Genomic DNA, 104,127 nt, shown 5'->3' on the forward strand with positions numbered 1-104,127 from the left:
TTTATCGATCTGGTGTGCCGGGAAATTATCAAGCAAACCGAAAAGGAAACACCCAATATCGAAACGGTGGCCAATAACCTGTCCATGTCGGTTCGCACACTGCGCCGTCATCTATCGGACGAAGGCTACAGTTTTCAGGATATCAAGCGGGTCGCGAAAGAGAATCAGGCAAAGTACTTCCTGACCCATACCAACATGGGCCAGGCAGAAATCGCCTATGAGTTGGGTTATTCCGAAGTCAGCGCATTTTCACGCGCTTTTCGCTCCTGGACGGGAGAAACGCCGCAAGTCTATCGGGAAAAGCACACCTCAGAGTGATGCAACCAGTAACAACCCGCCACCGAAAATAAAAAAGCAAAGCCCGAAGATGATAAACGTGTAACCCATAATGTGTTTGAGTTTCAGACCGGCGATGGCAAGCAACGGAATCATCGGCAGCGGCTGAATCATATTGGACCACTGGTCGCCATAAGCAACACCCATCACCACCAGAGAAATGTCCACCTCCAGAGCTTTGGCCGCCTCTACAAATACCGGCCCCTGCACCGCCCACTGTGCACCGCCGGAAGGAATAAAGATATTGACCACACCGGCGGATACGAACGCCCAAAACGGCAAGGTTACTTCTGTCGCCACGCTGGCGAACCAGTCAGACAGTGTATTCACGAGCCCACTGTCCATCATCACCCCCATGATTCCGGCGTAAAAGGGGTACAGCAAAAGAATGGGGCCCACGGTGCGAGCGCCATCGGTGATAAGATCAATGTAGTGCTTGGCACTGTTGCATAGCAGTAACCCGGCGCACAACAGACTCCAGTTAACAACGTCCAGCGTCAGGCTGAAACCGTTGCGGGTGAACCAGCTGATAAGGTAGGCACCGATCAATGCGGCCACCAGTAACGGTAAAACGCGAGTGTTCTCCAGCTTTGCTACCGGTCGATCGGTTGCAGGGTCGGCGCTTTCGGTTTGGGGTGACTCCGGGGAGGGCGTGTATTCAATCAAGCGATTTTTAGATGGGTGCATGCAGGCACAGATAATGGCGACTCCGGTGAGCGTCACCAATGCGATCAGCAGGTTCCAACCGGAGAATATTGTCTCCGTCACCGGTATCAGGCCGCCGATGGCGTCCTCCATTCCATTTCCGGGGGTGGCAACAAACAGCGCGGCACTGGATGAGTAGCCCATATGCCATATCACAAAGCCACCATAGGCACTCGCCACCAGCAGGGGATAATGCAACTTCAGCCCCCGCTCTGCACCACCGGCAGCGACGTTGCGAGCGATAATGGCCCCGGCGATTAAACCCAGGGGCCAGCAGATGTAGCTGAAGAGACCTGCGCACAGAACGACCGTGACATAAGCGCGAAAGGCGGTGGTCGGTACTCTGCCAATATAATGCAGAAGTTGTTGGATCAACGCGGTATGAGCCAGGGCAAATGCGGCAATCACCATAAACGCCATTTGCGAGCCGAAAGCTAACAGGGAAGACAGGGAATGTCCCCACGCGTCCAGAGCTTCCACGGGGGTGATCGCAGTGGTTCCCAACACCAATGCCAGCGTGAGAAAGCTCAACAGAATCGTAAAGACAAACACGTCCGGGTAGTACTTTTCCACCAACACAACCAGCGGCGAGACAATTCTGTCAAGCAGACTGACGGATTCCTGCTCCCGGGATACTCCCGCGCTGTACGCCATGATGTTCTCGGTTTTGGTTTCTCTCACAATGACTTCCTCACCTAATCAACATCACAGCGCGGGACGTTGACGGCCAAACTGAGTGGCCTGTTCAAACGCACTTGCCAGTTGTAGCACCTCCAAATCACTCTGGGGCTTGCCGACAATCTGTAGCCCCACCGGTAATCCTTCGGCCGTAAAACCGCAGGGCACGGAAATGGCCGGCAGCCCTGTTATGGATATCACACAGCAGATCTGCATCCAGTCCAGATATGTCTGCATCTGCACGCCTTCGATCTCCCGCACCCACTCAATGTCGCCATCAAACGGCGCCACCTGGGTCGCGGGCAGTACCAGAAAATCGTAACGCTTGAAAAAGTCCAGGAACTGATGATAGATCGCCGTGCGTTTAACATCTGCCGCAGTGATGTCTGCGCCAGACAGACTCAAACCCTGTTCAATATTCCATACCGCCGTGTCTTTGATATTAGCCCGTTGTTGCTCAAAAAAGGCGCGAGTCGACTGGGCAAAATAACTGGCCCGCAATACCTCAAATACTCCCATCGCGTCACGCAGGTCTGGGTGCTCCCGGTCCAGCTGACAACCCAGGTCTCTAAAGATGCTTAATGCGCCCTCGCAGCGTTCCGCCACCGAGCGTTCCACCGGCAAAAAACCCAGGTCAGCGCTCCAGCCAATTCGGGCTCCCGAGAAGTCCCTCTCCAGTGACTGCGTAAACGTCTCTGCAGAGTCTGGCAATGACAAAGGATCACGATTATCTGGCCCGGCCATCGCCGACAACAACAACGCGCAGTCTTTTACGGTGCGGGCCATCGGGCCCTCCACGGCGATGCGACTCTGCCAGGCCATATCCGTGGGCCACAGTGGCACGCGGCCCATGGACGGACGCAAGCCCACCACATTACAGAAGGCCGCGGGGTTACGCAGCGAGCCCCCCATGTCACTGCCATCGGCCAGGGGCACCATGCCCGCCGCCAAGGCAGCTGCCGCACCACCGCTACTGCCGCCGGCGGATTTGGACACATCGTAGGGGTTGTTGGTTTTACCGAACAAGGAGTTAAAGGTATGGGAGCCGGCGCCGAATTCCGGTGTATTGGTTTTTCCGATAATCAATGCACCCGCGGACTTTAAGCGCTCGACATAGAGCGTATCGAAGTCCGGCACAAAGTTCTCAAACACTCGCGAACCGCAGGTTGTGCGAATACCTTTGGTAAACGCAAGGTCTTTGACAGCCATGGGCAGCCCGTGCAGCGGCCCAATGCTTTCGCCCCTGGCTAGTGCGGCGTCGGCCTCATCCGCCTGTGTTAGCGCCTCCTCCGCCGGGATCAGGGTACAGATAGCGTTCACCGACGAATTGACCCGCTCGATTCGTTCCAGAAACGCGCTCATGACTTCGCGAGCGGATAGGGCGCGTGTCGACAGAAGATGCGACAGATCAACGGCGTCCATATAGCAGATATCATTCATCGTTTTACCCTACCTCTGGTTTATCGTCTCTAACAACCATAGTCGTGCGAACTCTATTTCACTAAAAAAGAGTGGGCTGACGCCCACATTAAGAGCTCTGAGAGGAGAGATTCAGAGCTTGCTCGTTTTGTCCAGGCCTCAAAAGTTCAGCGTCAGATCTACGCCAAATGTGCGCGGTTCGCCGTAGAGTCCGGTCCATTCACTAAAAGGCCCGTCACGAAGGAAGGTAAAGTACTCCTTATCCGCGAGATTTCGCCCCCACAGGAATAGGCTCCAGTGCTCGTCGGCAGACGTGTAGCCGATGCGGCCATTCAACAGAGAATAACTGGAACCGGTGATCAGGGGATCATTGGTTACGTCATAATAGGTGTCGTCTTTATAGGACCACTCACCGACCAATACCAGCTCACCCGTATCGGCAATAGGGTAGCGGTACTCTGCCACCAGATTCGCCGTTACCTCGGGTGCATTGCGCAGGGCATTGCCACTGTGATCCTGGACGGTTCCGCTGACATTCTGTAAGAATTTGTCGTATTTTGAATCGGTATAGCCAACTCCACCGGAAAGCAGTAGCCCCTCACTCGCCCTGAATTGGAAGTCCAATTCAATGCCCTGAAGCGTGGCTTCCGCTGCGTTTGCCCCGACAAATTGCAAGCCATTGAGGTCAATAGTCTGCAGATCTTCGTAGTCCATGCTAAAAACGGCGGCGTTCAGATGCAGGCGTCCATCCAGCAGTTTGGACTTGAGTCCGAGCTCGTAGTTGGTAACTGTTTCCGGATCCAGTACGAAACCGTCATTGCCAATCAGGTCCGTCATAAAGCCACCGCTTTTGAAACCCCGTGACACCTTACCGTAGACAGTCGCATCCTCATTGAGCGCATAGGTCAGCGCAATCGTGGGAGAAACCTCAGAAAAGGTTTCATCGCCGCTTTGTACCAGGGTTGGAAATCCAAAGGCGCCGCCCACCTGACTCCAAACGGCTTCCTTTTCATCCCGTGTGTAACGCAATCCCACATTAAGATCGAGATTCTCGGTCATGTGGTAATCGCCGCTAAAGTAAACCGCCGTCGATTGTGACTCCACATTACCATCGCCGGTGATGTTCACTGTCGCACCAAAGGCTTGGGTCAAACGGCTGGATTCCACCTCCTGATCGTAATAGAACACGCCCAGGATCCAACTGAAGTCTCCGTCGCCCGGAGACGTCAATCGCAGCTCCAGGGATTGCTGTTCGGCTTCGTCGGTAAAGTAACTGTTGAGAATATCCGCAGGCAGGTTATCGTCATCGAAAGTGGCATAGAGATCCATTTGCCTCCAGGCACCAATCGCCGTCAGGCTGTAGTTATTCTCCAGATCGTAGTCGACAGTAACGGCAAGGCCCTTGACCTCTTCCTGGTAAATCTGGGGGCCGTCTTCGTTCACTTCAAACGGGTCGGACTGGCCGGCAAACGCTTCCCCAGCACCGAGCCCGGAGGGCGTAAGAATTTGCGAAGCCACCACGTCGTTGTCTTTCTCCGAGTAATCCGCCGCAACCAAAACTCTGAGGGAATCACTGGGATTGAACTCCAGCTTGCCGGCGACTCCGTACTGGTCAACCGCCTGCAGTTCATCACCATTGAACAGGTTATCGATATAGCCGTCTGTTTGCTTGTTGGTGAATGACAGGCTACCACCCACCTGGTCGCTGAATTTACCGGATACAGAACCCTTAATATGCTGCAAGCCATAGTTACCCAGGCTGGCGGAGACCTTACCCTCCAGCTCCTCCGATACGCCCTTGGTAGTGATATTCAAAGCACCGGCGATAGTGTTCTTGCCAAACAGAGTTCCCTGGGGGCCCCGCAGGACCTCAATTTGAGCTACATCCGCCAGATCGATGTTGTAGAACATGGGGCGGCCAATATAAACCCCATCCACATAGATACCAACGCTGTCTTCCAGGCCGATATTCCGCACATTGGAGCTGATACCGCGAATGCCTATGGAGGTCTGGTGACCACCGGCGCGGTCCTGATAGGACAGGTTGGGCACCGAATGGGTGATATCGGCGACATCGGAGACACCCCGCATTTCCAGAGCGGCCGCGCCGAATACCGTGGCGGCCACCGGAATATCCTGCAGGCTTTCCTCCCGTTTACGGGCTGTGACCACCACCTCTTCCAGAGTCAGAACTGAGTTTTCTGCAAAAGTCGCCGTGGGGGCGAGCATCTGAGTGACTGGTACCAATAACATGGTCGCCAGCTTGGTGCGTGTGAATTGTCTCCGGTGCTTGTATCCCATCTCTCTCTACCCGTGTTATCTGATTGTTCGGTTGAGTGGATAGAGTAGAGAGTTGGTGGGGAAAGAGGATTGACATAAGGGGTCAGGTTATTGACACATCAGAGACCCTTGCTCCTTCTCGCCTATCGCCCCTGAAACACCGGGGTTCGTCTTTCCAGAAATGCGCCGATTCCTTCTTCAGCATCGGCGCTGTCTGCCACCACATTCTGTATTTTGCCCTCGATATCGATGGTGTCCGAGAGATCCATCAACAGCGCCATCTGCAACGCCTCTTTGGAATACCCCAGTGCCAAAGGCGCTTTCTTCGATAATCTTTGCCCCCAGTTTTGCGTGTATTCCAGCAGACTGTCAGCCGGCACGACAGCATTGGCCAGCCCTAATTGCAAACAGGTATCAGCGGGCATTTTTTCGCCTTCAATAACCATTTCATAGGCACGTCGGTAACCCAATTGCTGCACCAAATGCCAGCTTGCTCCACCGTCCGGGATAAGACCGACATTCACAAATGCCTGATAAATACAAGCGTCGTCGGCCATTACCGTCAGATCGCAGACCATCGCCAGGGCACTGCCCACTCCGGCAGCCACGCCATTAATCGCGCTGATAAATGGTTTTCTGGTGTTGTATATTGTCATCAACAGGGGCTTGACGACTTCATTCAAAATGTCGGAGGCCTTGCGTTCAGCGGTTTGCCTGGTGGAGGCCAAATCAGCACCGGCGCTGAAATTCTTTCCCTCGCCAGTAATGATCACAACCCGAACTTGGCTGTCGTCCGCAACCCTCTGAACAGCAGCCAATAATTCACGCTGCATTTGATCGTCGATAGCATTGGAGACATCGGGACGGTTTAGAACAATGGTTGCCACGCCATTGTTCAGGTCATATTTCAGGGTTTGATAGTTACTCATAATTACCTCTAACAGCGAAGGTATACTCCCGCTGATTTGTTAATGCCTTAGAGCCTTCTTGTCCACTTTACCCACGCTGGTCAGAGGAACCTGTTCACAGAACTCAATAATTTTAGGCACTTTGTAGGGTGCTAGTTTTTCCCGGCAATGTGCGGTGATTTTGTCCTTGAGATCGGCGTTGCCGATGCTCTTATCCGAGGCTTTCAACTGAATGACCGCTCTAACAATTTCACTGCCGGGGCGTTCTGGATTCGGTTTACCCACGATGGCGCAAAGTTCGACTTCCGGCAATTCATAAAGAACATCTTCGACCTGTTTGGAATAGACGTTGTAACCGCCAACCAGCAGCATGTCTTTGGTGCGGTCTACAATATACAGGAAGCCATCTTCGTCCATTCTGGCAACATCGCCGGTATAAAAGTATCTGTCGCCGTCGAATTCCCTGAACGATTCCTCGGTGGCCTTGGGGTTGTTGTGGTAACGCTCAAATACCTGCGGACCGCTAACAATCAGCTCGCCAGGCTCACCGACAGGCATTTCGGTTGTTTTGTCTTCAACGTCAACGATTTTTATTTTTGTGCTCTGTACCGGAACACCCACAGAGCCGATCTTCTTCTTGCCATTCACCGGATTCATAGAGGTAAAACATTCCGTCAACCCATACTTCTCTACAACCTTGCCCTGGCCCACAAAGGTCTCCAAGCGTTTGATGGAATCGACATCAAAAGGCGCTGCAGCGGACACACAGAATTTTACAGAAGAGAAGTCAATACCGGCGAACATCGGATTGTCCATTAACATTTGATAGAGCGTAGGCACATTACCCAGCTGTGTGGGTCGATACGATCTGATGTCTCTGCAAATCTGATCAGTGTCCCTGGGGTCCGGGATCAGGATTTGAGTGTTACCCATGGCCATATTGAACGATCCGTACCCGGTTCCCGCTGCATGGAACAAGGGAAAGGCCGCGCACATGATGTCCTGCTCCTTTTTGTTGTCCTTTATAGCGGCATTGGGGTCTTTGGCAATGCCCAGCCACTGGCCTATCTGACTCATACAGGTAACGAAGCCTTTTTGCGTCAGCACCACCCCTTTGGATGCCCCGGTGGTGCCTCCGGTATAGGACAATAAGCAGGTATCGTCTGGAGAAAGATCAACTTCGGGTTTATTCGCCGGATAACTGGAAACCAATTGGTGATAAGAAACAACCCGTTTTCCATCGATTTGCTCAGGAGAGCCCATAGGATCCCTTTCAGGCTCTCCATGTTGAGACACCCCCTGGCCGGACAAAAAGTCGACCATATTGGTAACCACTACATTTTTCAGGTTCGGGATCTGGTCAGCGATACCGATAATGCAATGAGTATAAAAGAGATCCAATGTTATCAACGACTTCGCGCCGGAGTCGTTTACCTGATGCACAAATTCGGTTGGGGTCAACAGCGGCGAGATACCCGTAACAACACATCCCGCCTTAACGGTACCCACCAAAGCAATGAGGTACTGGGGGAGGTTGGGTAAATGGATACCCACCACATCCCCTTTTTGACAGCCCTCATTAACGAGAAACCTGGCGAAACGATCGGAAAGATCGTTGAGCTGTTTATAGGTACAGGTGCTGCCAAGAAAGTGGAATGCCGCCTTTTCCTCGTCCGCGTACAGCCCCCTTTCAATAAATTCGAGAAACGTGGTGTCCTTGAGATCCAGCTCCGCGTCAACATGGTCGTCATACCATTTTAACCAGGGTTTATCGCTGTAGGTTGTCAACTTATTGCACCTCTATCCTTAACTAGTTGCTTAATTACCACTGAGCACTGTGACCTAAAATGAAATCCCTACATTTTTGAGTAAGGGTGTCAAAGACTCCGAGATATTGGTGGGGTTATCAAATTCCGAAAAGTTGCAGATTTCACCCCAGGACTCAGCTACATCTTCTGCGGAGAATCCCGCTTTCACATCGAAATTCACCCCCATGGAACGCTGCCAACGCACCTTGGCCATCCAACCGGCGCCAAGCTCAAACAATCCCCCGGATTCCTTGCAGCTTTCACTGCACAGATTCACCACCAGGGGTGTAATAAACTCGGGCTTTAGCGCAGAAACCACTTCCGTCGGGAAGACCGTCTCCGTCAAACGGGACCCCGCCGCAGGAGCAATAACATTTGCCTGGATACCCTTAGCAGCTCCCTCTACGGCCAGGGTATTGGTCAGCCCCACCAATGCCATCTTGACGGCGCTGTAGTTGGCCTGGCCAAAACTGCCATAAAGACCGGCACCGGATGCGGTATTAACGATACGTCCATAACCCTGCTCCAGCATATGTGGCCAGGCTGCTTTAGTCACCTTGTAGGAACCCAGTAAATGCACGCGATAGACAAGATCCCAATCCTTATCAGACATGTTTTTGAAGCTGCTATCGCGTAATATCCCTGCATTATTAACCAGGACATCCACACGGCCATAATGGTCTAACGCCGCCTGAATGATGGCATCACCATCCTCTACAGAGTCATAGCTGGCTAAGGCTTCGCCACCGGACGCCTTGATTTTCTGCACCACAGCATCGGCGGCGGCGGAACTTTTACCACCGCCAGTGACGTCACCGCCCAGATCATTGACAACCACCTTCGCTCCGCGGCGGGCGAACTCCAGTGCATAGCTTCGCCCCAGGCCGGAACCAGCCCCCGTGATCACAACAACTTTATCATCGAATCTTTGCTGCGTATCCACTACACCCTCCTGCAAACCACTTAACAAATATTGACTTCAGCAGGCTGCAAAACTCTTCATTTGTCGGCAGCCTGTCAGCCCTAACTTTGCCGACTTTGGATTTTGGAAGGAATGCTAGAAACGGTGATTTGGCTTAGCCAAAAAATTCACAAGAGAAGTGATGAATAACCAGGGCTCTGGATAACGAGACTATCCGTCGTTTCCTTTCTTATATTTGGCTCTGTAATCGGATGGGCTGAGACCCACCCAGCGATGAAAAGCTCGGGCAAAAGATGAGGGCTCAACAAACCCGATATGAAAACCAATATCGGCGACCGACTGCTCACTGTGTACGAGCTTGTCAATGGCAATGTCTCGACGAATCTCAGTCTTTATTTGTTGATAATTTGTGTTCTCTTTAATGAGCTTGCGCCGGATAGTCTGTTCGGTAAGGCTCAGCATCCTCGCTATGGCACTGAGTTCAGGAAAGCCATTGTCCTTTTTGTACTCTGAAATCAAAATGCCCTTCAATTTAGTGGTCATGCTATCGTCGCTACCAGGAATGGTAATAAACCCGGCGGGCGATTCACCCATAAAGGCCTTTGCTTCTTTCCAGTTTCTTACCACTTGGTAGTTAAGGCAATTTTTATCAAAGTAAAAGCCATTGGACTCACTATTGAAACTGCAGTCGCCTGGAAATAGATCAGCGTATGCACCCGCATATTCGGGTCGTGGATAGATAAACGTGCTTTCTATCAATGCTATGCGTCGATCTGTAATCCAACAGAATAACCGATGCATGGTTGTCATGACCAGTTCGGTTAGAAAATGATCGACATCCAACTCTGGCTCCGCCAATACAACAACAAACCCTACCCTGTCCTCGGTGTAGTCCAATTCGAAATGAAAGCCGGCGCCTACCGTTCTGTAAAAACGGCAGACCTCCCGCATAACGATTTCCAGGGTTTCGAATTGCAGCACATACCGAATCATCAGGTCAAAGAGCCCCACCTGACAGGGGTAGCGGGTCATACCAAAGCCTTCATCGCCGGAGATTTCCCACACCCGACGCACCAACTGAGAGTATTTATTGGTTGAAATTCGGACGCTGCTTCCTTCATTTAATACATCGATGGGAATACCGATTTCTTCCAGCAGCTCTTCTGAATTGATACCGAGTGCTTTATCGTGCCTTAAGAGTGCACGGATAAAATGGTTATCTGTTGAGACCATTGGCAAACCATTGAGATGTTTAAACAATAAAACGGCTATAACAGCTTGCTAACAGTCTAACGAGCCCATCACTCCAGTGTCAACGCGGATTCTGTGAAGACAATGGCAGCTAGACTGTAAGCCCGGTACGGACAAGTCGATGGAATGTTACCAACATTCCCTGTCACCCGCTGCTTCGGCAAACTCAATGGTTTAATCGAACGTATCATTGAGGATAACTTTATGGCAAACCCTGTTGTAGCCGGCGTTGACATGGTCAAATTCGTCAAACCCGGTACTCAAGATCCCTACCGCGTGATGGCATCAACAGCCATTAACAACGCCATGGCAATGGCTGGAATCGAGGCCGGGAATGTTGACCAGGCCTACGCCTCCTACGTCAATGGCGACAGTACCGCTGGCCAACACGCCCTGTACGATGCATTTCAAACCGGCATTCCGGTGATCAACGTCAATAATAACTGCGCTTCGGGATCCACTGCGCTGTTTCTGGCTCGGCAGGCCGTCGCCTCCGGAGCTGCCGACTGCGTTCTCGCCTTCGGTTTTGAAGAGATGCAACCGGGCGCACTGGGTTCATCATCAGAAGGTCTTGAGGACCCGATTTCACGTTTTGCTGAAGTGTTGCAAAAACTGGATTACCCCCCCGGCCCCCCTGCACTCCAATGCTTCGGTGCCGCCGGCAGTTACTACATGGACAAGTACGGTGCGAAAGCGGATATTTTTGCGAAGGTGGCCGTAAAGACTCGAAACCATGCCGTACGCAATCCCTACTCTTTGTTTTCAACGCCCTTGAGTGTTGAGGAGGTGGCATCGGCACCCGTCATTTGGGGGAACTACCTGACCCGTTTGATGGCATGCCCGCCCACTTGTGGTGCCGCGGCGGCCATCGTCGTCAGTCAGGCATTCGCCCAACGCCACGGGATAAAGCGGGGCGTGGAAATTATCGGCCAGGCCATGACCACCGACACCCCCACAACCTGGTCGGACCCGATGATGACCGTGGGCTACGACATGACCCGGCGCGCCGCGCAAGCGGCTTACGAACAGGCCGGCGTTGGCCCGGAATCCGTACAAGTGGTGGAACTGCACGACTGCTTTACCCCCAACGAAGTCATCACCTATGAAGCCTTGGGATTGTGTGATGAAGGGGAGGCGACGGCATTGATCGAACGGGGTGACAATACCTATGGCGGCAAATATGTTGTCAATCCATCAGGCGGTTTGATGTCGAAAGGCCATCCCGTCGGAGCCACCGGTCTCGCACAGTGTTTTGAGTTGTTTCATCAGCTTCAGCATAGCGCCGCCGACCGCCAAGTGGACAATGCCAATATCGCCCTGCAGCACAACGTCGGCCTGGGCGGCGCTGCGGTAGTGACCATGTATAAGAACTACAAAATATAAGCGTATAAAAAATCGCGCCTTATTTCTCGATAGAGGAACAAGGCGCGACAAAGGACTTATATTTTTGACGCTACAGGTATCAGAATCTGTAGGTGCCCCGCAGCCCCCAGACGCGGCCTTCATCAGCGTAACCGATGTAGGCGCCCGGTAGTAACGTCGCATCCTGAACGTGGGTTAAGGTTTGTTCATCGGTCACGTTATTGCCGTAGAGCATCACTTCCCACTTTTCATCAACCGAGGTGATTCCCGCGCGAAGATTGAACTTCCAGGTTGCTTCCTGAAGGCCCTTCTCATTGAGGTCATCATCGGCATAGTATTCGTCTTTGAAGTTGGCATCCGCTCCCAGCTTCAATTCCATGATGTCATTCAGGGATCGACTGTAGTCCGCGCTTATCCCGGCACTCCACTCAGGCGCAAATACGCCGGTTTCTCCTGACAGGTCGGTGGTACAGGCTCCGGCCTCCGCACTGGGGTCAGCCAGCACCAACTGCAATTGCTTTTGCGCACTGCATGCGGCTGTCTTGAAGTTATCGTAGGCATAGTCCAAATAGGCAATATTGGCTGCCAAACGCAGATTTTCCGAGGCCGCCCATTCCCAATCCGCCTCAAAACCTTCAATGGTTGTCGCTGCTGCGTTACCTACCGTAAAGTTGGTACCGCTATAGGACGTCACTTGCAAATTGGTGTACTTGGTATGAAAAAGTGCCCAGTTCAAACGCATACTGCGGTTGGCCAGAACAAACTTGCCACCGATCTCAAAGGTTTTAACCTCCTCATCTTCATATTCAAAGTCATCCAGCGGTGTTTCACCGATGCCGTCGCCGTCGGTATCAACAACACCTACGCTGGCGGCACCGTTAAACCCACCGCTTTTGTAGCCCTCCGAATAGCTGAAGTAAAGCATTGCGTCCTCCGCCACATCCCATTCGATATTCAAGGCCGGCGTCAGATTATCTGTTTTTCGGCTAAAGCCGCGGAGGTCGTGCCGCTGTGTACCAAAACCACCCCACATGGCATCCAGGAAAGGTTGAAAGGCGTAATTCTCAGGGTCGGCGTCTCCGGGCTCCAGTCCCAGATTGGAATCTGAGAACCACAATTGCTTGTCGACTTCTTTGCGCTCTTCGGCATAGCGGAGCCCGACAGTTGCCCGCAGAGTATCGCTGATCGACCAGGTCGCCTGCGCAAAAATAGAGGCCGATTGCGTCTCATCTTCACTGCTGCCATGGCGAACAATGGCGTCGACATCGTAAATCCCGCCAGTTAAAGCCCGGAATAAACTCGTATGCCCGATAATCGCGTTGAGAGTCTCGGGCTCGCCAAAGCTGGAGTTAATGACAACAGAGCCGTCGCTGTTGCGGTTTTGCCGCTCAACATAGGCTCCCGCCACCCACTCAATAGGCCCCTCAGTGTTGGAAGTGAGACGAATTTCCTGACTGATCTGGTCGAATTCCTCGTTACCGCCAGTCGGGATAAAATCCAGCGGACCAAAATCCCCGTCCAGCCCACGGGCAAATTCGTAGCCCGAGTAACCCGTGACGGAAGTCAGGGTATAACCGTCGAACAACCATTCGGCGTTGAGGGCGACACCTTTGGTTTCCAGATCCATTCCGGGCTTGTTTAACACCGAGCCGCTGTCTTTGTAGCCGCTAAAATCCTTGCCGGCAATCTCCAGCATCTCCGGGTGGGTGGACTGCAGTACAGCAAAAAGGGCCGGCGCCAGAGCCGATACCGCACCCAGCTCAGCCGGATTGTCCGATACCGGTGCATAATGAGGAAATACGATGGGGTTGCCTACTTTGGTCACGTCGGCCTGCGAGAGTTTCAGGGTTGCCCGAAAGTCGTCGTCAGGTGCCCAAGTCAAGGAAACACGCACACTGCTCTCATCGGATTGAGGTTCTGTCTCACCGAGGAGTTTATTATCCACCCAGCCATCAGTCTCACGGTACTTGAGCGCAACACGAGCCGCCAGTGTATCGCTCAGAGAGGTGTTAAACATGGCGCTATAAACCTGCGTATCCGCCTCCGGTTCGTAGGCCGCACTGACCTCACCATAGGTGTCGTCGCCCGGTTGTGGAGAGGCCGTGGTGATATTGACCACTCCGGCAACGGTATTCTTACCGAACAATACCCCCTGAGGTCCACGCAGGACTTCCACCCGTTCGACATCCATGAATGGAGTGCGGTACTGGTGGCTTCGGCCCATGTAGATGCCATCAATGTACATACCCACCGATTGCTCGAAGGAGGCATTGATGCCCGAGCCGATACCGCGAATATAGATATTGTCATTGATAGGACCGGCGCCAATCTGTAAGCCCGGTACGCGACTCGACAGTGCTTGCATATTGTTAATGCCGGCGTCCGCGATAGTCTCCCCGCTGATTGCTGCCATGGAGATAGGCACATCCTGCAGACTCTTCGCCACCTTTTGAGCGGTGACGATTATCTCCTCAAGCTCCACATGTTCGTTCATCCCTTGGGCCGCACCGAGATTCGCGTGTGCCCCCAGGGTGGGAATCAGTGCTATGGACAGAAGCAACCTGGAATTCTTATTAATTCTCACAAATTCATCCTCTCACAAAACCTGTTTATAGTAGTTTTAGATCAACCAATGCCAGAGCTATAACCTTTAGAAATATATAACCCCTAAGCTGTGAAATGTTGCAGATAAAATGTATGAACTTTTGTCCTTTGGCGGAATGTTATAAACAGTACTTCGACTTAGCCGAAACATTCGAGTGCTGAAGTGACCAAAACTTATCTGTAAATGACGATTTCTTGCCGCCGTCGCTGTGTATAGTCCAAAACCCATATTGTGCCTGCCGGCCTCTTAATTCACAGTGAGGAGTAACCATTATGATTAAAGCCTACGCCGTACAAGAGCGCGGAGCAAAACTGACCGCTTTTGAGTACGACCCCGGTGAGCTGGGTAATAACGAGGTGGAAATCGCTGTAGAACATTGCGGCATTTGCCAAAGTGACATCAGTATGATTGACAACGACTGGGGGTTTTCTCTGTATCCACTGGTTCCTGGCCATGAAGTCATCGGCACTATTGTTGCTGCTGGATCACAAGTCACTCATCTGAGCATTGGACAACGGGTGGGCCTGGGCTGGCAAGCCGGAGCCTGCATGGGTTGCGGCAGCTGCATGTCCGGCGACCACAACCTGTGCCCCTCTCGGCAACAGACCATTCTCGGTGGCCACCACGGAGGATTTGCCGATCGCGTGCGGACACAAAGCGAATTTGCCATCCCGCTGCCATCAACTCTTGACCCGGCAAGCGCCGGGCCGCTGCTCTGTGGTGGCATCACCGTCTTTAATCCCCTGTTGCAACTCAATGTGAAACCAACTGACCGCGTCGGTGTTATTGGTATTGGTGGACTGGGCCATTTGGCTTTGGGGTTTCTAAACGCCTGGGGCTGCGAAGTCACCGCCTTTTCTTCCAGCAGCGACAAAAAAGATGAAGCAATGCGGCTGGGGGCAACCCACTTTGTGGATTCCACAGACTCTGACGCTCTGAGCGCCATCAGCGGCACCCTGGACTTTATCCTGTCCACCGTTAATGTCGCACTTGACTGGAACAGCTATCTTGGTGCGCTTACGCCCAAGGGGCGGTTGCATATGGTAGGCGTCACCGCGGAACCCGTCTCCGTCAGTTCACCCCTACTGATGGCCAAGCAGAATTCGCTGTCTGCCTCCCCTGTAGGCAGTCCAGCAAACATCGCTACGATGCTGGAATTTGCGGCGCGTCACGACATTAAACCACTGGTGGAGAAATATAGCTTCAGTCAGATCAATGAAGCGATTGAACGTATGCGATCGGGCAAGGCAAGGTATCGTATTGTGCTATCTCACGACAATTGATGTAACGAAAGGGGGCGTCGCGCCCCCGGTCTGAAAGTGATTTAGATCTCGTATATAAACTCTAAACCCAGACGTCGGCCCTTTTTCATCGGACTGGCGTAGTGACCGATAACGGGAACAACTCCACCCACTACCGTCCTGTCCATCAGGTTTTTGGCGTAGAAATTGATTCTCCAATCCCCCTCTACCGGACGATAAGACAGCCCCAGATTGGCCTGCTTGTAAGACGGAAACCAGGTTCTGTTGCTGTCGGAATAAGGTGCCTTCGAGCGATAACTGTAATCCGCTCTCGCCGTCAGTGAGCCCGCGTCAGCGATTGCAATTTCATAGCTGATGCCAACAGTTGCCGTTCTCTCCGTCATGTACTTGATCACCAGATCCTCGTCCTCTGGGCCGGCAAAGGTTTCGGCCAGGCCAGTGTCAGCATCTATAGAGCCATCCAGGTTGGCACTCACGTTATCGTATTCACCGTCCAATAACCCTAACCCGGCATTAAGTACGAGATTCTCGTTCACCATGTAGGTCGCATCAAATTCGAATCCGTTGACGGTAGCATCTCCGGCATTGAGGAAGTCCTGCACCGGAAACTCGGTAATAGGATCCTGATACATAGCCTCAATAACAAATCCCTCTATCTGGTTTTGAAACAGCGCGGCGTTCAAGCGCAGACGCCCATCAAGCACGGTGGACTTTAGCCCAATTTCGATGGAATTGGTTTCTTCCACATCCGTCGCCCTGGGAGGACCTGATACCGGTGTACGCATGTTATACATGCCTGATCGGTAGGCTCTGCTCCAATGAGCGTAGAGCTTGGAATCCTCCTTCAACTGCCACTGTAGACCCAGCTTGGGGGCAACATTGCTCCAGGCATCACTGGTAAACGGCCGGTTATTCTCGCAGTATCCCTTTCCTCCCCCAGGGACCACACTGCATCCGGAAGTCGGTGTACGGGGCCAGACTTTGACTTTTTTGTCTTCCCGGGTGTAGCGAATACCAGCGCTTAGCGTTAGAAAATCAGTCAATGCGTAAACATTATTCACAAACAGGCCCTTGGTTTTCTGCTCTTGAAGCCCGCCACCGGCGGTTACGTTGCCAAAGGCGTTCATATCCGCATAGAGACGGAACGTCTGCTGGAAGTAATAGCCTCCTATCGTCAAATCCCACTGTTCATTGGGCGATACATTGTAGCGCAGCTCGTTGCTGACTTGATGCTGAAGGAGATTGCTGGAAGTGATAATGTCGAGACTGCGTGTGTCAGGATCAGCGCGGGACATACTGTCCAGCTCGTGATAACCCAGAATATTGGTAATGCGACCTCCACCGAGATCAAAACCACTTTCAAAGGTAACCTGACTCCACTCGTTGTCACTGAGGCCCGTGTAGTTCTGATCAGAATTGGAAGTATCCCCATGGTTGCGGGCATCCTGTGCTTCAATTTCAGGGCTCACCAGACCATCGCCATCCGTAGTGCCGTGCTCGTAAATCAGCGTAAGATCAACACGGTCATCGGGTGTGTAGACCAATGTCGCACGTTCCACTTGAGTTCGGTTTTCGCCCAGAGCGTCACCGGTAAGATTACTTTTAAAATACCCGCCATCATCCTTGTGATAGACCGAGAGTTTGGCAGCCAATGAATCTTCTACCAGGCTGCCCTGAACGGAAAAGGCCGTGGTGTATTGGCTTTCTTCTCCTCCGACCTCCATCCCTGTTTTGGCTTTAGCGCCAAACTTTCCGTCAGGACGGGCAGAACGGAGCAACACGGCTCCCGCGCTCACATTACGGCCGAAAAGAACACCTTGAGGCCCCTTGTGAACTTCAACGCTTTCCAGATCAAAAGTGTCGGTAACAACTCCGTAAGTGACGCCTTTATAGATACCGTCCACAAAGACGCCCACGCTGGGATCGATTGAGGGGATAGAACTGGCAATACCCTGCCCTCGTATAAAAAAGCTGGCGACGGTGGGATAGGTACCGAAACCGGAAAGGTTGGCATTGGGGTTAGAGAAAGCAAGGTCTTCGATGCTGACAACCTGGCGAGCCTCCAGTTGTGCCGCGTCAAAGGCGCCGACCTGGCCCGCCACGTCCTGGGCTGCCTGAGCAGTACTTTGCTTGGTACCGTAGACCATCACCTCCTGCAGTATAACGGCTTCGGAGGAAGAATCCCCCGGCTGCGAACCCTTATCCACCGCAACGGCCTGCAGGCTCGAAGTAACACCGATGGCGGCACTCACCGCTACGGCAATGGGATTGAAATGAACCTTTGCTATTATGGTTTTCATCATTCTCTCCTTGGCTAGTGCTTAGCCTTCGTTAAAAACTGTTGTGATTTACGGAGCACCCCTCCTGTGCTTTGGCGACGACGTCCTCAACGGAACAATACAGAACGAAAATCAGCGATCCTCCCAGACACATAATGGCCGCCACGATAAACGCCATATTGTAGCCACCTGTCCACTGTACAATCGCACCGGTAAGTGCCACTGAGATAAAACCGGCTACGGAAACAAAGGAAGTCAGGGGGCCGGACAATACGTCGGCGTATTGAGGAGATACTTCGATAATATTGGCGCTAAAGCTGGCAACCGTGAATGCCATAAACGAAAAGATAATGCACATCAGGGCAAACGCCGCATCGATGGACTGAACATAATTTAGTGAAATTATGCCTATGGCTGTGCCCATCTGCCCTAAGCCGAGCATCAGTTTGCGAACAAGGGCTTTACTCAATCCCCGCGCCACCAGCCAGTCCGCCACCCAGGCGTTGGCGTTCATCATCACAAACTTTACGCCCCAGCTGCCGGCGGCATACAAACCCGCGCTGGCGAGGGAAACCTGATAAACATCATTGAAATAGCTTGGCAACCAGGCGACAAAGGTATAGGACGTCCAGCCATAGGTAAAAGCCACGGCAAATACTGCGAGCACGGCGGGTTGAGTTAACATCAGCCTCCAGGGAATAGAGCCGTTGGCGTCTCGACTCTGCCTTTCCTGACTGGAAACCGTGCTCTGCTTCGGCACGAGCTTAAACCAGACGGGAACCCATAGAAGCCCCACAATACCAAATAGATAAAAGACGGATCGCCAGCCGTACTCGGTAATCAGCCAACCCGTTACCGTCAGTGCAAAGAGAGTTCCCAGAGAAGCGCTGGACATTAACAGGGCAATGGTGCGAGATCGCTCCGCGACCGGAGCCCATTGAACCGCAATATTAAAACTCGCAGGAAAAGCCGCACCTTCCCCCAGCCCCATCATCAATCGGGTTGTCAGCAGCACCAACAGTAAGGATGCCGCCGCCAAGGGTGTCACCAGCGTGAACAGCGACCACAACAACACCGATATGCCCAGCACCAGACGCCCCCCAAAGCGATTGGAAAGCACCCCTCCGAACGTCTGCATGACAAAGTAGCCGGCGAAGAAGGCTGAAAGCACGATACCCTTGGTGGCTTCGTCCCAACCAAACTCCTTTTGCATATCAATAATCGCTACCGAGATAATGACACGATCGATGTAGCAGATGCAGATCGCCAGTGCCGCGAGCAGGATCACCGTATAGCGTTTTTGCCATTGGTTTCCGGATTGTCGGCCAGACTCCATCGGAGGCTGCGTCATCGGATTTTTCTCCTCATTGATTCTTCCTCGCTCAACTGTACTCGGAAGGATGCATCCAGGGCCCCGGGACCGACAGGGGATCACAGGTACTGTCTGCAATCCATTTGCACATACGTCGAATAGGCTCAATGGCGTCTTGAGGCCCGGCGCCTGAGGCACGGGTGGCGTAACCCAATGAGGTAATCATTTGACCGCCACACAGAGCCGCGCGCGTCCTTATGCGTGTCTTTAGGCTGTCGGGATAAATACCGACGGTCTGTGTGTAGGCAGAAAAGTTGTCGAGTGCGTCGTCAATGGCATCCACTGGCACAATATTGCCCACCCGGCCACTGAGCAGCGCAGAAAAATCAACCGCCTCGCCTAACTGCGAGACTATCACTGCACCTTTCTCCAGACCTTGCTCATCCGCATAGACCCGATACCAGTCGGCGAGATCGATTACCGAGTTAATCTCTGCCTTTAACGCTGGATCAAACCGCTTGGGTCCGTTGCTGATGGTCGAAGGCAGTTGCTGCAATGCCTCATAGAGATATTTACCAAACTTGTTGGCTCTTTCGATCCCCTCCGCATCGGTGCCCGATTCCAGGTACATCACACGGGCGTTAAGGCAGGCCTCCTGATCGAGACCGCCCATATCAGCGGCTGCCCTGCGGGCGACTTCTCTCATGGTTGACTCGCTCGAAAACACTTCAGACCCAATCAGACTGGTACTGCTTTTGGGGTCGAGAGTTATCAGGTCAATACCGGGTTGCAGGTATTTGGTAATGTGTTTGACCGAGTTGAGCCCGCCCCAGGCCACAATTTTCTCGATAAATTGTGGCTGGTAGATTTTTTCCTCGACTTTTTCGTCCCCGCCCTTCCAATAGGCTGCCGAGAAGTGTTTGGTCAGCGGGTGGTCTGGAGCCATATCGATCATGGTTCTGACAATGGCCAATGCCGTCAGCGGATCGTTTGAGGGCAGTTTGATAATCGTGTCGCTGCGCGTTAGGGCCGAACGCATGACCGTGCTCATTGCCACACCAGGCAAATTGCCCGCGATCACGTGTATTGCACGCGCTCCCAGAGCCCTCAGCGACAGTGTTCGACCGTCGATAAGTTTGTGAGAAACCCAAGACTCCAGATACCGGCTGCCTCCGAGGCGGTTCTCAACGATTTCATCTATAGCCGCCTTATTGAAGACCCGCGTTGCGCCCCGGTAATAAAACTCCATGACAGCATCAGAAAGATTGGAGATGCGCTTGCTTTGCTCGAAAGCTTCTCGCCAGTAAGGATTATGATCCAGATCAAGGCGCTGTCCCAATGCACACAGAAACTCGACAATGTCATCGTAGGAAATATCATACAAGTCCATCAGAGACTGGGAGTTGTCACTGAGCAGTTGTGCGCTGTATTTGCTGACGTCCGGAGTCAACAAGGTACTTTCGCCACTACGGTCGCGATGCTCAATGTCATAATCTTCGATAATTTCCCCGCGTATAATCAGCGGAATCTTTACGTAGGTCGTCATCTTTGTACTCCATCAATAAAGTCGCAATGCATCTATCCCAGCAGCGCCTGTAAAGACGCATCGGTATTATCGACCGTGGCGGCGCAGGTAATCTTGTCGTCTCCGGTCACTTTCGAACTGTAGCGCTCGATTTGCCCCACTGCGTAGGCACCCTTGCGCCCGCAGGGGCAGGGGCTGTCCCACTCAATAGTCACCTCGTCACCTGTTATGAAACCACCCCAGTAGGTCTGGGGCATCAGGTCATAGAAGGCGAAACGACCGGTCCGGCGTCCATTCCTCGGCAGACATTCACCGCTGTTAGGATCAAGCAGAAAAGGAATATGTAAGGGTTGAATGTGATAATGGCCGAATTCACACATTGGCATAGTCCCGGTAATTTCGGTCATCGCGTACGAGGAAGCCCACTGGTTGATACCGGTAAAGGCACTCACTCTTTGTTTCCAGTCGTCCGGCAAGATAATGTCTTTGCCGCCACCACCGGCTGAACCAAAACTATCGGCGGAGAATATATTGGACATTCCCAGCTCTTCCGCCTTCAGCGTTGCTTTAAACAGATAGCTGGCCTGGGAAATAACAAAAACACGCTCACCTTGCAGTTCACGGGCCATACTTTCAAAAAACGCCGACATTTCTTCGGGCCTGCGTTCCAATTCTTCAAAATAGGCGCGCATCTTGGCTCGCATGGCGTCACTCAGGTGCAGGTTACTCAGCTCTCCCTTGGCCTGAGCAACGCGTATGCGACCGGCGAGGGAAGCCAGATCCGCGCTCAGCGAACCGCTGGACTGGGTATAAAGCTGATCCGGACTCGGCGCCACCTGTTCGGCCAACATGCCAATGAGTGTCTGGGCGATGTAGCGTCCGTGACGAACCGAGGGATAAATAACCGGCACTCGAACACCGTCTCCACCCAGTTTAAAACCCGGCTGCTCGCCAAAGCCTTCATAGTTTTTGGTGTAGGCTTTGAAGTAGAGATCACGCTCAAGGGTTGTTCTCGGGATAAACGACAGCTTTCCGGAAGTCCCTGTCGTATGGTTCGGACGTAATGCTGTGTGGCTTTCCAATGTATCTAACCACTCATCAATGCCTCCGCAGTGAGCCACGGAGATACCGGACAGGTCCACACTGGTAAGGTCATCAAACCAGCGGGTCAGAAGATCGAATCGATTTTTCTCCAGAAGTGAAAGCGGATACGACTTATACTCCGTATGATCGAATAGCAGTGGTACTACATCGGTCAGTGTATGAATCGAAGCTATTTTGGCCCGGTCAGCCTTCGACTTCAGCCGTTTCAGTCCTGGTGCCAGACTGTCAAAGCGAGTCTTGAGCGCTTGCAATTGAAAAGCTTCAATCTCCCCTCGCTCCATTCCGAAAAGTTCGTCCCAACTCTTATGGATATATGCGCTGATTGCGTCCTCTACCACGTTATTTTCCTCCCCGACTTCGAGTCTGAAATATTCGAACAAGGCGGGTTGAATGACAACGTCATCTGCTGTCAATCAGTCGTCATCTCGTGATAAGCAGTCATTAATGAGGAAAACGCTTATGGATTGGTGGTGCGTCTGTACTCACTCGGTGTTAATCCAGTCCAGCGTTTGAATGAGCGAGAGAAGTTGCTGTAGTCCGAGTAGCCAACCTGATAGGCGACTTCCTTGATGGACAACCTGTTTTGCTGGATATATCGTTTGGACAACTCCGCACGCGTATCGTCGAACACTTTCTGGAAACTGGTATTATTCTGCTTTAATCGAATATAGAGCATTCGAACACTGACACCGAGTTTGCCGGCGACAAGCTCAATTCTGATATCTTCTGACGGTAACAAATGCAGAATCTGTGCTCGGACCAATGCCACTACATCCGAACGGTCAACCTCAATCACCAGATCAGCGAGTATAGACTCCATTTTTGTCAGAAATTGAGCGTCCCCGCCAGGGAGTTCCTCGTCCAGCACGCTGCGATCGAAATATAGCGCGCTTTCCGGTGTATCAAACTGCGGTTTAACGCCAAACACTGCCAGGTACCTGTCTTTGTGTTCTCTCGGCTCCGGTCTGCTCACATCTACCCGCACCGGGTACAGATCCGGACGATACACCTGCTGCATATCGGTCAATAGCGCAGCGGCCCACCAGTCTGTTAACACTGGCTGATGGCTGACGCCGGGTTGGAGTTTTAACATCACCTTTGCCTGGTCACCTGTCTCCGTCAACTCCGAATGCCAGAAGGTGGACACCAGACTCGCGTACTTTCTTCGTAAGCAAAAATATTCTCTGAGATTGCGGCTGGCATACAGTGCCGAGCTCAGGGGCCCGTAACGTAGTGGATGTGTGCATTGGGCAATATAGAGCCCCAAAGTTGGATCGGACAACGTATTAGAAATGATATCAATGAGGCGGGTAATGGACTTTTGCGGAATGTGCTGATGGTCCGATTGGATAGTCCTGAGATCGAGACCCACTTGTGAAAACAGATGATCGGCGTCCAGGCCGACGCCGGTGATAGCCCTGGCGAGCGATAAAGTAACCCTGCCCAAGGTGGCTTTTTTGCTGTCATCTGTTTTCATCACATGTGTGCTATCGCCCAAGGTATCTGGGCTCGCGCTTTTCTGCGAACGCACGAGGCCCCATTGGTTAGTTCAGTAGTCCAGTTGAACAAGGGACTCACTGATCTTTTCCTTTAGATAGTCCAGGCTTTTCCCCGCTGAAAACAGGGAGGTGGAATCCCGTACATAGCGCTGTATATCGTACTCCATGGTATAGCCATAACCGCCCAGGATCTGAAGACCGTCCATGGCCGACTTAACGGCGACCTCTGCCCCAAGGCAGCGGGCCATATTGATCGCGTCAGAACAGCTTTTGCCCTGTTCCCTTAACCAGGCCGCCCGATAGACCATCAGGCGAGCCGCCTCTGTTTTTGCGGCAACATCAGACAGCATATGGCCAATCGCGGGATAGCGCGCAATCACTTGCCCGAACTGCACACGCTGCCTGGCATAGTCCAATGCGTATTCAAAAGCCCCCTGAGCCATGCCGACCGCACTGGCTGCGTACGCCAATTGTACCGTGTCGCTGATTGAGGCCAGCTGTTGTCGCCCTTTACCTGACTGGGCTTCGCCCCCCAAAATATCGGCCGCAGAAACTTCAACGTCGTTAAAACTGATGTCACAAGTATTGGCGCCCCATTGCCCCATTGTGTCGACACGACTGACCTCGACGCCTTCTGCCTTTGCATCGACACAGAAGAGCGTGACTTCATCATCGACTTTTGCCCCGTCGGTACGAGCCAGAACGATCAGCAGTTCCGCCTGATCCGCCAGAGAGACATAAGCCTTCTCCCCCCGAATGACGAACTGGTCACCTCGCTGCTTTGCTGTGGTCTCTGTAAACTCAACGTCCGCATCTTCCGGCTCGGCAAATGCCAGCGATGTCATCAGGGACTGCGCAGCAATCTTTTCCAGATAACGCTCTTTTTGAGATTCGCTGCCCAACTCGCTGATGACGGCACCACCAAAAAACGTTGGACCTATATAGCAGTTGGCTAATACCGGGTACGCTGAGGCCAGCTCTTCTACCACAATACAGGCGGCCAGAGTGTTTACACCTGCTCCTGCGAAACGTTCGGGAATCATCATGCCACTGAATCCCAATGTTCCCAGCTTATTGAAAAGCTCTTGGGGAAATTGCCCTTGCTCCTCCAGCTGGCCAACCACCTCCCGGGTACATTCTTTAGAGACCCAGTCCTTGACGGCATCCCGGATCATGGTATTTTCGAGGTTTAAATCAAAATCCATCGAAGCACTCCTCATACTGATTAATCTGTGTCAGAGCCCGCTATAACCCCAGCTGTTTGGCGATGACATTCTTTTGGATCTGAGAGGTGCCGCCGCCAATGGTGAGCAGGGAAATATCACGGAACAGGTGCTGCACACTGGACGCCATGGTGTAGCCGTCGGCGCCCATCACCTCCAATCCCATCAGCGATACTTTCTTGCCGGTTTCTGCGCAAAAGTACTTGCACATCGCGGTTTCCTTGATGCAGTTCACACCGTTCACCATCATTGACGCTGTGTTGTAGGCCAGCTGTCGGGCGGCTTCCAGCAGGGTCGCCATTTCTGCGATTTTGTGCTCCAGTTCCTGGAGACGAATGCTACTGCCCACCCGTTGTTTGCGTTTTCGTATGTGAACAACACATTCGTTTACAACAGTGTCCATAATACCGATGGTTGTGGCTGACAGACCCAATCGTTCACCATTGAGCAGGCGCATCATCTGCGGCCAGGCGGTGTTCACACACTCAGGTCCTCCAAGAATGTTGTCCCTGGATACTCGCACATTTTCATAATAAACCTCACAGGTATCCGAGCCTTTACTGCCCAGCTTTTTCAGCGGTGTGGCGCGGTAACCCGGCGAGCGGGTGTCAACCAAGAATGAGGTAATGCCCCCATAGCGATCCGATGCGGTTCGCGTATGGGTGATGGAGATATCGGCCACACTGGCACCCGAGGTAAAGATCTTGGCGCCGTTCAGCACGTAATCATTGCCGTCGGGAACAGCCGACATTCGAATATTACCGGCATCGGAACCCGAATCGGGTTCGGTCAGTCCGAAACAGAATTTCAACTCTCCTTTCGCCAGGCGTGGCAGATACTCGTCACGCTGCGCATCGTTGCCATTCACGATCAGAATATTGCTGCCATACAATTGCACATTGCCGGCGGCAAAGGTCAGCACCGGGAGCGCCTTGGCGATTTCTTCTGAGAAAATCATCATGTCGATGATATTGCCTTCATCGCCACCGTATTTTTTCGGAATGTTGATTTTCCAGAAGCCCTGCTCGCCCAGCTTCTTCATCAATTCGTGGGGGTATTCATCGCGACGGTCAACTTCTTGCGCGACCTCACGGGGAATTTCCCGGGCAACAAACGCCGCGGTTTTCTCTCGTAACTCTTGCTGCGATGGAGTGAAACGATAGCTCATAGCACCTTCCCTCAAACGTGGCAGCTAAAGAGGTCTGAATTTTGGCAGGGTAATGTCGTCGTTGATTTTTTCAAACACAACACTGACCGGCATACCAATCTTGATGTCTTCCAGCTCGCAGTCCACAAGATTACTGGCGATGCGGACGCCTTCCACACCATCCAGTTCGATCATCACCGTCGCATAGGGGTAGGTAAATCCCCGGGCCGGGAATTCGCCCACGGACGTGTTTCTGCAAATAATGTAGCTGTAAACCGTGCCCTTGCCCTCTACAGGATGCCATTCCATCGCCGTGGAATTACATTTCGCGCACATAGGCTGTGGCGGATGACAATAGGTTTCGCAGCAACTGCAACGCTGTATACGCAGCTCGTGATTTTTGCATCCATCCCAGTGCCCCTTGGTCATTTCGTTAACTTTTGGAATAGGCTTTTTGTATTCGCTCATGGTTTACTTCCTCAAAATCAATGCCGCTGTCGGCGCGGGAACCCCACCGGTGACCAATACCGTCTCCGCATCCTGCACTTGTGCTGTCGACGTCCCCCTTACCTGCCTGACGCCCTCGACGATGTGGTTAAAGCCGTGGATATAAGCCTCACTGAGGTGACCCCCATGAGTGTTCACCGGTAGCTCGCCGCCCAATTCGATGCGGCCGTTTTCCACGAAGGCTCCTCCCTCTCCCTTCTTACAGAAGCCGTAATCCTCCAATTGTGTCAGCAGGGTGTAGGTGTAGCAGTCGTAAATTTGCGCCACATCGATGTCCTGCGGCGTCATGTCAGCCATTTCAAACAAACGCGGGGCGACATAGGCCGACTGAGTCTCCGGAAAGTCGAACTTGAATGGCAGTTGCTCCCACCACAGTGTCGTCTTGGGAATACCCAATACCTGAGCACATGCCCGAATATACGCAGGGGTTTGTTTCAGATCTCTCGCCCGCTCGGCAGAGGTGACAATCACCGCCGCAGCGCCATCACAGGGGGAAATGGCTGAATCGAGCTCTCGCAATGGCTCCGTCGTAAAGGGTGAGTCGTAGTAATCCTCAAGGGTCAGGGGATCTCTTCTTATCGCATTGGGATTCATCGCGGCGTGCTTTCTGGCCGCCACCGCGATTGCCCCCAATTGGGCATTGGTGGTACCGTATTCATGCATGTGCCTTTGGGTCATCATCGAAAACACATCCATCATGGCCGTCCAGCCAAAGGGGCGAAGAAAATCACCTGACCCCGACGCCCTGGCCCACAGCGTGGTCGAGTTATGGACCGCTCCCTGCATAAAGTCATAGGGAGTAAAAGAACGGTAGACAACCACGCAGTTGGCCATACCGCTGGCAACCGCCATCACCGCCTGGGTTACGGCAGAGCAGCCAGAGCCACCACCAAAAAAGGTTTCGCCCCAATAGGTGACGTTGGGCAGCCCCAGATTGGCGGCAATCATTTCCACGGAGGAGGATGAATCGACGCTGTATTTCAGGATTCCATCAATGTCTTTGACATTGATGCCCGCATCTTCAACCGCGTTGGTAATCGCTTCCAGCGCCAGAGAAAAGGAATCCCTTCCGGAGTTGACCAGGTACTCCGTCTGTCCTATCCCTGCAATAGCGCATTTATCTCTCATTTGCTTCATTGTGTACTCCCCTAAATTCGTACGTTTCCCGCTTCTCAGTGATCCTCAGCCGGTTTGCACTGCATCAACAGGGTTTCGGTGCCCTCTACACACACTTCGCCCCTTTGGTTAACAATTTGGAATCGCGATTTCACCGTTCCGCGATCACCCCGACTGGTCAGCCGGGTTTCCATGACCTTAATGTTTGCGGTAATCGTATCTCCGATGACCGTGGGGCCGGGAATTTTGAGATCCATACCCAGAAATCCCACCGTCGTACCATCCACAATGCCGAGTTTCTGTTTGAGGCCTGAATACATGGAAACCACCAGCAGTCCCTGGGCAATGCGTTGACCGAAGGGTTGACCTTTAGCGTACTCTTCGTCCGTGTGCATGGATGCGTTATCCCAGGACAATGCACTGAAAAGCACGATGTCGGCTTCGGATACTGTGCGCGAAGGCGTTGTATATTCCTCTCCTTCGACAAATTCTTCAAAATACTTGGCAGCCATTGCTTTAGCTCTTTTTGATGTACTGTTCCGGCAAGTCGCGCTCACCAACGCCCGTGTATTGCTGCATATGCGGCGGAACGATACGCAGCGGCACACCGTCTCTCAGCTCTTCTGAAATATGAGCGACCAGCGCCGGTGTGTAGCCAAGAACAGCGATTCCGGTAATCTCCACCGGAGTAAAACCGAGCTCAGCGCCGATGCAGGCGACACGAGCGGGCCAGTTGAGAGAGATCTCCCGTCCGATTTTGACTTCTGCCGCCTTGCGAATGGCCTCATAAATCCCTGAGTACTCGCCAATCAGGCCCAGTTCGTCCTGAACTTTCAGCAAGCTTTCGGCTCGCAGATCAGCATCTCGATAGTAGGGATGCCCAAGACCGGGTACCGCTTCTCCACGGTCCAGATAGCTGCTCACCACTTTTTCCGCAACTTCTTCGGCGCTCAGGTTTTCAGCCTTCATTTGCTGGTAGGCACTTTCGAGCAGTTCCCCGGCGAATTGCGGCGATACATAGGTTCGGCCCAGTGACAAGATACCCGCCGCGATACCGGGTATGGGCGAATCGGGCGATGCCGAGACAATGGTCCGGCCGGGTACGGTTACCATGCTGTTAAAGCCATAGTCGCCAATAGAGCAAAGCAGTGCGTCAACCATCTTACGCTGCTTGTCATCCGGCAACTCGCCGCGTATCACAAGATAGACCATTTCCGCGAAGGACATTTTGCTTTCAATCATGTCACACAGGCGGTAACCCCTGACGACAGAATTTCCGGTATCCGGATTCACCTGGCTGATACTGGTGGACCAATATTCATTCCAGTTTTTATTTTTGATGAATGAAAACAGTGATTTGCGCTTTTTCTTCGCCATGCCTAATCCTCTAAGAATCTGTCGAGGCGTTTACTCTGCAAGTTTTGTGGAATTGGCGGAATGTCAGGAACAGTACTTCGGCTTACCCAAACAATTCACTGAAGGTTTTGGCTAAGTCAAAGTACGGTTCCTAACATTCCAAAACCCAGAAACACCCAGCAGGCTGGTACCTTTGGCATTTGCTCAGAGGTCATCTTATGCGCACAATCGCGGCATCTCGAACGCTGTTATTCCTGTTGATCAGCGTCGCGATAACCATCGCCGTAGTCTCAGGATTGAGTTGGTTGAATCATTACAAACATGATGGGGAACTTCGCTTATCCGGCTTGAAACAACCCGTCAGCGTGGTTCGCGATGAAAAGGGAATGGCGTATATCTATGCACAGAACCACTGGGACGCAACACGGGCACAAGGCTTTATCACCGCCCAGGACCGCCTGTTCAGCATGGAGATGACCCGTCGTATGGTAACCGGTCGCCTCGCAGAAATAATGGGGGATACGGCCCTGAAAGCGGATATTGAGCAGCGGACTGTCGGTATTCACCGCGCGGCAAAAAAACATTTTGATCTTTTGAACGATCGCGACAAACGTTACCTGCAGCATTATGTCGATGGTATTAATGCCTATATCCAAACGAGATCCGAAGAACACCCCATCAAGCTCAACCTGGCCGGTATTGAACTTGAGCCCTGGACACCCGCAGACTCGCTGGCCATTTTTTATCTCTTCGGTTGGGGGAGTTCCTCCAACTTAAAAACCGAAATCATTAATCAGCTCTTGGTGGACAAGGTTGGATTAGACAAAGCACAACAGATATTCGCCTTGAACATCAATCCCGATGACGAAAATAAAACTGGTGCTGGCCCTGAAATCTCCCATAACTCCAATATGAGCTCACTCAACCTGATGGAATCATCCAGCCTCAACAGTTTTCTGGAGCAACACCCGCTTCAGTTGGGCAGTAACAATTGGTCTGTATCCGGAGAGCTCTCTGAGGGCGGTAAACCCATTGTCGCAAACGACCCCCATTTGAAATCCAATATACTGCCCGGACCTGCTTATCCCATGGCCATTATCACCCCGGAATATCGAATCGTCGGTTCCGGCATCGCGGGAATGCCAACGATGCTGATCGGCCGTACCGAGCATGTAGCTATCGGTGCCACAAATGGGTATGGCGACACACAGGATCTCTATGTAGAAACCATCGACCCGCAAAATCCGAGTCACTATCTGGAAGGGACTAAATCACTCCCTCTTGAAATCATTGAAGAGACATTTCGCGTAAAGGACGATCGTGAAGCCAGCGGTTACAGAAAGGTAAATCACAACATAAGACTCACCAGAAGAGGTCCGCTGGTTAGTGGTATTTTCGATGGTCTGAACACCGACAAGGCTCTGTCTATGCGCTGGTCCATGCTCGAAGCAATGGAACCTTCGATTGCCCTGGATGGCATTTTGTTTGCCCAGTCCGTCGACGATGTCAGGACGACGCTAAGCAGCAAAACCATGATATCGGCGAACTGGGTGTTTGCCGACATTCACGGAAACATCGGCTATCAGGCCAGTGGCAGAATTCCAATTCGCCGTCAGGGAGAAAGCTGGCTGCCCTACCCCGTTACCAGTGACAAAGATAACTGGATCGGCTGGATTCCCACTGAACATATGCCCCAAAGCGAAAACCCCTCCAGGGGCTGGGTAGGCACCGCTAACCAGAAGGTCGTTGGCGATGATTATCCCTACTACTATTCCTCTTATTTTTCCCACTCTTACCGGTATCAGCGCATGCGCGAGCTGTTGGATTCCCGCCGAATAATGAGCATTGATGATCATTGGCAATATCAGCGCGACACCAAGAACATGATGGCTGTGACCATCGCTCCGAGAATGGCCGAAGCTCTGCTAAAGCATCAAGACACGCTTGTCATGGGAAAGGTCCTCGACGAATGGAACCACCATGATGATATTGACCTGGCCGCGCCGGCCATTTTTCACAGTACTTATCAAGAGTTAGCCAAGCTGGTGTTTGAAGATGAATTGGGCGAAGAACTCGCTGCTCAAATGTTGGAAATCAGGTATCTGTGGCAGGAGCGACTGGAAAAGATGATTATGGACGCTCAATCCCCCTGGTTTGATATCACAACCAGCCGGGCATCGGAGGAAACCCTCGACGACCTTCTGTATCAGGCCGCCATAGCTGCCAAAAACTCCTTACAGGAAAAGATGGGCGAAGACCCGATGCAGTGGCGCTGGGGTGAAATCCATACCATTGAATTCAACAGCCCATTGCGTTCCAAAGGCTTTGGTAAAAGTCTGCTCGGCGCTGGTACTCATCCGTTCCCGGGGTCAGGCGAAACCATTCATCGTGCCGCTTTTGGCTTTGCTCAGCCGTTCGACACGAGTTTTTCCGCTTCATTGCGCATGATCGCTGACTTGAGTGACACCGAGAAGGTGCTCGCGGTAATACCCGGTGGTACCTCGGGCCGTTTATTCAGCCCTCACCGAGACGACCAGGTGCAGGCTTTCGTCACCGGTGAAAAGCGATATTGGTGGTTCAGCGACGAGAAAATCAGCCAACACGCCGTCAGTCGACTGGAGCTGATACCCTAAGCAGGTTAACCGCCTCGCACGAGAATGATTCGGCTAAGTCGAAGGATTGTTAGCAACATTCCTTATGGCCTCACAAACCTGCACATTATTGACTGCAAACCCTAAGCAGCATATAGGAAGCCACATGCACACAAAATTTTCGTCGGAAGACATTCAGTTTCGCGACGAGGTCAGGGCCTTTATGCGCGATGCCTACACACCGGATCTCGCGCGCCGCATCGCCTCGGACAAAACCTTTAAAGATGCCCAGGTGGAATGGGAGAAAAAGCTCTACGAGAAGGGCTGGATCGCTCCCCACTGGCCCAAGGAATACGGTGGCGCCGGCTGGAGTATCGCCCAGAAGTTCATCTACGAAAGTGAGCGCTCAGCAGTCGGTGCACCAGATGTGATGCCCTTTGGCCTGAAAATGCTGTCGTCCGTGATTCTGAAATTTGGCAGCGAAGCCCAGAAGCAGCGTTTTCTGCCAAAAATTCTGAGCAGCGACGAATGGTGGTGCCAGGGTTATTCGGAGCCCGGCGCCGGCTCAGATCTGGCCGCCCTCAAAACCAGTGCAGCACTGGACGGCGACGAGTACGTCGTCAATGGCCACAAGATCTGGACCAGCTACGCACACAATGCCGACTGGATCTTTTGTCTGGTCAGAACCAGCAAAGAAGAAAAACGCCAGCAGGGCATCAGCTTTCTGCTGATTGACATCAACACCCCGGGTATCACCATTCGCCCCATTGTCTCCATTGACGGTCGCCACACCTTGAATGAGGTCTTCTTCGACGACGTGCGCGTACCCAAAGAAAATATGGTGGGTGAACCCGGTAAAGGCTGGACCTACGCCAAAGCCCTGCTCACCCACGAGCGCTCCATGGCCGGCGTTGCCGACTCCAAACGCGACCTTGAACAAATACGCCAGTGGGCCAGCGAGGAAGTCAATGGCGGGCAGGCCCTGCTTGACGACCCCACGTTCAGTAAGCGCCTGACCGATGTGGAGATTGACCTGATGGCGCTGGAATTTACCGAACTGCGTTCTGTGGCCAAAGCCATGAAAGGCGAAGGCCCCGGCACCGAATCTTCAGTACTGAAAATCAAAGGTACGGAGATTCAGCAGGCCGTTCAGGAGCTGCGCATGGATATTGCCGGCTACTACGGCGCCGTGGTTCAAGGTGAGCTCAGCAGTCACGAGGTTGGTCACGACTTCGGCAGTTCCGCCCGCGAAAAGTACATGTACGGCCGGGCCGCCTCCCTCTACGGCGGTTCCAATGAAATTCAAAGGAACATTATCGCCAAATTTGTTTTGGGCCTTTAAGCCGTTTTGCTTTGTCACGACGGGTTTGGTTGGCCCCTGTAGCAGCGGGCTGCTACGGAATTGGTCAGGCCCCACGTGACAATGTAGGCGTAAGAGCCTTTTTAATCCGGAGTAAAAACATGGATTTCGATTTGAGTCCGGAGCAGCGCATGCTCCAGGAAAGCGTCTCGCGTTTTGTGCAAGACGCCTACGACTTTGAAACACGCACCAAGGTGATTGCAGCAGACGCCGGTAGCGACGACAAGCTCTGGCAACAGTTTGCCAGGTTGGGCTGGTTGGCGGTGCCCTTTGCCGAGGATCTCGGTGGCATCGGCGGCTCTGCCGTCGACCTGATGGTCATCATGGAAGAGTTCGGCAAAGGTCTGGTGGCCGAGCCTTACGTGGTGAACACGTTGCTGTTTGGAGGTCTGCTCGGTCAGAGCCAAAACCACAGTATATTTTCTTCATTGATCGAACGTATCATTGCTGGTGAACTGCAGGGCGCCTTCGCCTTTCTCGAACGCCAGAGCCGCTTCGAACTGTTCGACGTTACCACCAGGGCGGAAAAAGATGACAATCGCTTTATTCTCAACGGAGAAAAAACCCTGGTGATGAACGGCGCCGCTGCCGAGCAGATCATCGTCCTGGCCCGCACAGGTGGCAAGCAATGTCATGAGCTGGGCACGACCCTGTTTGTCGTAGACGCCAATGCTGAAGGTATCGAAAAAACCGGCGTCCGCCTGATGGATGGCCAGAAGGTCGCCAATATTCAATTCAATAATGTGGTGGTCTCCGCGCAGAGCATTGTCGGTGCCGTTGACCACGCCGCTCCCCTGGTGCGAGAGGTTGTCGCCCGCGCCTCTTTGGCCCTTTGCGCCGAAGCCGTGGGCATTATGGAAAAGCTCTACACCACCACCGTGGAATACACCAAGGTTCGCAAGCAATTCGGTGTTGCCATCGGTTCCTTTCAGACCCTGCAGCACCGCATGGCAGACATGTTTATCGAGTACGAACAAGCCAAATCCCTGCTCTATCGCACCGTGTGCTCAATCGACGAACAGGCCGACGATATTGAAAAGAACATCCTGGCACTGAAAGTCATGGTTGGCAGGGCCGGCAAATTGATCGGTGGTGACGCCATCCAGCTGCACGGTGGTATGGGCCTGACCGACGAGCTGGATGTCGGCCACTATGTCAAACGCCTGATGATGATCAACACTATGTTCGGCGACGCCGACTACAGCCAGAAGAAATTCGCGCAGATTATGGCTGCGTGATAAGGACGAGAGCATGACCCTCAGTATCAAAAAAGAAGAGATCGAAAATTACATTGGCTACGAAGCCGAACCCACGCCCTGGCACACGGTTACTCAAGATCAAATAGACCAGTTTGCCGAATGCACCCTGGACCGACAGTACATCCATGTGGACCCGGAAAAAGCCAAAGGCTCGCCGTTTGGCTCCACCATCGCCCACGGCTTTTTAACCCTGTCGATGCTGTCTCATTTCGCCGCGAGCTACAGCATTCTGATTGAAGACATGGTCATGGCGGTAAATTCCGGCTTTGACAAGATTCGCTTTCTGGCGCCGGTCAAGGTCGACAGTCGCATTCGCGGACGCGCCAAGTTCGTCGATATTCAGGAGAACGCCCCGGGACAGTTTCGCATCAAAACCGAAGTGTCGGTGGAGATCGAAGGTGAAGACAAACCCGCACTGATCGCCGAATGGATCACCGTACAGATCATCAGCTGACTTCATCGTGGTCATAACAGAATTCTTGAGGTAACTATGAATATCCGAATTAAAGACAAGGTAGAGTACGTCAGGAGCTTTCAAGATGTATGAATATAGAGCTCCCCTGCGGGACATCCGTTTTGTTCTGGAAGAATTACTGGACTGCGACTCGCACTACCAGTCGCTGCCCGGAGGCTCCCAGGTCAATCGCGAGTTGCGTGATGCAATTTTCAATGAAGCGGCAAAATTCTCCGAGCAGATTCTGGCTCCACTGCGCCGAAGTGGTGACGAGGAGGGCTGTAGCTGGAGTGAGTCTGGCGTCAGTACCCCAAGTGGTTTTATCGACGCCTATCGCCAGTATGTGGATGGCGGCTGGCCCGGCTTGAGCATGCCGGAAGAACTTGGCGGCCAGGGCTTGCCCTTGTCAGTCGATCTGGTGTGTGGTGAGTTTACCGGCCAGGCCAACCAGGCGTGGGCCATGTACCCCGGCCTCTCCTCCGGTTGCCGCATGACCATCAGCGCTCACGGTACCGAACAACAGCGGCAGACCTATCTGCCGAATATGGTGTCCGGCAATTGGACCGGCACCATGTGCCTGACAGAGCCCCAGTGCGGCAGCGACCTGAGTTTTCTGAAAACCCGGGCCGCCCCCAACGACGACGGCAGCTACGCGATCACCGGCACCAAGATATTTATCAGTGCCGGTGAACATGACATGGCAGAGAACATCGTTCACCTGGTACTGGCTCGTGTGCCGGGCGCACCTGAAGGCACCCGTGGCATCTCGCTGTTTATCGTACCCAAATTCCTGCCCACCGCTGATGGCCATTGCGGAGAACGCAACGCCGTACACTGTGGATCCGTCGAACACAAGATGGGCATCCACGCCAACGCCACCTGTGTGATGAATTTCGACGCTGCCAAAGGTTTTTTGTTAGGAGAACTCAACCGCGGCCTCAACGCGATGTTCACCTTTATGAACACCGCTCGTATTGGCACCGCATCCCAGGGTATGAACCACGCCGAGGTCGCCCTGCAGGGTGCTCTCAACTACGCCAAAGAGCGCGAAGCCGGTCGTTCCCTCTCCGGTGTAAAAGCGCCTGACCGCCCGGCTGACCCACTGATCGTACACCCGGACGTGCGCCGCATGCTGCTGACCATTCGCGCCTTTGCCGAGGGTGGTCGCGCGTTTGCACACTATCTGGCGCAACTGAGCGATCACGAATGGCAATCGCACGGCGACACCCAGAAGAACGCCAAAGACTTACTGGCCTTCCTCACGCCCATTGCCAAGGGCTTTATGACAGAAACGGGCCTGGAGGCGGCCAACCTGGGTATGCAGGTATATGGCGGCCATGGCTTTATCCGCGAGTGGGGCATGGAGCAAAACCTGCGCGATGCCAGAATCTCCACGCTCTACGAGGGCACCACCGGCATTCAATCCCTGGACCTGCTGGGTCGCAAAACCCTGGCCGATGGCGGAGCTTCGCTGCAGAACTTTATCGCCATTATCGAAGCGGACCTGCAAGATATGGACGAGCAGTTCTCACAACCCCTGACCGCACGGCTGCGTGAGTGGCAATCCCTGGCCAGCGTGATCGGCTCGCGGGTGCAGTCTGACCTGGACGAACTGGGCGCAGTGGCCGTAGACTACCTGATGTACAGCGGCTACGTGGTAATGGCCTGGTTTTGGGGTCGGATGGGAACCCTGGCTCTCGCCCGCCAGCAAGACGAAGCCTTCTACGCCATGAAACTGGCAACGGCGCAGTTTTACTTTGGCAAGCTGCTGCCGCGAACGCTGACCCATAAGGCCTGTATCGAAAGCGGTGTCAGCGCGATCATGAGCATTGACGATGAGCAATTCGCGCTTTTTTAACTCCGACGGGTAAATTCTCAACCCGGTGCCAGGGACATTCAGTCAAGCCGCCATAAGCGCTGGCGGCTTGACGACACATCCTCGAATGCCACACATTGCAGGTTATTAGACTAGTCTGATTGTTCGCGAATAAACTGTCGCAGTGCGTTCGGGAGACACCTGCCCAACGGCAACTCCGTCCCAATTACCCTGAGTACCCAAGGCATTGCACGTTTCCACGGGAACCAGCCAATCTCCATGGCGGATTCAGATGCTCTTTAGGATTCAGACCCTATCAAAGTGTTCAGTTAGGCGGTATCTCTTTGATTTAAGGAATAAATATCTCCTGCCTGCAAATGGTCATCGTAGAGGCTCTGGACGGATTATTCTACGGTATCAAGGCCGCGTACCCGACCGGAGTCGCAGAGGAGGGAACTGGCGTTGATGCCAGAAGAAAGCCCGTATGGGAGGGCAATAGTGGTCGTAATCTGGTTGATGAGGTTGCACGAGGGGGATAGCTTATTTCTGTCAGTAAATACTAACAGGCAGGTCATAACCCGAAGCGGAATGTTAGCTCTTTCTAATATAAAGCTGTCCCGCTGGACAAAATTTACACAAATTGTGACCTGAAACCCCAGGGCTGTAGAAACAGACCGCTGCAACGTGATATAACACCTCAAACTTATAGGGAATTAAGGTTTGACACTGATGCAAAGGGATTTCGCTTCCTGCCCCAAATTCCCATCTATTAATATTCGTCAGAGTGACATAGTTAATCGCGTCACGTGGACGTTGAATAAAATCGTTAGTTGCACATGAATAATCACATTAATCTCAGAGTCGAAGGATCGGAAGGCGGAACTCAACCCGTAGAGGTCGAGTCGATTTCGTCAAATGTATATCGCATCTTGTATTCTCCTGGGTTCGTGGAGGATGTGGCCGCTGGCGATATTATCCGGGTGACTGACGAGGAGACTGGTGCATTTGAAGTAATTGAATATGGCGGCAATGTTTCAGTAAAAATCTCTGATACTTCTCTAATCATTGAAAAGCTTTCTAAGATTGATCAGATATTGTCTAAAGTAAATGCGCGCCGAGATGGAAACCTAGAGCATGTCGCCGTCTGGACGATTCCCGCCGAGTCAGGGTTCGAGGCAATTGAGACATCAATAGCTAAAGCCTGTGAGCTACTAGAAGAGCCTGTTTGGTGGTATGGCAATGTATATGATTCGCAAAATAATCCAATTAACTGGTGGCGTTAGGTTCTTGTAACCTGAAATTATGAAATTCAATTGGAAAGAAAGTCGCGATTTTATTTATCTTCTGATAATGCTTGCTTCAGCCCCATACTGGTATACAGATAATGGCGGCGACCCTATTGATTCTGAAATTTGGTGGGGGCTATATTTAATAATCTTTGTTACCGCCTTCCCATTAGTGCTGGGTAAAGTGACTTTAAATTTATATCGCAGTGTTCGCTACTCAAGAAAAGAGCGGGAGACAATGAATAGCACGGGGTTTATTGCCACCTTAAGTGTTGGCTGGCTTATAATCATTCCTATAATTTTGTCCGTGTACAAGGATTTAACTCTGTGAACGTTAACAAGGCCAGCCAGAGGGGAAAAATAATCACTGCTTCGCTCTGGTTTTTCGGCCTCGGATGGCAGCGTTAATCTAAGTGTCTCCTTTTGGCACTATTGAGCCTCCTTGGTAAAGGAAAATTAAATTGAACGAATATGAAAAATCGGCAGGTAGACCACTAGAAATCATTGTTGGCATAATTTCGTTGGGTATTTCCATTATTCTTCTCCTGGCGTTTGGATTTCTTGTCTTAAAGGCCAATGTAGGATGGCCCATGCTCCTCGGTGGTCTTTTCCTGGGCCTGCTTTGCTATTGGTTTGGCAATATCGCCGTTCGCCTCTTTCTTAATAGGAAAAATTCTCAAGGAGGTCTCCTTTCATCTTCAGGACTTATGTTTTGGTGTGTATTTCTAGGATTGGGATCTGTAGGTATGGTAGTGATGGGAATTTGGGGGGGACAGTTAGGAACGGTACTAGGCGGGGCGGGCATGCTCATCGCATGCTGCTATGGTTGGCGTATAGGTTCGAATCGGAAAATGAAGGGAAAGAGCATTTAAATCAAACCGTCCGCTTGTGGCACAGTAGAGACTAACAAGTTTTTTAGAATATAGAATTATGAATATCGCATACCCATTCATACCAAAATCTACAAGCCGAATCGAACAGGGACAATTCTGGGCGGTTCCATTAGATAATGGCTATGGATGCGGAGTTGTTCTCGCCAAGCTATCGAACCAAGGAAAAATCGATACCAGACTATTCCTGGCAGGTCTACTTGATTGGTCCGGTACGGATGAGCCAACGCTGAGCAGTATAGAGAATGCGGTCGTTATAGAAAGAGGTTTTGCACACATAAAAAGTATCACTGAAACCGGCGGTAAAATCATAGATTCAGGCTATGTGGTATGTAATTTCTCTAAAGAGGTGGAAGACACGGACTCCATAAGCACCTGGGGTTACCATTTTATTTCAAAGTTGGCAGCTAAGAATGCAGAAGCCACTAAGTAAAACTAACCCGTTTCTCTGGATCAGAACACGGGATCTGACTGCTTATTTCGAGATTGTTCAGTGGCCGCTTCTGGCACATCAGAGGCGGAGCGATGGTTAAAGAAGGGATTTGTGAATGACAGAAATAGTAAATTGCAGTGAACACGGGCCAAATCAAGCTTGCATGATTTGCTGTCATCTAGCAAAAGAGAACGGAAAGGAGTTTGCACACGTACTCGTAGAGCCAGATGACGATGACATGGAAACTGCAATGTGCGTTGACTGTGAAGCTCACTTACTAAGCTCAGACGGATGGACCGAAGAACTAAACGAATTTGCAAAATGGAAGATTTATTGCAGACAATGCTTCGAACAAACTTTGAAAAATCATTACCTCGTAGCGGAAGGGTACATGAAGTAGATGTTCATCGCACATATGCCATCCGTACTGAGTACACAGTGTTGAAACTATCCGGTTTTGGCACTATACCGCCGTACTGGTTAGGCACCAATCATGAAATTTGAATCACACTTTCGTTATCAGAAGATGTTAGAACTCCCGTCAGGGGAAATTCGGCCTCTGTTGAGCGAGATCAAGAGTATAATCGAGACACGATTAAAACAGACATTATCCGAGTTTGACGATACAGCCAGCACTCCAAATCAGGGTGCGATAGATAACCAGTTTGTTCGAGATAGAAAGAAGCGTACAGCTTACTTCGACGCTATTGAGGCAATCGCAGAAGAACTCAATGAGTTGGGGCACCGATTGCTACCACTGGATCAAGATAATGACATCGATTTTGATTCAACTAGTGTATCTTGGGCTACAAACTGGATGAGCGACTCGCCTTTCGGGTTAGACTTAGAGATATCACCGAGCAAGGCTCAGGTTCTATGGGTGGTATCACCAAATCCTTAGTAAAGTCAGTCCTAGTCGAGAGCGCAACAGTGCGCACGGGCCATATTCGCATTGTGATGTACTGTCCGCAAATGGCACATTAAGGAATGCATAAGGCAAAAAAATCGGTTACCCCATATGAAAATCGTCGCTTTTTTCTTATTGCTTATATTTTTCTACAGCTCTGCTTATGCGTGCCCAATTGACCCTTGGTATCGTGTTGCAAACAACTATGAGAACTTCCTAGAAAATGCAGATGTTGTTTTCCTAGGAAAGCTTGATACCTACGAAATGGAAAGTGAACTCAAACAAATAGCAACGTTCATAATAATCAAGGGATTTAAAGGTGATCTTAAATTTGGCGAAAAGATTGTTGTTAAAAATCACCACAATACCAGTTGTTCGCGGCAGTTCCATCCACCGGGAGCCGCCTTTTATGTGTTCGCCAACAATGTGGATTCTGGTAGTTATATCATAGACGGCTATGCAACGTTCGTCCCAATGAGCGTTGCACTTGAAACAAATATGGGGCTAAAGTAAGAAGTATAATGATAGCAGGAAGTACTGAGAACAGAGTCCGATTTTGGCACCATTGAGACACTTTTTATCTGCTACTCCTAAAAAGGAAGCAGCATGAAATACACGTTCAATCTGTTAATCCTCATGGTTTCATTGATACCTCTCATGACAACTGCTTGTGAGCTTCATCTTGCTGGGAAATGGAAATTAAATTTTGAATACTATTTAGACTCTATTTCAGAAGGTGATCCAGATGTTAAGCAGAGATTGAGTGATATCTGGGATGGTCAGCCATTCATAAAGATTTCACTTGATGATACTAAAGGGAAATACGCTCAAAAATGGGCAGGCGGATGGAGCAGTTTCAATTTCGATTATCGAATATCTCCTGGTGAAAGTGATTCTTGTGAGTTTACATTTACCGCCTACACTGGCAACGAAGAAATAACGACCGAAGCCATGAAGATCTGGGTTACTCCCGAAGGATTTTGCCAACGCCCTTTGGTTAACGCTAAGATTACCGATTGCTATCTCAAAGACGGAGAACAGTGATTCGATTCAGTCCGATACCAGCACTACTGCAACAGCCGACATCGACGACAGGATACAACGGCAGCAATAAGTGGGCCTATGACAAGCGAATTCCTGTCGACTATCTAATGGAAATGGATTGTGATAAATAAAAATAAGGATTTATCAATATTTTTTGAAAGTTGAGGCTTTTATGTGGCTAGCTCGTAACTCATGGTTAGCATTATTTGGTTTAATGGCCGCTGATGCACCAGTTTCAAGTGATTCAGCTGCTCTGGCGTTGGTTAAATTGAATCCATCCACAAATGACATTGTAGTGACGCACTGATCGCGCAGCCCGTATAGCAATAAACAACATAAGAGGCAAAATGGATATCGCGCTAATACAGATAATTGCGATAGTTGCCGGCGGAGTAGCGATATTTGCCATCGCTAGGCTGTCCCGAAAGTCTCACGATAGGCAATACGGAAAACCTTCTTTCAAGGATAAGCTTAGATTTGCCTCAATCTTTGTCTGTACACTTGGGTTTATGCTTTCCGCAGTTGTATTCTTTCCCATGCTCGCGGCAATTCTGATTGCCGCAATCATCTCCTGCAGCTATTTAGGAATCATAGATGAGAAGCCTGGTGTCTATAGGGATGTTATGTATTCCGCGACAATTTGCTCTTTAATTTCAGGCTTTTTGGGCCTGGTAATCCATGCCAGGTGAAAGGGTGATATATGTATCCTTTTGTAAGTTGTTACTGAATGTGGAATCAGTGTTGGACGGCTGACGTGCTCGAGTAATTTGACTATACTTGTCGAGGTTGGAGTACAGTGGAGTGGAATGGTAGAGCCAAGCTTGATGACTGGGCATCCAAGCTTAAGGAGCAGAAATGAAAGTCTATGTGACAAGCGTATTTGTTGATGACCAGGCAAGGGCACTTGATTTTTACACCAACATCCTCGGCTTTGAGAAAAAAACCGATCTTCCTGTAGGTGATTTTAGATGGCTTACAGTGACAGGAAAGGACGACCCTAGCGGCACGGAGCTACTGCTGGAGCCCAGCAATCATAGGGCAGTTCCCGGGTTCAAGGCTGCGCTCGTTGCGGACGGCATACCGGCGGCATCGTTTAAAGTTGATGACCTGAGGGCGGAATATCGACGGCTTCATGGTCTGGGCGTTGAATTTGTTCAAGAGCCGATGGTAGCAGGAGATGTAACAATGGCTGTGTTCAATGATACCTGTGGCAATTTGATACAGATTATCGAGATGAAATCCGATAATTAATGGTCCAAGCGATGAGGTAAAGGTCAATATTGAATACATTTAATAATTTCGATAACAAATTTATATTAACGTCAAATTGACGCCAAAAACCACATTGTTAGAATAAGACGTATCAATTCTGTAAAAGGCAACCCCAATTGAAAAGATGGGGGCGCAAAGCTACCGGTCTAAGGGGTATCTACTCTATGACAGCGGGGTCGCCAGAAGTCATTATCCTTCGTTCGAAGGATAGGTCTTTGCCCCTGTTACAACCGAGTAGGTACGCACGAAGTTTTACTGAGGGCACAAGGATGGCAAAAATCATAATTGTAGACGACAGTGTCACTGTCCGGAATATGGTCTCTTCGATTTTAAAGCGTGACGGACACGAGGTATCTGAATCCCAGGATGGACGTCGAGCTTTCACCATTGCACGCAAGTCGCAGTTCGATCTCGTCTTGACCGATTTGATCATGCCGGGGTGCAGCGGTATCGATCTACTGCGGAAGTTAAAGCAACTCCAACGCTATACCCAGGTGCCGGTTTTATTGATGTCCACAGACAACCAGGAGAAAACCAAGGCAGAGGGAAGAGTGGCCGGTGCTGCAGGGTGGATTACCAAACCGTTTGATCCGGCGAAATTGCGCTCTACGGTCAACTATCTTCTACAGGATCAACCCGGGTAATTGACGTCAGACAGCCGGCCTGTTTAGGGTCAATATTGTGGCGACCTGCGCGCATATGCGTTTCTACTGTGACCTCTTGACCTGACTATAGCTTCACGGTTTACTGTTTAGGCCCTGACACCATGACAGAGGCTATATAGACAATGGCGATTACTGATGAGGTATTTCTGGAACAGTTTGAGAATCAAACACTGTCACCTGATCTATTTGACCATTATGGCCACCTTCGACTGGCTTGGTTGTATCTCAATCGATATTCATTGGATGAAGCCATAGAGAAAGTGACTGATGGTATTGCTTTATACGCCCGCAGTCTCGGAGCTGGCGATAAGTTTCAACGCACTCTGACTGAGGCGATCGTAAGAATAATGGCTCTTAGAAAAGAGAATGGAAACACGGATACGTTAAGGGCTTACCTCGCAGAAAACAGAGATCTGATTGAAGATATCCGAGCTGTGGTCGGGGCCCACTACAGTAGCGAACGACTTAACTCTGAAGCTGCTAGAACCCGCTTTGTCAGCCCTGACCTTCGACCTTTGGATTCCGTGAGCGTGCCATGACCTACTCCATAGGTGAGTTGGGTAAAGAATTTGGACTATCTCGCAGTACGTTACTTTACTATGACAAGTTGGGTCTGCTGAAACCATCCGGTCGTAGCGACGCCAACTATCGTCAATATACGGAGCGGGATCACCAACGGCTGGCGAAGATCATTACCTATCGAGATACGGGGATGTCATTGCAAGCCATTGGTGAGTTGCTGTCGCAATCCGAACACAATAGCCTGGTAGCGGTGTTGGAGGCTCAAGTCGAGCAGCTCAATCAAGAAATTCAGCGTTTACGTAGGCAACAACAGCTTACCATTGAGCTACTGCAGAGCAGCGGATTCGACCGCCCCGCTCGTTCAATGAATAAACAACAGTGGGTGCAGCTACTGGAATCCGCCGGTATGTCAGATGAAGATATGTGGCAGTGGCATCAGGAATTTGAGTCGCGTATGCCGGAGGCTCATCAGGACTTTTTGGAATCGCTGAATATGTCTGACACAGAAATCAAACAGATCCGCAGACAGTCCAGGCACGACAAGAAGTTCACGGGAAGTTAGCTCAACCTTGAATTGCTGAAGCAGGTGTATAAACTCACTGGCAAACTAACGGGATACGAAGGTGAAGAGGCCCTATGGAAAAACCTCGATTTCACATTTCTCTTCTACATCCTCGCTACAGCTTAACCTGGCTGTTGATTGCAGGCTGGTGGCTGATCGCCCAACTACCCTTTAGGGTGCAGCTAGTGATGGGAAGAGGCCTCGGTTGGTTTATGTACAAATTCGCCAAGCGCCGCTGCCTGATAGCCAGGCGTAATATAGAACTCTGCTTTCCAGAATTGAGCCCGGAACAGCGGGATAAGATGTTGCGCGGCACCATCAATTCTGCCGCAATCGCGCTTTTCGAAACAGGGATTAGTTGGTTTTGGCCCCAAACACGATTGAATAATCTCTTCCAGGTTGAGGGGCTTGATCATCTGGAGAAGCTGGAAGGTCAAGGGGCACTGCTGTTGGGATTGCATTTTACCACCCTTGAGATCGCCGGTGTGGCCATTAATCGGGCGATCTCTATCGATATGATGTATCGGCCCCATAAAAACCCTGTTTATGATTATGTTCAGCGCAGAGGCCGCGAACGCCACAATCCCGAGACTAATGTTATTCCACGCGATGATGTGCGCGGAACGATCCGAGCGCTAAAACGGGGTCGAATAATCTGGTATGCACCGGATCAGGATTATGGCCCCAAACAGAGCATCTTTGCGCCTTTTTTTGGGGTGGAGGCCGCATCGGTTACCGCCACCGTGCGTTTCGCCAAAATGGGCAAGGTACCAGTCATCCCCCTGACCCATACTCGGCTGCCGGGCGGTCAGGGCTACCGAGTCACGGTTCACCCCCCACTGGAGGAATTCCCAAGCGGAGATGATCTTACCGATGTTTGCCGTGTGAATGCCTTTTTCGAAGAGCAAATTCGAAAAAAACCCGAGCAATACCTTTGGGTGCATCGCCGCTTTAAAACCCGCCCACCGGGCGAAAATGATCTATATGGTATACCAAAACGCAAGCGAAAGCGCCGAAAGGCCAGGCAGGTGCAATCGCGGAGCTAGACCAGTAAATAGGTGGCCAGCATGATATTGAGCGCCATCATTACAAAGTCCGTGACGAAAATAAACAGCATAGTACCCTTCAATACCTGCCATACGCCTTCACCTTTGAGGTTTTGCAATGCAATGGGTACGTTGAATGCGAACTGGGTTCCGTGAGCGACGGCAAAGACCCACAGCAGCAACGCTCTTTGCTGGTCGCTCGGGAATACATCCAGATAGATCAGCAACAGGATATTGCAGAGCGCAAACGCCAGATTGAATCCCCCCAGAAATTTCCCGGAGGCAATCAAAGTATCAAAGACCGGCGTCTCTCTATGCTCGGGAGGAACCACCACCTTCGCGAAAATTTTGGAACGAACAGAAAACACGTTAAAGCCCATCAGAAACCAGAGCGCATTAAGTGCCAGTACGGTATACAGCATGATCTTTCCTTAAATTCTAGTGAACAAACTTTGTGGTAGACGCAAACGGCACTGGCCAGGCGGCTTCCAGATTCGTTTTCAGTGTCTTTAGTGCCTTGATGGATGCCGGCTGTACCTGTGAAGCCAGTTTTTTCAACGCGGGCTGCTCCTCGGCCTGTTTGATTACCGGAAAGTATTCCAGAGTTCGGGTTAATAATGTGCCTTCGATGGTTTCCAGCAATTGGTACTGAATGCTTCCGATGACCTTGTCTGACGAGTATTCAACCTTCCAGGCTATTGGCGCCTGTGTTTTGACCACAACATAGCTGAATGTTGTATCCACATGGCCGACAGTGACAACTTCTGAAAATTTTTGTCCAAGTGCCAAAGATCCGCCAGGCGTTTTTGCTGACTTTGAGCTGGGATACCACTCATGCCATTTGTCCGGCTGGGTAATGTATTGGTATACCGTGGTGATTGGGGCATGAATATGAACGTGATTGATGTTTTGTTCGGCGATTGCGGAAAAACTGATGATGATCAGTGGCACCATATATAGTGTTCGCAACAACATAGGGCTCTCCAAAGGGTTTTCAATATTGGCTGATAGTATCCAGACTCGTGCAAAAAAAGACGATTACACGAGTGACCAAAACGTGATACTTTCGGACATTATCGGTTTTTTGGTATTAAGGAAGCAGCGTTGATCAACTGGCAGAGACTGAGAGACACCACCGGTGTCTCGATCCTATTGGAGATAGGATCGGAACTCGGCATGAGTATCGATAGCTGCCTGGCCAGAACCCGGATTGACCCGAATAGGCTGGATGACCCTCTGGCCAGTATTCCTGTATGGCAGGAACTGGCTCTGATTCGCAATATCCAAGCCTTTCGCAGCAGCGACGAACAGCTTGGCCTGATGGTCGCCCGACGCTGCACCGCATCCACGATGGGTATGTTTGGCCAGGCGCTGGCGGCCAGCGACTCCTTACAGCAGGCACGGCAGCTGATGGAGCGCTATGAATTACTCGGTTTGGCTTTTAGCCGCTTTGAGTTTTCAACCACAAAACATCAGTTGTGTATGACGCTGCATGATTTTGAAGTCCCCGCTGATTGCCAGCGCTTTTGTGAGGAACGCGGTCTGGGCGGATGCCTGGTTTTGTTCTCTGACTTGCTGGGCGCGCCAGTGAAGGCGAAAACCGTCAGCATGCGCCTGCCACCGCCGGCAGATGCGGATGTCTACAGCGATTATTTTGGTGTCGATGTTCAATATGAAGCCCAAAGCACGCAAATCACCTTTGACCGAGCCATTGAGCAACAGGTATTACCCAACGCCAATCGAAAAATCCGACTCGCGAGCGAGCGTTACTGCGATGAGGTTATCGCCGCACACGCGTTACCGATGACGTTCGAAGCTCGGGTGCAGGAGCTGCTGCAAAACCACGATCTGGCGCTGGACCTCGAAGAAGTTGCTCAACACCTTGGGATGAGCAGCCGGCAACTGCGCCGCTATCTGACCGGGGAGTCCACTAACTTTCGGCAGATACTGCTGAAATTGAAATTTACTCGCGCTCAGGCACTGCTGGAAGCTGGAATGCCGGTAAGTCAGGTTGCCCTGCAACTCGGTTATACCAGTGCAGCAAGCTTTTCCCGGGCATTCAAGAAACAGACGGGCATTGCCCCCAAGTTTGTCAATAAGACGGGATAAACGAGACTTGCCGGCACAGATGATTAACAGTCTCGTCTACCGTTGGCAGCTGATTTTAAGCCGGTTCTGTCTCCTCGTTAGCCGGCGAAGATTCCTGAATCAAGTCATAGGCATCCCACCTGGGCGTCTCCATCTCTTCGACAAAGCGTTGATAATTCCAGGGCCAACTTGCCGGAATACCTTCGGCGTCCAGGTACCAGCTTTGGCAACCACCGGTGTACCAGATGGTTGTTTTGGCGGCCGCGGTTCGTTCAGCGTCGAACTGCTCCATCGCTGCGCGGGTGACGCAAACCTCGGTACAGTCATCGTTTCTGATCTTGTCCAAGAGCTGGGCTATGTAGTGCCATTGTTTCTCTGCAATATCCACGAGTGAAAAGTTACCCACCGGACCATTGGGACCATTCAACATAAAAAAGTTGGGAAAGTCAGGCATGTTGATCGCCATATAGGCCACCGGTTTTTTCTCCCACAGGGATTCCAGGTCTAATCCATTTCGACCCGTCATCTTGATGGAACGCATAAACTGATCGGTTTTGAACCCGGTTGCCACAGCGATAACATCCAGCTCGTGCAAGGCGCCGTCTTTGGTACGAATACCGCTCTTCTCAATGCATTCGATATCCTCTCTCACCAAGGTGGCACCCGGTTTTTGAATGGCTTGGTAATAGTCAGGAGAGAAGATCAGGCGTTTGCATAAGGGTTCATGATCCGGTCGAAGCTGTTCCCGCAGTTGTGGATCGGTAACGCTTTGCTCCAGATTATCGAAGCATGCCTGCCTCATAAACTGCGCACCATCCGACGTTGGCTGAGTCAGCGCGTGTGTATATCTCTCAACATTTGCGTTGTATTCTTCGACATTCATCTCTGCTTCCAGCAACGCTGGATCGGAGCGAAAGCCCGCTCTCTGTGCCTCGGAGTAATAGCCATTCTCTACCGGCATAATCCACTGCGGATTGCGGACAAAATGCGATACGTTTTCGGCACGCCCTACCAATGCGGAAATAATCTGTACGCCGGTTGATCCCATGCCGATCACGCCCACTCGTTTTCCGTCGAGGGGTACCGAATGATCCCAGCGTGCGGTGTGAAATATCGCCCCTTCAAAGTCATCCATACCGGGAATATTGGGGGTACTGGGGTGGTGCAATACTCCGGTGGCAGCAATAACAATATCGGCCAGGTCCGAGCTGCCGTCGCTCAGCTTCAGATGCCATTGACTGCCTCGAAAAGCGGCCTCCTTCACTTCGCAGTTGAAGCGGATTAATTCACCAACATTGTACTTTTCCACAGCACGTTCGAAGTACGCTTGAATTTCACTGCCCGGAGGCAAGTATCGACTCCAGTCCGGGTTGCGTTCGAACGTATAGGTATAGTGGTGAGAAGGGGTATCGCAGGTCAGACCAGGGTAGGTATTGTCTCGCCAGGTACCGCCGATCCGATTGGCTTTTTCATAGATGCAAACGTTATCGTAGCCATCTTCCTTGAGTTTGATACCGGCCAGGATGCCCGCCATCCCGGCGCCGATAACCACTACCCGCAGTTGTTTGTTGCCCATTACTAAAATCTCCGTCGATCAGCATTTGTGGCTAATCTACTAAAAGACTTTTGAGCCGAGACATCTGTACTGCTTGACCAACAGAACTTTAATGCTCAATTAGCGGTATGGTTTGCACGCCAATCTGAAGGTGAATACCCTGTCCAGCGCCTGAACGCCTGCCTGAATGTGGTGGTATTTCTGAAACCCAGCCGGTTTGCCAACTGCCCGACGGGCAGATCGGTTTGCGCCAGGTAATCGCAGGCGATATCCATCAAGCACTGATCGCGGATCTCGCGGTATGAGGTGTCCTGGTCGGCGAGTTGCCGACGGAAGGTGGAGCTGGGAATATCAACCGTTTTGGCAATTTGCACAAGACTGGGTATTGGTAGCGCCTGATGAACCGAGGCACTAATGAGTGCGGACACTTGTTGCACCAACTCCGACTTGGTGGGCTCGAACACTCCACAGGGGAAGACTTCGAAAAACGCCTGAAAATCACCCGGAGTCACGATGACAGCCTTATCGAGATCCCGCTTGTCGTACTCCAGGAAATTGACGTCGCCCCCCGTTAACACCGACGTATTGAAGAGTTGTAGAAACGGAAGAACGTCCTCACGACTGATCGAGCCGATACAGACTCGCATCGGTTGTACCAAACCATTGACCAGCCAATGGAACAACTGCTTAAAAGCAAACAGTCCGGTAATATCGACAAGATCGGCAGCGACAGTTCTTTCACCACGAACGGAATTTTGTGTGAATTTTACGGTCTCTTCGCCCTTGATAATGTGCAAGTCACCCGCCCTGGGATACAACATACTGGCAAAGTCGCAGACGAGCGCCATGGCTTCGCCTAAAGTAGAAGCAGAAAGCGTGCAGCGACACATCAGCTCTACCTCTTTGCGCGAATTGGGAGCATGGGAGTCGCTGCCTGCAACATGCTGCTCAAGTCGTTGCACCACCTCCAGATAACACTGGGAAAACTCGTGGGGCGACAGGGCGCGGGTAGGCAGATGGAGACTGTCGCCCACGGCTTCAAGCTCGTCTTGCAGTAGCTCCAACACCGGCCCAAAGGGAGTGTCAGCCATAGCGGCAAAGTGAGGTCCTGAATTCATTTCACCCATCCAACCCATCTTGTGAGCACTTTGATTGCCCATTATGAGCAATTTGATGCGGTCTAGCCACAAGAGATCCTTGTAATCTAACAACTCTGGTTAATTTCCGTACACAGAGCAAGCCTAATGATAACGTCAACACCGTGTGCGGCAGGATTTCGAATTGTCTTTGTTTATTGAGGAGCACAAGAGATGGGTACACACCGCCAGCCAAAGGTCGGAATACTTTCATCAACAATAGCCGCCCTTACCTGCTTGCAGGTTTATGCACAAGCATCAGAGCCGGGGCTGACCCTGGAGGAAATCGTGGTGGTTGCCGAGCGGCGCGAGTCGTCCCTGCAGGAGACACCCATCGCCATTTCGGCATTCAATGCCGAAACCCTCAAGGATATGGGGATCAAACGCATCTCTGATGTGACTGGGTTTGCCCCCAATGTGAATATTGAAACGCAGCCGGCGACCTCTTCCGGTTCCAGCATCGTTATTCGCGGTATTACCGAGGGGGAACCCAGCCTGACGGTAGATCCACCCACTGGCGTTTACCTCGATGGCGTCTACTTCGCCCGTTTGGTCGGCAATACCTTTGATGTTGTGGATCTTGAACGCATTGAGGTGCTACGCGGCCCCCAGGGCACCCTATACGGGCGCAATACCACAGCCGGGGCAATCAATCTGGTGCCTAAGAAACCCAGTGGCGAGCTGGGTTTCGTGCAGAAGATCACCCTGGGCAGCCACGACCGGTTTCGATCCTCCACCACCATAGACACCCCCAAAGTGGGCGATGTCAGTGCCAAATTTACCTATATGCACTACCAGCAGGACGGATGGATCGACAACGATACACCTAACGATCTGCGCATTAACGATAATGGTGATGCCGGTGATTTTGGGGAGCGCGACGAAAGTGCCTGGCGCCTGGCCCTGCGCTGGGAGCCCAATGAAAAGACTCTGATTGATTACGCCTACGATCAGTCCCAAATGGATAATATGCCGGCGTTGTTTCAGACACTGGTCACCGACGGCACCGGGCCCGGCCCGGTATTTGGCCCTAACGCGACGGGCGTGCCAAACTTTGGAACAGGTGCCAATGATCTGGGTATCGCGGACCGTGTGTTGCTGGGGGTTTATGCTGCCGCTGGTAATATGCCCGGCGCACAGCTGTGTTCTCTGGATCCCGCCTGCGTGAGTTTTGTCAACGCGCCTAACCCGGCCTTTGGTGGATTACCGCCCTCTGCCGGCATTCTGGCACAGTTGCAGGGTCAGTACGGCGTGGCGGCAAGCAGCGTCACCGATGCGGATGAGTTGTCCGACGGAGGGATTCAGGCCTACGCCCACAACGAACAGTTTGATCTGTCGGGCCACGCGTTGAACATCAGTTATGAGCTCAGCGACAATATCACCTTAAAGTCGATTACCTCCTATCGCGATTTTGAACGTGACCATCGCACAGAATTTGGATCCGCCAATCTCGACCTGCGGACGCTTGGCGGTGGCGTGCTTACCTTATTTGCCGGCGGTCAGCGCGGTGTAACCGGGTCCAAGGGCGAACAGTTTTCGCAAGAGTTGCAGGTTATCGGTGAGTTCGACCGCTGGCGATATGTTGCCGGCGCCTATTATTTTCAGGAGGAAAACCAGGAAACCAGCCAGGAACAAACCCCTTTCTCTTTCGGTGTGTTCGAATCACCGCGTGGCTACACCGCTGACAACAGCGCTTGGGCACTTTATGCGCAGGGCAGTTTCACTCCAAAAATTCTCGATGAGAAGCTGGAAGTCACCCTGGGCTTGCGCTATTCGGAAGACAGCCGGGAAATGTCGATTACTGAAACACCGCTCGGTAGCACAACCCCTATTAGCGCGGACTTTGAAGAGGATTTTGACAATGTCTCCGGCACTCTGATTCTCAACTATGCAGTGACCGATCAAACCAGTGTTTACGCCTCTGTCAGCACCGGCTACAAAACGGGAGGGTATTTGTCGAGAACCTCGATCGCCAATCAACGCCCTTATGATGAAGAAACGCTGATCAATTATGAGTTTGGCTGGAAATCGCAATTGTGGGATAACCGTGTGCGATTGAACGGCGCTGTTTTTCACAGTCTTTATGAAGATAAACAACTGTCGCAATTTGTTCCCACCACCTCGGGCGCCGAGACCATTATTTCCAACGCCGGTGAAGCCGAATACACAGGTGTGGAGATGGAACTGACGGTGTTGCTCACACAAGGTCTGACAACACATTTGAGTTACGGTTATCTGGACGCGCAATACAATCAATACACCTTTTTTGACCCCACTGGACAATTTTGTGGCTCTCCAGGCACAGTTTGCGACGTCCGCGATCGCGGCAACTTCCCGTGGACGTCAAAACACACCGGCTCCGCCAGCTTGGCTTATGAGTTCGAGCCCTTTGGTTTCGGTTCGCTGTCTGCCCGCATTGATGCCTCCTATCGATCGAACTACACCCCCGGCACGATTGAGGGACGTTTTGACGAGTTTGTGGAAACCGGCGATGTCACTCTGGTGAACGGCAGGCTCAGCCTGAAAGATATCCCCCTTTCCCGGGGTGCCATGGAGCTTTCCATATGGGGCAGAAACCTGACGGACAAAGTGTATCCCGCCAACGCCATCTCCGCTTTTGAGGCGGTGGGCTTCGCCGGCTCCGTTATGAATCAGGAGCGCAGCTGGGGGTTGGATTTTATTTACACTTACTGAAAGCCCGTTTCAAAACATAACCATGTAGAGACAGATGTTAAATGAATCAATGGAACAACAAAGTCGCCGTCATTACCGGCGCTGCCAGTGGTATCGGTTCCGGTCTGGCCCGATATGCTGCCAAACAGGGTATGCGAGTTATAGCCGCTGATGTGGACACTCAAGGGCTTGAAGCGCTGGAGAAAGAACTAAAGTCACAAGAACTGTCGATCATCACCACAGTGACCGATGTCTCCGATCCACGGGCCGTTGAAGAGTTAGCGGCGGCGGCTTTTGAGACTTATGGCAAGGTCAACTTTTTATTTAACAACGCCGGTGTACTTGTTGATGGCAAAAGCTGGGAACGCACTGTTAAGGATTGGCAGTGGTGTCTGAATGTGAATGTGATGGGTGTGGTCAATGGCATTCGCAGCTTTGTTCCCAGGATGCTGCAGCAACAAGCGCAAGGCCGTGTTATCAATACATCTTCCATCGGCGGATTGCTGAGGGGTGGCGCGTTTTTGGGCCCTTATCAAGGCACCAAACATTTTATTACCGCCATTACCGAAACGCTTTACAGCGAGCTGTCGCAAGAGAGCGCTCCTGTTACCGCGTCCGTGTTATGCCCTGCAGAGGTAGCAACCGGCATTTGGAATTCGGATCGCCTTCGCTCCGACGAGCAGAGCAATCCATTGGGCAGTGAGGCCGAACAACAGTTTCGCAACCTTATCGCGGAAGGCGTCGCCAAGGGCTTATCGACGGATGAGTTCGCGGCCAGAGTATTTGCCGGTATCGAAGCGGACAAATTCTGGCTGCTGCCACAGCCCGAATTCAAACCGGCATTTCAGCTACGTGCCGAGAGTATTCTGAATGAAAGCAACCCAATGTCGACCGATGAAATGGTTGCGCGCTTGATGAATACTGAGGGGTAAAATCGGTAGAGTCTGGGGATCACCAGACTCTAAACCGCACAATCAATCAGCAATCAAATCGTACTGCTGACGCAGGACTTCGATAATCTCCGCCTTGGGATCAGCGGACAGTTCGATCTTCTGGCCGGTGATTTTCTCGGCAATACCGGTATAGGTCTCAGACACCGCCATCAACGCACTCATGGGCAATTCATTATCGCGGGCCAACGCCGTACGCTCATCCATGCGCTCTTTGTTGAGCAGAATATCCGAGTCTTCAAAGTGGTTAAGCAGAAACTGGCGGAAACCCTCTTTGGAATTCTCAACGATCTTGCCGTCGCGGTAGCTTTCGCCATCCCAAATGCGGGAGGAATCCGGGGTACCCACCTCATCCATATAAATCAGTTTTTCCTGACCGGATTTATCCGTCACAAATCCGAATTCGAACTTGGTATCCACAAAGATCTGGTCGAGCTTTTCCAGCTCGGTGCTGATAACGTTAAAGCCTTCCTTCAGAAGCTTTTCGTAGGTATCAATATCGTCGCGAGAACGGAAGTTAAACGCTTCGAAATTGTCCTCGATATTGGTACGGGTGATGTTCACATCATCGGCTTCGGGCACGCCGGGAATCCCCTTCAGGATACCCTTGGTGGAGGGGGTAATCAGCAGCTCGGGCAGCTTCTGGTCTTTTTGCAGACCATCGGCGATTTCTATACCGCAGAACTCCCGCTCACCCTTGGCGTAGGAGCGCCACATGGAGCCGGTGATGTACTGGCGGCAGATGGCCTCGATCATGACCGGCTTGGCCTTTTGTACAATCCAGACAAAAGGATGTGGAATATCGAGGATATGACTGTCGGCCAAGCCCTGGTCACGAAAGAGCCTGAACCAGTGGTTGGAAATGGCGTTCAGCGCTGCCCCCTTGCCAGGCACCCCCTGGACGCCGCCTTCGCCGGTCCAGATGCAGTCAAACGCTGAGATGCGGTCGCTGATCACCATGATGGCCAGAGGTGCATCCGGGGCAACATCGTAGCCCTTTTCCTCGATCAAACGACGGCTGTCCGCCTCTGTGAGCCAGTAGACTGAACGTACCTTGCCACTGTGAACCGGCTTATCGGTACGGATCGGCAGGTCGTCGTTGACGGCCAATACGGATGCTTTCAGGGCTTGTTGTTCGGGTGTGAGGCTCATGGAGAGGGTCCTGTGTCTGACCTGGAATTCAAGGGGGCGCATTTTAACAGAATGTCGGCCCAGGAATGTAGCTCCACGGGCTCCCAACACTCCCAAAGCCATTGTATAATCTGGCCCCTTTGAATTCGCGAACCCGGCCCGGCGGCAAATAATGCCCTGATTGGGCCCCAACTGCGCCTTTTGACACAGATTGTTGAGACTTATGGACAAAACCTACCAGCCAGCGGCTATCGAAAAAAACTGGTACGAGACCTGGGAGAATAACGGCTACTTCAAGCCTTCCGGCGAGGGTGAGCCTTACTGCATCATGATCCCGCCGCCCAACGTTACGGGCAGCCTGCACATGGGCCACGGCTTCCAGGAATCCATTATGGATGCCTTGATCCGTTACCACCGCATGAAAGGCCACAATACCCTGTGGCAGGTGGGCACCGACCACGCTGGTATCGCCACCCAGATGGTGGTGGAACGCCAGCTGGATGCCGATGGCATCTCTCGCCATGACCTGGGTCGCGACAAGTTTATCGAGAAGGTCTGGGAGTGGAAGGAAGAGTCCGGCGGCACCATTACCCGCCAGCTGCGTCGCCTGGGCGCCAGCCCTGACTGGTCCACCGAACGTTTCACCATGGACGATGGCTTCTATAAAGCCGTGCAGGAAGTATTTATCCGCCTCTATGAAGACGGCCTGATTTACCGAGGCAAGCGCCTGGTGAACTGGGACCCGAAGCTGCACACCGCCGTTTCCGATCTGGAGGTGCTGTCTGAAGAGGAAGACGGCTTCCTGTGGCACTTCCGCTACCCGCTGACTGACGGCTCGGGACATCTGGTGGTCGCCACCACCCGTCCCGAGACCATGCTGGGCGACTCCGCGGTAGCGGTTCACCCGGAAGATGAGCGCTACAAGCACCTGATCGGCAAAACCATCACCCTGCCTCTGGTGGGCCGCGAGATTCCCATTATCGCCGACGACTATGTCGACATGGAGTTCGGAACCGGCTGTGTGAAGATCACCCCGGCGCACGACTTTAACGACTACGAGATGGGCCAGCGCCACGACCTGCCGCTGATTAACGTGTTTAACGACGATGCCCAGATCAACAAGAACGCCCCCGAGAAGTACCAGGGCATGGACCGCTTCGACGCCCGCAAGCTGATCGTCGAGGATTTTGAAGCGCTGGACCTGCTGGAGAAGATCGACGATCACAAACTGAAGGTGCCTCGCGGCGACCGTACCGGTGTGGTGATCGAGCCATACCTGACCGACCAGTGGTACGTTAAGACCCAGCCCCTGGCGGACGAGGCCATCAAGGCCGTTGAGGGTGGTGATATCGAGTTTGTACCCAAGCAGTACGAGAACATGTACTTCTCCTGGATGCGAGACATCCAGGACTGGTGCATCTCCCGCCAGCTGTGGTGGGGCCACCGCATTCCCGCCTGGTACGACGAAGACGGCAATGTCTACGTCGGCCGCAGCGAAGAAGAGGTACGCGAGAACAACAACATCGCCGCCGACGTTGCCCTGAAGCAGGACGACGACGTGCTGGACACCTGGTTCTCCTCCGGTCTTTGGACCTTCGGTACCCTGGGCTGGCCTGAGGAAACCGAGCTGCTGAAGACCTTTAACCCCACCAACGTGCTGGTGACGGGCTTCGATATCATCTTCTTCTGGGTCGCGCGCATGATCATGCTGACCCTGTACTTCCGCAAGCAGGTACCCTTCAGCACCGTCTATGTGCACGGCCTGGTGCGAGACAGCCATGGGCAGAAGATGTCCAAATCCAAGGGTAACGTGCTCGACCCCATCGACCTCATCGATGGCATCGACCTGGAATCCCTGGTGGCCAAGCGCACTGGCGGCATGATGGTGCCGCACCTGCGCCAGAAGATCGAAAAGCAGACCCGCAAGGAGTTCCCGGACGGCCTGGCCGCCTATGGTACCGATGCCCTGCGTTACACCTATTACTCTCTCGCCAGCACCGGTCGCGACATCAAGTTTGATGTGGGTCGTATCGAGGGCTTCCGCAACTTCTGTAACAAGATCTGGAACGCCTCACGTTATGTGTTAATGAACTGCGAGGTTCAGGACGATGAAGGCAATCGCGTCGATGCGCAGGATTGCGGACAGAATGGGTCTGACGATTATGAACTGTCCGTAGCGGATCGCTGGATTGTCTCCAAACTGCAGCAGGCCGAGAAGGCCGTTGCCGAAGGCGTTGAGTCCTACCGCTTCGATCTGGCCTCCCAGGCCCTGTACGACTTTATCTGGAACGAGTACTGCTCCTGGTATCTGGAGCTGTCCAAGCCGATCCTCAACAGCGACGATTTCTCCGCCGCGCAGAAGAAAGGCACTCGCCGCACCATGGTGCGGGTGCTGGAAACCACCCTGCGTCTGGCTCACCCGCTGATGCCCTTTATCACAGAAGAGATCTGGCAGCGGGTTAAAGATCTGGCAGGCGCTGAGGGTGACACCATTATGACTGCGGCGCTGCCCATCTGCGACGACAGCAAGATCGACGAACAGGCCATGACCGACGTGGAATGGCTCAAAGGCGTGATCGAGGGCGTGCGCAACATCCGTGGCGAGATGAACATCTCCCCGGCCAAGAGCATTCCGCTGTTCTTTGCCAACGGCTCCGACAACGATCAGCGCTGCCTGAACGAGAACACCCTGTTCCTGCAGAAGCTGGCCAGCCTCGAATCCGCCACTTGGTTGAATGCCGGTGACGAAGCACCTCTGTCTGCCACTGCGCTGGTTGGTGAAATGGAAATTCTGGTACCCATGGCTGGCCTGATCGATGTGGAAGCGGAAACCGCTCGCCTGAACAAAGAGATCGACAAGATCAAGAAGGACGTGGGCCGCGTTGAGGGCAAACTCAACAATCCCAAGTTTGTCGATAAGGCCCCTGCCGAAGTGGTGCAGAAGGAGAAAGACAAGCTGGCGGATATGCAGTCTGCGTTGGGCAAGCTGGAAGAGCAGATTGGGAAGTTGGCGGAGTTGTAATCCACCGTTTTCCGATCTTCACAAGAGGCCGCTTAAGCGGCCTTTTTTATGGCTATGCGATTTTCACCGGACGGTGGATGCCATAGCCCTGGGCGTAGTCGACGCCAATATCCTTGAGGCAAGCCAGCGTCTCTTTATTCTCTACCCACTCTGCGATGGTTTTTTTGCCCATGACCTGGGCAATTTCATTGATGGACTTGACCATAGCAAAATCAATTGGATCATCGATCATGTCTTTGATAAAGCCGCCATCGATTTTGATATAGTCTACTGCAAGGTTCTTAAGGTAACCGAAAGAAGAAACACCACTTCCGAAATCGTCCAATGCAAATTGAAAACCCATTGCACGTAGCTCTCCAATAAATGCGATGGCACTGGCCAGGTTAGCAATCGTTGCGGTTTCCGTTATTTCAAAGCAAATCTTTTCTGCAGAAACTTTCGAATTGCTGAGTTCGCTTTTGACAAATGCCAAAAAGCTGCCGTCGCCCAGCGAGAGACCTGACAAATTAATCGTACAGTATCGCATTTTCTCCAACGGTTGACTGTCGCTGCCCAGCCATTGAAATGCCCTGGCAACGACCCAGCGATCAATCTGCACGGACAGATCATAGCGCTCCGCTGCCGGCAAGAATGCGCCCGGTAAAATCAGTTCATCTTCTTCCTGCAAACGAACCAACAGTTCGTAGGCAGGGTATGCTGAATGATCGGACTGAAGGTCAACAATTTCTTGAGCAAATAACTGTAATCGGTTATCCGATATGGCATCTTTTATCCGATTGACCCAATTCATTTCTCCGCGCCGGCGGCGAATATCCTGATCATGATCCCGATAGATATGAATGCGATTTCGTCCTGAATCTTTGGCTACGTAGCAGGCGGCATCTACTGTGCTCATCACCTCGTCGATCGAAAGCGTGTTCGACGTTACCGCAGCAACCCCGATGCTGACACCCACAGAGTATTTTTTCTGCTCCCAGATAAAGTGAAATTCCTCAATCGATCGGCGCAGATTCTCGGCGACATGCTCGGCCTGTACGAGATCACAATTCTCCATAAGAACACCGAACTCGTCGCCTCCCAAACGCGCCAGAGAATCCCCCTTGCGCAGTTTTAGGGCCAGGAACGCCGCCAGATTTTTGAGCAGCGTATCACCAGCCAAATGACCGCAGGAGTCATTGATGACTTTGAACTGATCAAGGTCGAGATAACAAACCACATGCTCCATCGGCGTTCCCAGCGATTGCTCCAGCAACCGCTGCAAACGTCGTTCGAATTCGAATCGATTGATCAAACCAGTCAGAGAGTCGTGCGATGCCTGATAAGAGAGTTCCTGGGACAATTTGTGACGTTCAGAAATATCTTCAGAGACAATAAACAGGATCGGCTGCCGTTGATCGCCCTGAACCAGCCTCGCGGTTTCACGAACCCAAATAATGTCTCCGTTACGGTGCCGTTTTCGTAGCTCCCAGCTGTGAGCTTCGCCATTGGCCGCAAAACTGTCTGCCAAACCGGCCAGCAGCTTCGCCTTGTCTTCCTCGTGCACCAGATTTGAGAGCTTCGAATTGAGGAGATCATTGACGGTGTAACCCAGTTTTTGAGCCCCGAAGGCATTCACTGAAACTATGTTTGCGTCCGCGGAGACCGAAAAAAATATGGAGGGTGTATCGTCATACATTGACCTCAAACGTTGCTCGCTTTGGGACAGCGCTTGCTCCGCCAATTTCAGTTCCGTAATGTCTCGGGCACATACCACAACCCCTTCGACTTGACCCTCTGCTCCGTAGTAGGGATTGTGACGCCCCTGAATGCAGTGAGAGCTGCCGTCGGGAAGATCTCGCCAAAACTCAATGGTATTAACCTCTCCTCTCAACGATCTGTCCAATACCTCCTTTAGGCCCCCGTGGAATACCTCTTCACCGTGCAGATTAACCACGGTGTCGCCAATGATCTCATCTGCAGGGCGGGCGAATTTCTTAGAGTAGCTCTGATTGACAGCTCGGTAAACATAGTTGGCATCGACCAATGAGAGCAGGTCATCAGTTGATGCGAGAATCTCCGAGTATAACTTCCAGCGCCTTTCCGCTCGAACTCGTTCCAGTTCGCAGGAGGCGCGAACCGCATACACCTTCAATATCGCTTCGAGCTTTTCTGCCCGCTCAATGGGAGTCTGGTGCAGAATGCAAAGCAAGCCAATCGGGCGGCGGGCGGAATCCAGCAACGGAGCGGCGATAATACCCTCAGCACTGGTTTCCTGAAAGAGCCGGGAGTGTGGGTATTGAAGCAGGGCTTCTTTGACAATGGTCAGAACCGATGCTTGTCGTAAATCGAGGCTTAAGCCATCCAGAGTGAACTCGCTTGCCTCAAGCTGATGGCCTCTGTGATAAACCGCCAAAGTTGAAAAACGTTGATCTTCATACTCTTCCAGCTCGGCGATGACCGTATAGTCTGCTCTGAGAATCTCTCCCACCACTTTCGCCAGCTCAGCGAAGAAGTGCTCATCAGCAGGCAGGTGAAACCCCTTTTGAAGGGACTCGGACAAATGCGACGTGTTGGCTCTTTCGAGTTCAGCCCCACAGCGAGCAGCGTAAGATTGCAGCACGAAGGTCAACCAATCACGCCGATCAAGCGGTTTGGTATCGAGAATAACAATGTGACCAGAAACGACACCCGTCGAGTTAAAAACGGGCACAGCCATATAACCAACGGCTTCCAAATCCACCAGGTCCTGATCATAGGGGAAAAGACCCTGTATATTCTCAGGGTAATAGCAGAGATCTCCACCAATAACATCTTCGCAAGGAGTGTTTGCCAAGGGGTATTCCATGTTATCGAGCAGTTGATCATGATGGCAGAACGCGAGCATTCTGAGTCGCGTGGTGGGATAATCACAACACTCGGTAATAAAGGCGTAGCAAACTTCAGCTTCACGAGCTATATTCCTGGCGGCCTGACGAAAAAAATCTCCGCCATCAATAGCAACCAAATCATCAATCAAATGGCGGTGATCTGTGGTACCTTGCGACATATCGTTGACCGGTCTCCGAAGATCTCTTGATTCACAAGTATAAACTATCTCGCTTACACCATAGCTTCCATGCAATACACACAAAATGTATGGTTATTTTCCGAATCTGAACTTTGCGCTTTTGTGGCCGAGCTTGCCTTACTGAGGGCAAGGTCTATATTGAAGATACGTCGTTAAACGACCAACAATGGGAAAAAGGCCTGCAATGGATCGCGTGAACAACTATCAATACTGACTGATAACAACGCGATATGACTGACTTAAATGCCACTCCCAACAAGGTTCTGGTACTGGATCACGATGACGCATTCGTCTCCGCGATTGTAGACGCCCTGCACCCCACCGAAGTCAGCCATCACCCTGATGGTACCGCAGTGAGATCGGCTGACGGCTTTTCTGAATTCGACCTGATCATTTTAAATGACCAACTGAAGAGTGAAAGTGCCCGTGAGCTTTGCCGGATTATTCGAAAAAGCGATGAACACATTCCCGTTATATTCGCCTCCTATGAGAGTACCCTGGACTCCAAACTGGAAGCTTATGGTGCCGGTGGCAACGGCTTTTTCGATAAGGATGAAGAGTTTAAGGAACTGCCTCTGAAGGTCTCTACGCTGATCAGTCATCATCGCGCGCATCAATCGTTGTTGAAAAATCTGGAAACCAGTAACGAGCTTCTTTTTGCCTCCCAGCAAACCACCGCCCATATCCATGCGATCAATCGATTTATCAATAACAGTAACCAGTGCAAGAATGAGGAGTCGTTGTTTTGTGTTTTCTTCCATACACTCAAGGAGCTGGGCATAGACGGTGTACTGGAAATCTCCGACTTCGATCGTCGGCCGAGTTTTGGCAGCATCAGCCCACTTGAATCAGAAATTCTGCAGATGGCCGGACAACTTCCCCGAGTTCATTCCTTTGGGAAAAGCCGGGCTGTTTTTAACTGGTCCAGCTGCCGTTTTCTGGTTCGCCATGTGGGTGAGATGATGGATGTACTGGCCATGCTGATGGATGCTTTGGAATTTCGAATTCGTAAATCCAGGGAAGAAGCCCGCTTGCTCAAGCAGATTTCTGATATCGAGCAGCTTTGCGAAGTCAGCAAGGATTCCGTGGCGTCTTTAGTTCAGGAAATGTCTAATTCGATCAGTGCTGAACTGATGTCTCTCGGACTGGTTTCGTCCTTGTGTGAGGAGGAGGAGCAGCATCTGGAAGAAATTATCAGCCGCTACAATGATCAGATTCAAGGCATCCTGTCCCATCAGGATGACTACAACCAGCTGTTAAAAAGCACTGTGGATTCCATGCGCGAGGAAAACGAAGGCTTCCGCGCGTTCCTGGATAACATCAAACGCAGCGATGAGCAGCAGGATTCGATCGATCTGTTTTAATCTGGTTTGTCGATCAGGGACTTCAAGAGCAACATCGCGTTACTGTGGGCGGACACATTTTCCGGCCACACCGCATATACCGGTATCGGGTCCACGGACCAGTCCGGCAATAGTTCGACTAACTCTGACTCGGTGATTGCCTCATCAACCAGATAGTCCGGCGGTGTCGCCACACCCAGACCAAATCGACAAAACTGCGTCATCAACTCAACGCTATTCACGCTGACGCAATTCACAAACTGAACGGTGACTGGCTTACGCCCGGGTTTCTTTAGTGTTCGCTCCCTTGGCAGCATGGACAATCGAATCCACTGCCAATCGCTCAAGTCCCTGGGGGTTTTGGGTGGTGTATGACGGTGATAATAGTCTGCTGAACACACTAATTTTCTTTCGATGTTCCCCAGACGCCGTGACTTGATGGCGCTGTCCTCCATCGCGCCGATGCGAAAGGCCAGGTCAACCCCTTCCTGAACGATATTCTGGCGCTCGTCGGTGCTGCTGATCTGTAGCTCAATACCGGGATATTGATGGGCAAAGTCCGCCACTTTGCGTGCCCAAGGGGATCGAATCAACACGGAGGGCAGTGCCAGCTTGAGTCGGCCTGAGGGGACGTCCGCTTGAGGTTGCACCTTTGCCAGTCCCGTTCTTGCCAATTCCAGCATCTGCTCGGCCGATTCAAACAGCTGCTCGCCTTCATGAGTAAGTTTGAGAGAACGTGTCGAACGGTAGAGCAACGCGTTACCCAATCGCTGCTCCAGCTGGGAGATGTGGTAACTGACAACCGAGGGAGACAGGTCTAAAGACTGTGCAGCCGCCCGGAAAGAACCCAGTCGAACGGTTTCTGCAAATATCGCCATGGAACGTAGGTCGTCAATCATTGGGGAGCAATTTATTATGCAAATTTTTGGAACATAGAGATCTAATTAAACCATATTATAAATCAATAAGCATCAATCTAAACTGATGTCTCTACTCAAGGAGGCACCATGTTCACCGATATAACCACTACGATTATTGCCATCGGGCTATATGCCCTGTCCATGTCGATCAGTCCCGGACCCGTGAATATGCTTGCCCTGTCTTGCGGTGTCCGTCTGGGCCTGCGCAAGGCCATGGGTTTTGTATCTGGCGCGACGATTGGCTTTAGCCTTCTGTTGTTGGCCATCGGTTTGGGATTGAGCAATCTGGTTGATCCCAGCTCTGTGCTATTCAAGCTCTTGAAGTTTTCGGGGTTGGGGTTCATTGCCTGGATAGGCTTTCGCATCGCCACATCTGCGCCTGAGAATGGAGTTATTCAGCATCGAGACACTCAGAATGAACCAACAGGGGGAAGCACCGGTGCCTTCTGGCACGGATTTTTGCTTCAGTGGTTGAATCCCAAAGCCTGGCTGGCCTGCATAGCAGGGATAGCCGCGTTTGGGGTTTCATCGCTTCACGAACTGTGGGTGTTTAGCGGGATCTACTTCTGCATCTGTTATCCATCGATTGCAGCCTGGGCACTTTTGGGCAATCGCCTGCAACAATGGCTGCGGTCATCCCGCAATATGCGGCGTTTTAATCTCGTAATGGGCCTTTCATTGATACTCGTGGCCACAAGCATGATATGAGGGATAAAGTTGTCGTAACCGCAGGTGAAACAGTTCCCATCCAGGTTCAAGACGAGGATGGCAACCAGTCTTTGATATATATCCCCCGCGGGCCTATCGGAATTTGGGGCGGCAGCTTTTGGCTACCGCGAATTTTCAGAGTCAGAACTTGCGAACAACTTTACCGACCACGGAACGCGTCTCGCCGGGGAAGCAATCGCCGCGTACCAGACAGGTGCCGTAGTACTCTTCGTCGGTAAGGTTACGCAGGTTAAGGGTCAGATCCCAATCCTGGTTTTCGTAACCCACCATGGCATCAAACAGAGTCGCTCCCTCTGTGACAACCTGACCGTGAATCACAACGCCCGGAGCAACGGTGCTGAACTGATTGCTTTCGTTCTCTCCCGCATAGCGTACACCCAGTGCCGCCTTAAAGCCGAGCAGATCCCCTTCAGAAGGTTGGTACTGAACCCAGGCGGAGAATTGCTTTTCGGGGATACTGTCAAAGGCTACGCCTTCGGCGCTTTCAGTATCCATAATGGTGAGGTTGGCTTCGACACTGATGTCTTCGTGCACACGGGTATGGACTTCCAGTTCAAAACCTTTTGAAGTGCCGACACCTTCCTGCTGGCTGTTAGCCTCCGTGATGAGAGAGGCTGGGTTGGCCAGATTGGTTTCCTCGATATCGAAATAGGCAGCCGTGATGTAGGTCTGGCTCCCTTGCGGCTGGTACTTGATACCTGCTTCCCACTGTTCACCTTCGCGGGGTTTCAATGGCTGATTGGTCAGGCCGTCATTACCGACTACAGGCTCGAAGGACTCCGCATAGCTGATGTAGGGAGACAATCCCATGTCGAAAGCGTAGAGCACACCCGCACTGGCGGAAAGCGCATAGTCCCCCTGTTTGGGACTGCCCGCACTGCCAGATTTACTGTCGTCATAGCGAAGCCCCAGATTGACCTTCCACTTACCTACGGAAATCTGGTCATTAAGATAGATGCCGTGTTCTTCGGTGCGAGACTCCGGTGCGTCGTAGCCTGGCTGCAGACTGGCAAATGCTGCAGGCAGTTCACCATTGACGGGATTAAAAATATTGATGCTGTCGACACTGCGCAGATAGGTCAGGTTATTGTCCGTAATCACCTCCTGATAAGAAACTCCGGCAAATACCTCGTGCGCCAGATTGCCGGTCTCGAACTCGTAACGCATGCGCAGATCCACAGCCAGTTGCTCAGAGCTGGCATCACTCAGGTACCAGGTGCGCTGGCCATTGCCGTCGGCATCAACACGCGGTGAAGCACCGTTAAAATCGATCCAGGTCTGGAAATAATCCACATCGGCGTCCTTGTAGCGAATCACGCCTTCTAGGGAAAGTTGATCCGTAACTTCATGGTTGGCCAACAGACTCACCAAGGTGGAGTCTGTGTTGTAGCGGTTAAAGTCCGGGTGCCCCAGGTAGGCGGAGCTGTCGAGCTGTTGTTGGGTGGGCTGCGCGCACAAGAAATCCGGGGATACTTTGACGTCACTGCTCAGGCAGCCGCTGGCCTGCAGGGGCAAAAACTGATGCGCCGTATCGGTATCGCGATCCAGCACTTCGGCCATCAAAGTCACGCTGGTCGTCTCGTTTTGGTAGGTGATGGAGGGCATAAAGATCGCCGCATCATCCTGAACATTGTCAACCTGGGTGTCCGAGTCGCGATAGAGCCCAACCATACGGAAGTAGAGGTTGTTCGTCAGTTCCAGATTGATATCACCGGAAATCTGCTGGCGATTGTCCGAGCCATATTCCACAACGACCTCACCGTCTTTATCGGGGCCGGCGAGCTTGGAAATCGCGTTAACGATACCACCCGGAGTACCTTTACCGTAAAGCACAGAAGCAGGACCTTTCAGCACTTCCACCTGTTCCAGCATGTACACATCGGAGCGACTGTTGTTGTAAAAGCCAAACAGAACCTGTTGCCCGTCGCGGTACTCAGCAGCGTCAAACCCGCGGACCTTCGGAAAATCGCCGCGGGTTGAAAAGCCATAGGTGTCACCCATCACACCGGAGGTATAAGCCAGAATATCATCCAGGCTCAGAGCACCTTTATCGCGGAACATGTCTTCGCTTTCGATCGAAATTGAGCGAGCCGTTTCCAAAATGGGCACCGCTGACTTGGTGGCACCGTAGCGGGAAAGGTTGCCGACAACGTTGATCTCTTCAATTTCCCCCTCGCTCTGTGCAATGGTGCCTGGTGCAAAAGTTACGGCCTGTACTGCCGCAGCCAGTATGAGGGGTGAAAAACGTATCCTGCTCCGGTATTTCATGATTGCTCCCTTGGTCAGATTTTTTAATGAATGTTGCGGATTTGATTGGGTGCCGCGTAACGCTTGTTGATGCGGAAATCGGGATCAGTGGTAAGCGCTTCCACCAGCGGATTAATGAGCCCGTCCTTGGGCTGAGTTAAGGTCACGCCGTCCAACTCGCAATTCACCAATTGCAATAGAATATTGGCGTCACACTGGAAACCACGCCCACGCAGCAGAGCTCCGAACTCTACGGCCGTTCGCGCAAATCGCGTCTCAGCACGACTGCGATTGCTGTCGCGGTGCAGGAGTATGGTTGCCACCTCCATCGCGTTACCGAAGGTCACCAATGCTTTTTGCCAGTTGGCCTCCTGTGCCTTTTCACGCCCGGCAAGAATGGCTTCGGCCCAAAAGCGGCGAGCCTCTCGGGCGTCCCGCATCAACGCCTGGCGGTGGTGGTTACAGAGAAAATGAAAACTTCTCGCCTGTTTGTTGCCGCGGTTGTTGCTTGTGTCATTGCTCATGGTGATTCCTGTAGGTTCCCTGCACAGTCGAGACGCAAACATTAATACGAACCATTATCATTTGCAATAAGGAATTAGATGTTCCCTTCGACCAGACCTGGATGTCCTGTCTGGGTCTGCTTAATTCGATGAATTAGCATGGCAGGACAGCACCTTATCGGGGCAGTCCGAGCGTGGAGAAGCGGGCAAGAGAGCAGTATGGAAACCGGCGGCCTGAACGTCAGTCGCCGGGAAGCAGATTGGGCTCAGGTGAATCGATCACTGCTTGGCGACTCAGTAACCAGACTCCAGTCAGACCCACTAGCAACAGGATTAGATCTACTGCCAACCCAATCCCGGCCGTCGTGTGCGCCTCTGTGTACCAGAGATGGGCGAGCGCCAGCGTCACCAGACTCGCACTGAGCAGCCACTGTAATGATGCGCGCACTTTCGTTGCGCAATTGGTAACGATGCCGGCAACCAGCACCAGTGCAGTAATCCCCCAGAAAGTACCCGTTGCCAAAGTGGGTACAAACACCGACAGCAGCGCCGAACCGCTCAATCCGAGCGGAGTTCCCCAGACCAATGCTGCCCAGGCAGAATTGATCCGGGTCTCGCGCTTGCGCTTGGCCAGCCAGATATTGATGCCACCGGCACAAACCACGGTCAGAGCCAGACCGAAAACAACATAGAGTAGCTTCACGCCGAAACCGCCAAACTGGCCAAAGTGCAACCGATAAACGGAGTAAGCAACAACCCGGGCCACCGGCCCGTCCGACAAGCCCTGATGGTTGACGTAATCACCCGCACTGTTGAATCGATAGATCTCGGAGTAAGTCAGCCGGCCCGGAAGTGTTGCGGCAATTTCCAGAAACTGTTTGCGGCTACCGGGATGCTGGTAAGCCAGGTAAATGGGTTCGGCCTCGGGAGCAACACGCCGCAGCTCGTCCAATGCCCGCCGGGTATCAAAGGGACTGATTTCCCCATCCATAATCGGGTCGGCACCATAAACGGCGTCCATAATCGCAGTAAGATCATTGTTGTAGAGCAATGGCGCTGCGACGACCACCATAACACTGATCAGCCCGATATAAGCGCCTGTCAAGGCGATCATAAGAGAAAAGGGCAGGCTCCAGACACTCAGGCGATTGTGGATGTCTGTTTGCTGAAGGCGATAGGATTGCTCAAGGCGCAGCTTGAAGGCGTCTTTGATAATGGCAGGATGTGCCAACACGCCAGAAAGAGCCAACCCCAGCAGCATCACGCCAAAGATACCCACGATGATCATGCCAAAGTTCTCTGGCAGGTGAAGATAGTAGTGCAGGTGCCGCAACATGGCGGCAAAACCCGCTTCCTCTAGGGGAACCTCAGTGAGATTCCCTGCGGAGTCGGTAAACCATTCATGTTCTGCGGTCGCAACGTGGGCGCGGGGCATGCCATCAGTAGGCGGCATCACCCAAATGGTTTCCGGAGAGGTATCCGAACGCTGCAGGATTTGCTGCCGGGCGTTGTCTATCGCCCGCGGCGAAAGGGTGTCAAATTCATCGATGTGCGGTTGTTGCCAACGTTCAAACTCGTGCCCAAACACCAGCACCGTGCCGCTAAGGCAGATCAGGTAGAGTCCGGCTCCGAGTGAAACACCCATCCACTTGTGGGCATGAAGCATTTGTTTTATCAGCTGTTTCGATGCGTAAAGCATGAACGATTCCCAATCCGCATTCTCCGTAGCAGCCCGAGGGCGAGCGGTCGCGCTCAGAGCGCGCTGCTACGGTGAGTTCAAGCTTAACTAAGTGCCATTCGACCTTAGATATAAAGAGTTAATAAAGAACCAAGGCCAATTCCCATCAGAACAATGGGTGGACGCCAGGCTTTTGCATCGGCGCAGGCCCATACTGCCGCAATCGCCCAGATCGTCGGAAACAGAAATGCCATTAGCACCAAGCGCGTAGGTTCGGAAAAAGGCAACACCGGCAGCAGGGCGACACACAACATCACACTCCCAATACCCGCCAGGGGGCCTGCTGCTATAAACGCAGTCGCCTTAGCCCAAACTCGCCGATCTTTTGCAATGAATAGGGTCTTTTCCGCTTTATCTGATTTAGCGCGCGTGGCTTTGGTTGATTCTCTGCTCAACCGCAGCTGGCGCCAAAAAATCAACAGCCAGACGAACAGCGTGGTGAGCAGCAGAACAAAAACAGTCGCAAACTCCAACCCTACTGACGATGACCACAGTGCAACCGCTAATACCAGGCCCACCCAGGGAGCCAGTTTTCTCCAAAGAGGTCGCCGGGCGGAACCGGCCTGCCACAGACGCAGCAACTCCCAGGCGCAAATTCCGCATAATGCGGCAGAAATAAGATCGTTAATGACGCCCTCGTCCATAGACCTGTTTATTCCCTATTCTGGAGGATTCAACTGGAGAGTCCCGATTCATCGTGACTTGCATTCTGATGCCTTACCTACAACGGCCAGAGAAATTAACCCAAATACAAATAATTATCAACTGCAATTGGCTTTGAATCCACTAAAGACAAACCAAGGCAGTTGGGGCAGACTTCCACCTCTCTCAATCTGTTAAAGGAGCTAACCGTGGCACTGGTCTCGCGCACTATCGAATACACAGTTGAAGGTACCCTGTTGGAAGGCTATCTCGTTTGGGACGACAGCTGGGATGGCCCTCGTCCCGCAGTGGCTGTCGCCCACACCTGGGCCGGCCGGGGGGAGTTTGAGTGCGGCAAGGCTCGTAAACTGGCGGAACAGGGTTACGTGGGCTTCGCGCTGGATATGTATGGTAAGGGGATTCTCGGTACCGGTCCCGAGGAAAACGCGGCACTGATGAACCCACTGCTGGAAGACCGTGCGCTGCTGCAAAAGCGCATCAACGGTGCCATCGAGTGTCTACGCGAGCAACCGCAAGTAAATGCCGCGCAAGTGGCAGCTATGGGCTTCTGCTTTGGCGGTTTGTGCGCACTGGATCTGGCCCGCTCAGGCTCCGATGTCTGCGGTGTGGTGAGCTTTCACGGGCTGTTTACACCTGCCGCCAACCTGCCCAAGCCTCAGATTCAAACCAAAGTGCTTTGCCTGCACGGGTACGATGACCCCATGGCCAAACCCGACAGCATGGTTGCCCTGGCCGATGAGATGAACGCTGCCGGCGCCGATTGGCAGGTGCACGCCTATGGCGGCACCGTGCATGCGTTTACCAATCCAGTTGCTGCCGACCCCGATAATGGGTTGGCCTATAGCAAGAAGGCTGATCGCCGGTCCTGGCAGGCACTTATGAACTTTCTGGAAGAAGTATTCAGTGTCTAACGTCTCAACCACATAGGCACAAGATTAACAGGATAACCCTTTGAGCTGCAGCCGAATCAACGGGTCTGCAGCTCCAACAGCTGTTCTTGCAGTTCTTCAATTTGAGACTGCATCTGAGCCACCTGCTGCTCCAGCGCCAGAATTCGATCATTGTCTGCGCCGGCACCCGCACTGGGGCCAGAGGTGACTTGAGCAGAGGCAGCCTCCGCCATTGCCTCAACATCCACCTCCCCGCTAAACAAATGCGCGTAACGGGATTCCCGCTTGCCCGGCTCTCGGGGCAATCTCACCACATAGGCTTTTTCGGGGTCATGCGATAACCGCTGCAGGGTTGCCTCCACTTCTTTAACATCACTGAATTTGCACAGGCGATTGGTACGGGTGCGAAGCTCGCCCGGCGTTTGCGGCCCCCGCAACAAGAGCACACAAATGACACCCAGCTCCTGTTCATCAAACTGCAGTTTGGAAAACTCCGTATTACAAAAACGATGCTGGAGTTTGGTCACCCGGCTCCCGAATCCGCTGTTTTCTGTCACCAGATGTTGTTTGACCAGTTCATCGACCGTCTCCTGAACCACGCTCTCGTCGAGATCCAATACCGGCTCCCGGTTGCTCTTTTGATTGCAACCCGTCGTCAGGGAGTTCAGGGATAAGGGGTATTGGTCGGGCGTGGTGATCTGCTTTTCAATCAGCACGCCGATTACGCGGGTTTCTTCCAAGCTTAAATTCATTGCCTCTGCCATAGCAGCATCATCCTATCTGTTGATCCTCCTGGAGATCCGACCACACCGCAAATTCGTTGCCACTCGGTTCAAGAAAGTGAAAGCGCCGACCGCCAGGAAAAGAAAATATCGGTTTGCAAATGTTACCACCGGCGGCTTCCACACTCGCCCGGGTTTGTTCCAGATTTTTGCTGTAGAACACCATGAGAGCTGCGCCGTTTTGCGTTTGGGAACTCTGATCGGATTTGAAAAACCCGCCGTCCAGGCCTTGATCAGAGAATGCGGTGTATTCGTCACCAAAATCCTGGAAATTCCAGCCAAACGCCTTGGTAAAAAACGTCTTGGTCGCAGGGATATCACTTGCGGGAAATTCGACGTAGTTTAGTTTTTCGTGCTCGTTCATAGTCTCTCCTTAACTTCTTTCAACGTTAGCACATCACTGCCGTTACCGACATTTTGTATTAGCTAAAGGTCGTCTCGCCACCAGAAAGCAGGCGATGGATTTTCCCTCCGGCACAAATTGATACTCAATATCAAAGCCCGCGCCCTTCAAACTGTTTTGCAAATCGGCCCGACTGAAGACCCGAACCTCAGGAATCAGTCCCAGAAAACTGCCAACAGGACCAACGTACCGAAACCAGCCCATATTGTCACCCAGGCAGGCGGTGCTGCTGACAAATATTCCGCCCGGCTTCAGCAGCTCAAATACACGGGAGATGGCAGCTTGAGGATCTTCCAACAGATGCAGAATGCTCATGCCCAGAATCATATCAAAGGATTGCTTTTCGGCCTGAAAGTCTTCGAGAGCGGAGATCTCAAAGCTAAGGTTATCGATGGGGTTGGACGCCAGTTTGCGCTGGGCTATTTCAATCATCTTGGGAGAGACGTCAATGGCTTTATAGTCACCGGCCCCCGGTGCCAGCAGCAAGGCAGTGGAGCCCGTGCCACAACCGAATTCAAGCACCTTGTGGTCGGCGTTCAAGCAATCCCTGACCTTGTCCAGCTTGTGTTGGTAAGCATCTTCATCCGCGATGGGCTGCTTGGCATAGCGTTCGGCGATACGGTTCCAGAAGCGAACGGATGTTCCCATGGCAAATCTCCTTTAGATAACGAAAGCGGATAGTCATTATATTTATGCAAAAATTGGCTTAATATAGCCATTTTTGCAGCTGAGTTATTCATATTTGCATGGATTGGCGATCAATTAAATACGACTGGAATCGGGTACGGGCATTTTTGGTGACTGCCGAAGAGGGTTCCCTTTCTGCAGCCGCTCAGGCGTTGGGGGTCTCCCAGCCCACCCTGGGGCGGCAGGTGTCCGCCTTGGAAGCAGAGCTGGGCCTGGCACTGTTTGAGCGGGTGGGCAGAGGCCTGGAACTGACCCCAGGGGGCCTGGAGCTACTCGAACACGCCCGCTCCATGGCGGATGCCGCGACTCAACTATCGTTGGTGGCTACCGGTCAGTCTGACTCCCTGGAGGGGGACATCTGCATCAGTGCCTCTGAAGCAATGGCCACCTTTATGCTGCCTCCCATTCTTCACAGACTTCGCCTGGAGCAACCCCGTATTCACGTCACATTGCTGGCCACCAATGATCCCAGTGATTTGCGACGCCGGGAAGCGGACATCGCCGTGCGTTCCTTCCGCCCTACCCAGCCGGATTTGATCGCGCGAAGAGTCACGGAGTTTAAGGCTAACCTCTATGCCACTCCTGAGTATCTGGCGCTCTTGGGTAACCCCAATTCTACAGCAGACTTTTCTGGTGCCGACTTCCTGGGCTTTAATGATAACCATGAGCTGATGAAGGGACTTAACGAATGGGGTTTTCAGCTGACACCGGAAAACTTCCCGGTAATGACGGAAAACCACATTGCCCAGTGGGAGCTGGTTAAACAGGGCCTGGGGATTGGCGTGATGATGCAGCAGGTAGGAGACGCCGAGCCACGAGTGCAACGTATTTTGCAGAATTACGAACCCATGAGTGGCGAGATCTGGCTGGTGGCACATCGAGAGCTGCGAACCAGCCGGCGAGTCCGAATGGTTTTTGATTTTTTGGCGCAGGCACTGTCTCAGGCAAAGGTTTAGGATCGATGTAGGATTGCGCCAACCTCAGACGTCTACACTAGAACGACAACCAAGAAGGAGATGTCGCCATGCAATACTCCCTACTGATTTACGGCTCTGAAGGAATCTATGAACGCCTCTGCGAAGAGGAACAACAACAGATCATGCAGGGCCACTATGACCTGCAGGCCGTACTGGCCGAACGGGGTGAGTTCTCGTCGGCGAAACTCATGTCCACCACCAGTGCCGTCACGCTGCAACCCACCCAGGCCGTCGCCCAGCCGGCTCTGGTCAAAGACGGCCCTTTTGCAGAAACCAAGGAACGTCTGCTGGGCTTTTACACCTTTGAGTGCGATACCCTGGACGACGCTATCGAGCTGGCCAATAAGCTGTCGTCGCCTTACGTCAGGCTGGAGGTCCGCCCCGTGGATTGGGCTGGCGGTGTGCTGGCAGGCTTATGACCGACGAACACCAGTGGTTGCAGGCCAGATTTGCCGATATCCGGCCCAGGGCGCTGGCCGCCCTGGTAAGGCGTTTTCGCGATCTCGAATTGGCGCAGGATTGTTTTGCCACAGCCTGCGTTCGCGCCCTGGATAAATGGCCTGAGGAGGGTTTACCCAACGACCCGCTCGCCTGGTTGATTACGGTCGCCGGCAATGCCGGCATTGATACGCTCAGACGTCAGCAGCGGATTGCCGAGAAATCAATGCTACTGGATCAGGGGTCTGAACTCCTGGACGACGGGATTGAGGATCAACTGGACAATCAAGTATTCAGGGACGACATCCTGCGATTGCTGTTTATCTGCTGCCATCCTGACCTGTCACCGCAGGACCAATCGGCTCTTGCCCTGCGGGTGGTTGCCGGGCTGTCGGTCGCCGAGATCGCCAGTGCCTTTTTGGTGAAACGTAAAACCATGGAACAGCGTATCACCCGTGCCAAGCACACCGTCGCCAAAGCCGACGTCGCCTTCGCCCCCCCCGACCTGGAGCAACGCCACCGCCGCCTCAATACGGTGATGCTGATGTTGTACCTGCAATTTAACGAGGGTTGGTCGGCCAGCGGTGGGAACGCCGTTATTAAATTACCCCTGTGTGAAGAAGCCATTCGACTGGCACGCTTGCTCTTGGAGCTGTTCCCCGGCATCAGTGAACTGATGGGGTTACTGGCGTTGTTTTTGTTACAACACTCTCGCCGCAAGGCGCGTGTTTGCGATGGCAATTTAATTCCCTTAGCGGAACAGGATCGCTCTCAGTGGGATCAGATGCAAATTTCCGAAGCTTCCGCACTACTGGACAAAGCACTGCGACACAGAACGCCCGGCACCTACCAGATTCAGGCAGCCATTGCGGCCGTCCACAGCCATGCTGCTACGGACGATGCGACCGACTGGGAGGAAATCGAAAAGCTCTACCGGGCGCTTTACCTGCTGGAACCCACACCCGTGGTTAAACTCAACCATGCCTCCGCCGTGGCTCAAGTGGCCGGCCCCCAGGCTGCGCTGGATATGCTGGCACCACTGAGTGAATCCCTGGACAGCTACCGCTGGTTTCACACCGCCAAAGCCAGCTTTTTGATGGATCTCAGCCAACCGGCTAAAGCAAAGAGCGCCTACCAACAGGCCTTGGAGCTCAACCCCACCCCCGAAGAAAGACGCTTTATTGATGAAAAAATTCGAGCCTGCGAAAAAAGTTTGAATCCCTTGTAGGCATCGTCGAATGGGCAGCGTCCTTGTCGTGAAGCCAGCGCAAACACACTGGCGACTAATGACAGAGTTAATTCACAAGACGAGGAAATTCCTATGAGCATTACCATGACAACTCCAGGTGCCGCTGGTTGGATTCAATACACTGGCCCCGACACCGATGCCGCCAAGGCGTTCTACCGCGATGTGATGGGTTGGAACATCGCCGATATGCCCATGCAGGATGGCTCCAGTTACCCGGGCATTGTGGTTGAAGACACCCCCATTGGCGGCTTTTCTCCCGAGCCGGCAGAGCAGGGTACCTGGACCATCTTTATTACCGTGCCAGACGTCGACGCCAGCATTGGCCGAGCGCGGGAATCAGGCGCCGAGATTGTCAGCGAACCTGCGGACTATCCCGGTGTTGGCCGCATCGCTACCCTGCTCGATCCGCAAGGCGCCCGCATCGCGCTGGTCACCTACGAGAGCATGCAATGATACTCCCGGTGACCGCGCTGTTTGCGGCAATCATGGCCCTGATACAGTTCCCGATGACGATGGTGGTGGGTATTCGTCGCGCCCAAACCGGCATTCATTTTATGACGGGGGATGATGTGGTGCTGATGCGCCGCATGCGCGCCCACGGTAATTTTACCGAGACCGTGCCCATCATCCTGCTGGCCATGGCGGCGGCCGAATCGGTGGGTGCTTCATCCACGTTACTGTACGCTTGTGGCATTGCCTTACTGCTGGGGCGGTTGGTGCACTTCGTGAATCTGTGTCGCGATGGTGCGCCACAGATTCGTGCGTTGGGCATGATACTGACCCTCACCGCCATGGTGATATTGCCGGGGTTTACGCTGCTGCGATTAGCGGGCTGGGTTTAATACCTGAGCCTCGTTAGCGGGCAAGTGTTTTCACAGCGCTGAGCGTTCCGTCATGCTCTGCAGGGATGGAACGCTTCCAGGGCAATTCGAAAATTTATTCGTCGCCGTCGATGAAGTCCCCAAAGCCGCCCAGCACAGAGCCTTCGCCTTTGCGCTCACCGCCGGCGCGTGGAGCGTGGGCAAGGATATTATTGGCCAGACGCGAGAACGGCAGACTCTGGAGCCAGACCGTGCCGGTACCGGACAGTCGAGTCAGGAAGATACCTTCGCCACCGAAGATCATACTCTTCAGGCCACCCGCACGCTGGATATCGCAGTCGATGCCGCCGGTATATGCCACCAGACAACCGGTGTCCACCAACAGGTCTTCGCCGTTGAGTTCTTTCTTGATGATGCAGCCGCCAGCGTGAACAAAGGCCATATCATCGCCTTCGATTTTTTGCAGGATAAAGCCTTCGCCACCAAAAAAACCGGAACCGATTTTGGCATTCAGATGAATACCAATTTGGGTGCCGAGGGAGGCGCACAGGAAAGAATCTTTCTGGCAGATCACCATGCCGTCATATTGATCCATGTGCAGAGGAATAATCTTACCGGAGTATGGCGCAGCGAAAGACACACGCTTCTTGCCGGCGCCTTCGTTGGTAAAGTGGGTCATAAAGATCGACTCACCGGTCAGTACACGTTTGCCCACGCTGAGCAGCTTGCCCATGATGCCGGAGCTGGCCGCAGAGCCATCGCCCATCTTGGCCTCGAACTTAATGGAGGAATCCATATAGTTCATCATGCCCGCTTCGGCCACCACGGTCTCACCTGGGTCCAGTTCGACCTCCACCATCTGGATGTCGTCACCAAAAATTTCGTAATCTATTTCGTGGCACGTTTTGCTCATCGTCGTCTCCTGTAAATTCGATGGAAGTCCATGTGCTTTAGTGGTGCTATGAATAACACTAAAGCTCGGTGAATGAAAACCCAATTAGCGTTATAGCCAACCTTTTCACACCCCGGTTCAGTTTAAAACGATCATCCCCCGGCAATAGCGCCGACAATCAATAGCGGCTCCGCACCCTCGGCAATATTGCTGGGTAATTGCTGGTCGGGTGACTGATGGGACCAGTCTTCGCCATTGGCGAAAAATCTCACCATCGGCCGTCGCTGTTGCGTGACATGGTCGCGAACGGTGCCGGCCAGCATCGGGTAACACTGCTCCAAGCGATCGAGAATTCTGGCCAGAGTAACCGGCGCCGGCACATCGAGTTGCACCTCGGCGTCTGTATGAGCCAACAGCTGCAGGCCCTGTGGCAGAACCACGCGAATCATGGCAGTGTTTGCACCTCCACAGATAAAACGGCGGGCAGATCCCGGGCGATGGTTTGCCAGGTGTCACCACCATCGGGCGATACGTAAACTTGCCCGCCGGTAGTACCGAAGTAGATGCCGCAATCGTCCAGTCGATCCACCGCCATGGCATCCCGCAACACATTCACATAACAGTTTTGTTGTGGCAAACCATTGGTGAGAGGCTCCCAGTCATCGCCGCCGCTGCGGCTGCGATAAACTCGCAATTTGCCGTCGGGCGGATAGCGCTCCGAATCGCTTTTGATCGGTACCACGTAAACCGTGTCAGGGTCGTGGGCATGAACATCAATGGGGAAGCCGAAATCGCTGGGCAGGTTGCCGCTGACTTCGCGCCAGGAATCGCCGCCGTCATCGCTGCGCATCACATCCCAGTGTTTTTGCATATAGATCACCTCGGGCTTTGCCGGGTGCAAGGCCAATTTATGCACACAGTGGCCGACTTCCGCTTCCGGCTCTGGAATGTATTCTGACCGCAGTCCCTTATTGATGGGTTGCCAGGTAAGTCCTCCGTCATCGGTTCGAAATGCGCCTGCGGCGGATATCGCGGTGAATATTTTGTTGGGCTGATCGGGCACCAACACAATAGTGTGAAGACACATGCCCCCGGCGCCGGGCTGCCAGGAGGGGCCGGTACCATGGCCCCGCAGGCCGGCGACCTCCTGCCAGCTCTCGGCGCCGTCGCCACTGCGAAACAAGGCGGCGTCTTCGACACCGGCGTAGACTTCATCGGCATCTGTTAACGAAGGCTCCAGATGCCAGACACGCTTGAACTCCCACGGATGTTGGGTGCCGTCATACCATTGGTGCGTGGTCAGGGGTTTGCCGGTTTCGGCGGAGGTGTCGTAGGCGAATTTGTTGCTCTCGCCAATGGTAGGAGGTCCTTCTGGAGAGGGCTCTTTATTGTCAGCTGAGGGCTCTTTGTTTTCGGCCGAGGGCTCTTCACCAGCCGGGGTTCCGGGCTGCTCCCAGGTTTTGCCGCCATCGCTGGAGCGCTGTATCACCTGCCCGAACCAATCGCTGCATTGAGAGGCGTAGATGCGATCTGGATCAACCGGCGAGCCCTTCATATGAAAGATTTCCCAGCCTGCAAACAGTGGGCCTTCCACGGCCCAATCCGTGCGATTGCCATCCGCTGAGAGAATAAACGCGCCTTTGCGGGTACCGACCAAAACCCTGACACTGCTCATTGCTGCCTCCCTTTTCCTTGAGTGGTATTGCCGAACCCCAAGTGTAGTTCACCCGGAACTGTCTGCGGCGCCAACTCTGATATGGGAGGATTAGGCGCGCGTGCCGTGAAAATGATGGCGATAGATCCCTGGCGTCACTCCCAGGGTTTTCAGAAATACCCGGCGCAACCGCTCTTCGCGACCAAAGCCGGCGCTGACGGAAATCGCCTCGGAGCTCATCTGGGTGGACTCCAGCAGTTCACGTGCCCGCTCCAGCCGTAATCTCTCCAAGAATCGCGCCGGAGTCATGCCGGTTACGTGGTTAAATTGACGGGCGAAATGACGCGGGCTCATGCAGCAGAACGCCGCCATATCCTCCACCGACGCCGGGCGCTGTAAATCGCTCAGCAGCCAATCGTGCAGCGCACTGAAATCCGACCCGGCCCGCTGGCGCAATTCCAAAGGCGCACTGAATTGTGACTGACTACCGGGCCGACGCAGGTACAACACCAGATCGCGCGCCACTTCCAGCGCCAACTCCGCACCGTAGTCCTGCTCCACCAGCGCCAACGCAAGATCAATTCCGGCGGTCACCCCGGCACTGGTGCTGATGGAGCCGTCCTGAAGATAGATGGCGTCGGGGTGTACATTGAGGTCTGGATACTCCCGACCCAGCTGTTCCGTAAAACGCCAGTGAGTCGTGCATTGCCTGCCGTCCAGCAGCCCCGCTTCCGCCAGTAAAAAGGCGCCGGTGCAGACAGACGCCAAGCGCGAGGATCGCCCGGCACGCTCTTCCAACCGCTTGATCAGTGCCGCATCCCTGCGGGCAGAATCAAAACCCAAACCTCCGGCGACCATCAGATAGTCACTGCCATCGCCATCGCCCAGTTGTCGATGGGCATCCAGCGCGACGCCGGAGGAAGTCCTGACCAACCCTTTATTTGCAGCCGACAAAACCAACTGATAGGCACCGCCCTTGCCCTGGCTGCCGTGCACAATATTCGCGGCCGCAAACACATCCATCGGCCCGATAACATCCAACGCAGCGGCTTGGGGATAGATCAGCATTTCAACGGTCAGCATGGGCTCCTCGCGAATTTAGGCGTCGGTAATAAGCTTTAGTTTATACCTCAGCCAAGTATGGGGGCGCAGGCTCGTATTGCAGCAGTTTTCGTACCTGGCGGGAATGGTCGGGGTTGTGCAGCTGGCCCAGCAACCACAACGCCATATCAATACCGGCTGAGACGCCCTGGGAGGTGACCATATTACCGTCACGGACGTACCGCATTTCCGGCAGCACCTCAACGCTCTCATCCTTGGAAAGTTCGTCAATCAACATCCAGTGGGTGGTGGCTTTTTTGTCCTGCAGCAATCCCGCTTTTTGCAGAATCAGGCTGCCGGTACATACGGCGGTTACATATTGCACTTGAGCAGCCACAGTCTGCACCCAATCGATGGCACGCGAGCTGGAAAGCGCTGCTTGCAGTTCGTTAGCACCGGGGACCAAGAGAATATCCAGCGTGGGGTGATCGTCAAACGTAAATTGAGGAATCACCTGCATGCCATTGGCGCAGGTGATGGGCTCGTCGGTTTCGGCGATCGTGACAACCTGACCCGCGTTAAGCACATGGCGGGACAAATCGAAAGCCTCGTAAGGCCCTACAAAATCCAGGGAGGCAACGCCCTGATAAAGATAAATGCCGTAGGTGTAATTCATAGCGGTGGTGCTCCTAATGATTTCAACATCGAGGGTTAAACACTGCGCTTATGGCTAAGCTCAGCGATACCTTATGAAAACCATTGCGTGGCAGCCATGACATAATACCAGCAAATCCTGCCATTAGAACACCAACGTTAAAACCAGTAGGGCTGACTGGAACAGATATTGGCAGAATAGGGATGAAATCATCCACCAGAGTTGGGCTCGCAGGCTTCAACCCGGCAGCTCTTGGCGATATATCTTCAGCAATTGATGGTAAATGTCACCCAGCGGACAGTTCGATACTTGCCCGACGAGATAGAGTATGGTTTTACTCACACGGCCACAGGAATCCCGTATGAACGGTGCAGAAGCCCTACTCCAAACCTTAATCGACAGTGACGTCGAGGTCTGTTTCGCCAACCCCGGCACCTCGGAAATGCAGCTGGTGGCAGCGATCGATAAGATCCCCGGCATGCGCCCCATTCTGGGCCTGTTCGAGGGCGTGGTCACCGGTGCCGCTGACGGCTATGGCCGTATGGCCGATAAACCCGCCGCCACTCTGCTGCACTTGGGCTCCGGTTTTTCCAACGGTATGGCCAATCTGCACAATGCCAAACGCGCGTTTACCCCCATAGTGAATATCGTAGGTGACCACGCCAGCTATCACCTGGAGTTGGATGCTCCGCTCACCTCTGACGTGCCTGGACATGCCGCCCTGGCCAGCGACTGGTATCGCATCAGCGATTCGGCAGAAACCATGGCACAGGATGGCGCGGATGCCGTTGCCGCCTCGCTGGAAGGACGCTGTGCCAGCGTGATCGTACCCGCCAACTACGCCTGGACGGAGGGTGCGGAGCCTGTTGCACCCAAAGCGGCCTCCGAACGCCCAAAAGTGGCGGACGATCTGATCAGCCAGGCGGCCAACGCCCTGAAAAGCGGTGAAGCCAGTTGCTTGTTTCTGGGCGGCAAAGCGCTGCGGGAAGATGGCCTGAACGCCGCCGCCCGTATCGCCGCAGCCACTGGCGCACGGCTGATCAGTGAGGTTTTTCCAGCCCGCATCCAGCGAGGTCGTGGCCGCCCGAGCGTCGAGCGCCTGCCTTACCTGGGTGAGTTCGCAGCGGATGCTCTCAAGGATTTAAAACACATGGTGCTGGTCGGTGCCAAAGCGCCGGTTTCATTTTTTGCCTACCCCGATAAGCCCGGCAGGCTCTGGCCTGAGCAGTGCAACCTGATCGAGTTGGCTAACCAACTACAAGATCAGGTTGGTGCATTGGAAGCCCTCGCCGATGCACTCGAAGCTCCCGCTGAAGTTGTGTTGGAGGACACTCCACTGCCGGAGATTCCAACAGGCCCCATGACCGCAGAAACCGTCGGAGCCGTAATCGCCAATCTGATGCCGGAAAACGCAGTCGTTTCTGACGAGTCCAACACCAGCGGCATTTTTTCCTACGGCTATTACGACGGTGCCGCGCCCCACGATTGGATGACCCTGACCGGCGGCGCCATCGGCCAGGGCTTGCCGCTGGCGATGGGTGCTGCGGTTGCCTGCCCAAATCGCAAGGTCATTAATCTGCAGGCCGACGGCAGTGCCATGTACACCAATCAGGCGCTGTGGACCATGGTGCGGGAAGATCTCGACGTTTGCGTCGTCATCTATAACAACAGCAGCTACGCGATTCTCGATCTTGAGCTGATGCGCGTGGGCGTTGAGAACCCTGGCGAACGAGCGCGTTCTATGCTGGACCTCTCCAACCCGTCGCTGGACTGGACCAAACTCGCCGAAGGTATGGGCGTGCCCGCTACCCGAGCCTCCAGTACCGAAGAGTTTAAAGCTCAATTTGAAGAAGCCATGGCGAATAAAGGGCCCCGCCTGATCGAGGTGATGCTCTAAGTTTCCCATATTCCAATGACAAACATCCACGGCAGTCATTCAACGACGCTGCCGTGGTTAATCAACTGTTCTTTTTGCAGCCGCGGCTGCGCATCCCCGCTGCAACAGATAGCATTTGTGGTTCTGTTTGAGCGCTTTAGCACTCGCGATCGCTACCACCTATCCTGGCTACAGAAAGCTCATAGCGCCCGGAAATAGCCCCGAAAAGCCACTAAAAACTGCGATTCTTGCCCTTTCGACACGGTTATCAGAAGTATTTACCAGCCTTGCTGAGTACAATTAGGGGTTGCAAACCCACAAACATGATGGTTGAATCAGGTTTCATAAAGCGAGGCAGATATGACAGCGACTCCCAAAACCAAACGGGGCGAAATGACACGCCAGAAGATTCTGGCGGCGGCACAAAAGGAAATTGGCACCAAGGGGTTTGCGCTGGCGTCGGTCAGTAGCATTACCGCCGCCGCAGGGGTTGGGCAGGGTACGTTTTATATTTACTTCAAGAGCAAAGAAGAAGTGTTGCGTGCACTGGTGATCCAGTTGGGTCGGGATGTGCGTCACAGCCTCACCGCAGCGACTGAACAAGCCAGTTCGCGGTTGGAGGCGGAACGCCAGGGTATCTCGGCGTTTTTGGACTTTGTTCGCGAGAACAAAGAAATGTACAAGGTGGTGCACGAGGCCCAGTTTGTGGACCCGGAAATCCACCGGCAGTACTACACCGACTTTGCCGAAGCCTATTGCGAACGGCTGAAAAAGGCCAGCTCCGATGGCGAGATCAAGAGCATCGACCACGAAGCCTGCGCCTGGGCTTTGATGGGCATGAGTGAATTTTTGGGTATGCGCTACGGCTTTTGGGATGACTCCAAGTCGAGCAAGAAAATTGCCGACGCCGTATTTAATATGATTGAGACGGGATTGAAAAAATGACCGACGACGGGAGTGACTCGAGCAGCTTGGTCGAGTTCAGTGTTAACGCCGGCCAGGCAACCATTACATTGAATCGGCCAGAACGCCATAACAGTCTCACTCCCGCATTGACGTCTGAACTGCTCGAGGCACTGAATCGAGCACAAGTGCTAGGCCAGGATCAGGATATTCACAGTGTTGTCCTTCGGGCTGAGGGCAGTAACTTTTCCACCGGCGGTGACGTTGCCGCGTTTTTGGAAGCCGGTACGGAACGCGCTGACTATGCCAGACTGCTGGTGGGGCAGTTGAATCAAGCCATCCTGGCCATTCTGCACCTGTCGGTACCGGTCATCTGCCGCGTACAGGGCATTGTCACCGGCGGCTCACTGGGTTTTGTGCTGGCCAGCGATCTGGTGGTGGCGACCGATGAAACCTGGTTTGCTCCCTTTTACAGTGTTGTGGGCTTTGCTCCCGACGGTGGCTGGTCTGCTATTTTGCCGGATGTTATTGGCATCAACCGAACCCGGGAAATCCAGCTGCTGAACCGTAAAATCAGCGCCCAGCAAGCGCAAAGCTGGGGTTTGATTAACAGCGTCGTGCCACAAAATGGCCTGGATGATCAGGTACAACAATGGCAACACGAACTGGCGGGCAAGGTGCAAAGCTCTTTGGCGTGCACCAAACAAACCTTGCGCACAGAAAACGATCTGGCGCAGATCGAAGCCCGCCTGGAGTTGGAGCGACAAACCTTTGTCGAACAAATTGTGAAACCCGAAGTTGAACAGGGAATGCAACGGTTTTTAAATAGGAGCTGACCCATGGTTACCCCCACCGCCACCACCGACAGCTACCCAATCGTGGATTTGCTGGCCAATCGCGCACGCCTGACGCCGGATAATATTGCCTTTGTTCTGGCCAATGGCCAGGGTGCCATCACGTATCAGGTGTTTAACGACAACATCAATCGCTGTGCCAACCTGCTGGCGGAACACCAGATTCAATCCGGCGATACTGTTGCCATTCTGTGCCACAACTGCGTAGAGTTTTTTGAACTGTTATTTGCCTGTGCCCGTGTGGGTGCCGTATTGGTTCCGCTGAATTGGCGCCAAACGGCCAGCGAACTACAGCCGATTGTTGTGGAAAGTGGTGCCCAGCTGCTGTTCGCCGACGCCAACACCACGGAACTTGCCGCACAATTGCGCAAAGACTGCCCACAAATCAACTTACTGGCTCTGGACCCGGACACCGCGACAGCGCTCCAAGCCCCGCTCTACGAACAACTGAGGGATTATCAGGAGCCGACGTTTACCGAAGCCACCCGACAGCCCGGCGAACTCTGGTACCTGCTCTACACCTCCGGCACCACTGGCAAACCCAAAGCCGTGATACAGACCTTCGGCATGGCGCTGGCCAACTACGTCAATTCCAACCAGGCCATCGAACTGACTCCACGCGACACGACGTTGAACTTTTTGCCGTTGTTCCACACTGCGGGCATTAACCTCTATACACTGCCGATGCTGTTCGCCGGCGGTACCGTGATCCTGTTGCCAAAATTCGATGAAGATCGAGTGTGCGAACTGATCAACGACGGCCGTATATCCGTATTTTTTGGCGTACCGGCTATCTATCGCGCACTGAGCCTGCATCCCCGTTTTCCTGAGTTGGAGTTATCCGCCGTGCGCTCCTGGGGCTGTGGCGGCGCGCCAATTCAAACCGAAATTCTGGAACACTTTGCCAAACACAACGCACGCATCTGCAACGGTTTTGGCATGACCGAAACCGGCCCCATGACCTTTTTGATGGACCCGGACCGCGCTCTGGAAAAACTCGGTTCTATCGGTAAACCCCAGATACTCACCAGCGTAAAAATCGTTGATGAGAACGGCCAGAAAGTCCAACAGGGCGAAGCCGGCCAACTGCTATTAAAAGGCGCCAACATCACACCCGGCTACTGGAACAATCCGGAAGCAACCGCTCAGACCTTCGACGGCGAAGGCTGGTTGTGCTCCGGCGACGTGGCCCGCCAGGATAAGGACGGTTACTTTTTTATCGTCGACCGCATCAAAGACATGTACATCTCCGGCGGGGAAAACGTCTACCCAGCAGAGGTGCAGGCCGTTATTGAACAACACGATACCGTACTCGAATCTGCAGTTATCGGCATACCCGATGATCGCTGGGGCGAAGTGGGCTGCGCCTTTGTGATCGCCAAGCCCGGGGCGGATGTCAACCTGGATCAATTGGCGCAACACTGCAAGGCCCACCTGGCCACCTACAAAGTGCCCAAGCGGTTTGTTGTGTGTGACGACTTCCCCCGCACCGCAGCGGGTAAAGTACAGAAGAATTTACTACGTGAACCTGCATGAGGTACCCCCAATGTCGCCAGAGCCGGTAGCCATTTCGCTGAACACCCATAAAACCTTCACCCAGGAAGAGTTTGACCTGTTCGCGAAAATCAGCGGGGACAACAACCCCATCCACGTCGACCCGCAATACTCCGCCAACAGCCGATTTGGTCGCACCGTCTCCCACGGGATGTTGCTGTACAGCGTGATCTGGGGCCTGATCAAAAATCACTTCCCTACGGCACGGCAACAGCAACAATACCTGATGTTTCCCGCCCCCACCTACACCGACGAACCGATGACGGTGCAGCTCACCGGCACCCGATCGGGCAACCGCTGTGAAATAAAAGGCACCATGACGCGCGACCAGGACGGAGAAGTCACCTGCATTGCGGAAACCGTTATCGAATTGGAGGGGCAGTAAACATGTTTAACATCGGCGACCGCGCAGAAACCGAACGACGCTTTTCCAAAGCCGACCTGGAAGACTTTGGCCGCCTGAGCGGCTTTGCTCCGGAAAACGGTCAAGTGCCGGAACCTCTGCTGGCGGGAATGATTTCCGACTTGCTAGGTACCACCTTGCCCGGCGAAGGCACCATGTACATGAAGCAGAAAACCGACTTCAAAGCTCGCGGCCAGGCCGACGAAACTGTCGTTGCCAGCGTTGAAATCACCCGGATTCGCGAAGATAAGCAGCTCATCAACCTCAAGACCCGGTGTTTAAATTCCCGAGGCGATGTGCTGTCGGAGGGTGAAGCACTGGTGATTCACCCTGGGGTTGGAAACTAGATCTTAAAACCGTACCCGAGCGCCAACAGTGAGTGATTCCGTATCCAAAGATACGGGCTCCAGGCGGTAGGGGGGAAGGATTCCCACAAAGGGTTCATCTGGAAAGAAACCGAAAAAGGGGTCTTCCGAAAGTGCAGTCACCGGTTCGAATACTGGGATCATTTGATCGGTATCCACCTTCAGTTCCTCGTAGCTGACAAAAACAGCAAAAGCCGGAGTGACAAAGTACTCTACGCCGATCCGATAGGTGTCGGTATCGTCTGCCAGAGCCCTATCTCTGAAATTGACCTTCTCAAACCCCAATACAATCCGCGTGTTGCGGTTAGGGTATGCGGAGAACATAAAGGAATATTGATCGTTATCCTGCTCCCAGTGGTATTGCTCCTCAGTTTCTCGCGCATAGCCTACGTCCACGGCGTAGTGATAGTCTGAGTACTGTCCGAGGTGGCGGAATGCCACTGATGCCCTGTCAGTCTCACGATTGGGAGGATCAACGATGTCTGCACAACCAAACCCGGCACAATGAAAACTTCGGAAATCAATATCGATGTCCTCATCCTTGTGAGCGTAGCCCACCACAAGTGTTGTGGTGTCCCACAAGTATTTCCCGACACTCAGTGAGTATGCATCGGCTTCAATTTCTTCGGTCTGGTAATCAGATTCCTCACGACTGATACTACCAAAAATCAACCAACCCGATTCCGGATGCACATACCAGCCCGATAGAGCCAGGCCCTGTGCATCAGCGTCGCCGCTCAAGAAATTCGAAGGGGCATCTACCTGCTGTTCGTTCAAAAGAGCACTAATGCCGCTGGCACGGCTGACAAATGCGGCCTCACTCAGCGGGTACTCGCCAGCCTCTACTGGATTAAGATAGTAAGTTCCGTACAACTCCAAAGAACGACCGTCGCCAAAAAAGTCATTGGAAGAGACGTCAGTATATTCGGCACCGACCTCAGCTTGGTATGGGTTGGCCGCGGATAACGCATGTGGGAACAGAGCAGAGACAAATGCGGCGGAATAGAAAAATTCTTTGCGAAGCATAAATATCCTTATTGGGGTCTATATCCTTGTGAGCAACGATTCTACCGGATTTGCCAAGCAGATCGAACCATTTTTTTGCGAGCCAGCTTACAGGTAGTTCACATCATGCTTAATCTGGACAAAGTCGTTTGGAAATGCAGCCGCTTGTGCGTTTTCCAATCTGATCTGGTGGTCCAGTTTGCCAAATAACGGGATACCGGAACCAAGCAAAACCGGCGCTTTGGTAATGATCATCTCGTTGATCAACTTAAGATTCAAAAACGAAGTGATAACCGCTCCACCATCGACATAAGCGTGTTTGTGGCCGGCCTGTTCCAGCTTGGACATCAACGCAGGTATCTCACCAGAGTAAAGCTCCACCTTGCCCTTTAGATTCGCTGGAACATCTTTAACGCTTTTGCTGAGAGCAATAATACGAATGTTACCGTAGGGCCATTGCTCGGGCGTAAGATGAAAGCTGGCCAGCTTCTCCATACAACCGCGCCCCATAATCAGACAATCCACCGAGGCGATAAAGCTGTTGAACCCCATATCCGCATGCTCACCCAAATCGACGTTTGGCTTACCGGCGGTATCCAGCCACTCGACGCCACCGTCCGGGGTGGCAATATAGCCATCCGCACTGGTTGCGATAAATACGGTACACTTCACACCCACTTTCCTGAACACTCGCCCTGAAGCTGTCTTTGGCTTTCACCTGGTTTCATTTATTCAACAACCTCCACGCCACGCCAAAACGCTACCCTGCCCTCAATATGTTTGGCCTTCTCCGTGGTAGCGGGATAGTACCAGGCGGCATCCGCATTAACCGCCCCGTTAACACTTAGCGAGTAATAGCGCGCATCACCCTTCCAGGGGCAGTGGGATGTTGTGCTGCTTGCTTGAAAGTACTCTTTTTTGATTGAGCCTGCAGGGAAGTAATGGTTCGATTCGACGACAACTGTGTCATCGCTCTGCGCCACAATGACGCTATTCCAGATAGCTTTCATGATAGGGACTCCTGGCATACATCTCTTTTCGTTTCTGTTTCCCGCTCTTCACTTTGTAGTCACAAAAAGACGTGTATCCAGTTGACCGGTCTTTCGACGTAGTCGTGTTGTTCACAGGAAATCATTGCCGGTATGTGCTCTTTCGTTAGGACCTCAGTACAGCATAGCTCATAAACCGCTCTACACTTTCCACAAACCGCTCCGGCTCTTCAAGATGCGGCGCATGGCCTGACTCTGTGAACACCAAGTGCTTCGCATTAGGCATCGCATCCGCAAAGTACTGCCCCGACTCCGTCTCATACAGCTGACTTTTGGCGCCGGAGATAATCAATGCCGGGCACTGAATATCCGGCAAAAACTTTCGAAAATCCTGTTGCGACATCGATTCCCAAAACCGGGCCAGCAGTTGCGGATTGTTTTGCTGGGTTTCCTGGTTGACCCACTCCTGCCTGGGGTGGGGTTCATCGTCGTCATCCGCGCCGCCATTGGTGGCGAAAATCGCTTCTGCCGTGTATTGCGCTTTTTTGGGCCAGCTGGTTTCTATCGCCGCGATCAGCGACAGGTTGTTGGTGTGATTGAGACCGGACTTGAGGCCCAGAGTCCAGTTTTCGGTATTCAGAATCCTTGGGCTCATGTCTTCTATAACGATGCCTGCCACTTTGGCCAGGCCGTGGCGTTGCAGGTAGCTCAGCAAAACGTGAGCGCCCATGGACCAGCCGCAAAATACCGCTTTTTCGATGCTTTGGCGCTGTAGATAGTCGTGCAGCCAGTCGCCCAGGTATTCGATGGAGGCAGTTTCCGGTACGCAGGGCTGGCCGCGATGGCCGGGCAGGTCCGGTGTAAGTACCTGTCGTTGCTCGGAAAAACGCTCGGCCACCTCGGCAAAGTAACCGCTGTGTGCCGACCATCCGTGTATTAACACCAGAGGCAGATTGGGCTTGCTGATCGCGCTCTTCACCTTCGTTATCGCCTTTGTTTACCAAACGTTACCGACTCGGTCGCTTAAAAATATGGCCATTAAATGTGCAAAAGGGTTGACGACCATGGGATGCACTATATAATCAACTGAAACATGAATCAACTGTCATGTTGATCTCGAAGACGGCGCCACATTCTGTCCAGATCCAATCGATGGAAATATGCGCGCTACAGAGAAATGTGCCATTCTGCAGAAGTTGGGCAGCAGATCAGGCACAGGGAAAACTTAATGGTTATTAGAAAATTACTTTAAATAACGGGACCTTTATTCGAGCGGAAACAGCCGCCAGCAGAATAAAGCACGGGAGAAAACCATGAAGAAGCCAACACCTATCCACAGCAAGTTGTCGCTCGCCATCTCGGGCGTTTTGACGGCAGGCTTACTGGGCTCTGCACCAGTGATCCACGCCGAAAAAGCCTTTGTGATGGAAGAGATTGTCGTTTCGGCCCGTCGCCGCGACGAGTCGCAGCAGGACGTGCCAATTTCCATGACATCCTACAGCGGAGATGCCCTGAGCAAGAGCGGTGCCCCCGATATTGTGCAGGTGGCGGAGTCCGTACCCAACACCACCTTGAAGGTGTCGCGCGGTACCAATACCACCATTACCGCCTTTATCCGTGGCGTGGGCCAACAGGACCCTGTCGCCGGTTTTGAGGCGGGTGTCGGTATCTATATCGATGATGTTTACCTGAACCGCCCACAAGGTGCCGTGCTGGATGTGTATGAGGTCGAGCGCATCGAAGTATTGCGTGGCCCGCAGGGTACGCTGTATGGCCGCAACACCATCGGCGGCGCCATTAAATACGTGACCAAGCGGTTGTCTGACGAGCCCACCATGAAGATCAAAGGTTCTTTGGGCACACACAATCAGCGGGATCTGGTCATTAGCGGCAGCATGCCGTTGAGCGACAATGTGCGCGTCGGCGGCTCAGTAGCGTCCTTCCAGCGCGACGGATTTGGTGAAAATCAATTTACCGGTGACGAGCATTACGATAAGGATATTATGGCCTACCGTGGCAGCTTTGAATGGGACGTTACGGACAACTTCCAGATTCGCGCCAATGTTGACTACAGTGACGACGAGTCCAGCCCCAAGGGCGGCCACCGTCTGACCGCCGCGCCGGGCTATCCGATTCTATCGGACGTTTTTGATACCCGTGCCGGTATTACGGAAACCGGACTGGTTCGTAGTAACGACGTAGAGCAAAGCGGCGGCGCGCTGACCATGGAATGGCAGGTCAGCGAAGCAATCACCTTAAAGTCCGTCAGCTCCTATCGCGAAGATCGCACCGAATCGCCCATCGACTTCGATAGCCTGCCCGGTAATTCCTTTGATGTGCCGGTGGTGTACGACAACGAGCAGCTGAGCCAGGAATTTCAGATCGCGTTTGAAGGGGATAAGGTTCGTGGTATTGCCGGAGTTTACTATCTGGAGGCCAACGCGTTTAATGCCTTCGATGTGATTCTGGGGCAGTTCGGCATCACCTCCTTTACTCTGGGCGATGTGGATACCGAAACCTGGGCGGCGTTCGCCGATGTGGACATCGACCTGAGTGATACCCTGACTCTGTCACTGGGTGGCCGTTACACCGAAGACAAACGCGACGTTGAAGTGATTCGGACGGTTTATGGTGGTCTGTCTTCGCCTTACTTCAGTGGCGGCGACCTGGGTGTTGACCCGTTCGAGGGTTCACGCACTGACAGCGAGTTTACGCCTCGCGCCAGCATCAGCTGGCAGCCGGACCCCGACCTGCATTACTACGCCTCTTACAGCATGGGCTTTAAGGGCGGCGGTTTTGACCCACGGGGCGACTACTCCAACACCGAAGTACACGAAGGGTTTGACCCGGAAACCGTTGATGCCTATGAGCTTGGCATTAAAGCCAACCTGCTGGAAGGCCGCCTGATCACCAATGTGGCGCTGTTCTACAGCGATTACACGGATGTTCAGATCCCCGGTTCGGTTGCCATCGATAATGACGGCGACGGCGTGGACGACGATTTTGCCGGTACCGTAACCAACGCCGGCGAAGGCGAGATCAGCGGTGTGGAGCTGGAGTTGACGGCTTACGTGACGGAATCCCTGCGTTCCAATCTGGCGCTGGGTTACATCAATGCCGACTTTAAAGAATGGATTGTGGACGGAGATGATATCTCTGACGGTAAAGTGTTTCAAAACACACCGGAGTGGACCGCCGCCTTCTCACTGTCTTACAGCACCGACATGAACCTGGGCGATATGGGCGGTGAACTGAATCTGCTGGGCTCCGTCTCTTACCGCAGCGAAACCCATCAGTTTGAAGACCCCAACGAGCTGTTGGACCAGGACAGTTACAGCCTGGTGAATGCCAGCGTGACCTGGACTTCGGATGATGACCGCTGGCAGGTTGGCCTGCACGGTAAGAACCTGGGCGACAAAGAGTACAAGGTTGCCGGGTACAACTTCCCGACGCTGGGTGAAGGCGGCACAGTTACCGCGTTTTACGGTAACCCACGTACCGTTACCGGGTCAGTTACCTATTCGTTTTAATTGACGCTATTGGCTAGCGTTCCTCATTGCCCCCAGCGCTTAAGCGCTGGGGGCTTTTTTGTGCCTACCGGCGGTCGCTGAGACAGCTCTGTGCAGGCGGGAAAGACGCTGGAATAAGATTACTGGTTGGGCATAGTTAACAACAAGATGCTCGTCGCTTATCTTCGGCAGACGGAACTCTGGAACAGCAGCTATTGCCAGTTTGTATTGTCGCCGCAGGCATTACTTGCTCGATATTTGCCGGACTTGCAGAGCTTGCCGCACCGCTGCCTTCAACTATCGCTGCTTGCGCTGCTGCAGGTTCCGATGATTTGTTTTCACTAAAACGCTCTGTGAGGTAGTCACTGTGATCGCGCATTAGCACTGTGGTCTTAAACAGCTCTTCCAGCACATCAATCACACGATCGCGAAAGGCTGAATCCCTAAGCTTGCCGTTCTCATCAAACTCCTGCCAGGCTTTGGCAATCGACGATTGATTGGGGATCGTAAACATCCGCATCCAACGCCCCAAAACACGCAGGGCGTTCACCACGTTAAACGACTGCGACCCGCCGGAGATTTGCATCACGGCCAGCGTTTTGCCTTGAGTCGCTCTAACCGCCGACTGATCCAATGGCAGCCAATCGATCTGATTCTTGAACACGGCGGAAATATTGCCGTGAATCTCCGGGCTGATCCATACCTGCCCTTCTGACCAGGCCGACCACTCCCTCAGCTGAACCACCTTGGGATGATGCACCTGTTCCGCGTCGAACATTGGCAAACCTTCTGCGTCATACAAACGCACATCCGCACCGAAGTGCTTAAGTACCTCAACCACCTCATTGGCTAGCAGGCGGGTATAGGAGTCGGCTCTTAGTGAACCGAACAACACCAATATACGCGGTGCGTGTTGAGGCTTTTGATCGCTTTGGTCCAGGCGTTTGATAACGGCTTCAGTATTGAGATTTGGCAACATAATAATCCTATAGTTCTAGAAAGATGGAAATATTAAGTCAAAATAAAAGGCTCAATAATGAGCCCCTAGACATTTGGCCCTCGGTTATTGCCGAGGGTTAATCACAGCAGTCCTGATCGCGGCAACACTCCTCCAGCAGATAACCCACCAGACCGGTTAACGCCGGCAGGCACGCCTCACAACGCAATACACGGCCCTCGCGCTTTTGCACCATTAACCCTGCGCTGACCAACCGGGTAATGTGGTGAGACAACGTAGAACCAGGCACGCCCAGCTCCTTTTGAATCTCGCTGACGGCGAGCCCTTCCATACCGGCCTTAACCAGCAGGCGGTAAATCGCCAGGCGAGTACTGTGGCCGAGTTCAGCCAGCTTTTTTACTGCATCTTCGTGTTCCATGGGGGCACTATAGCGCCGTCCAAAAGTCATTGCAACTATATTTCTAAAATTATCGAAATATAAGATATTGCCAACTTCAACCGCTAGCTGTTGTCGTGGCGCCACTGCGCTGGAGTAACCCCCATTTCCTTTTTAAAACTTCGATAAAAACTGGAAAGATCCTGATAGCCGGCCAGCTCAGAGATGCTTTTGATGGGGGTATCAGAGTGACCGAGTAAGTCCATCGCCTTTCGCAATCGATGCCTGGAAAGCACTTCGCGGTAGGTAGTGCCCTCTTTACTGAGTTGGTATCGCAACTTTCGGGGCGAAAATATCAAAATGGTCGCCATCTCGTCGAGTGAAGGGTAGCTATCCACTTCATCCAACAGACTGAAGATTCTGTTTGTTAGCGCTTCCCTCGTAAACAGACTGTCTTGAATTGATTGGCAGGCACGAATAAAAGAAGTCTTTGAGATTTCATCTCTACTTTGCAGCTTGGTCTGCATCAGCGATTTGGGAATAATGAGCTTAGAGTGTTTCTGATCGAACGCGATATCCGCTGAAAGATACTCTTGATAGCTACGCAATAGACTGCAATCAGGTATCGAAAAATGAAAATGAACTGTTATGCCATCAGCACCAATGTGCAACAAATCCATTATGGATTGAACCAATACCATTGAAAATACTTGTAAATCAAACTGGCTAAAGGCTGCATGAGCTTCAGATACCGCCGGGCAAATATGAACCGAGTCGCCCTCTTCCCAAGTGTGGAATTCGTTGGGGAAAAAGCCATTTCTGTAGCATATCGCCAGTTCTAAAGACTCTGCCAGTGTATCACAGCTCATCATAGCAGCTCCCAAGGGGCCCATATTCGTGAGTGTTACATTCCGTCCGAACTTGAGTCCCAATACCGGGTCACTTGCATAATGAACAGCGAGCTTGCAGGCTGATTTGAAATCCTCTTCTGCAATAAACTCGGAGGGGTCTTTCGGTAAATTCACATCATGGTCTTGCCAAAACGTAATGGCATCAAGCCCGTGTTCTTGATCAATTAAATCAGCGAGTTTGTAGAGGTGTTTTACCGGTACAAAGTGTGTCATCGCAACAGCCATCGCCCTTCTTCAGCAACTTGATAGACAGAGATCCCCAGGTCCTTTTTGTCGCTAGCAAGCGATTCCACCTCAGCGGAGAACAAAGCCAGTTTGGCACATTATTCATTCTCTTTTTGCTCGCAAGACCCGGTTTTGTCAGAAATGCTAAAAGATTAGCCCATTCAGCAATAAATCTACAGTCCACTTCCAATTAAGCTTTCTCTCCATGCTCGATAAATACGCTCTGGCACGGAAAGATGCCACTTATATATTCAGTAAGGTGAATCGAATGTCCCAACCCTCATATAAACCCGATTTCTACTCCAGAGCCTTTATCAAGGATGCCATGCCGCATTATCGGCGCATGAGAGAGCTGGGCCCTGCCGTTTGGTTGCCTAGTAACAAGGTCTGGGCAGTAAGTCGCTATGAGGATGTAAAAAAATCTTTATTCAACGCGGAGTCGCTAATATCTGGAAAAGGTATTTCAGCTAACGGCTTTGCCAACCGCTTGATGAGCGGTGATAAAAAGATAACGTTGACATCCGATGGTGAAGATCATATGCGTAAACGTGGTGTTGTTGGTAAGCCGTTATCAAAAAAGGGAATGAAAGATCTGTCTCAACAAATACAGAATGAAGCGGATCGATTGGTTGAAAGTTTGTTAGCAAGGGGGCGGTTTGACGGCGTAAGAGATTTTGCTGAGCATCTGCCGGTTCAAATTGTTAGCAATTTGCTGGGTATTCCCGAGTCCGGGCGCGAGAACATGCTTAATTGGTCGACTCAGAGTTTTAATATTACGGGGTCGTATAACTGGCGTACTCTAAGGTCCATTCCAGCTGGCATACAAATGGCAAGATATGGCAAGCGAATCAATCGCGACAATATCGATCCAAACGGATGGGTCAATAACTTGTACGATGCCGTGGACAGTGGCGTTCTTGAAGAGGAGGACGTTCCTGCGATGGTCAACGATTACATGGGCCCTTCTCTGGATACAACCATCATAGCCAGTTCGTACATGCTTTATCTACTCGGTAGCAACCCTGAAGCCTGGGAGGCAGTGCGGTCGGCGCCGGAGCTTATTCCTAATGCCGTCAATGAAACCTTACGGATGGCGTCGCCAGTTCGAGGCTGGTGTCGATATGTAAAGGATGATGTGGATCTCAGTGGAACATTGATCCCCAAGGGGTCACGAGTTCTGGTAGTACTGGTCTCTGCCAATTATGACGAGCGCAAATGGAAGAACCCGGAAACTTTCGATATTCATCGCAATCCTCGTGATCATCTCGCTTTCGGTTTTGGTGTTCACAGTTGCCTTGGAAGGCATTTGGCTCAATTGGAAATGGAGTCATTGTTGCGATCAATGATTGGCCGGGTTTCACAAATTAACGTCAGTGAACCCAAGTTGGCCCTGAACAATACATTGCGGGGATTTTCTTCGATGCCCGTACAGTTCTCGTAGTGGAGCATAATCATGCCTAAAGTAACCTATCTGCTGCCAGATGGCAGCGAACACGAATTTTCCCTAAGTGTAGGCCAGAGCATTATGGAAGGTGCCGTCAGCAACGGCATTGAACAAGTGCTCGCGCAATGCGGCGGCTCGGCCATGTGCGCTACCTGCCATTGTTATGTTGAGGGCGGACCCGTGGAGGCCTTGCCACCGATCAGTGATCTGGAAAATGCCATGCTCGACGAAACGGAAGCCGAACGAAAAGATAACTCAAGACTATCTTGTCAGGTACGCGTGACGGAAGAATTGAGTGGCCTGCGCGTGGCGATTCCCGAGGAAATCTAACAGTCATGTCGTTGGTAAAAACCGCTATCAGGATCAACGCCCCGGCTTCTGTCGTATGGAGTATTCTGGACGAATCACATCGCTACCCTGATTGGAACAGTGTAGTGCAAGCTATGGCAGGAAGAACAACACTGGGGAAAGAACTGGCGCTGACTTTTTCACCCGCCGATAGAATCTTGAATATCAACGTTCGAGTTAGTCGCTTGGTCGCACTTCGAGAGTTTCGTTGGGGTGGAAAGTTGCCTCGTCGTATTTGGAAAGGAAGTTTTCTGGCGGTAAAGATCATTCCTTTGTTCATGCGTGGAGAACACTCGCTGATCATTAAACCGGAGTGCCACACAAGCTGTAGTTTAATTCACGAGGAGGCGTTTAGCGGATTGCTTCCCAGACTGACCTGGAAACTTATAGAGCCTATGTTTAGTAAAGCTTACGATCAAATGAATATCGAACTGAAATCCAGGGCAGAGCGCATATACAACAAAACCTGCGGCTTTAGTTTACACCCTGTCGTCGATAAGGGTCATTTTCGTGAAGCCGGAAGCAACATTGAGGCGGTTGGAAAATTACATTGTCACTGCGTGCGCGAGAAAATAGAAATCTCTGTTTCCGAGAGAAGTTCTCATAATCATTTATGCGGTTGCAGTATCTGCTGGAAACCTCAGGGCGCTCTATTCTCTCAAGTAGCGGTGGTGCCAACGGACAGTCTGGAGGTAACAGCCAACGGCCACAAGCTTGCTGTTGTTGATCCTGTCGCCACAATCAGACGATATGCTTGTCAGATGTGTGGGGTTCATATGTATGGCCGGGTAGATGATTCCAATAATCACTACTACGGTATGGACTTTGTCCATCTGGAATTGGCGGAAAATCAGTCTAACTCTCCTCCAGAGTTTGCAGGCTATGTCTCTTCTCTTATTGAGTCAGGAGTAAACCCGAGTGAAATGGCGTCGATAAGAAGGGCACTATCCGAAAAAGATATTGATTGCTATGACGTCTTGTCTCCGGAGCTGATGGACGTCATCTCCTTCCATAGAAGGAAAATCAATGGTTTGTAGTATAGGTATCGGCTCTGTTTTAGCTGTATCGATAGAGCGGCTATTGGAGTCCGGAATTATCAATCAATAATAATGAATATGCCTAGTTATTCCAAAAACCAACGGTCAAGAGGAAGAGAAAATGATAACGAAGAGAAAACCAGCCTTTACCAAAACCGCTATAATGTCTGCCATATCCATGGTTACAGCTACAGGCGTCATGGCTGAATCCGCACTGGTGTTGGAAGAGATAATCATTACGGCTCAAAAGCGCGAACAGAACTTACAGGGAGTCCCTGTCTCAGTGAGTGCAATCAGCGGTGATCAGATTTTAGAGTCGGGCATCAAGGACTTGACGGCACTTTCATCGTATGTGCCTAACCTGAAAATCAGTGAGGGCCCTGCCGAAAACGGCGTGTATATCCGCGGTTTGGGATCGGGTGAAAACCAGGGCTTTGAACAGTCTGTTGGTATGTTTGTTGACGGCGTTTATGCTGGTAAGGCTCGGCAGTTTCAGGCTCCCTTTCTTGATGTCGGCTCTGTCGAAGTACTGCGCGGCCCCCAGGGAACGCTATACGGTAAGAATACTATTGCGGGCTCCATTACCATTACCTCAGCTCGCCCAACTGATACGCTGGAAGCCAGTATTTTGACTGAGTATGAGTTTGAAGAGGGCAGCCAAACCACCGAAGCTGTTCTTTCTGGCCCTCTTGCAGAAAACTTGACCGGTCGTATCGCATTGCGTCACTCAGAAACTGACGGCTTTATAGATAATACCCTGCAAAATGACGAGGAAATGAATTCCAATGTCCAGACAGGACGCGTGAGTTTGTTGTGGACGCCACTCAATAAACTTGATGTATTTTTTAAATACGAAAATGGAGAAACTGAAACAGCTGGGAAAAACAATCGCGTGATTGATGCAACAGCGGCCCAAATGGTCGCATACACATTCTTCGATCCGGATTTTGATATTGATGAGTATCAACGCTCTACCTCCGATGCTGAAACCATGAAAATTGACAGCGAGAGCTTCACTCTCAATGTTACCTATGATTTTGGTTCTCATGAATTAACATCCAACCTGGCATATTCAACCTTTGAAGCAAACGACATCTTCGACACAGACTTCTCACCAGCGGATGTCATTAGCGTTGCATTGAATCAAGAATATCAACAGATTAGTCAAGAGTTGCGGCTGACCTCAGCGTTAGGCGAGAAATTTGACTACATCGCGGGCTTCTATTATCAGAAGAGTGAATTCAATACTGATCGTTTGCTGGGCGTGGGTACATCAACTGCAGCATTGGCACGCAACCCTGTGTTGGCTGGTCTTGGTTATACCGGTACATCCGCTGGCACAACGGGCTTTAATAGTCAGTTTTTTCAAGACTCCGAAACCTATGCGATATTCGGATCACTGAGCTGGCATCAAACCGAGGACATAACTTGGACCTTGGGGCTTAGATATAGCAGCGAAAACAAAGAGGCCAATCGCTCTCTATTGGTGTCTGAGTATCTAGGGACCTCTGCTCAGACGAACCCTGCCGCTATATTGGATATGAATATTCTTGGCATTTACACGCATTCCGTTAGTGGTGAACATACTGATAAAAATGTGTCACCGTCTTTAAAGCTGCAGTACGATGTTAGCGGCAATGTGATGTTATACGCCAGCCTGAGTAAAGCCTTCAAATCAGGCGGTTATAGCGAGCCGGGCTTAACGGGTGATGATGACGGTGAATATAGTCCGGCAGGTACTCCAACGACCTTCAGTTTTGATCAAGAAGAGGCACTGGCATTTGAACTGGGTGGTAAAACAACCTTACTGAATGGTTCTGCAGTTTTGAACTTTGCATTGTTTAATACTGAGTACGATGACCTTCAAGTATCCACCTACGATGGCCTGAGTTTTGTCGTGGGCAACGCGGCGAAAGCGATCAGTCGGGGGGTTGAGGTCGACGGTATGGTTCGACTGTCCGAGTCATTAACTATGAGCGGTTCAATGGCGTACTTGGATGCACGTTATGATGAATTTCCAGATACGAACTGTACTTATGAACAACTTTTGCTATCTCCCGTTGGCTGTACTCAAGACCTAGGAGGTGAAACACTGGCCAATGCACCTAAATGGACCGTCAACATGGCCATCGAGCACGTGACGCCCCTATCATCTAATCTGGAGCTGATGAGCCGTATCGACGTCAACTACACCGATGATCAATACTTGGCTTCTGACTTGGATGAACGCTCTTTGCAAGTTGATTTCACCCTGGTCAACGCGCGTTTGGCTCTAAGCAATGCCGAAGGTAGCTGGGAAGTAGCCCTATTGGGTAAGAACCTGACTGGCGAAGAGTACTTCACAATGGCGGGTGATTCCGGTTTTCAGGATGGGGCTTTCTTCGCATTCAGCGGCGCACCACGAACCCTGGCGATTCAGCTAAAACTGGCTATTTGATCCATCATTGATGACCATAGGCTTGAACTCCAGCACGTTCTGGAGGCAGGGCCTATGCGCATCAACTGAACATATTCGGTATACTTCCAATTGCAAATCAGGAAGATTGAATATGCTGACCGCCCTGGCCATCAATAACTACCGCTCCATTCTCAAACTGGTCATGCCCCTGGGCCCACTTAACGTTATCACCGGCCCCAACGGCAGCGGCAAATCCAACCTCTACAAAGCCCTGCGTCTACTCTCCGAAACCGCCCAGGGCGGTGTTACCAACTCACTCGCCGCCGAAGGCGGACTCCACTCCACCTTCTGGGCCGGCCCCGAAAAACTCTCCAAACGCATGCGTAGCGGCGAAGTCCCCGTACAAGGTGGTCCCCGCCAGGAAGACGTGCGCTTGCGCATGGGCTTTGCCACCGAGGAATTCAGCTACGCCATCTCGCTGGGTTTACCCAAACCTTCACCTTCGGCCTTCTCACTTGACCCGGAGATCAAACACGAGAGCATCTGGGCCGGGCCCATCTACCGGCCGGCGTCACAAATGATTGAGCGCAAAGGTCCACAAGTCAGAATCAAAGAAGGCCGCAGCTGGACCCCACTCCCCGGCTCCGTGCAAACCTTTAGCAGCATGTTTGACCAGCTCGCAGACCCGGCCGCGGCGCCGGAGGTATTCCAGGTGCGGGAAATGATTCGCAGCTGGCGTTTCTACGACCACTTTCGCACTGACAAGGACGCTCCCGCCCGACAACCGCAACTGGGCACCCGCACACCGGTTTTGCATCACGATGGCCGCGACTTGGCGGCGGCGATTCAGACCATTCGGGAAATCGGTGATCACGAAGCCCTGGAAGAAGCCATTAGCGATGCCTTTCCCGGGGCTCGACTGGATGTTATTCGCCACGAAGATGGGCGCTTTAGTTTGGAGTTTTACCAAAAAGGGTTGTTACGCCCCCTGACCGGAGCAGAACTATCCGACGGTACACTCAGATATGTCCTCTGGGTTGCTGCGCTGTTAACACCACGACCTCCAGGTTTGATGGTGCTGAACGAACCGGAGACCAGCCTCCATCCGGATCTGTTACCGGCACTGGCACGATTGATTGCCCGCGCGGCCGAGCAAACCCAAGTGTGGGTTATTTCTCACGCCAACCGATTGATTGCGGCGCTGAATCAGTTTGATGATTGTTGTGGGATTGAGTTGGAAAAAGTATTGGGCTCAACCGAAGTGAAAGGCCTTGGTATGCTCGATGAACCGCCATGGCATTGGCCGGATGGGTGAGTTCGCAGGTTAAGTGGGTGTTTATTGAGAAAGTAGCGAAGTGTAAATAATTGAGTTGCTGGATTGGTACCAAACCAGAGAGCTATAGGTGTCGGTTTGAATCTTGTGTGGTGGATGTGTGGGCTCAGAAAGTGGGCTTAGAAAGAATCGAATTAATCTGACAGCTGTTAACCCGAAGCGGAATGTTAGCAAATTCTAATATAATGCCGATCAAGCGGCGAAATTTTGATCAAAATGTAGACTGAAACCACAGAGTTGTAGAATCAGGCCGCTGCAACGTGATATAACACCTCAGGCTTATAGGGAATTAAGGCTTGTCATTGATTATGAAAGGATTTCGTTTCCTACCCCGTTCCCCCCATGCATATACGTCAGAATGACATATTTCAAAGTATCGTCTAGATGCTGAATATAGCGTTATGAGTAAAAGCATGAGTGACGACTTGCCCTGCCCATCATGTGGTTTCCTAACTTGTGAAGAAAACTATGGAAGCTACAATATTTGTGAGATTTGTGGCTGGGAAGATGATGGAGTCCAGCTTGCAAATCCATGTTCAGGTGGCGGGGCAAATGGTGAGTCATTGTCTGAGGCACAGGAAAAATCAATAACTGAATATCCGTTGTCGGTCGAAATAGCTGAGGGATTAAAGAGAAGCAAACGGTGGCGGCCTCTTACGAAAGCTGAAATCGAAACATACAATGAACAAAAGACGCGAGAGCATTGGCACAATAAAGCTGTTCTCTATGAGTCTGAAACCTACTGGAATCAAAACTCATAACAAGCCCAGCCAGAGGGACACAAAATCCGCCGCTTCGCTCTGGTTTTCTTGCCCCTGCTGGCGGCGTTACGTTGCAATATAAGCTATGAAGAAAGCATCAAGATTTATGCCTGAATACAGGCCAAAGAAAGCTAGTAAACTAGCTTTGATTGTTCTACTAGCCCTGGCTGGGGGCTTAGTAATCTATGAGCCGGTTATGCTTGCGGTCGTTATTGCCATTACCCTATTGGTAATTCGCTGGAGTAAATTTGAGCAACAAAAAATGGATGAGTATTTTCATAAGTTGTGCGAGGAGCGAAAGGGGCTTTCTATTTGTGAGTTTGCAAGAGAATTTGATGCTCGTGCGGTAGACACATGGATAATTCGAGCCACGTATGAGCAGCTTCAGGCAGCGTTACCGACAAAGCACGTAGTCCCTATCAAGGCTTCAGACAATCTGTTTGAAACGCTAAAACTCGATGAGGAAGATCTTGATTTGGATCTCGCTGAGATGATCGCACAAAGAACAGGCCGTAGCTTAAATGATTGTGAAGGCAATCCTTACTATGGCAAAGTAACCACTGCGGGTAAATTGGTATTATTTTTCAATCATCAGGCTGGCATTAATGCAACATGACAAGACGCTTCATGAATGCCAGCAAACTGGCAGCTACCTCAGCGTTGAAACTGTCTGCTGCTGGCACAACTCAGAAGGGGGAGTGATATTTTGGTGGAGATAGCACGGCTTCTAATGTTCCTGGCAATGCTCTTACTGAGCATTCCTACACTAGCGAATGATAGTGCACCTAAATGCTCTGCTGAAAAGAGATCGGAGTTGCATTTCAATTTGAGTATGTCTTTGAGAAATTATGGGTTCGTGAATGAGAAACATAGACGTCATAACGCTGAATGGGTGCCTCCTTCTTGCAAAGAATTCGAACTAATAGAGACTCGGCTGAAGAAAGTTAATAGTGTCGACAATATTTTGGCATACACATACAGCTGTGGAAGCCGAACCACTCTACTGATGTACACACCAAAACAAGTATATTTGGATACAGAAATACTGATAAACAAGATCGCTGAAGAGTATGACAGTTATGTTTGGCTGGGGTGCTTGCAGCTAGAGCTAACTACAACGAACCACCTACTAAGGCGTACATCGTTGGAGTGAAACTGTCAGCTATTGGCACCATTGAGACACTCTTGATTTGACTCCAAAAAAGGAAACGATATGAAATATTCGATCAATCTGTTGGTTTTCTTGACATCATTGATGCCGCTCATGTCGATCTCCTGTGAAATGTCTCTGACTGGGAAGTGGAAATTGGATTTTGAATACTATTTGAACTCTCTTTCGAAAGGTGATGCGGATGCCAGACAAAGGTTGATCGAAATCTGGGATGGCCAGCCATTTATCAAAATCGAAATCGATCAAACAAAAGGAAAATTTTCTCAGAAGTGGGAAGGTGGATGGAGCAGCTTTGATTTTGATTATCAGATTTTGCCTGCTGATAAAAACTCTTGTGTATTTATAATTACCGCCTACGATGACAGCGAAACAGGAATGTCTGAATCCATGGAGATCTGGGGTACTCCCGAAGGATTTTGCTGGCGACCATTGATTAATGCTGAGGTAACCGATTGCTATGTCAAAGATCGGGAATGAAGACTCTGTACAGTCCGCTTATGGCATGAACCGCCGCTGCGTCGGGATATGGAGTATACGTGAAAATACTTGACGATTGGTTCGTAGCGCTGAATGAAGAAGAGTTAGTCGTGTCGCCCACTGATGTGGCCACCCTATTAGAAAATTCCGAATCTCTTCCTGAAGGAAAGCTATGGAGCGATCACAGTTTGAAACACAATCGGGCAATATGCAGTGTGCTGTGATTACAGCTTTTGGTATCTAAGCGCCTGTGAGTAGGCACTAACAGCTGGGGGTAACCCAATGCAGTCGGATCGAAACGACAAATGACTATGATGTTTACAAAGAACAGGTATGACCATAGAATGAAATTGTCGTGATTTTCGACAACCAAAAGCGATGTGCCTATAATCCAGAAAACAGGGATGTGAACAATGAATAGAGTTATTTTTGCCGTATTCTCGGCAATGCTACTTGGCGGATGTGCAGCAGCTACCGGTGTGAGCAAAACGGTACCCGAGTCGGCCCACTTAGTGGGTAGCGCAGACTTAACCGCAGAACAAATTCAAGTTTTTCATCAGTCGAGCCCACCAAACAAGCCCTATATCCCTGTTGCCAATGTCGCAGCGCATGGTAACGGATACGCAACCGAAGAAGTATTAGTCGGAACACTCAAAAAAGAGGCCGCTAAGGTAGGGGCTGAGCTAGTTATTTTAACTGGTAGTGAAATCACTAAAGACGAAACCGTGGGTTCATACGGTGGTGGAATGTACGTCGCCAGCCAGATTAGACGCCCACACCTTTATGGCGTGGCTGCTGTTTACTCGAAGGTAAGTATAGGGCTGCGTACAGAAAACACTGGAAAGATAAGATACGTTGCTTCCGGTTCAGCGGCAGAAAAAGCCGGTTTGAAGGAAGGAATGACCATTGTTGCAATCAATGGAATTTTCTATCGCGGAAGTGTTGTAATGGGAACAGAGGTTTCGATGAAAGATCCTGGTGAAACGGTCGAAATCGAAGTTCTAACCCACGAAAATACGAAAAAGAAATTCTTCGTTACACTGGAATCAAGTTAACGACATCAAGTTCTAATACCTAGTTGGCAGTTTGATGCTGCCAATCTTTTCGTGCTTTAGGCGTCTTCTATTCACTTGATCCAAGTAAATACACCGTATGGTTGACATTAATCAGTCCGTTCATGGCACTAAAGCGAAGTTAAATTTTGTATTGCTTTCTTCTGAGAAATGAGGTCTATACATGAAGTATGCGATAATGTCGATCCTGACTGTCTTGCTTCAGCTGTTTACTTCTTCGGCTACTGCTCAGCTGAAAATACATAGTGACGTTATAGAAGTGGGTGATTACATATTCGTATTGGCAGGGATTATTGGCTGCGGCAATAAGAGATATGTAGTTGAATACGTCAAAGCAGAAAGCGAAGTAACTGCAAATTTCCTGGATAGATATGACCTTCAGGTTGTCGGAACGACAGCGAGCAGAATCCAAGAGGTGATTACAAAAAGAATATTTGAGGATACTGGACGCGAACCCAAAACAATCACGATTGTTGCAGTTCCGGCCTCAAATGAGAATGATATCTTTCGGTTTTTACAGGCCGTCGTAGAATTCAGGAATACTGATCTAAATTGTAAGGACAGAAAAAACGAGGCTCCAATCAAGCCATACATAGACTGGCCAACATGGGATGATTACGCTAGTCGAGTTCTTCCAAACGAGAAATACTTCAAGCTTTTATTTTATGCCTGAATCAGAGCATCTCAAGTGTCCGCTCCTGGCACGCCATGGTCCCCGAAAGTATGGAGATACATCGTATTTGGCTGGCAAGCTCTTTACCTCTGGGTCGTCAAAGAAAATCTCAGGGCCAGAAAATTATACGAAAAACTGGGCTTCGTAGCAGATGGCAATGAAAAGACCGAAGTCCTTATTCCAGAATATGATCTGCATGAGTTGAGGTATGTCCGCTCGCTAAGTCCGAGTTAATCTTAGCAGGTACGGTTTGTGCACGTCATAGCACCTTTCGCAATGCGCAAGGTGTACGCTTCTGGTAAGCAGCTTTAAACCGGCCGTCTGAAACCCTTTCGCTTACGCTCCACATCCTTACGAATCGCGCAGCCCTCTGCGTGGTCGTTAAACAAACCCATCGCCTGCATAAAGGCGTAAGAGCTGGCCCCCTTCCTTTGAACAGCTCATCCCCATTCTATAAGTGGATCCACGCCAAGGTTTAAGCCACCAGGGAAAGCGGCGTTGTATTGAAGTAAACCTCATCCGGTGTTTTCCGGTCAAGGC

At 52.1% G+C, this 104,127-nt stretch carries 95 protein-coding genes and 1 riboswitch (1 of these 96 running past the window's edge); of the genes, 50 read left to right on the plus strand and 45 right to left on the minus strand.

Annotation, left to right across the window (positions count from 1 at the left end):
• Positions 1 to 318, plus strand: partial view of an AraC family transcriptional regulator gene (locus tag HBA55_RS18945; RefSeq protein WP_166994673.1) — the end only. It extends 699 nt beyond the left edge of the window; the window shows 318 of its 1,017 coding nt (coding positions 700-1,017); the start codon falls outside the window, past its left edge; its stop codon occupies positions 316 to 318.
• On the opposite strand, the gene HBA55_RS18950 is transcribed toward HBA55_RS18945, so the two are convergent.
• The 7 genes from HBA55_RS18950 to HBA55_RS18980 form a co-directional block, all read right to left on the minus strand.
• Positions 310 to 1,722: a TIGR00366 family protein gene (locus HBA55_RS18950; RefSeq protein WP_206019870.1), complete on the minus strand. Its 1,413-nt coding sequence runs from the start codon at positions 1,720 to 1,722 to the stop codon at positions 310 to 312. The genes HBA55_RS18945 and HBA55_RS18950 overlap by 9 nt on opposite strands.
• 24 nt (positions 1,723 to 1,746) lie before the next feature.
• Complete coding sequence (locus HBA55_RS18955) at positions 1,747 to 3,159, minus strand: amidase (protein WP_166994675.1); 1,413 nt, start codon at positions 3,157 to 3,159, stop codon at positions 1,747 to 1,749.
• Between the two features lie 138 nt (positions 3,160 to 3,297).
• Positions 3,298 to 5,439, minus strand: a complete 2,142-nt coding sequence (locus tag HBA55_RS18960) for a TonB-dependent receptor (RefSeq protein WP_166994677.1) — start codon at positions 5,437 to 5,439, stop codon at positions 3,298 to 3,300.
• A gap of 122 nt (positions 5,440 to 5,561) precedes the next feature.
• Entirely contained in the window at positions 5,562 to 6,347 is a 786-nt protein-coding gene (locus tag HBA55_RS18965) for an enoyl-CoA hydratase/isomerase family protein (protein ID WP_166994679.1), read from the minus strand.
• A 39-nt stretch (positions 6,348 to 6,386) separates the two neighbouring features.
• Entirely contained in the window at positions 6,387 to 8,114 is a 1,728-nt protein-coding gene (locus tag HBA55_RS18970) for an AMP-binding protein (protein WP_166994681.1), read from the minus strand.
• A 54-nt stretch (positions 8,115 to 8,168) separates the two neighbouring features.
• Positions 8,169 to 9,077 (minus strand): SDR family NAD(P)-dependent oxidoreductase, encoded by a 909-nt coding sequence (locus HBA55_RS18975; RefSeq protein ID WP_166994683.1) that lies wholly within the window; start codon positions 9,075 to 9,077, stop codon positions 8,169 to 8,171.
• Between the two features lie 189 nt (positions 9,078 to 9,266).
• Entirely contained in the window at positions 9,267 to 10,289 is a 1,023-nt protein-coding gene (locus HBA55_RS18980; RefSeq protein ID WP_166994685.1) for an AraC family transcriptional regulator, read from the minus strand.
• Between the two features lie 222 nt (positions 10,290 to 10,511).
• On the opposite strand from HBA55_RS18980, the gene HBA55_RS18985 reads away from it, so the two are divergent.
• Complete coding sequence (locus HBA55_RS18985) at positions 10,512 to 11,690, plus strand: lipid-transfer protein (protein ID WP_166994687.1); 1,179 nt, start codon at positions 10,512 to 10,514, stop codon at positions 11,688 to 11,690.
• A 79-nt stretch (positions 11,691 to 11,769) separates the two neighbouring features.
• Here the strand turns inward: HBA55_RS18985 and HBA55_RS18990 are convergent, their stop codons facing one another.
• Positions 11,770 to 14,253, minus strand: a complete 2,484-nt coding sequence (locus tag HBA55_RS18990) for a TonB-dependent receptor domain-containing protein (RefSeq protein WP_166994689.1) — start codon at positions 14,251 to 14,253, stop codon at positions 11,770 to 11,772.
• Between the two features lie 293 nt (positions 14,254 to 14,546).
• On the opposite strand from HBA55_RS18990, the gene ahr reads away from it, so the two are divergent.
• Positions 14,547 to 15,557, plus strand: a complete 1,011-nt coding sequence (gene ahr / locus HBA55_RS18995; protein ID WP_166994691.1) for an NADPH-dependent aldehyde reductase Ahr — start codon at positions 14,547 to 14,549, stop codon at positions 15,555 to 15,557.
• 41 nt (positions 15,558 to 15,598) lie between these two features.
• Here the strand turns inward: ahr and HBA55_RS19000 are convergent, their stop codons facing one another.
• The 11 genes from HBA55_RS19000 to HBA55_RS19050 all read right to left on the minus strand — a co-directional run bounded on the left by HBA55_RS19000 (position 15,599) and on the right by HBA55_RS19050 (position 28,625).
• Positions 15,599 to 17,836, minus strand: coding sequence for a TonB-dependent receptor (locus HBA55_RS19000; RefSeq protein ID WP_166994693.1), 2,238 nt, complete (start codon positions 17,834 to 17,836; stop codon positions 15,599 to 15,601).
• A 31-nt stretch (positions 17,837 to 17,867) separates the two neighbouring features.
• Positions 17,868 to 19,166: an MFS transporter gene (locus HBA55_RS19005; protein ID WP_166994695.1), complete on the minus strand. Its 1,299-nt coding sequence runs from the start codon at positions 19,164 to 19,166 to the stop codon at positions 17,868 to 17,870.
• 31 nt (positions 19,167 to 19,197) lie between these two features.
• Positions 19,198 to 20,673, minus strand: a complete 1,476-nt coding sequence (locus tag HBA55_RS19010; RefSeq protein WP_166994697.1) for an acyl-CoA reductase — start codon at positions 20,671 to 20,673, stop codon at positions 19,198 to 19,200.
• 32 nt (positions 20,674 to 20,705) lie between these two features.
• A complete protein-coding gene (locus HBA55_RS19015) occupies positions 20,706 to 22,094 on the minus strand; it encodes a hypothetical protein (protein WP_166994699.1) in 1,389 nt (462 codons plus the stop codon).
• Between the two features lie 119 nt (positions 22,095 to 22,213).
• Complete coding sequence (locus HBA55_RS19020) at positions 22,214 to 23,233, minus strand: AraC family transcriptional regulator (protein WP_166994701.1); 1,020 nt, start codon at positions 23,231 to 23,233, stop codon at positions 22,214 to 22,216.
• 72 nt (positions 23,234 to 23,305) lie between these two features.
• The gene (locus HBA55_RS19025; protein ID WP_166994703.1) at positions 23,306 to 24,460 is read right to left on the minus strand and encodes an acyl-CoA dehydrogenase family protein; all 1,155 of its coding nucleotides are present in this window, start codon (positions 24,458 to 24,460) and stop codon (positions 23,306 to 23,308) included.
• 40 nt (positions 24,461 to 24,500) lie between these two features.
• Complete coding sequence (locus tag HBA55_RS19030; protein WP_166994705.1) at positions 24,501 to 25,646, minus strand: acyl-CoA dehydrogenase family protein; 1,146 nt, start codon at positions 25,644 to 25,646, stop codon at positions 24,501 to 24,503.
• A 24-nt stretch (positions 25,647 to 25,670) separates the two neighbouring features.
• Positions 25,671 to 26,093 carry a Zn-ribbon domain-containing OB-fold protein gene (locus HBA55_RS19035; protein WP_166994707.1) on the minus strand — a complete coding sequence of 141 codons (423 nt, stop codon included), beginning with the start codon at positions 26,091 to 26,093 and terminating at the stop codon, positions 25,671 to 25,673.
• A 3-nt stretch (positions 26,094 to 26,096) separates the two neighbouring features.
• Entirely contained in the window at positions 26,097 to 27,269 is a 1,173-nt protein-coding gene (locus tag HBA55_RS19040; RefSeq protein WP_166994709.1) for a thiolase C-terminal domain-containing protein, read from the minus strand.
• A gap of 35 nt (positions 27,270 to 27,304) precedes the next feature.
• Positions 27,305 to 27,760 (minus strand): MaoC/PaaZ C-terminal domain-containing protein, encoded by a 456-nt coding sequence (locus HBA55_RS19045; RefSeq protein WP_166994711.1) that lies wholly within the window; start codon positions 27,758 to 27,760, stop codon positions 27,305 to 27,307.
• A gap of 4 nt (positions 27,761 to 27,764) precedes the next feature.
• The gene (locus tag HBA55_RS19050) at positions 27,765 to 28,625 is read right to left on the minus strand and encodes a citrate/2-methylcitrate synthase (protein WP_166994712.1); all 861 of its coding nucleotides are present in this window, start codon (positions 28,623 to 28,625) and stop codon (positions 27,765 to 27,767) included.
• A gap of 197 nt (positions 28,626 to 28,822) precedes the next feature.
• Here HBA55_RS19050 and HBA55_RS19055 point away from each other — a divergent pair, with 197 nt between their 5' ends.
• From HBA55_RS19055 to lpxL, 18 genes are all read left to right on the plus strand, one after another.
• Positions 28,823 to 31,237 (plus strand): penicillin acylase family protein, encoded by a 2,415-nt coding sequence (locus tag HBA55_RS19055; protein ID WP_166994714.1) that lies wholly within the window; start codon positions 28,823 to 28,825, stop codon positions 31,235 to 31,237.
• Between the two features lie 124 nt (positions 31,238 to 31,361).
• A complete protein-coding gene (locus tag HBA55_RS19060) occupies positions 31,362 to 32,537 on the plus strand; it encodes an acyl-CoA dehydrogenase family protein (RefSeq protein WP_166994716.1) in 1,176 nt (391 codons plus the stop codon).
• Positions 32,538 to 32,656: 119 nt separating this feature from the next.
• Entirely contained in the window at positions 32,657 to 33,793 is a 1,137-nt protein-coding gene (locus HBA55_RS19065; protein WP_166994718.1) for an acyl-CoA dehydrogenase family protein, read from the plus strand.
• Between the two features lie 13 nt (positions 33,794 to 33,806).
• A complete protein-coding gene (locus HBA55_RS19070) occupies positions 33,807 to 34,268 on the plus strand; it encodes a MaoC family dehydratase (RefSeq protein ID WP_166994720.1) in 462 nt (153 codons plus the stop codon).
• 85 nt (positions 34,269 to 34,353) lie between these two features.
• A complete protein-coding gene (locus HBA55_RS19075; protein ID WP_166994722.1) occupies positions 34,354 to 36,126 on the plus strand; it encodes an acyl-CoA dehydrogenase C-terminal domain-containing protein in 1,773 nt (590 codons plus the stop codon).
• A 794-nt stretch (positions 36,127 to 36,920) separates the two neighbouring features.
• The gene (locus tag HBA55_RS19080) at positions 36,921 to 37,367 is read left to right on the plus strand and encodes a DUF4265 domain-containing protein (protein WP_166994724.1); all 447 of its coding nucleotides are present in this window, start codon (positions 36,921 to 36,923) and stop codon (positions 37,365 to 37,367) included.
• 19 nt (positions 37,368 to 37,386) lie between these two features.
• A complete protein-coding gene (locus HBA55_RS19085; protein ID WP_166994726.1) occupies positions 37,387 to 37,701 on the plus strand; it encodes a hypothetical protein in 315 nt (104 codons plus the stop codon).
• Positions 37,702 to 37,831: 130 nt separating this feature from the next.
• Positions 37,832 to 38,242, plus strand: a complete 411-nt coding sequence (locus HBA55_RS19090) for a hypothetical protein (RefSeq protein ID WP_166994728.1) — start codon at positions 37,832 to 37,834, stop codon at positions 38,240 to 38,242.
• 58 nt (positions 38,243 to 38,300) lie between these two features.
• Positions 38,301 to 38,693, plus strand: a complete 393-nt coding sequence (locus HBA55_RS19095) for an Imm26 family immunity protein (protein ID WP_166994225.1) — start codon at positions 38,301 to 38,303, stop codon at positions 38,691 to 38,693.
• Positions 38,694 to 39,186: 493 nt separating this feature from the next.
• Complete coding sequence (locus HBA55_RS19100) at positions 39,187 to 39,594, plus strand: hypothetical protein (protein ID WP_166994730.1); 408 nt, start codon at positions 39,187 to 39,189, stop codon at positions 39,592 to 39,594.
• A gap of 117 nt (positions 39,595 to 39,711) precedes the next feature.
• A complete protein-coding gene (locus tag HBA55_RS19105; RefSeq protein ID WP_166994732.1) occupies positions 39,712 to 40,113 on the plus strand; it encodes a hypothetical protein in 402 nt (133 codons plus the stop codon).
• 93 nt (positions 40,114 to 40,206) lie between these two features.
• A complete protein-coding gene (locus HBA55_RS19110) occupies positions 40,207 to 40,644 on the plus strand; it encodes a hypothetical protein (RefSeq protein ID WP_166994734.1) in 438 nt (145 codons plus the stop codon).
• 347 nt (positions 40,645 to 40,991) lie between these two features.
• Positions 40,992 to 41,333: a hypothetical protein gene (locus tag HBA55_RS19115; protein ID WP_166994736.1), complete on the plus strand. Its 342-nt coding sequence runs from the start codon at positions 40,992 to 40,994 to the stop codon at positions 41,331 to 41,333.
• 166 nt (positions 41,334 to 41,499) lie between these two features.
• Positions 41,500 to 41,895, plus strand: a complete 396-nt coding sequence (locus tag HBA55_RS19120; RefSeq protein ID WP_166994738.1) for a VOC family protein — start codon at positions 41,500 to 41,502, stop codon at positions 41,893 to 41,895.
• 116 nt (positions 41,896 to 42,011) lie between these two features.
• A riboswitch (cyclic di-GMP riboswitch) is annotated at positions 42,012 to 42,100 on the plus strand.
• Between the two features lie 85 nt (positions 42,101 to 42,185).
• Entirely contained in the window at positions 42,186 to 42,560 is a 375-nt protein-coding gene (locus HBA55_RS19125) for a response regulator (protein ID WP_166994740.1), read from the plus strand.
• 143 nt (positions 42,561 to 42,703) lie between these two features.
• Positions 42,704 to 43,120, plus strand: coding sequence for a hypothetical protein (locus tag HBA55_RS19130; protein WP_166994742.1), 417 nt, complete (start codon positions 42,704 to 42,706; stop codon positions 43,118 to 43,120).
• Positions 43,117 to 43,665: a MerR family transcriptional regulator gene (locus HBA55_RS19135; RefSeq protein ID WP_166994744.1), complete on the plus strand. Its 549-nt coding sequence runs from the start codon at positions 43,117 to 43,119 to the stop codon at positions 43,663 to 43,665. Before HBA55_RS19130 ends, HBA55_RS19135 begins: the two co-directional genes overlap by 4 nt.
• Before the next feature lie 74 nt (positions 43,666 to 43,739).
• The gene (gene lpxL / locus HBA55_RS19140) at positions 43,740 to 44,711 is read left to right on the plus strand and encodes an LpxL/LpxP family Kdo(2)-lipid IV(A) lauroyl/palmitoleoyl acyltransferase (protein WP_166994745.1); all 972 of its coding nucleotides are present in this window, start codon (positions 43,740 to 43,742) and stop codon (positions 44,709 to 44,711) included.
• Here the strand turns inward: lpxL and HBA55_RS19145 are convergent.
• Both HBA55_RS19145 and HBA55_RS19150 read right to left on the minus strand, forming a co-directional pair.
• A complete protein-coding gene (locus HBA55_RS19145; RefSeq protein ID WP_166994747.1) occupies positions 44,708 to 45,133 on the minus strand; it encodes a hypothetical protein in 426 nt (141 codons plus the stop codon). The two genes, lpxL and HBA55_RS19145, sit on opposite strands and share 4 nt — an antisense overlap.
• Before the next feature lie 16 nt (positions 45,134 to 45,149).
• A complete protein-coding gene (locus tag HBA55_RS19150; protein ID WP_166994749.1) occupies positions 45,150 to 45,686 on the minus strand; it encodes an SRPBCC family protein in 537 nt (178 codons plus the stop codon).
• A 201-nt stretch (positions 45,687 to 45,887) separates the two neighbouring features.
• On the opposite strand from HBA55_RS19150, the gene HBA55_RS19155 reads away from it, so the two are divergent.
• Complete coding sequence (locus tag HBA55_RS19155; protein ID WP_166994751.1) at positions 45,888 to 46,820, plus strand: AraC family transcriptional regulator; 933 nt, start codon at positions 45,888 to 45,890, stop codon at positions 46,818 to 46,820.
• Between the two features lie 55 nt (positions 46,821 to 46,875).
• Here HBA55_RS19155 and HBA55_RS19160 read toward each other — a convergent pair whose 3' ends face one another.
• Both HBA55_RS19160 and HBA55_RS19165 read right to left on the minus strand, forming a co-directional pair.
• On the minus strand, positions 46,876 to 48,375 hold the full coding sequence (locus HBA55_RS19160; protein ID WP_166994753.1) for a flavin-containing monooxygenase: 1,500 nt from the start codon (positions 48,373 to 48,375) through the stop codon (positions 46,876 to 46,878).
• Between the two features lie 95 nt (positions 48,376 to 48,470).
• On the minus strand, positions 48,471 to 49,472 hold the full coding sequence (locus HBA55_RS19165; protein ID WP_166994755.1) for an AraC family transcriptional regulator: 1,002 nt from the start codon (positions 49,470 to 49,472) through the stop codon (positions 48,471 to 48,473).
• A 192-nt stretch (positions 49,473 to 49,664) separates the two neighbouring features.
• Between HBA55_RS19165 and HBA55_RS19170 the strand changes: the two genes are divergently transcribed.
• Positions 49,665 to 52,184 (plus strand): TonB-dependent receptor, encoded by a 2,520-nt coding sequence (locus HBA55_RS19170; protein ID WP_166994757.1) that lies wholly within the window; start codon positions 49,665 to 49,667, stop codon positions 52,182 to 52,184.
• 41 nt (positions 52,185 to 52,225) lie between these two features.
• Positions 52,226 to 53,095: an SDR family NAD(P)-dependent oxidoreductase gene (locus HBA55_RS19175; protein ID WP_166994759.1), complete on the plus strand. Its 870-nt coding sequence runs from the start codon at positions 52,226 to 52,228 to the stop codon at positions 53,093 to 53,095.
• A 42-nt stretch (positions 53,096 to 53,137) separates the two neighbouring features.
• On the opposite strand, the gene HBA55_RS19180 is transcribed toward HBA55_RS19175, so the two are convergent.
• Positions 53,138 to 54,265, minus strand: coding sequence for a phosphoribosylaminoimidazolesuccinocarboxamide synthase (locus HBA55_RS19180; RefSeq protein WP_166994761.1), 1,128 nt, complete (start codon positions 54,263 to 54,265; stop codon positions 53,138 to 53,140).
• Positions 54,266 to 54,467: 202 nt separating this feature from the next.
• On the opposite strand from HBA55_RS19180, the gene HBA55_RS19185 reads away from it, so the two are divergent.
• Positions 54,468 to 57,266, plus strand: coding sequence for a valine--tRNA ligase (locus HBA55_RS19185; protein WP_166994763.1), 2,799 nt, complete (start codon positions 54,468 to 54,470; stop codon positions 57,264 to 57,266).
• Positions 57,267 to 57,318: 52 nt separating this feature from the next.
• Here HBA55_RS19185 and HBA55_RS19190 read toward each other — a convergent pair whose 3' ends face one another.
• Complete coding sequence (locus HBA55_RS19190) at positions 57,319 to 60,291, minus strand: EAL domain-containing protein (RefSeq protein ID WP_166994765.1); 2,973 nt, start codon at positions 60,289 to 60,291, stop codon at positions 57,319 to 57,321.
• Between the two features lie 251 nt (positions 60,292 to 60,542).
• Between HBA55_RS19190 and HBA55_RS19195 the strand changes: the two genes are divergently transcribed.
• Positions 60,543 to 61,676, plus strand: coding sequence for a response regulator (locus HBA55_RS19195; protein WP_166994767.1), 1,134 nt, complete (start codon positions 60,543 to 60,545; stop codon positions 61,674 to 61,676).
• On the opposite strand, the gene HBA55_RS19200 is transcribed toward HBA55_RS19195, so the two are convergent.
• Entirely contained in the window at positions 61,673 to 62,533 is an 861-nt protein-coding gene (locus HBA55_RS19200; RefSeq protein WP_166994770.1) for a LysR family transcriptional regulator, read from the minus strand. The two genes, HBA55_RS19195 and HBA55_RS19200, sit on opposite strands and share 4 nt — an antisense overlap.
• A gap of 129 nt (positions 62,534 to 62,662) precedes the next feature.
• Here HBA55_RS19200 and HBA55_RS19205 point away from each other — a divergent pair, with 129 nt between their 5' ends.
• Positions 62,663 to 63,283 carry a LysE family translocator gene (locus HBA55_RS19205; RefSeq protein WP_166994772.1) on the plus strand — a complete coding sequence of 207 codons (621 nt, stop codon included), beginning with the start codon at positions 62,663 to 62,665 and terminating at the stop codon, positions 63,281 to 63,283.
• Between the two features lie 141 nt (positions 63,284 to 63,424).
• On the opposite strand, the gene HBA55_RS19210 is transcribed toward HBA55_RS19205, so the two are convergent.
• The 4 genes from HBA55_RS19210 to HBA55_RS19225 all read right to left on the minus strand — a co-directional run bounded on the left by HBA55_RS19210 (position 63,425) and on the right by HBA55_RS19225 (position 68,436).
• Positions 63,425 to 65,572: a TonB-dependent siderophore receptor gene (locus HBA55_RS19210; RefSeq protein ID WP_166994774.1), complete on the minus strand. Its 2,148-nt coding sequence runs from the start codon at positions 65,570 to 65,572 to the stop codon at positions 63,425 to 63,427.
• A gap of 23 nt (positions 65,573 to 65,595) precedes the next feature.
• Positions 65,596 to 66,075, minus strand: a complete 480-nt coding sequence (locus tag HBA55_RS19215) for a hypothetical protein (RefSeq protein ID WP_166994776.1) — start codon at positions 66,073 to 66,075, stop codon at positions 65,596 to 65,598.
• Positions 66,076 to 66,295: 220 nt separating this feature from the next.
• Positions 66,296 to 67,753, minus strand: a complete 1,458-nt coding sequence (locus tag HBA55_RS19220) for a PepSY-associated TM helix domain-containing protein (RefSeq protein WP_166994778.1) — start codon at positions 67,751 to 67,753, stop codon at positions 66,296 to 66,298.
• Between the two features lie 104 nt (positions 67,754 to 67,857).
• Positions 67,858 to 68,436 carry a hypothetical protein gene (locus HBA55_RS19225; protein WP_166994780.1) on the minus strand — a complete coding sequence of 193 codons (579 nt, stop codon included), beginning with the start codon at positions 68,434 to 68,436 and terminating at the stop codon, positions 67,858 to 67,860.
• A gap of 207 nt (positions 68,437 to 68,643) precedes the next feature.
• Here HBA55_RS19225 and HBA55_RS19230 point away from each other — a divergent pair, with 207 nt between their 5' ends.
• Positions 68,644 to 69,366 carry a dienelactone hydrolase family protein gene (locus HBA55_RS19230; RefSeq protein ID WP_166994782.1) on the plus strand — a complete coding sequence of 241 codons (723 nt, stop codon included), beginning with the start codon at positions 68,644 to 68,646 and terminating at the stop codon, positions 69,364 to 69,366.
• 56 nt (positions 69,367 to 69,422) lie between these two features.
• Here HBA55_RS19230 and HBA55_RS19235 read toward each other — a convergent pair whose 3' ends face one another.
• The 3 genes from HBA55_RS19235 to HBA55_RS19245 are packed head-to-tail and all read right to left on the minus strand — an operon-like array spanning position 69,423 to position 71,178.
• Complete coding sequence (locus HBA55_RS19235) at positions 69,423 to 70,097, minus strand: YceH family protein (protein ID WP_166994784.1); 675 nt, start codon at positions 70,095 to 70,097, stop codon at positions 69,423 to 69,425.
• Between the two features lie 19 nt (positions 70,098 to 70,116).
• Positions 70,117 to 70,491 (minus strand): VOC family protein, encoded by a 375-nt coding sequence (locus HBA55_RS19240; RefSeq protein ID WP_166994786.1) that lies wholly within the window; start codon positions 70,489 to 70,491, stop codon positions 70,117 to 70,119.
• 42 nt (positions 70,492 to 70,533) lie between these two features.
• A complete protein-coding gene (locus HBA55_RS19245) occupies positions 70,534 to 71,178 on the minus strand; it encodes a class I SAM-dependent methyltransferase (RefSeq protein WP_166994788.1) in 645 nt (214 codons plus the stop codon).
• A 98-nt stretch (positions 71,179 to 71,276) separates the two neighbouring features.
• Here HBA55_RS19245 and HBA55_RS19250 point away from each other — a divergent pair, with 98 nt between their 5' ends.
• The 5 genes from HBA55_RS19250 to HBA55_RS19270 all read left to right on the plus strand — a co-directional run bounded on the left by HBA55_RS19250 (position 71,277) and on the right by HBA55_RS19270 (position 74,723).
• Complete coding sequence (locus HBA55_RS19250) at positions 71,277 to 72,173, plus strand: LysR family transcriptional regulator (RefSeq protein ID WP_206019871.1); 897 nt, start codon at positions 71,277 to 71,279, stop codon at positions 72,171 to 72,173.
• Between the two features lie 68 nt (positions 72,174 to 72,241).
• Positions 72,242 to 72,613 (plus strand): YciI family protein, encoded by a 372-nt coding sequence (locus HBA55_RS19255; protein WP_166994790.1) that lies wholly within the window; start codon positions 72,242 to 72,244, stop codon positions 72,611 to 72,613.
• Entirely contained in the window at positions 72,610 to 73,860 is a 1,251-nt protein-coding gene (locus HBA55_RS19260; RefSeq protein WP_166994792.1) for an RNA polymerase sigma factor, read from the plus strand. Before HBA55_RS19255 ends, HBA55_RS19260 begins: the two co-directional genes overlap by 4 nt.
• Positions 73,861 to 73,953: 93 nt before the next feature.
• Positions 73,954 to 74,334, plus strand: coding sequence for a VOC family protein (locus HBA55_RS19265; RefSeq protein ID WP_166994794.1), 381 nt, complete (start codon positions 73,954 to 73,956; stop codon positions 74,332 to 74,334).
• Complete coding sequence (locus HBA55_RS19270) at positions 74,331 to 74,723, plus strand: MAPEG family protein (RefSeq protein ID WP_166994796.1); 393 nt, start codon at positions 74,331 to 74,333, stop codon at positions 74,721 to 74,723. Before HBA55_RS19265 ends, HBA55_RS19270 begins: the two co-directional genes overlap by 4 nt.
• Before the next feature lie 94 nt (positions 74,724 to 74,817).
• Here the strand turns inward: HBA55_RS19270 and HBA55_RS19275 are convergent, their stop codons facing one another.
• The 5 genes from HBA55_RS19275 to HBA55_RS19295 all read right to left on the minus strand — a co-directional run bounded on the left by HBA55_RS19275 (position 74,818) and on the right by HBA55_RS19295 (position 78,965).
• Positions 74,818 to 75,615: a TIGR00266 family protein gene (locus tag HBA55_RS19275; RefSeq protein WP_166994798.1), complete on the minus strand. Its 798-nt coding sequence runs from the start codon at positions 75,613 to 75,615 to the stop codon at positions 74,818 to 74,820.
• A gap of 131 nt (positions 75,616 to 75,746) precedes the next feature.
• Positions 75,747 to 76,043 (minus strand): MoaD/ThiS family protein, encoded by a 297-nt coding sequence (locus tag HBA55_RS19280; RefSeq protein WP_166994800.1) that lies wholly within the window; start codon positions 76,041 to 76,043, stop codon positions 75,747 to 75,749.
• A complete protein-coding gene (locus HBA55_RS19285; protein WP_166994802.1) occupies positions 76,040 to 77,269 on the minus strand; it encodes a WD40/YVTN/BNR-like repeat-containing protein in 1,230 nt (409 codons plus the stop codon). Before HBA55_RS19285 ends, HBA55_RS19280 begins: the two co-directional genes overlap by 4 nt.
• 90 nt (positions 77,270 to 77,359) lie before the next feature.
• Entirely contained in the window at positions 77,360 to 78,331 is a 972-nt protein-coding gene (locus HBA55_RS19290; protein ID WP_166994804.1) for a GlxA family transcriptional regulator, read from the minus strand.
• Positions 78,332 to 78,371: 40 nt separating this feature from the next.
• Positions 78,372 to 78,965: a DJ-1/PfpI family protein gene (locus HBA55_RS19295; protein WP_166994806.1), complete on the minus strand. Its 594-nt coding sequence runs from the start codon at positions 78,963 to 78,965 to the stop codon at positions 78,372 to 78,374.
• Between the two features lie 307 nt (positions 78,966 to 79,272).
• On the opposite strand from HBA55_RS19295, the gene HBA55_RS19300 reads away from it, so the two are divergent.
• The 6 genes from HBA55_RS19300 (at position 79,273) to HBA55_RS19325 (ending at position 84,881) form a co-directional block, all read left to right on the plus strand.
• Complete coding sequence (locus HBA55_RS19300; protein ID WP_240946167.1) at positions 79,273 to 80,841, plus strand: acetolactate synthase large subunit; 1,569 nt, start codon at positions 79,273 to 79,275, stop codon at positions 80,839 to 80,841.
• A 339-nt stretch (positions 80,842 to 81,180) separates the two neighbouring features.
• Positions 81,181 to 81,765 (plus strand): TetR/AcrR family transcriptional regulator, encoded by a 585-nt coding sequence (locus tag HBA55_RS19305; protein ID WP_166994808.1) that lies wholly within the window; start codon positions 81,181 to 81,183, stop codon positions 81,763 to 81,765.
• Entirely contained in the window at positions 81,762 to 82,559 is a 798-nt protein-coding gene (locus HBA55_RS19310) for an enoyl-CoA hydratase/isomerase family protein (protein WP_166994810.1), read from the plus strand. The genes HBA55_RS19305 and HBA55_RS19310 overlap by 4 nt, the downstream gene beginning before the upstream one ends.
• A gap of 3 nt (positions 82,560 to 82,562) precedes the next feature.
• Positions 82,563 to 84,113: an acyl-CoA synthetase gene (locus HBA55_RS19315; protein ID WP_166994811.1), complete on the plus strand. Its 1,551-nt coding sequence runs from the start codon at positions 82,563 to 82,565 to the stop codon at positions 84,111 to 84,113.
• Positions 84,114 to 84,123: 10 nt separating this feature from the next.
• Positions 84,124 to 84,516 carry a MaoC/PaaZ C-terminal domain-containing protein gene (locus tag HBA55_RS19320; RefSeq protein ID WP_166994813.1) on the plus strand — a complete coding sequence of 131 codons (393 nt, stop codon included), beginning with the start codon at positions 84,124 to 84,126 and terminating at the stop codon, positions 84,514 to 84,516.
• Between the two features lie 2 nt (positions 84,517 to 84,518).
• Entirely contained in the window at positions 84,519 to 84,881 is a 363-nt protein-coding gene (locus HBA55_RS19325; RefSeq protein ID WP_166994815.1) for a hotdog family protein, read from the plus strand.
• A gap of 3 nt (positions 84,882 to 84,884) precedes the next feature.
• On the opposite strand, the gene HBA55_RS19330 is transcribed toward HBA55_RS19325, so the two are convergent.
• From HBA55_RS19330 to HBA55_RS19345, 4 genes are all read right to left on the minus strand, one after another.
• Positions 84,885 to 85,925, minus strand: a complete 1,041-nt coding sequence (locus HBA55_RS19330; RefSeq protein WP_166994817.1) for a putative porin — start codon at positions 85,923 to 85,925, stop codon at positions 84,885 to 84,887.
• Positions 85,926 to 86,012: 87 nt separating this feature from the next.
• A complete protein-coding gene (locus HBA55_RS19335) occupies positions 86,013 to 86,576 on the minus strand; it encodes a dihydrofolate reductase family protein (RefSeq protein ID WP_166994819.1) in 564 nt (187 codons plus the stop codon).
• A gap of 56 nt (positions 86,577 to 86,632) precedes the next feature.
• Positions 86,633 to 86,914, minus strand: coding sequence for a DUF427 domain-containing protein (locus HBA55_RS19340; protein ID WP_206019872.1), 282 nt, complete (start codon positions 86,912 to 86,914; stop codon positions 86,633 to 86,635).
• 145 nt (positions 86,915 to 87,059) lie between these two features.
• Positions 87,060 to 87,872, minus strand: a complete 813-nt coding sequence (locus HBA55_RS19345) for an alpha/beta fold hydrolase (protein ID WP_166994821.1) — start codon at positions 87,870 to 87,872, stop codon at positions 87,060 to 87,062.
• A 334-nt stretch (positions 87,873 to 88,206) separates the two neighbouring features.
• Here HBA55_RS19345 and HBA55_RS19350 point away from each other — a divergent pair, with 334 nt between their 5' ends.
• Entirely contained in the window at positions 88,207 to 90,423 is a 2,217-nt protein-coding gene (locus HBA55_RS19350; RefSeq protein ID WP_166994823.1) for a TonB-dependent receptor, read from the plus strand.
• Positions 90,424 to 90,559: 136 nt separating this feature from the next.
• Here the strand turns inward: HBA55_RS19350 and arsH are convergent, their stop codons facing one another.
• The 3 genes from arsH to HBA55_RS19365 all read right to left on the minus strand — a co-directional run bounded on the left by arsH (position 90,560) and on the right by HBA55_RS19365 (position 92,872).
• On the minus strand, positions 90,560 to 91,381 hold the full coding sequence (gene arsH / locus HBA55_RS19355) for an arsenical resistance protein ArsH (protein ID WP_166994825.1): 822 nt from the start codon (positions 91,379 to 91,381) through the stop codon (positions 90,560 to 90,562).
• Between the two features lie 97 nt (positions 91,382 to 91,478).
• The gene (locus HBA55_RS19360; RefSeq protein WP_338109426.1) at positions 91,479 to 91,808 is read right to left on the minus strand and encodes an ArsR/SmtB family transcription factor; all 330 of its coding nucleotides are present in this window, start codon (positions 91,806 to 91,808) and stop codon (positions 91,479 to 91,481) included.
• Between the two features lie 53 nt (positions 91,809 to 91,861).
• Positions 91,862 to 92,872 carry a helix-turn-helix transcriptional regulator gene (locus HBA55_RS19365; RefSeq protein WP_166994827.1) on the minus strand — a complete coding sequence of 337 codons (1,011 nt, stop codon included), beginning with the start codon at positions 92,870 to 92,872 and terminating at the stop codon, positions 91,862 to 91,864.
• A gap of 268 nt (positions 92,873 to 93,140) precedes the next feature.
• Between HBA55_RS19365 and HBA55_RS19370 the strand changes: the two genes are divergently transcribed.
• The 10 genes from HBA55_RS19370 (at position 93,141) to HBA55_RS19415 (ending at position 103,587) form a co-directional block, all read left to right on the plus strand.
• Positions 93,141 to 94,313, plus strand: a complete 1,173-nt coding sequence (locus tag HBA55_RS19370) for a cytochrome P450 (protein WP_166994829.1) — start codon at positions 93,141 to 93,143, stop codon at positions 94,311 to 94,313.
• Positions 94,314 to 94,325: 12 nt separating this feature from the next.
• A complete protein-coding gene (locus HBA55_RS19375) occupies positions 94,326 to 94,646 on the plus strand; it encodes a 2Fe-2S iron-sulfur cluster-binding protein (RefSeq protein WP_166994830.1) in 321 nt (106 codons plus the stop codon).
• A 5-nt stretch (positions 94,647 to 94,651) separates the two neighbouring features.
• Positions 94,652 to 95,701 carry a GFA family protein gene (locus tag HBA55_RS37235; RefSeq protein ID WP_206019873.1) on the plus strand — a complete coding sequence of 350 codons (1,050 nt, stop codon included), beginning with the start codon at positions 94,652 to 94,654 and terminating at the stop codon, positions 95,699 to 95,701.
• A gap of 121 nt (positions 95,702 to 95,822) precedes the next feature.
• The gene (locus tag HBA55_RS19385) at positions 95,823 to 98,138 is read left to right on the plus strand and encodes a TonB-dependent receptor (RefSeq protein ID WP_166994832.1); all 2,316 of its coding nucleotides are present in this window, start codon (positions 95,823 to 95,825) and stop codon (positions 98,136 to 98,138) included.
• A gap of 112 nt (positions 98,139 to 98,250) precedes the next feature.
• Positions 98,251 to 99,414, plus strand: coding sequence for an AAA family ATPase (locus HBA55_RS19390; protein WP_166994837.1), 1,164 nt, complete (start codon positions 98,251 to 98,253; stop codon positions 99,412 to 99,414).
• Between the two features lie 431 nt (positions 99,415 to 99,845).
• Positions 99,846 to 100,193: a CPCC family cysteine-rich protein gene (locus tag HBA55_RS19395; protein ID WP_166994840.1), complete on the plus strand. Its 348-nt coding sequence runs from the start codon at positions 99,846 to 99,848 to the stop codon at positions 100,191 to 100,193.
• An 85-nt stretch (positions 100,194 to 100,278) separates the two neighbouring features.
• Complete coding sequence (locus HBA55_RS19400) at positions 100,279 to 100,809, plus strand: hypothetical protein (RefSeq protein ID WP_166994842.1); 531 nt, start codon at positions 100,279 to 100,281, stop codon at positions 100,807 to 100,809.
• A 597-nt stretch (positions 100,810 to 101,406) separates the two neighbouring features.
• Positions 101,407 to 101,841 (plus strand): hypothetical protein, encoded by a 435-nt coding sequence (locus HBA55_RS19405; protein ID WP_166994843.1) that lies wholly within the window; start codon positions 101,407 to 101,409, stop codon positions 101,839 to 101,841.
• 413 nt (positions 101,842 to 102,254) lie between these two features.
• On the plus strand, positions 102,255 to 102,896 hold the full coding sequence (locus HBA55_RS19410) for a site-2 protease family protein (protein WP_166994845.1): 642 nt from the start codon (positions 102,255 to 102,257) through the stop codon (positions 102,894 to 102,896).
• 181 nt (positions 102,897 to 103,077) lie between these two features.
• Positions 103,078 to 103,587, plus strand: a complete 510-nt coding sequence (locus tag HBA55_RS19415) for a hypothetical protein (protein ID WP_166994847.1) — start codon at positions 103,078 to 103,080, stop codon at positions 103,585 to 103,587.
• The last annotated feature ends 540 nt before the right edge of the window (positions 103,588 to 104,127 follow it).

Origin of the sequence: Pseudomaricurvus alkylphenolicus (assembly GCF_011683955.1) — a bacterium.
Classification (GTDB): Bacteria; Pseudomonadota; Gammaproteobacteria; order Pseudomonadales; family Cellvibrionaceae; genus Pseudomaricurvus; species Pseudomaricurvus alkylphenolicus.

Bases quoted from the DNA above. Each gene is read 5' to 3' on its own strand.
- HBA55_RS19270 (WP_166994796.1), top strand. From the start codon at position 74,331: ATGATACTCCCGGTGACCGCGCTGTTTGCGGCAATCATGGCCCTGATA.
- HBA55_RS19205 (WP_166994772.1), top strand. From the start codon at position 62,663: ATGTTCACCGATATAACCACTACGATTATTGCCATCGGGCTATATGCC.
- HBA55_RS19385 (WP_166994832.1), top strand. From the start codon at position 95,823: ATGATAACGAAGAGAAAACCAGCCTTTACCAAAACCGCTATAATGTCT.
- HBA55_RS19395 (WP_166994840.1), top strand. From the start codon at position 99,846: ATGAGTGACGACTTGCCCTGCCCATCATGTGGTTTCCTAACTTGTGAA.
- HBA55_RS19400 (WP_166994842.1), top strand. From the start codon at position 100,279: ATGAAGAAAGCATCAAGATTTATGCCTGAATACAGGCCAAAGAAAGCT.
- HBA55_RS19415 (WP_166994847.1), top strand. From the start codon at position 103,078: ATGAAGTATGCGATAATGTCGATCCTGACTGTCTTGCTTCAGCTGTTT.
- HBA55_RS19100 (WP_166994730.1), top strand. From the start codon at position 39,187: ATGAAATTTGAATCACACTTTCGTTATCAGAAGATGTTAGAACTCCCG.
- HBA55_RS19305 (WP_166994808.1), top strand. From the start codon at position 81,181: ATGACAGCGACTCCCAAAACCAAACGGGGCGAAATGACACGCCAGAAG.
- HBA55_RS19220 (WP_166994778.1), bottom strand. From the start codon at position 67,753: ATGCTTTACGCATCGAAACAGCTGATAAAACAAATGCTTCATGCCCAC.
- HBA55_RS19045 (WP_166994711.1), bottom strand. From the start codon at position 27,760: ATGGCTGCCAAGTATTTTGAAGAATTTGTCGAAGGAGAGGAATATACA.
- HBA55_RS19225 (WP_166994780.1), bottom strand. From the start codon at position 68,436: ATGGACGAGGGCGTCATTAACGATCTTATTTCTGCCGCATTATGCGGA.
- arsH (WP_166994825.1), bottom strand. From the start codon at position 91,381: ATGTTGCCAAATCTCAATACTGAAGCCGTTATCAAACGCCTGGACCAA.
- HBA55_RS19255 (WP_166994790.1), top strand. From the start codon at position 72,242: ATGCAATACTCCCTACTGATTTACGGCTCTGAAGGAATCTATGAACGC.
- HBA55_RS19085 (WP_166994726.1), top strand. From the start codon at position 37,387: ATGAAATTCAATTGGAAAGAAAGTCGCGATTTTATTTATCTTCTGATA.
- HBA55_RS19095 (WP_166994225.1), top strand. From the start codon at position 38,301: ATGAATATCGCATACCCATTCATACCAAAATCTACAAGCCGAATCGAA.
- HBA55_RS19135 (WP_166994744.1), top strand. From the start codon at position 43,117: ATGACCTACTCCATAGGTGAGTTGGGTAAAGAATTTGGACTATCTCGC.
- HBA55_RS19160 (WP_166994753.1), bottom strand. From the start codon at position 48,375: ATGGGCAACAAACAACTGCGGGTAGTGGTTATCGGCGCCGGGATGGCG.
- HBA55_RS19360 (WP_338109426.1), bottom strand. From the start codon at position 91,808: ATGACTTTTGGACGGCGCTATAGTGCCCCCATGGAACACGAAGATGCA.
- HBA55_RS19130 (WP_166994742.1), top strand. From the start codon at position 42,704: ATGGCGATTACTGATGAGGTATTTCTGGAACAGTTTGAGAATCAAACA.
- HBA55_RS19080 (WP_166994724.1), top strand. From the start codon at position 36,921: ATGAATAATCACATTAATCTCAGAGTCGAAGGATCGGAAGGCGGAACT.
- HBA55_RS19390 (WP_166994837.1), top strand. From the start codon at position 98,251: ATGCTGACCGCCCTGGCCATCAATAACTACCGCTCCATTCTCAAACTG.
- HBA55_RS19235 (WP_166994784.1), bottom strand. From the start codon at position 70,097: ATGAATTTAAGCTTGGAAGAAACCCGCGTAATCGGCGTGCTGATTGAA.
- HBA55_RS19365 (WP_166994827.1), bottom strand. From the start codon at position 92,872: ATGGCTGTTGCGATGACACACTTTGTACCGGTAAAACACCTCTACAAA.
- HBA55_RS19165 (WP_166994755.1), bottom strand. From the start codon at position 49,472: ATGAATTCAGGACCTCACTTTGCCGCTATGGCTGACACTCCCTTTGGG.
- HBA55_RS19000 (WP_166994693.1), bottom strand. From the start codon at position 17,836: ATGAAAACCATAATAGCAAAGGTTCATTTCAATCCCATTGCCGTAGCG.
- HBA55_RS19210 (WP_166994774.1), bottom strand. From the start codon at position 65,572: ATGAAATACCGGAGCAGGATACGTTTTTCACCCCTCATACTGGCTGCG.
- HBA55_RS19290 (WP_166994804.1), bottom strand. From the start codon at position 78,331: ATGCTGACCGTTGAAATGCTGATCTATCCCCAAGCCGCTGCGTTGGAT.
- HBA55_RS19010 (WP_166994697.1), bottom strand. From the start codon at position 20,673: ATGACGACCTACGTAAAGATTCCGCTGATTATACGCGGGGAAATTATC.
- HBA55_RS19215 (WP_166994776.1), bottom strand. From the start codon at position 66,075: ATGAGCAATGACACAAGCAACAACCGCGGCAACAAACAGGCGAGAAGT.
- HBA55_RS19260 (WP_166994792.1), top strand. From the start codon at position 72,610: ATGACCGACGAACACCAGTGGTTGCAGGCCAGATTTGCCGATATCCGG.
- HBA55_RS19195 (WP_166994767.1), top strand. From the start codon at position 60,543: ATGACTGACTTAAATGCCACTCCCAACAAGGTTCTGGTACTGGATCAC.
- HBA55_RS19110 (WP_166994734.1), top strand. From the start codon at position 40,207: ATGAAATACACGTTCAATCTGTTAATCCTCATGGTTTCATTGATACCT.
- HBA55_RS19050 (WP_166994712.1), bottom strand. From the start codon at position 28,625: ATGGCGAAGAAAAAGCGCAAATCACTGTTTTCATTCATCAAAAATAAA.
- HBA55_RS19320 (WP_166994813.1), top strand. From the start codon at position 84,124: ATGTCGCCAGAGCCGGTAGCCATTTCGCTGAACACCCATAAAACCTTC.
- HBA55_RS19185 (WP_166994763.1), top strand. From the start codon at position 54,468: ATGGACAAAACCTACCAGCCAGCGGCTATCGAAAAAAACTGGTACGAG.
- HBA55_RS19275 (WP_166994798.1), bottom strand. From the start codon at position 75,615: ATGAGCAAAACGTGCCACGAAATAGATTACGAAATTTTTGGTGACGAC.
- HBA55_RS19190 (WP_166994765.1), bottom strand. From the start codon at position 60,291: ATGTCGCAAGGTACCACAGATCACCGCCATTTGATTGATGATTTGGTT.
- lpxL (WP_166994745.1), top strand. From the start codon at position 43,740: ATGGAAAAACCTCGATTTCACATTTCTCTTCTACATCCTCGCTACAGC.
- HBA55_RS19200 (WP_166994770.1), bottom strand. From the start codon at position 62,533: ATGGCGATATTTGCAGAAACCGTTCGACTGGGTTCTTTCCGGGCGGCT.
- HBA55_RS19020 (WP_166994701.1), bottom strand. From the start codon at position 23,233: ATGAAAACAGATGACAGCAAAAAAGCCACCTTGGGCAGGGTTACTTTA.
- HBA55_RS19175 (WP_166994759.1), top strand. From the start codon at position 52,226: ATGAATCAATGGAACAACAAAGTCGCCGTCATTACCGGCGCTGCCAGT.
- HBA55_RS19295 (WP_166994806.1), bottom strand. From the start codon at position 78,965: ATGAATTACACCTACGGCATTTATCTTTATCAGGGCGTTGCCTCCCTG.
- HBA55_RS19250 (WP_206019871.1), top strand. From the start codon at position 71,277: ATGGATTGGCGATCAATTAAATACGACTGGAATCGGGTACGGGCATTT.
- HBA55_RS19035 (WP_166994707.1), bottom strand. From the start codon at position 26,093: ATGAGCGAATACAAAAAGCCTATTCCAAAAGTTAACGAAATGACCAAG.
- HBA55_RS19245 (WP_166994788.1), bottom strand. From the start codon at position 71,178: ATGGGAACATCCGTTCGCTTCTGGAACCGTATCGCCGAACGCTATGCC.
- HBA55_RS19370 (WP_166994829.1), top strand. From the start codon at position 93,141: ATGTCCCAACCCTCATATAAACCCGATTTCTACTCCAGAGCCTTTATC.
- HBA55_RS19285 (WP_166994802.1), bottom strand. From the start codon at position 77,269: ATGAGCAGTGTCAGGGTTTTGGTCGGTACCCGCAAAGGCGCGTTTATT.
- HBA55_RS37235 (WP_206019873.1), top strand. From the start codon at position 94,652: ATGTCGTTGGTAAAAACCGCTATCAGGATCAACGCCCCGGCTTCTGTC.
- HBA55_RS19025 (WP_166994703.1), bottom strand. From the start codon at position 24,460: ATGGATTTTGATTTAAACCTCGAAAATACCATGATCCGGGATGCCGTC.
- HBA55_RS19310 (WP_166994810.1), top strand. From the start codon at position 81,762: ATGACCGACGACGGGAGTGACTCGAGCAGCTTGGTCGAGTTCAGTGTT.
- HBA55_RS19005 (WP_166994695.1), bottom strand. From the start codon at position 19,166: ATGACGCAGCCTCCGATGGAGTCTGGCCGACAATCCGGAAACCAATGG.
- HBA55_RS19340 (WP_206019872.1), bottom strand. From the start codon at position 86,914: ATGAAAGCTATCTGGAATAGCGTCATTGTGGCGCAGAGCGATGACACA.
- HBA55_RS19070 (WP_166994720.1), top strand. From the start codon at position 33,807: ATGACCCTCAGTATCAAAAAAGAAGAGATCGAAAATTACATTGGCTAC.
- ahr (WP_166994691.1), top strand. From the start codon at position 14,547: ATGATTAAAGCCTACGCCGTACAAGAGCGCGGAGCAAAACTGACCGCT.
- HBA55_RS19405 (WP_166994843.1), top strand. From the start codon at position 101,407: ATGAAATATTCGATCAATCTGTTGGTTTTCTTGACATCATTGATGCCG.
- HBA55_RS19300 (WP_240946167.1), top strand. From the start codon at position 79,273: ATGGTTTTACTCACACGGCCACAGGAATCCCGTATGAACGGTGCAGAA.
- HBA55_RS18985 (WP_166994687.1), top strand. From the start codon at position 10,512: ATGGCAAACCCTGTTGTAGCCGGCGTTGACATGGTCAAATTCGTCAAA.
- HBA55_RS19155 (WP_166994751.1), top strand. From the start codon at position 45,888: ATGAGTATCGATAGCTGCCTGGCCAGAACCCGGATTGACCCGAATAGG.
- HBA55_RS19240 (WP_166994786.1), bottom strand. From the start codon at position 70,491: ATGAACGAGCACGAAAAACTAAACTACGTCGAATTTCCCGCAAGTGAT.
- HBA55_RS19060 (WP_166994716.1), top strand. From the start codon at position 31,362: ATGCACACAAAATTTTCGTCGGAAGACATTCAGTTTCGCGACGAGGTC.
- HBA55_RS19145 (WP_166994747.1), bottom strand. From the start codon at position 45,133: ATGCTGTATACCGTACTGGCACTTAATGCGCTCTGGTTTCTGATGGGC.
- HBA55_RS19350 (WP_166994823.1), top strand. From the start codon at position 88,207: ATGAAGAAGCCAACACCTATCCACAGCAAGTTGTCGCTCGCCATCTCG.
- HBA55_RS18960 (WP_166994677.1), bottom strand. From the start codon at position 5,439: ATGGGATACAAGCACCGGAGACAATTCACACGCACCAAGCTGGCGACC.
- HBA55_RS19120 (WP_166994738.1), top strand. From the start codon at position 41,500: ATGAAAGTCTATGTGACAAGCGTATTTGTTGATGACCAGGCAAGGGCA.
- HBA55_RS19115 (WP_166994736.1), top strand. From the start codon at position 40,992: ATGGATATCGCGCTAATACAGATAATTGCGATAGTTGCCGGCGGAGTA.
- HBA55_RS19150 (WP_166994749.1), bottom strand. From the start codon at position 45,686: ATGTTGTTGCGAACACTATATATGGTGCCACTGATCATCATCAGTTTT.
- HBA55_RS19105 (WP_166994732.1), top strand. From the start codon at position 39,712: ATGAAAATCGTCGCTTTTTTCTTATTGCTTATATTTTTCTACAGCTCT.
- HBA55_RS19265 (WP_166994794.1), top strand. From the start codon at position 73,954: ATGAGCATTACCATGACAACTCCAGGTGCCGCTGGTTGGATTCAATAC.
- HBA55_RS19040 (WP_166994709.1), bottom strand. From the start codon at position 27,269: ATGAAGCAAATGAGAGATAAATGCGCTATTGCAGGGATAGGACAGACG.
- HBA55_RS19325 (WP_166994815.1), top strand. From the start codon at position 84,519: ATGTTTAACATCGGCGACCGCGCAGAAACCGAACGACGCTTTTCCAAA.
- HBA55_RS19125 (WP_166994740.1), top strand. From the start codon at position 42,186: ATGGCAAAAATCATAATTGTAGACGACAGTGTCACTGTCCGGAATATG.
- HBA55_RS19180 (WP_166994761.1), bottom strand. From the start codon at position 54,265: ATGAGCCTCACACCCGAACAACAAGCCCTGAAAGCATCCGTATTGGCC.
- HBA55_RS19410 (WP_166994845.1), top strand. From the start codon at position 102,255: ATGAATAGAGTTATTTTTGCCGTATTCTCGGCAATGCTACTTGGCGGA.
- HBA55_RS19065 (WP_166994718.1), top strand. From the start codon at position 32,657: ATGGATTTCGATTTGAGTCCGGAGCAGCGCATGCTCCAGGAAAGCGTC.
- HBA55_RS19280 (WP_166994800.1), bottom strand. From the start codon at position 76,043: ATGATTCGCGTGGTTCTGCCACAGGGCCTGCAGCTGTTGGCTCATACA.
- HBA55_RS19030 (WP_166994705.1), bottom strand. From the start codon at position 25,646: ATGAGCTATCGTTTCACTCCATCGCAGCAAGAGTTACGAGAGAAAACC.
- HBA55_RS19375 (WP_166994830.1), top strand. From the start codon at position 94,326: ATGCCTAAAGTAACCTATCTGCTGCCAGATGGCAGCGAACACGAATTT.
- HBA55_RS18955 (WP_166994675.1), bottom strand. From the start codon at position 3,159: ATGAATGATATCTGCTATATGGACGCCGTTGATCTGTCGCATCTTCTG.
- HBA55_RS19315 (WP_166994811.1), top strand. From the start codon at position 82,563: ATGGTTACCCCCACCGCCACCACCGACAGCTACCCAATCGTGGATTTG.
- HBA55_RS18980 (WP_166994685.1), bottom strand. From the start codon at position 10,289: ATGGTCTCAACAGATAACCATTTTATCCGTGCACTCTTAAGGCACGAT.
- HBA55_RS19075 (WP_166994722.1), top strand. From the start codon at position 34,354: ATGTATGAATATAGAGCTCCCCTGCGGGACATCCGTTTTGTTCTGGAA.
- HBA55_RS19330 (WP_166994817.1), bottom strand. From the start codon at position 85,925: ATGCTTCGCAAAGAATTTTTCTATTCCGCCGCATTTGTCTCTGCTCTG.
- HBA55_RS19170 (WP_166994757.1), top strand. From the start codon at position 49,665: ATGGGTACACACCGCCAGCCAAAGGTCGGAATACTTTCATCAACAATA.
- HBA55_RS19055 (WP_166994714.1), top strand. From the start codon at position 28,823: ATGCGCACAATCGCGGCATCTCGAACGCTGTTATTCCTGTTGATCAGC.
- HBA55_RS18965 (WP_166994679.1), bottom strand. From the start codon at position 6,347: ATGAGTAACTATCAAACCCTGAAATATGACCTGAACAATGGCGTGGCA.